113 protein-coding genes, 1 tRNA gene, 1 other RNA gene and 1 pseudogene (1 of these 116 cut by a window edge) are annotated in these 115,343 nt (G+C 39.5%); 89 read left to right on the top strand and 27 right to left on the bottom strand.

Annotated elements, in window-relative coordinates; all coding sequences use genetic code 11:
* On the top strand, nt 1-42 hold the 3' portion of the coding sequence (locus M3166_RS13485; RefSeq protein WP_251690388.1) for an ABC transporter ATP-binding protein. The gene continues 708 nt to the left of window position 1, outside the view; the window shows 42 of its 750 coding nt (coding positions 709-750); its start codon lies off the left edge, out of view; it ends in the stop codon at nt 40-42.
* A complete protein-coding gene (locus M3166_RS13480) occupies nt 26-1,204 on the top strand; it encodes an ABC transporter permease (protein ID WP_251690386.1) in 1,179 nt (392 codons plus the stop codon). The genes M3166_RS13485 and M3166_RS13480 overlap by 17 nt, the downstream gene beginning before the upstream one ends.
* A 64-nt stretch (nt 1,205-1,268) precedes the next feature.
* Here M3166_RS13480 and M3166_RS13475 read toward each other — a convergent pair whose 3' ends face one another.
* From M3166_RS13475 to M3166_RS13465, 3 genes are all read right to left on the bottom strand, one after another.
* Nucleotides 1,269-1,796 carry a chromate transporter gene (locus tag M3166_RS13475; RefSeq protein WP_251690384.1) on the bottom strand — a complete coding sequence of 176 codons (528 nt, stop codon included), beginning with the start codon at nt 1,794-1,796 and terminating at the stop codon, nt 1,269-1,271.
* Complete coding sequence (locus M3166_RS13470; protein WP_251690382.1) at nt 1,793-2,344, bottom strand: chromate transporter; 552 nt, start codon at nt 2,342-2,344, stop codon at nt 1,793-1,795. The genes M3166_RS13475 and M3166_RS13470 overlap by 4 nt, the downstream gene beginning before the upstream one ends.
* 122 nt (nt 2,345-2,466) lie before the next feature.
* Nucleotides 2,467-2,973, bottom strand: coding sequence for a Target of RNAIII-activating protein (locus M3166_RS13465; protein WP_251690380.1), 507 nt, complete (start codon nt 2,971-2,973; stop codon nt 2,467-2,469).
* Between the two features lie 211 nt (nt 2,974-3,184).
* Here M3166_RS13465 and hemE point away from each other — a divergent pair, with 211 nt between their 5' ends.
* The 6 genes from hemE to M3166_RS13435 all read left to right on the top strand — a co-directional run bounded on the left by hemE (nt 3,185) and on the right by M3166_RS13435 (nt 10,497).
* On the top strand, nt 3,185-4,246 hold the full coding sequence (gene hemE, locus M3166_RS13460) for a uroporphyrinogen decarboxylase (RefSeq protein ID WP_251690378.1): 1,062 nt from the start codon (nt 3,185-3,187) through the stop codon (nt 4,244-4,246).
* A gap of 234 nt (nt 4,247-4,480) precedes the next feature.
* Nucleotides 4,481-5,413 (top strand): ferrochelatase, encoded by a 933-nt coding sequence (gene hemH / locus M3166_RS13455; RefSeq protein WP_251690373.1) that lies wholly within the window; start codon nt 4,481-4,483, stop codon nt 5,411-5,413.
* A 12-nt stretch (nt 5,414-5,425) separates the two neighbouring features.
* On the top strand, nt 5,426-6,859 hold the full coding sequence (hemY, locus tag M3166_RS13450) for a protoporphyrinogen oxidase (protein ID WP_251690371.1): 1,434 nt from the start codon (nt 5,426-5,428) through the stop codon (nt 6,857-6,859).
* Nucleotides 6,860-7,068: 209 nt separating this feature from the next.
* Nucleotides 7,069-7,560 (top strand): FixH family protein, encoded by a 492-nt coding sequence (locus M3166_RS13445; RefSeq protein ID WP_251690370.1) that lies wholly within the window; start codon nt 7,069-7,071, stop codon nt 7,558-7,560.
* Between the two features lie 85 nt (nt 7,561-7,645).
* Nucleotides 7,646-8,221: a TetR/AcrR family transcriptional regulator gene (locus tag M3166_RS13440; protein ID WP_251690368.1), complete on the top strand. Its 576-nt coding sequence runs from the start codon at nt 7,646-7,648 to the stop codon at nt 8,219-8,221.
* An 89-nt stretch (nt 8,222-8,310) separates the two neighbouring features.
* Complete coding sequence (locus M3166_RS13435) at nt 8,311-10,497, top strand: YhgE/Pip family protein (protein WP_251690367.1); 2,187 nt, start codon at nt 8,311-8,313, stop codon at nt 10,495-10,497.
* 164 nt (nt 10,498-10,661) lie between these two features.
* Here the strand turns inward: M3166_RS13435 and yhfH are convergent, their stop codons facing one another.
* Nucleotides 10,662-10,787, bottom strand: a complete 126-nt coding sequence (gene yhfH, locus M3166_RS13430) for a protein YhfH (protein WP_251690365.1) — start codon at nt 10,785-10,787, stop codon at nt 10,662-10,664.
* Between the two features lie 139 nt (nt 10,788-10,926).
* Here yhfH and M3166_RS13425 point away from each other — a divergent pair, with 139 nt between their 5' ends.
* The 7 genes from M3166_RS13425 (at nt 10,927) to M3166_RS13395 (ending at nt 20,803) form a co-directional block, all read left to right on the top strand.
* A complete protein-coding gene (locus tag M3166_RS13425; protein WP_251690363.1) occupies nt 10,927-11,919 on the top strand; it encodes a lipoate--protein ligase in 993 nt (330 codons plus the stop codon).
* A 156-nt stretch (nt 11,920-12,075) separates the two neighbouring features.
* Complete coding sequence (locus M3166_RS13420; RefSeq protein WP_251690361.1) at nt 12,076-12,780, top strand: response regulator transcription factor; 705 nt, start codon at nt 12,076-12,078, stop codon at nt 12,778-12,780.
* Nucleotides 12,780-13,763: a sensor histidine kinase gene (locus tag M3166_RS13415; RefSeq protein ID WP_251690359.1), complete on the top strand. Its 984-nt coding sequence runs from the start codon at nt 12,780-12,782 to the stop codon at nt 13,761-13,763. The genes M3166_RS13420 and M3166_RS13415 overlap by 1 nt, the downstream gene beginning before the upstream one ends.
* A 48-nt stretch (nt 13,764-13,811) precedes the next feature.
* Complete coding sequence (locus M3166_RS13410; protein WP_251690358.1) at nt 13,812-14,585, top strand: ABC transporter ATP-binding protein; 774 nt, start codon at nt 13,812-13,814, stop codon at nt 14,583-14,585.
* Nucleotides 14,557-16,491: an FtsX-like permease family protein gene (locus M3166_RS13405; protein ID WP_251690356.1), complete on the top strand. Its 1,935-nt coding sequence runs from the start codon at nt 14,557-14,559 to the stop codon at nt 16,489-16,491. The genes M3166_RS13410 and M3166_RS13405 overlap by 29 nt, the downstream gene beginning before the upstream one ends.
* Before the next feature lie 138 nt (nt 16,492-16,629).
* Complete coding sequence (locus M3166_RS13400) at nt 16,630-18,180, top strand: fatty acid--CoA ligase family protein (protein ID WP_251690354.1); 1,551 nt, start codon at nt 16,630-16,632, stop codon at nt 18,178-18,180.
* A 649-nt stretch (nt 18,181-18,829) separates the two neighbouring features.
* Nucleotides 18,830-20,803: a S9 family peptidase gene (locus M3166_RS13395; protein WP_251690352.1), complete on the top strand. Its 1,974-nt coding sequence runs from the start codon at nt 18,830-18,832 to the stop codon at nt 20,801-20,803.
* Nucleotides 20,804-20,856: 53 nt separating this feature from the next.
* Here M3166_RS13395 and M3166_RS13390 read toward each other — a convergent pair whose 3' ends face one another.
* Nucleotides 20,857-21,633 (bottom strand): enoyl-CoA hydratase-related protein, encoded by a 777-nt coding sequence (locus tag M3166_RS13390; RefSeq protein ID WP_251690350.1) that lies wholly within the window; start codon nt 21,631-21,633, stop codon nt 20,857-20,859.
* Between the two features lie 119 nt (nt 21,634-21,752).
* Between M3166_RS13390 and M3166_RS13385 the strand changes: the two genes are divergently transcribed.
* The 21 genes from M3166_RS13385 to M3166_RS13285 all read left to right on the top strand — a co-directional run bounded on the left by M3166_RS13385 (nt 21,753) and on the right by M3166_RS13285 (nt 40,624).
* Nucleotides 21,753-22,991 (top strand): EAL and HDOD domain-containing protein, encoded by a 1,239-nt coding sequence (locus M3166_RS13385; protein WP_251690349.1) that lies wholly within the window; start codon nt 21,753-21,755, stop codon nt 22,989-22,991.
* Nucleotides 22,992-23,108: 117 nt separating this feature from the next.
* Nucleotides 23,109-23,963, top strand: a complete 855-nt coding sequence (locus M3166_RS13380; protein ID WP_251690347.1) for a YitT family protein — start codon at nt 23,109-23,111, stop codon at nt 23,961-23,963.
* 51 nt (nt 23,964-24,014) lie between these two features.
* Complete coding sequence (gene cccB, locus M3166_RS13375) at nt 24,015-24,326, top strand: cytochrome c551 (protein ID WP_014822762.1); 312 nt, start codon at nt 24,015-24,017, stop codon at nt 24,324-24,326.
* A gap of 172 nt (nt 24,327-24,498) precedes the next feature.
* Nucleotides 24,499-25,437, top strand: a complete 939-nt coding sequence (hprK, locus tag M3166_RS13370) for an HPr(Ser) kinase/phosphatase (protein WP_251690346.1) — start codon at nt 24,499-24,501, stop codon at nt 25,435-25,437.
* A 23-nt stretch (nt 25,438-25,460) separates the two neighbouring features.
* Nucleotides 25,461-26,333, top strand: a complete 873-nt coding sequence (gene lgt / locus M3166_RS13365) for a prolipoprotein diacylglyceryl transferase (protein ID WP_251690345.1) — start codon at nt 25,461-25,463, stop codon at nt 26,331-26,333.
* Between the two features lie 383 nt (nt 26,334-26,716).
* Nucleotides 26,717-27,358: a pyrophosphatase PpaX gene (gene ppaX / locus M3166_RS13360; protein WP_251690343.1), complete on the top strand. Its 642-nt coding sequence runs from the start codon at nt 26,717-26,719 to the stop codon at nt 27,356-27,358.
* Nucleotides 27,359-27,360: 2 nt separating this feature from the next.
* Nucleotides 27,361-27,891: an acyltransferase gene (locus M3166_RS13355; protein WP_251690342.1), complete on the top strand. Its 531-nt coding sequence runs from the start codon at nt 27,361-27,363 to the stop codon at nt 27,889-27,891.
* 260 nt (nt 27,892-28,151) lie between these two features.
* Nucleotides 28,152-29,312, top strand: a complete 1,161-nt coding sequence (locus tag M3166_RS13350) for an ATP phosphoribosyltransferase regulatory subunit (protein WP_251690341.1) — start codon at nt 28,152-28,154, stop codon at nt 29,310-29,312.
* Between the two features lie 4 nt (nt 29,313-29,316).
* Nucleotides 29,317-29,940, top strand: a complete 624-nt coding sequence (gene hisG / locus M3166_RS13345) for an ATP phosphoribosyltransferase (RefSeq protein ID WP_079524445.1) — start codon at nt 29,317-29,319, stop codon at nt 29,938-29,940.
* 14 nt (nt 29,941-29,954) lie between these two features.
* Complete coding sequence (gene hisD / locus M3166_RS13340) at nt 29,955-31,235, top strand: histidinol dehydrogenase (protein ID WP_251690339.1); 1,281 nt, start codon at nt 29,955-29,957, stop codon at nt 31,233-31,235.
* Entirely contained in the window at nt 31,236-31,829 is a 594-nt protein-coding gene (gene hisB / locus M3166_RS13335; RefSeq protein WP_251690337.1) for an imidazoleglycerol-phosphate dehydratase HisB, read from the top strand. It begins immediately after the preceding gene.
* Nucleotides 31,826-32,446: an imidazole glycerol phosphate synthase subunit HisH gene (gene hisH, locus M3166_RS13330; protein WP_353056580.1), complete on the top strand. Its 621-nt coding sequence runs from the start codon at nt 31,826-31,828 to the stop codon at nt 32,444-32,446. The genes hisB and hisH overlap by 4 nt, the downstream gene beginning before the upstream one ends.
* Nucleotides 32,440-33,198 (top strand): imidazole glycerol phosphate synthase subunit HisF, encoded by a 759-nt coding sequence (gene hisF / locus M3166_RS13325; RefSeq protein WP_251690335.1) that lies wholly within the window; start codon nt 32,440-32,442, stop codon nt 33,196-33,198. The genes hisH and hisF overlap by 7 nt, the downstream gene beginning before the upstream one ends.
* Entirely contained in the window at nt 33,195-33,812 is a 618-nt protein-coding gene (gene hisIE, locus M3166_RS13320) for a bifunctional phosphoribosyl-AMP cyclohydrolase/phosphoribosyl-ATP diphosphatase HisIE (protein ID WP_251690334.1), read from the top strand. The genes hisF and hisIE overlap by 4 nt, the downstream gene beginning before the upstream one ends.
* 185 nt (nt 33,813-33,997) lie before the next feature.
* Nucleotides 33,998-35,524, top strand: a complete 1,527-nt coding sequence (locus tag M3166_RS13315) for a tetratricopeptide repeat protein (RefSeq protein ID WP_251690333.1) — start codon at nt 33,998-34,000, stop codon at nt 35,522-35,524.
* A 76-nt stretch (nt 35,525-35,600) separates the two neighbouring features.
* A complete protein-coding gene (trxB, locus tag M3166_RS13310; RefSeq protein WP_251690331.1) occupies nt 35,601-36,545 on the top strand; it encodes a thioredoxin-disulfide reductase in 945 nt (314 codons plus the stop codon).
* A 326-nt stretch (nt 36,546-36,871) separates the two neighbouring features.
* Nucleotides 36,872-37,342: an 8-oxo-dGTP diphosphatase gene (locus M3166_RS13305; RefSeq protein WP_251690329.1), complete on the top strand. Its 471-nt coding sequence runs from the start codon at nt 36,872-36,874 to the stop codon at nt 37,340-37,342.
* 14 nt (nt 37,343-37,356) lie between these two features.
* The gene (rapZ, locus tag M3166_RS13300; RefSeq protein WP_340716338.1) at nt 37,357-38,238 is read left to right on the top strand and encodes an RNase adapter RapZ; all 882 of its coding nucleotides are present in this window, start codon (nt 37,357-37,359) and stop codon (nt 38,236-38,238) included.
* A 4-nt stretch (nt 38,239-38,242) separates the two neighbouring features.
* Nucleotides 38,243-39,220, top strand: coding sequence for a gluconeogenesis factor YvcK family protein (locus tag M3166_RS13295; RefSeq protein WP_251690328.1), 978 nt, complete (start codon nt 38,243-38,245; stop codon nt 39,218-39,220).
* 50 nt (nt 39,221-39,270) lie between these two features.
* Complete coding sequence (whiA, locus tag M3166_RS13290; RefSeq protein WP_251690326.1) at nt 39,271-40,212, top strand: DNA-binding protein WhiA; 942 nt, start codon at nt 39,271-39,273, stop codon at nt 40,210-40,212.
* A 154-nt stretch (nt 40,213-40,366) separates the two neighbouring features.
* Nucleotides 40,367-40,624: an HPr family phosphocarrier protein gene (locus M3166_RS13285; protein WP_251690324.1), complete on the top strand. Its 258-nt coding sequence runs from the start codon at nt 40,367-40,369 to the stop codon at nt 40,622-40,624.
* Nucleotides 40,625-40,963: 339 nt separating this feature from the next.
* On the opposite strand, the gene clpP is transcribed toward M3166_RS13285, so the two are convergent.
* A complete protein-coding gene (clpP, locus tag M3166_RS13280) occupies nt 40,964-41,554 on the bottom strand; it encodes an ATP-dependent Clp endopeptidase proteolytic subunit ClpP (protein ID WP_251690323.1) in 591 nt (196 codons plus the stop codon).
* Between the two features lie 187 nt (nt 41,555-41,741).
* Here clpP and M3166_RS13275 point away from each other — a divergent pair.
* The 5 genes from M3166_RS13275 to M3166_RS13255 all read left to right on the top strand — a co-directional run bounded on the left by M3166_RS13275 (nt 41,742) and on the right by M3166_RS13255 (nt 45,789).
* Nucleotides 41,742-41,813 (top strand) — tRNA-Arg (locus M3166_RS13275).
* 744 nt (nt 41,814-42,557) lie between these two features.
* Entirely contained in the window at nt 42,558-43,337 is a 780-nt protein-coding gene (locus tag M3166_RS13270; RefSeq protein WP_065216733.1) for a basic amino acid ABC transporter substrate-binding protein, read from the top strand.
* 29 nt (nt 43,338-43,366) lie between these two features.
* Nucleotides 43,367-44,068, top strand: coding sequence for an amino acid ABC transporter permease (locus M3166_RS13265; protein WP_008406394.1), 702 nt, complete (start codon nt 43,367-43,369; stop codon nt 44,066-44,068).
* Entirely contained in the window at nt 44,069-44,791 is a 723-nt protein-coding gene (locus M3166_RS13260) for an amino acid ABC transporter ATP-binding protein (RefSeq protein WP_251690321.1), read from the top strand.
* 203 nt (nt 44,792-44,994) lie between these two features.
* A complete protein-coding gene (locus tag M3166_RS13255; RefSeq protein WP_251690320.1) occupies nt 44,995-45,789 on the top strand; it encodes a basic amino acid ABC transporter substrate-binding protein in 795 nt (264 codons plus the stop codon).
* A 56-nt stretch (nt 45,790-45,845) separates the two neighbouring features.
* Here M3166_RS13255 and M3166_RS13250 read toward each other — a convergent pair whose 3' ends face one another.
* Entirely contained in the window at nt 45,846-46,106 is a 261-nt protein-coding gene (locus M3166_RS13250) for a Parvovirus coat protein VP1-like protein (protein WP_353056579.1), read from the bottom strand.
* Between the two features lie 90 nt (nt 46,107-46,196).
* Complete coding sequence (locus tag M3166_RS13245; RefSeq protein WP_251690317.1) at nt 46,197-47,444, bottom strand: Zn-dependent hydrolase; 1,248 nt, start codon at nt 47,442-47,444, stop codon at nt 46,197-46,199.
* A gap of 124 nt (nt 47,445-47,568) precedes the next feature.
* Here M3166_RS13245 and M3166_RS13240 point away from each other — a divergent pair, with 124 nt between their 5' ends.
* The 9 genes from M3166_RS13240 to M3166_RS13200 all read left to right on the top strand — a co-directional run bounded on the left by M3166_RS13240 (nt 47,569) and on the right by M3166_RS13200 (nt 59,687).
* Nucleotides 47,569-49,107 carry a PucR family transcriptional regulator gene (locus tag M3166_RS13240; protein WP_251690316.1) on the top strand — a complete coding sequence of 513 codons (1,539 nt, stop codon included), beginning with the start codon at nt 47,569-47,571 and terminating at the stop codon, nt 49,105-49,107.
* A gap of 134 nt (nt 49,108-49,241) precedes the next feature.
* Nucleotides 49,242-50,597, top strand: coding sequence for an aspartate aminotransferase family protein (locus tag M3166_RS13235; RefSeq protein WP_251690314.1), 1,356 nt, complete (start codon nt 49,242-49,244; stop codon nt 50,595-50,597).
* 15 nt (nt 50,598-50,612) lie between these two features.
* Nucleotides 50,613-52,130, top strand: a complete 1,518-nt coding sequence (locus M3166_RS13230; protein ID WP_251690313.1) for a CoA-acylating methylmalonate-semialdehyde dehydrogenase — start codon at nt 50,613-50,615, stop codon at nt 52,128-52,130.
* Nucleotides 52,131-52,974: 844 nt separating this feature from the next.
* The gene (gene hydA, locus M3166_RS13225; protein WP_251690312.1) at nt 52,975-54,372 is read left to right on the top strand and encodes a dihydropyrimidinase; all 1,398 of its coding nucleotides are present in this window, start codon (nt 52,975-52,977) and stop codon (nt 54,370-54,372) included.
* Between the two features lie 218 nt (nt 54,373-54,590).
* Entirely contained in the window at nt 54,591-55,928 is a 1,338-nt protein-coding gene (locus M3166_RS13220; protein ID WP_251690310.1) for an NAD(P)-dependent oxidoreductase, read from the top strand.
* 11 nt (nt 55,929-55,939) lie between these two features.
* On the top strand, nt 55,940-57,223 hold the full coding sequence (preA, locus tag M3166_RS13215) for an NAD-dependent dihydropyrimidine dehydrogenase subunit PreA (protein WP_251690309.1): 1,284 nt from the start codon (nt 55,940-55,942) through the stop codon (nt 57,221-57,223).
* 118 nt (nt 57,224-57,341) lie between these two features.
* Complete coding sequence (locus M3166_RS13210) at nt 57,342-58,823, top strand: NCS1 family transporter (RefSeq protein WP_251690308.1); 1,482 nt, start codon at nt 57,342-57,344, stop codon at nt 58,821-58,823.
* A 19-nt stretch (nt 58,824-58,842) separates the two neighbouring features.
* Nucleotides 58,843-59,055, top strand: coding sequence for a hypothetical protein (locus tag M3166_RS13205; protein WP_251690306.1), 213 nt, complete (start codon nt 58,843-58,845; stop codon nt 59,053-59,055).
* A 176-nt stretch (nt 59,056-59,231) separates the two neighbouring features.
* Nucleotides 59,232-59,687, top strand: a complete 456-nt coding sequence (locus M3166_RS13200; RefSeq protein WP_251690305.1) for a nucleotide-binding protein — start codon at nt 59,232-59,234, stop codon at nt 59,685-59,687.
* A 260-nt stretch (nt 59,688-59,947) separates the two neighbouring features.
* On the opposite strand, the gene M3166_RS13195 is transcribed toward M3166_RS13200, so the two are convergent.
* The gene (locus M3166_RS13195; protein WP_251690304.1) at nt 59,948-60,817 is read right to left on the bottom strand and encodes a helix-turn-helix domain-containing protein; all 870 of its coding nucleotides are present in this window, start codon (nt 60,815-60,817) and stop codon (nt 59,948-59,950) included.
* A gap of 99 nt (nt 60,818-60,916) precedes the next feature.
* Here M3166_RS13195 and M3166_RS13190 point away from each other — a divergent pair, with 99 nt between their 5' ends.
* Nucleotides 60,917-61,189, top strand: a complete 273-nt coding sequence (locus M3166_RS13190) for a hypothetical protein (RefSeq protein WP_251690303.1) — start codon at nt 60,917-60,919, stop codon at nt 61,187-61,189.
* Nucleotides 61,190-61,268: 79 nt separating this feature from the next.
* On the opposite strand, the gene M3166_RS13185 is transcribed toward M3166_RS13190, so the two are convergent.
* Together M3166_RS13185 and M3166_RS13180 are read right to left on the bottom strand one after the other, a co-directional pair.
* The gene (locus tag M3166_RS13185; RefSeq protein WP_008406370.1) at nt 61,269-61,445 is read right to left on the bottom strand and encodes a hypothetical protein; all 177 of its coding nucleotides are present in this window, start codon (nt 61,443-61,445) and stop codon (nt 61,269-61,271) included.
* Between the two features lie 146 nt (nt 61,446-61,591).
* Nucleotides 61,592-62,203 carry a spore coat protein gene (locus tag M3166_RS13180; protein ID WP_008406368.1) on the bottom strand — a complete coding sequence of 204 codons (612 nt, stop codon included), beginning with the start codon at nt 62,201-62,203 and terminating at the stop codon, nt 61,592-61,594.
* Between the two features lie 97 nt (nt 62,204-62,300).
* Between M3166_RS13180 and M3166_RS13175 the strand changes: the two genes are divergently transcribed.
* From M3166_RS13175 to M3166_RS13120, 12 genes are all read left to right on the top strand, one after another.
* A complete protein-coding gene (locus tag M3166_RS13175) occupies nt 62,301-62,891 on the top strand; it encodes a LemA family protein (protein WP_251690302.1) in 591 nt (196 codons plus the stop codon).
* Between the two features lie 67 nt (nt 62,892-62,958).
* On the top strand, nt 62,959-63,723 hold the full coding sequence (locus M3166_RS13170) for a TPM domain-containing protein (protein ID WP_251690453.1): 765 nt from the start codon (nt 62,959-62,961) through the stop codon (nt 63,721-63,723).
* Nucleotides 63,724-63,973: 250 nt separating this feature from the next.
* Nucleotides 63,974-64,207 carry a glutaredoxin family protein gene (locus tag M3166_RS13165; protein ID WP_251690301.1) on the top strand — a complete coding sequence of 78 codons (234 nt, stop codon included), beginning with the start codon at nt 63,974-63,976 and terminating at the stop codon, nt 64,205-64,207.
* A 171-nt stretch (nt 64,208-64,378) separates the two neighbouring features.
* Nucleotides 64,379-65,407 carry a sugar-binding transcriptional regulator gene (locus M3166_RS13160; RefSeq protein ID WP_251690300.1) on the top strand — a complete coding sequence of 343 codons (1,029 nt, stop codon included), beginning with the start codon at nt 64,379-64,381 and terminating at the stop codon, nt 65,405-65,407.
* A gap of 66 nt (nt 65,408-65,473) precedes the next feature.
* Nucleotides 65,474-66,487, top strand: a complete 1,014-nt coding sequence (gene gap, locus M3166_RS13155; RefSeq protein ID WP_251690299.1) for a type I glyceraldehyde-3-phosphate dehydrogenase — start codon at nt 65,474-65,476, stop codon at nt 66,485-66,487.
* 285 nt (nt 66,488-66,772) lie between these two features.
* Nucleotides 66,773-67,957 carry a phosphoglycerate kinase gene (locus M3166_RS13150; protein ID WP_251690298.1) on the top strand — a complete coding sequence of 395 codons (1,185 nt, stop codon included), beginning with the start codon at nt 66,773-66,775 and terminating at the stop codon, nt 67,955-67,957.
* Between the two features lie 124 nt (nt 67,958-68,081).
* Complete coding sequence (tpiA, locus tag M3166_RS13145; RefSeq protein ID WP_251690296.1) at nt 68,082-68,843, top strand: triose-phosphate isomerase; 762 nt, start codon at nt 68,082-68,084, stop codon at nt 68,841-68,843.
* Nucleotides 68,836-70,377, top strand: coding sequence for a 2,3-bisphosphoglycerate-independent phosphoglycerate mutase (gene gpmI / locus M3166_RS13140; protein WP_251690295.1), 1,542 nt, complete (start codon nt 68,836-68,838; stop codon nt 70,375-70,377). Before tpiA ends, gpmI begins: the two co-directional genes overlap by 8 nt.
* Nucleotides 70,378-70,453: 76 nt before the next feature.
* Nucleotides 70,454-71,746 (top strand): phosphopyruvate hydratase, encoded by a 1,293-nt coding sequence (gene eno / locus M3166_RS13135; protein ID WP_008406351.1) that lies wholly within the window; start codon nt 70,454-70,456, stop codon nt 71,744-71,746.
* Between the two features lie 326 nt (nt 71,747-72,072).
* Complete coding sequence (locus M3166_RS13130; RefSeq protein ID WP_251690294.1) at nt 72,073-72,657, top strand: TetR/AcrR family transcriptional regulator; 585 nt, start codon at nt 72,073-72,075, stop codon at nt 72,655-72,657.
* Nucleotides 72,658-73,121: 464 nt separating this feature from the next.
* Complete coding sequence (locus tag M3166_RS13125; RefSeq protein WP_251690293.1) at nt 73,122-74,537, top strand: DHA2 family efflux MFS transporter permease subunit; 1,416 nt, start codon at nt 73,122-73,124, stop codon at nt 74,535-74,537.
* 236 nt (nt 74,538-74,773) lie between these two features.
* Nucleotides 74,774-75,292: a YusW family protein gene (locus tag M3166_RS13120; protein WP_251690292.1), complete on the top strand. Its 519-nt coding sequence runs from the start codon at nt 74,774-74,776 to the stop codon at nt 75,290-75,292.
* A gap of 204 nt (nt 75,293-75,496) precedes the next feature.
* On the opposite strand, the gene M3166_RS13115 is transcribed toward M3166_RS13120, so the two are convergent.
* Together M3166_RS13115 and M3166_RS13110 are read right to left on the bottom strand one after the other, a co-directional pair.
* Nucleotides 75,497-75,916, bottom strand: coding sequence for a ferritin-like domain-containing protein (locus tag M3166_RS13115; protein ID WP_251690291.1), 420 nt, complete (start codon nt 75,914-75,916; stop codon nt 75,497-75,499).
* Between the two features lie 18 nt (nt 75,917-75,934).
* On the bottom strand, nt 75,935-76,207 hold the full coding sequence (locus M3166_RS13110) for a translation initiation factor 2 (RefSeq protein ID WP_251690290.1): 273 nt from the start codon (nt 76,205-76,207) through the stop codon (nt 75,935-75,937).
* A gap of 305 nt (nt 76,208-76,512) precedes the next feature.
* On the opposite strand from M3166_RS13110, the gene M3166_RS13105 reads away from it, so the two are divergent.
* Nucleotides 76,513-76,767 carry a hypothetical protein gene (locus M3166_RS13105; RefSeq protein ID WP_251690289.1) on the top strand — a complete coding sequence of 85 codons (255 nt, stop codon included), beginning with the start codon at nt 76,513-76,515 and terminating at the stop codon, nt 76,765-76,767.
* 54 nt (nt 76,768-76,821) lie between these two features.
* Here the strand turns inward: M3166_RS13105 and M3166_RS13100 are convergent, their stop codons facing one another.
* Entirely contained in the window at nt 76,822-77,433 is a 612-nt protein-coding gene (locus M3166_RS13100; protein ID WP_251690288.1) for a hypothetical protein, read from the bottom strand.
* Nucleotides 77,430-78,074, bottom strand: a complete 645-nt coding sequence (locus M3166_RS13095; protein WP_251690287.1) for a phosphate starvation-inducible protein PhoH — start codon at nt 78,072-78,074, stop codon at nt 77,430-77,432. The genes M3166_RS13100 and M3166_RS13095 overlap by 4 nt, the downstream gene beginning before the upstream one ends.
* Nucleotides 78,075-78,254: 180 nt before the next feature.
* Here M3166_RS13095 and M3166_RS13090 point away from each other — a divergent pair, with 180 nt between their 5' ends.
* The 9 genes from M3166_RS13090 (at nt 78,255) to ssrA (ending at nt 86,811) form a co-directional block, all read left to right on the top strand.
* Nucleotides 78,255-79,385, top strand: a complete 1,131-nt coding sequence (locus M3166_RS13090) for an ABC transporter substrate-binding protein (protein ID WP_251690286.1) — start codon at nt 78,255-78,257, stop codon at nt 79,383-79,385.
* A 14-nt stretch (nt 79,386-79,399) separates the two neighbouring features.
* The gene (locus tag M3166_RS13085) at nt 79,400-80,401 is read left to right on the top strand and encodes a FecCD family ABC transporter permease (RefSeq protein WP_251690285.1); all 1,002 of its coding nucleotides are present in this window, start codon (nt 79,400-79,402) and stop codon (nt 80,399-80,401) included.
* The gene (locus tag M3166_RS13080) at nt 80,398-81,243 is read left to right on the top strand and encodes an ABC transporter ATP-binding protein (RefSeq protein ID WP_251690283.1); all 846 of its coding nucleotides are present in this window, start codon (nt 80,398-80,400) and stop codon (nt 81,241-81,243) included. Before M3166_RS13085 ends, M3166_RS13080 begins: the two co-directional genes overlap by 4 nt.
* Before the next feature lie 114 nt (nt 81,244-81,357).
* A complete protein-coding gene (secG, locus tag M3166_RS13075; RefSeq protein ID WP_251690282.1) occupies nt 81,358-81,585 on the top strand; it encodes a preprotein translocase subunit SecG in 228 nt (75 codons plus the stop codon).
* 313 nt (nt 81,586-81,898) lie between these two features.
* Nucleotides 81,899-82,645: an alpha/beta hydrolase gene (locus M3166_RS13070; RefSeq protein WP_251690280.1), complete on the top strand. Its 747-nt coding sequence runs from the start codon at nt 81,899-81,901 to the stop codon at nt 82,643-82,645.
* Between the two features lie 133 nt (nt 82,646-82,778).
* On the top strand, nt 82,779-85,187 hold the full coding sequence (gene rnr, locus M3166_RS13065) for a ribonuclease R (RefSeq protein ID WP_251690279.1): 2,409 nt from the start codon (nt 82,779-82,781) through the stop codon (nt 85,185-85,187).
* Nucleotides 85,188-85,256: 69 nt separating this feature from the next.
* Nucleotides 85,257-85,721, top strand: a complete 465-nt coding sequence (smpB, locus tag M3166_RS13060) for an SsrA-binding protein SmpB (protein ID WP_251690278.1) — start codon at nt 85,257-85,259, stop codon at nt 85,719-85,721.
* A 190-nt stretch (nt 85,722-85,911) separates the two neighbouring features.
* Nucleotides 85,912-86,289: a helix-turn-helix domain-containing protein gene (locus M3166_RS13055; RefSeq protein ID WP_251690277.1), complete on the top strand. Its 378-nt coding sequence runs from the start codon at nt 85,912-85,914 to the stop codon at nt 86,287-86,289.
* Between the two features lie 165 nt (nt 86,290-86,454).
* Nucleotides 86,455-86,811: a transfer-messenger RNA gene (gene ssrA / locus M3166_RS13050) on the top strand.
* Between the two features lie 134 nt (nt 86,812-86,945).
* Here the strand turns inward: ssrA and M3166_RS13045 are convergent.
* Together M3166_RS13045 and M3166_RS13040 are read right to left on the bottom strand one after the other, a co-directional pair.
* Entirely contained in the window at nt 86,946-88,121 is a 1,176-nt protein-coding gene (locus M3166_RS13045) for a site-specific integrase (RefSeq protein WP_251690276.1), read from the bottom strand.
* A 101-nt stretch (nt 88,122-88,222) separates the two neighbouring features.
* On the bottom strand, nt 88,223-88,477 hold the full coding sequence (locus M3166_RS13040; RefSeq protein ID WP_251690275.1) for a helix-turn-helix domain-containing protein: 255 nt from the start codon (nt 88,475-88,477) through the stop codon (nt 88,223-88,225).
* 478 nt (nt 88,478-88,955) lie between these two features.
* Between M3166_RS13040 and M3166_RS13035 the strand changes: the two genes are divergently transcribed.
* Nucleotides 88,956-89,702, top strand: coding sequence for a helix-turn-helix domain-containing protein (locus tag M3166_RS13035; protein WP_251690274.1), 747 nt, complete (start codon nt 88,956-88,958; stop codon nt 89,700-89,702).
* 399 nt (nt 89,703-90,101) lie between these two features.
* Here M3166_RS13035 and M3166_RS13030 read toward each other — a convergent pair whose 3' ends face one another.
* Nucleotides 90,102-90,443, bottom strand: coding sequence for a helix-turn-helix domain-containing protein (locus tag M3166_RS13030; RefSeq protein ID WP_251690273.1), 342 nt, complete (start codon nt 90,441-90,443; stop codon nt 90,102-90,104).
* A gap of 371 nt (nt 90,444-90,814) precedes the next feature.
* Here M3166_RS13030 and M3166_RS13025 point away from each other — a divergent pair, with 371 nt between their 5' ends.
* Nucleotides 90,815-93,460, top strand: a complete 2,646-nt coding sequence (locus M3166_RS13025; protein ID WP_251690272.1) for an HD domain-containing protein — start codon at nt 90,815-90,817, stop codon at nt 93,458-93,460.
* A 508-nt stretch (nt 93,461-93,968) separates the two neighbouring features.
* On the opposite strand, the gene M3166_RS13020 is transcribed toward M3166_RS13025, so the two are convergent.
* The 3 genes from M3166_RS13020 to M3166_RS13015 all read right to left on the bottom strand — a co-directional run bounded on the left by M3166_RS13020 (nt 93,969) and on the right by M3166_RS13015 (nt 95,420).
* Nucleotides 93,969-94,886: a hypothetical protein gene (locus tag M3166_RS13020; protein ID WP_251690271.1), complete on the bottom strand. Its 918-nt coding sequence runs from the start codon at nt 94,884-94,886 to the stop codon at nt 93,969-93,971.
* Between the two features lie 238 nt (nt 94,887-95,124).
* Nucleotides 95,125-95,325 carry a competence protein CoiA family protein gene (locus M3166_RS19515; RefSeq protein WP_353056578.1) on the bottom strand — a complete coding sequence of 67 codons (201 nt, stop codon included), beginning with the start codon at nt 95,323-95,325 and terminating at the stop codon, nt 95,125-95,127.
* Nucleotides 95,283-95,420, bottom strand: a complete 138-nt coding sequence (locus M3166_RS13015; protein ID WP_251690270.1) for a hypothetical protein — start codon at nt 95,418-95,420, stop codon at nt 95,283-95,285. Before M3166_RS13015 ends, M3166_RS19515 begins: the two co-directional genes overlap by 43 nt.
* 223 nt (nt 95,421-95,643) lie before the next feature.
* On the opposite strand from M3166_RS13015, the gene M3166_RS13010 reads away from it, so the two are divergent.
* From M3166_RS13010 to M3166_RS12995, 4 genes are all read left to right on the top strand, one after another.
* Nucleotides 95,644-96,018, top strand: coding sequence for a hypothetical protein (locus M3166_RS13010; RefSeq protein WP_251690269.1), 375 nt, complete (start codon nt 95,644-95,646; stop codon nt 96,016-96,018).
* A 24-nt stretch (nt 96,019-96,042) separates the two neighbouring features.
* Nucleotides 96,043-96,315, top strand: a complete 273-nt coding sequence (locus M3166_RS13005) for a hypothetical protein (RefSeq protein WP_251690268.1) — start codon at nt 96,043-96,045, stop codon at nt 96,313-96,315.
* 23 nt (nt 96,316-96,338) lie between these two features.
* The gene (locus M3166_RS13000; protein ID WP_251690267.1) at nt 96,339-96,635 is read left to right on the top strand and encodes an HNH endonuclease; all 297 of its coding nucleotides are present in this window, start codon (nt 96,339-96,341) and stop codon (nt 96,633-96,635) included.
* Nucleotides 96,636-97,512: 877 nt separating this feature from the next.
* On the top strand, nt 97,513-98,862 hold the full coding sequence (locus M3166_RS12995) for a reverse transcriptase domain-containing protein (RefSeq protein ID WP_251690266.1): 1,350 nt from the start codon (nt 97,513-97,515) through the stop codon (nt 98,860-98,862).
* Between the two features lie 634 nt (nt 98,863-99,496).
* Here the strand turns inward: M3166_RS12995 and M3166_RS12990 are convergent.
* Entirely contained in the window at nt 99,497-100,168 is a 672-nt protein-coding gene (locus M3166_RS12990; RefSeq protein WP_251690265.1) for a helix-turn-helix domain-containing protein, read from the bottom strand.
* A gap of 142 nt (nt 100,169-100,310) precedes the next feature.
* Between M3166_RS12990 and M3166_RS12985 the strand changes: the two genes are divergently transcribed.
* The gene (locus M3166_RS12985) at nt 100,311-101,348 is read left to right on the top strand and encodes a zinc-binding dehydrogenase (RefSeq protein WP_251690264.1); all 1,038 of its coding nucleotides are present in this window, start codon (nt 100,311-100,313) and stop codon (nt 101,346-101,348) included.
* A 163-nt stretch (nt 101,349-101,511) separates the two neighbouring features.
* Here the strand turns inward: M3166_RS12985 and M3166_RS12980 are convergent, their stop codons facing one another.
* Entirely contained in the window at nt 101,512-103,107 is a 1,596-nt protein-coding gene (locus M3166_RS12980) for a DUF4153 domain-containing protein (protein ID WP_251690263.1), read from the bottom strand.
* 118 nt (nt 103,108-103,225) lie between these two features.
* Between M3166_RS12980 and M3166_RS12975 the strand changes: the two are divergent.
* Nucleotides 103,226-103,679, top strand: a pseudogene (locus M3166_RS12975) (hypothetical protein); the annotation flags it as partial.
* A gap of 232 nt (nt 103,680-103,911) precedes the next feature.
* Complete coding sequence (locus tag M3166_RS12970; protein WP_251690262.1) at nt 103,912-104,904, top strand: AbaSI family restriction endonuclease; 993 nt, start codon at nt 103,912-103,914, stop codon at nt 104,902-104,904.
* 184 nt (nt 104,905-105,088) lie between these two features.
* Here the strand turns inward: M3166_RS12970 and M3166_RS12965 are convergent, their stop codons facing one another.
* Complete coding sequence (locus tag M3166_RS12965; RefSeq protein WP_251690261.1) at nt 105,089-105,919, bottom strand: glycerophosphodiester phosphodiesterase; 831 nt, start codon at nt 105,917-105,919, stop codon at nt 105,089-105,091.
* Nucleotides 105,920-106,643: 724 nt separating this feature from the next.
* Here M3166_RS12965 and M3166_RS12960 point away from each other — a divergent pair.
* The 5 genes from M3166_RS12960 to M3166_RS12940 all read left to right on the top strand — a co-directional run bounded on the left by M3166_RS12960 (nt 106,644) and on the right by M3166_RS12940 (nt 110,714).
* Nucleotides 106,644-107,138 (top strand): RNA polymerase sigma factor, encoded by a 495-nt coding sequence (locus M3166_RS12960; protein ID WP_251690259.1) that lies wholly within the window; start codon nt 106,644-106,646, stop codon nt 107,136-107,138.
* Complete coding sequence (locus M3166_RS12955; RefSeq protein ID WP_251690258.1) at nt 107,135-107,683, top strand: zf-HC2 domain-containing protein; 549 nt, start codon at nt 107,135-107,137, stop codon at nt 107,681-107,683. Before M3166_RS12960 ends, M3166_RS12955 begins: the two co-directional genes overlap by 4 nt.
* Before the next feature lies 1 nt (nt 107,684).
* Nucleotides 107,685-108,365, top strand: coding sequence for a hypothetical protein (locus M3166_RS12950; RefSeq protein WP_251690257.1), 681 nt, complete (start codon nt 107,685-107,687; stop codon nt 108,363-108,365).
* A 170-nt stretch (nt 108,366-108,535) separates the two neighbouring features.
* The gene (locus M3166_RS12945) at nt 108,536-109,288 is read left to right on the top strand and encodes an SDR family NAD(P)-dependent oxidoreductase (protein ID WP_251690256.1); all 753 of its coding nucleotides are present in this window, start codon (nt 108,536-108,538) and stop codon (nt 109,286-109,288) included.
* Nucleotides 109,289-109,646: 358 nt separating this feature from the next.
* Nucleotides 109,647-110,714, top strand: coding sequence for an NAD(P)-dependent alcohol dehydrogenase (locus M3166_RS12940; protein WP_251690255.1), 1,068 nt, complete (start codon nt 109,647-109,649; stop codon nt 110,712-110,714).
* A 100-nt stretch (nt 110,715-110,814) separates the two neighbouring features.
* Here M3166_RS12940 and M3166_RS12935 read toward each other — a convergent pair whose 3' ends face one another.
* Nucleotides 110,815-111,669, bottom strand: a complete 855-nt coding sequence (locus M3166_RS12935; protein ID WP_251690254.1) for a polysaccharide deacetylase family protein — start codon at nt 111,667-111,669, stop codon at nt 110,815-110,817.
* Between the two features lie 220 nt (nt 111,670-111,889).
* A complete protein-coding gene (uvsE, locus tag M3166_RS12930; protein WP_251690253.1) occupies nt 111,890-112,855 on the bottom strand; it encodes a UV DNA damage repair endonuclease UvsE in 966 nt (321 codons plus the stop codon).
* Nucleotides 112,856-113,156: 301 nt separating this feature from the next.
* Here uvsE and M3166_RS12925 point away from each other — a divergent pair, with 301 nt between their 5' ends.
* The gene (locus M3166_RS12925; RefSeq protein ID WP_251690252.1) at nt 113,157-113,666 is read left to right on the top strand and encodes a DUF421 domain-containing protein; all 510 of its coding nucleotides are present in this window, start codon (nt 113,157-113,159) and stop codon (nt 113,664-113,666) included.
* Between the two features lie 270 nt (nt 113,667-113,936).
* Nucleotides 113,937-114,530 carry a hypothetical protein gene (locus M3166_RS12920; protein ID WP_251690251.1) on the top strand — a complete coding sequence of 198 codons (594 nt, stop codon included), beginning with the start codon at nt 113,937-113,939 and terminating at the stop codon, nt 114,528-114,530.
* A gap of 163 nt (nt 114,531-114,693) precedes the next feature.
* On the opposite strand, the gene M3166_RS12915 is transcribed toward M3166_RS12920, so the two are convergent.
* On the bottom strand, nt 114,694-115,311 hold the full coding sequence (locus M3166_RS12915) for a GGDEF domain-containing protein (protein WP_251690250.1): 618 nt from the start codon (nt 115,309-115,311) through the stop codon (nt 114,694-114,696).
* Between the last annotated feature and the right edge of the window lie 32 nt (nt 115,312-115,343).

Below are 115,343 nucleotides of genomic sequence, written 5' to 3'. Positions count from 1 at the left end.
ATTGCAATGACAAAGGAGCAGGACAATGAACAGCATGCATAGTGTATGGGCTAAGCGCTTCGAGCATTACATCGGCGAAGTGATGAAGTATATGCGCTTCGTCTTTACAGGGCATATTGCGATTGTCCTTGTCTTTATCGCAGGGGCAGGGGGATATCAGTACAGTGAATGGCTGAAGGTCGTGCAGCCTGATTTTCCGGCAGAATGGCTCGTTGCCCTTGTAATCGGGTTCTTAGTTGCATTAAGTAGACCTGTCACATTGCTGAAAGAACCCGATCAAGTATACTTATTGCCGCTAGAAAGCCAAATGCCGAACTATTTCAAAAAGGCGATGAACTGGACGTTTTGGTCACAGCTATTGTTGCCGGTCGTTCTGTATATTATAACGATTCCGTTATTGAAAGAAGTTACGACACTTAGCGTAGCTGAAATTTGGCTGACAGCTCTATTTATCGCGGTGCTGAAATTTATTAATGTGCGCGCCGAATTCAATTACCGTTATGCAAATCGTGGGAATGCCATTGTACTCGACCGATTTGTGCGGGCGATTGTGTCGATTATCGGGATTCAAATGACATTGACAGACGGTTTGCTGGGCATCGTATTTCTTATTATGATGGCTTATTATACATTTACATTGAAGAAAAAAGTGCAGGACAATCCAGTGCCTTACGAACATTTTATTAAGCTTGAGCAAAACCGCATGATGCGTTTTTACCGTTTTGCCAACTACTTCACAGATGTCCCGCATTTAAAGGGCTCTGTAAAACGTCGTGCATGGCTGGATATTGCGTATAAAGCAATCAGCTATAAAAAGGAAAATACACAGGCATATTTAATTTACCGCACGTTTATCCGTACAGATGACCATTTTTATTTATGGGTACGGTTAACGGCGATTTCAGCTGTTATTGCGATGTTTATTACGATTCCATTTGTAACTTGGATCGTTGCAGGAGCACTTGCATTTGCGACAACCCTTCAGCTTAAGTATGCCCTCATGTCAGCAGGGGATTTTCGAATGGACATGCTTTACCCGATCCCTCGCGATACGAGAAAACAGGCTGTCGCAAAACTGCTTCGTCAACTAAGCATTGTACAGGCTATTATTGTGACACTTTGTGCAGTCATGCAGCCGCAGTTTTACATTATTCCAATTGTCATTATCGCAGTCAGTGAACTGACGATGAGAATGTCAAAATAATAAATAGAATTGTACAACAAATAAGGCACCCATTTTCTAGAGCGAAAATGGGTGCCTATTATGTTTATAACAAGAATCCGCCAATTAATAATCCGGCGGCGATTACTATAATAGAAGGAACTTTGAATTTTTCCAGAGCAATATAGCTGCCGACAATCATTAAAATCGTTGGAATCAGTTTATTTGATTCATAGGAAGACTTGGCAAAATCGAATGTTAATGTAATTAATAATACGGCAATTGCAGGTAATACAAAGCTTGATAACCGCATTACTTTAGGCGAATCTCTATATTTTTGTAGAAGATTCAAAAGTGTAATCATTAAAATCAGGGTGGGGGCTACTGTCGCAAATAACGCTATAATACTCCCTGAAATACCACCAACTTCAAAGCCGATATAACCCGCCATCTTCGTTGCGATAGGACCGGGCAATGAATTTGCCAAAGCAAGAAACTCACTGAATTCACTTTGCGTCATCCACTCATACCTGTCTACCACTTCATGTTCAATTAACGGGATTGAAGCAGGCCCGCCTCCGTATGCCAAAAGGTTCGGTATTAAAAATGCAATAAAAAGCTCCCAAAATATCATTGTTCTTTTCCTCCTTTATTGGGCAATGCCAGCGCCAATATTAAGAGGGAACCGATGATAATCCCAGGGTGGAGATCGAATAAAACAATCGTTATAAAACTGAACACGAAAATAATTGCGCTGATTTTTAGACCTAAAGCTTTATGCGATTTCTTTAAAAAGTCAAATGCATAAATCCCCATCATCACTGTCACAATGGGTATGACGCCATTAGACATGTTGTTGATAAAGTCAGAGTTACTGAATTGGTTTAATGAATTTAATAATAAAATAATTAATAATACAGTAGGCATAACCGAAGCAAACAGAGCGTTAATTAATCCGAGAAAACCGCCTATACGGTAACCAATGTAGCCTGCCATCTTTGTAGCAATTGGACCAGGCAATGTGTTTCCAATCGATAACACATCAGAAAAGTCATCATCTGTCATAAGTTTATATTTTTCAACCACTTCTTTATGAAGCAATGGAATGATTGTCGGACCTCCCCCGAATCCAAGAATTCCTGAAACAAAGAAAGCTTTAAACAACTGAATTTGTATTTTCACATAATAACCGCCTTTTGTTTAGTGAGAAGCAGAATAGTTCGGAAAACGAAAGATTTTCTAAATATGTATTATTTTATATAAAAATGCTACGAAACACAATCGTAGCATTTTTTATAAAAGCATTATTCTTTTGAAGCTGCACTATATGTCGTAATATAGGATGATGAGTTAAACATCGACTGTAGCACTTGTGTCGTGCCTTCAAAGATAGGGGCAAATGAAGTCTTATACTCATTGCTGGCTTTCCAGACTTCATAAGAAGCAGGCCCGCCCCATTGAATAATAAATAAATAGGTTTCTGCTTTAATCGGACGCAGTAAACGATAGGCAATTACAGCGTCATTGGAGTTCAAAGCAGGGATGACATCGAGAGCTTTTTTCTCGAAAACCGGGCGCTCATCTGACATAATGGGCATATTGAAAAAAGTATAATAGCCCTTTTGTGTAAACTGTCCATCTTGAGCAATAACTTCAAACTTGCGGGGTACTGCGAAAATAGATTTGTTCTCTGTTTCATGCAACACCACTGAATTACCATTTCCGTGCAATAAAATTAAAGGGTGCTGTGGATTTTTTGTGATTAAATTTTCCATATAGTCAGGTGTTCCTGAAGTTACATAAAAATTCATATATACCGACCTCCTTACACTATTATTTCCATTTATAAAGATATTCAAGCCATTTGTCAAAAAGTTCTATAGCAGAAAAGACAAATTCATGACATTTATTGAAGAAATCTATACAATTATTTATGAAAAGTTTATAGTCGATGATGGATATCAATGACGTTTTTGAGGTATAAAATAAAAAAGAATTTACTTTAAGGGGTAGAAATCAAAAATGATGAAATTTAATGACACATTATTACGTGCTGCTCGCGGTGAGCAAGTAGAACATACACCAGTTTGGTTTATGCGCCAGGCAGGCCGTTCACAGCCAGAATATCGTGAAATAAAAGAAAAATATTCATTAGAAGAGATTACAATGCAGCCGGAGTTATGTGCATATGTGACGCGTTTACCTGTTGATCAATACAATGTAGATGCAGCGATTCTTTATAAAGATATTGTTACCCCTTTACCAGGAATGGGAATTGATGTAAAAATAAAAGCGGGAATCGGTCCGGTTATTTCAAATCCTATCCGTTCAGCAGCTGATGTAGAAAACTTACGTGATTTCAACGCACAAGAGCATACACCTTACGTGCTAGAGACAATTAAAATGTTAACGACAGAACAGTTAAATGTTCCGTTAATCGGTTTTGGCGGTGCTCCGTTTACGCTTGCGAGCTATATGATCGAAGGCGGCCCAAGCAAAAACTATGCTAAAACAAAATCATTCATGGTTTCACAGCCAAAAGCATGGTTTGCTTTAATGGAAAAACTGGCTGATATGATTATTGTGGATATTACAGCGCAAGTAGAAGCTGGTGCAAAGGCAATCCAAATTTTCGATTCTTGGGTTGGTGCATTAAATGTAGAAGATTACCGAATTTTTATCAAGCCGACGATGACACGCATTTTTGCTGAATTGCGCGCATTAAATGTACCGTTAATCCAATTTGGTGTAGGTGCATCACATTTAGTAAAAGAATGGCATGACCTGCCAGTTGATGTAGTAGGTTTGGACTGGCGTTTGCCGATCCGTGAAGCAGAATCTCGCGGCGTAACAAAAGCGGTACAAGGGAACTTGGATCCTACATTATTACTTGCTGACTGGAACGTAATCGAAGCACGAGCGAAAGATATTGTGGATCAAGGATTAGCGCATACAGGCGGACATATTTTCAACTTAGGCCACGGTGTCTTCCCAGAAGTAGATCCAGCTGTATTAAAACGACTAACAACATTTGTACACGAATACAGCCGCGAACAAATCGCAAAACGTTCAATACAACAATAAATTTAATTTGATTATTCACCGGTGAAGGTGAGAAAACTATATAGATGAAAAGTTGATTGGAATGGAGGGGAGGCGACTCCAGCGGGAACAGTACGACGCCTGAGACTACAGGCTCTGGCCGTGCCCGCGGAAAGCGTCCGACCCGGAATGTAAATCAACCCCTTATTAAGATGAAGAATCTTTAATACTTACTAAAAAAGAAACGTGTTAAAAAACATGCAGAGGTGAACTTACATGAAAGAAGTACGCGGGTTATTAGTAATGGCTTATGGTACGCCATATAAAGAAGAAGATATCGAACGTTATTACACACATATTCGTCATGGCCGCAAACCGAGCCAGGAACATTTGGACGACTTAACAGAACGTTACCGTGCAATCGGCGGTATTTCTCCGCTTGCGAAAATGACGGAAGCACAAGCCCATGCATTATGTGCACGTTTGAACGAAGTACAGGACGAAGTGGAATATAAAGTATTTATCGGCTTAAAGCATATTGAACCATTTGTAGAAGATGCAGTAGAAGCAATGGTGAAAGAAGGAATCACTGAAGCGGTATCAATCGTTTTAGCACCACACTTCTCAACTTTCTCTATTAAATCGTACAATGGACGAGCAAAGGAAGCTGCTGAAAAATTAGGCGGTACGTTAAATATCACTTCTGTTGAAGCATGGTATGACGAGCCTAAATTTATTGAATTCTGGAAAAATGCCGTGAATGGCGAGTTGGCAAAAATGACAGAAGAAGAGCGCGCAAATGCTTGCTTAATCGTGTCCAACCACTCATTGCCGGAAAAAATTAAGCTTGCGGGCGATCCGTATGAAGAGCAGTTAATCGAAACAGCACGTTTAATTGAAGAGGCTTCTGATATTGTGAATGTTGAAGTAGGCTGGCAGTCAGCCGGACAAACACCAGAGCCATGGCTAGGACCGGATGTACAGGACTTAACGAAGGAATTATTTGAGCAAAAAGGTTATAAAGCATTCATCTATACACCAGTAGGATTTGTTACTGAGCATTTAGAAGTGCTATATGATAATGATATTGAGTGTAAAGTTGTCTGTGACGAAATCGGTGCAAGCTACTATCGCCCGACAATGCCAAATACACATCCTTTATTCATTGATGCAATGGTAGATGCTATCAATAAAAAATTAGCGAAATAGTAGAGAGTGATGATGAGGGTGACTTTAAAAAGGAACAAGGTTGTTATCGTTGGCGGTGGCATCACTGGTTTAACGACGGCATACTATTTACAGCAAAAAACGAAGGCGCATAATTTACCGATAGACATCGTGCTGATCGAAGCGTCACTACGTTTAGGTGGTAAAATCCATACAGTACGTCAAAATGGATATATTATCGAACGTGGGCCTGAATCGTTTTTTGATACAGGTAGCAGTGTCCGAAAGTTGGCACGTGATTTAAATATCGAACATGAGATGATTCAAAATAATTATGGTCGAACATTCATCGCAGTTGGTAGCAAGTTGCACCAAATTCCGAGTAATATCCTGCTCGGAGGGTCACCTAAAATCCTCCCGTTCATGAAATCGAATGTTCTATCTCTAATGGGGAAATTCCGCGCAGCAGGGGATTTGTTATTACCGAAATTACCGCATGCGGCAGACGAACCGATTAGTGAATTTTTCAATCGACGCTTTGGTAAAGAAGTTGTAGAAAATTTAGTTGAGCCGGTGTTGGCAGGTACATTTGCAGGTGATATCGACCATCTTAGCATGCAATCGATGTTCCCGCAGTTTTATCAGTTGGAAAAGGATTATCGCAGTTTGCTGCTCGGTATGAAAAAAACCGGTAAAGGTATTTACGCACTCGTTGACACTCCAGGTGAACTACATTATGAATCATTTGAAAACGGGCTGGAATCATTAATTGAAACTTTGGAAAATGCGTTAACCGATGTAACGATTTTAAAAGGTTTGAAAGTGAATTCCATTGAAAAAAATAATGATGATACTCATCTTATTGAATTGAATGATGGGACGTCCATTCAATCAAATAACATCATTGTAACGACACCGTTTAATGTAACGAAAAGAATTTTCCCGGACTCTGTAACGATGCAGCAAGTTCCGGATATGAATTATGCTACAATCGCAACGGTTACGATGGCATTTGAAAAAGGTTCGATGCAAAAATATGAAGATGCACTTAACTTCTTCGTTTCACGCAATAGTCATTTTGCCATTACAAGCTGTACGTGGAGTCACCGGAAATGGGATAATGTTTCCCCGGATGGCCATGAACTACTTAGGGTATACATTGGCCGTGTAGGGGATGAATCGATTGTGGAGCTCTCCGACAGTGAAATTGAAAAAATCGTATTGCAGGATTTGGAACGGGCGGTAGGTTTAGATGCCCAGCCATTGTTGACGACAGTTGCACGCTGGAAGGAAGCAATGCCTCAATATACAATTGGTCATGAGTCTCGTATGTCAACTATGAAAAAACAGTTTTATCAAGAGTTTCCGAATGTCTTATTAACAGGAAGCTCCTATGAGGGAATTAGTATTCCGGACTGTGTTTTACAAGGAAGAAATACAGCCGAGCAATTACTCAACCAGTTGGCCGAATCAAAATTAGCAATGTAACAACAATTCAATAGACTAGTTGAACGACATGCTGTATTAAAAGTGAACCGCTTTTAATGCAGCATTTCTTGTTTGAAGATTTTCCGAATGGTTCACAAATTTATCTTAATTATAGTAATGCATCTGTCCGGATTTTTTAGTACGCTAAGAAGGATGGAGAAAAGATTGCAATAAATTACATAATTATAGCAAGGATGGGAGATTTCACGATGAAAAAGTGGTTTTACAGTTTAGTTGCAGTACCTTTTTTGTTAGTTGGGTGTGGGGATGATCCAAAAGTGGAGACACTTGATACTGCCGAGGTACCGGCAATTGTAGATGTACATATTCAAACGGCTGAACAATTGAATGCTGGGGAAACGATTCAGCTTGCGGCACGTGTGACTCAAGATGATGAAGCGGTAAATGATGCGAAAGAAGTGAAGTTTGAAGTATGGGAATCTGGCCTTCGCGATGAAGGGGAGATGCTGGACGGAGAACTGACAGAAGACGGAATCTATGTCGCTGACTATACGTTTGACCATGATGGCGTATACTATATGTTTGCCCATACGACGGCGCGTGGTATGCACGTGATGCCAAAGCAGGAGCTGATTGTCGGCAACCCAGATATGAGCAAAGTGCTGGAAGATACAAGTTCTAATTCGATGGAACATGACGAAGAAAGCTCAGAAGAAAAAGAAGACGATCATAACCATTAAATATTGCAATATAAGAAAATGGGTGTATAATAGTGACTGAATGACCGAAGTGTTCATTTGGTCACTTTTTTGAGGAGGTGGATTTATGGATCGTCGACATGAAATTTTATTAGCTGCTACAAAATCTTTCACATTATTTGGATATAAAGCGACAACGATTGAACAAGTTGCTAAAATTGCAAATGTAGGAAAAGGGACTATTTATACTTTTTTTAAAAATAAAGAAGAGCTGTTTCAGGAAGTTGTATTCCATTTAATCGGTGAAATGAAGCGTGAAACAGATCAGCTAATCGATGCAAATGCGAGCTTTATGCAAAATGCCCATACAGCATTGATGAAAATGCTGCAATTCCGTGAGCGTCATTTACTGTTTGCCAAACTAATAGAAGAGGAAACAGCACTTGGAACTCCTGAAGTACAGCAGATGCTGTTGAAAATCGAGTCGGAAATCATTTCTTACGTCTCGATGCGTATTCGTAATGGCATTGCAAAAGATGAGGTTATTGACTGTAATCCTGAGCATGTGGCTTTTTTATTATTTAAATCGTATTTGGCTTTTATTGTAGACTGGCAGTTGACACATAAAGAACCACTCAACGAACAAGAAATTCTGACATTATTCAGCGAAACCATTTTCCGTGGTTTGGCAAAGAAAAAGTAGCAGTCACTTCCTGGTGAAGTGGTTTCTTTTTACCATGAAATGACCGAAAAACGATATTGGTCATATAGTTTTAGAAGGAGGAAATTAGTGTGATAAAAGCAGAATGGCTGAAGATTTTTAAAACAAAGAAAATGCTTATTTCAGTTATTGCCGTTCTATTTGTTCCTGTTATGTACAGCGGGATGTTCTTATGGGCATTTTGGGATCCATATGCCAACTTAAAGGACTTGCCGGTTGCCGTTGTCAATGAAGACAAAGGTGCTGTGATGGATGAGGAAACAATGGAGCTCGGTCAAACATTGGTCGATAAGCTGATAGGTAGCGAGCAATTCCGATTTGAGGAAGTTGATGCAAAGGAAGCGGACCAAAAATTAAAGGATCAAAAATATTATATCTTAATTAAAATTCCGGAAAACTTCTCTGAACATGCAACTACATTATTAGATGAAGAACCACAAAAATTGGTTATTGATTATATTCCAAATGAAGGCTTCAACTTTTTAGGAGCACAAATTGGTGAAACTGCAATGGATCGCATAAAAGCGGAAGTAAATACGCAAGTTTCAGCAACATATGCAGAAAAATTATTTGATTCCATTACGCAGCTTGGTGACGGTTTTACCGAGGCAGCAGATGGAGCAGGGGAACTGGATGAAGGTGCCGCGAAGCTGGCGGATGGCGCTGATGAGCTGAAAGGCTATTTAGAACAATTGGCATCAAGCTCTGTTCAATTATCTGATGGTACGGACGCTTTAGTTGCCGGTGCTAAAAATGCTGCGAAAGGTGCTGCCGATCTGGCGGCAGGTGTAGCAAAAATTGCGGATGGCAGCAGCCAACTTGAAACAGGAGCAAAATCTGCAGCAGATGGCGCCAATACATTGCAGCAAGGTATTGAAAGCTATACGGGTGGTGTTGCACAAGTAGCAAACGGACAAAAGGACATCACATCCGGTCAGGCAAGCTTAGCTGAAAATCTGAAATTATTAACACAAGGTACAGCGAATATCGATGACAAAGTAAAAGCGCTCGCAGATGGTTCAGCTAATGTAGCAGGCGGTATGGATCAATTGGCGGGTCAACTTGAAGCGATATTACCAATGTTGCCTGAAGAAAATCAAGCAGCATTAAAAGCCGCACTAGGGCAACTGCAAGAAGGCAGTAAACAAGTAAGTGGCGGTTTAAGCCAGCTGCACGCAGGAACAAACGGATTGGACGATAAAATTGCGGCAATCAGTGATGGTGCAAGTAAATTAAATGCAGGGCAACAACAAGTAACAGCAGGTGTTGCACAATTACAGCAAAATTCAGCTCAGCTAATAGAGGGTGCCAATTCATTAGCACAAGGCAATACAACAATCGCCGGAAAACTAAATGAACTAACAGCAGGCGCATCAAGTGCTGCAACAGGTGCCAACACATTAGCGCAAGGTTTGAACACATTAGTTGATGGTTCGAATAAATTATATGACGGTACTAGCTTATTGGCAGAAAAGTCAGGTGAGTTGGCACAAGGTTCTACTACTTTAGCGGATGGCACGAAAGAATTGAAGGATGGTACGACAACTTTATCTGAAAAATTGGCGGAAGCAGGCGAAAAAGCCGCTGTAAATCCGACTGAAGATACGTATAATATGGTCGGTTCTCCAGTAGAAGTCGAAAAAGATTCCGTAAACCATGTACCGAATTATGGTACAGGTTTTGCACCATACTTTATTTCTTTAGGATTATTCGTTGGGGCATTATTAATTTCGATTGTATTCCCATTAGTTGAACCAGCCATTATTCCGAAAAACAGTGCAAGCTGGTTTGTAAGTAAAGTAACTGTATTAATCGGTGTTGGATTGGTGCAGTCATTTATAACGATTGCAATTGTCGTTTGGGGACTTGGACTTGAGGTAAATAATATGCCGCAGTTCATACTGACAACAATTATAACTAGCTTTACATTTTTAGCTATGGTTCAATTGCTTGTATCTGTGTTTGGTGATCCAGGACGATTTATTGCCATCGTCGTGTTGATTCTTCAATTAACAACAAGTGCAGGGACATTCCCGATTGAGCTAGTACCAGAGCAATTGCATTTCTTCAATAAAATTTTACCGATGACATTTTCTGTACAAGGCTTCAAAGCAGCCATTTCAACTGGTGATACATCATTCCTAATGTTCAACTGGTCAATTTTAGGTGCAGTTATGATTTCATGCTTAGCAATCACGTTCGGTTATTTTGCATTGCTTTATAAAAAACGTTATTCAAATCAACAAACAGAACTATAAAAAGAAAAAGCATGGACTCGGGTTTTCCGTTGAGGCCATGCTTTTTTTATACAGAAAAAACCACGAGCATTGAGCAAGCCCGTGGTTCAAGTAAGCTATTATAGGTTCATCCTATTTCTAAGATGAAGGTTGTCAGTAATGCGAATTAAACAGTGTGTAAAGAATTAAAGAGAGTTACATTTATCACAATTGTTGCTGTAGCATTCGCTTTGTTCTTCGATTCTATCACCGCATTGAACGCAAATTTTATCAGGTAAATTCTTGAAAAATTCCACTACGTTTTCTAACATTGTGCATGCCTCCTTTAAGTTTCTGTTATATTACTTCTGTTTATATAATGTATTGTATTATAACAGATTTAATTCGTCAACACAAAATGCCTAAATTAAGTTAAAATATAAATGGACGATTTTTGAAGGAGTGAGCCTCTTGTATTTTATCGATAATAAAGGAATTACAGATCCGCGTATAAACCTGGCAATAGAAGAGTATATACTGAAAAACATGGATATCGAAAAGGATGATTTTTTACTGTTCTATATTAATCAGCCTTCGATTATCATCGGAAAAAATCAAAACACGATCGAAGAAATCAACACAGATTACGTTGAAGAAAACGGAATCATTGTAGTACGTCGTCTTTCCGGCGGTGGGGCAGTTTATCATGATTTAAACAATCTGAACTTCAGCTTCCTGACAAAGGATGACGGCAACAGCTTCAGCAACTATAAAAAATTCACACAGCCTGTTGTTGATGCACTTGCAAAATTAGGGGTTAACTCTGAGCTTTCAGGCCGTAACGATATTTTGGCTGAAGGAAAAAAGGTTTCCGGCAATGCCCAATATTCGACACGTGGCCGCATGTTCAGCCATGGGACACTTATGTTCAATCTTGATATTGACGCTGTCGTGAACTCACTTAAAGTAAAACAGGACAAGATTGAATCAAAAGGAATCAAATCAGTGCGCTCGCGTGTTGCGAACATCATTGATTTCCTTCCTGAAAAAATTACGGTAGAAGAGTTCCGTATGGAGATTTTAAAATCGATTTTCGGTGGCGAGGAAAATATTCAATACTACGAGCTTACCGAAGAAGATTGGGAAAAGATCCATGAAATTTCAAAAAACCGTTACCAGTTATGGGAGTGGAATTACGGGAAATCACCGCGCTTTAACATTCAAAAAACGAAGCGTTACCCTTCAGGAAGCTTGGATATTCGCTTAGAAGTGAATAAAGGTGTTATTGAAGAGGCGAAAATTTTTGGAGATTTCTTTGGTGTCGGTGATGTAGATGAGGTCGCTGAATTATTGGTCGGGACGAAATATGACCGTGCCGCAATTGCAGAAAAGCTGAAAGATATTGAAATCCCGGTATACTTTGGCGGGATTACGGAAGAGGATTTCCTTCATTTAATTTACTAGCAGCTTCTGTCAGTCATCATGAACGTAATAGTGAGTGTAGAAAAGGAGGCTCCTGTTTTCGGGAGCCCCCTTTTTTTGATACAATGGAACAATATGAACAATTAACTTATGTAGGGATATTTTAGTTGGAAACCTATTGAAAAGGAGGTCATTCAGATGGAAAAACATCGAATTTTCATCGTTGAGGATGATCCTAAAATAGCTGCACTACTCGCAGACACATTAAGAAAATACCAGTATGAAGTCGAAACAATTAAAGACTTTGATTCATTAATGGAACAATGCTTAGCATTTTCTCCTCATATAATTTTACTCGATATTAATTTACCTTCCTATGATGGATACTATTGGTGCCGGGAGCTGAGACAATTTACGAAATGTCCGATTTTATTTATCTCTGCTCGCTCGGGGGAAATGGACCAAATATTTGCATTGGAAAACGGCGGAGATGATTTTATAACGAAGCCGTTTAACTATGAAATCGTACTTGCTAAAATTCGCAGCCATTTACGTCGTACATATGGAGAATATTCTGCAAGACAGGAAGAGCGGAAAATTGTACAAGGACAGCTTACATTGTATTTGGAACGGATGGAACTTCAATTGAAAGATCTTGTCGTTCCGCTTCAAAAGAAGGAATGTGTAATTTTAGGATTATTAATGGGACAGGCGCCAAAAGTGGTGTCACGCGAACAGCTGTTGGAGGAATTGTGGGATGATCAGGCATTTGTTGATGAAAACACGTTAAATGTAAATATGACGCGTGTTCGAAAGAAGCTGGCCGATTATGGCATTTCATCTGTTATTGAAACAGTGCGCGGAGCAGGGTACCGCTTCTTATTAAGCTCGGAGGAAATGTAATGGCGATTAAATTATTTGTGAAGGAGCATCTTTCCTACCTGATTTTTCAAATCGCCCTTACATTATTTTTACTTACATTATTTTGGCTTGATGGCTTTCGTAGTGTCACTACGGCCATTTATGCGATTGCAATCAGCCTTCTTTTAATCGTCTCATTTTTAGTCGTGCGCTATATGTTGAGGCGCCGTTATTTGGCGAAGATTTCCACGCTGCCGCAAACGATGGAGGACGCGCTTCAAAAGAATGCGAAAACAACGGAATACATGGAGACAGAGCGTTATTTGCATGAGCTGTACAAATTGTATCAGCATGAAGTACAGGCGCTTTATGCGACACAGTCCAGACAATATAAATTTATGAACCAGTGGGTACACCAGATGAAAACCCCTGTCTCTGTTTTGGAGCTTTTGCTGCAGCAAGAAGAAGAGCTGGATAAAAAAAGTGTGCAGGAAGAGGTCGAACGTTTGAAGCGCGGTCTTGAAATGGTTTTAGTGAATGCACGTCTGGAAAACTTTTCGGATGATATGCAAATCGGAAAAGTGCAGCTTAAATCGGCAATCATGGCAAATGTTAATGACAATAAACGTCTGTTTATCGCCAACCGAGTATTTCCGGAAGTGAACATCGATGAAGATTTAATCGTAATGAGCGATATAAAATGGCTGAACTTCCTTATTGGACAGTTCATTACAAACGCGGTGAAATATACATTTGAGCCGAATAAAAAGTTGTATATTACGGCAGTGCAAAAAGAACAGCATGTCCACTTGCTCATCCGTGATGAAGGGGTCGGCATTCCTAAATCTGATTTACCCCGTGTAATGAAGGCATTCTTTACCGGTGAAAACGGCCGGAAAACTGGAGAATCTACCGGCATGGGACTCTATATCGCAAAGGAGATTTGTGATAAGCTCGGACACCAGCTTTTGATTACATCGGAAGTTGGTAAAGGTACACAAATTGAAGTGATTTTTCAGTCATGAGGGATTATTATTGATTGAAAGAAACAGACTTGGTTAAAAGGAGTTACTATGTCTATTTTACAAATACAAGATGCTACGAAAGTATATGAAGGAAAAGTGACGAAGCGAGCACTCAACCAGCTTAGTTTTGAAGTGGAAAAGGGTGAGTTTGTCGCAATTATGGGCCCATCCGGCAGCGGGAAAACGACGTTGTTAAATATGGTATCCATGATCGATACGCTGACATCCGGCGAGATTGTTTTTAATGGGATGAAACCGCAAAAGCTTAATAGTGAGGAACTTGCCTATTTCAGACGCCGCCAGCTAGGTTTCGTCTTTCAGGATTTTAATCTGCTGCCGACATTGACGGTGGAGGAAAATATCATTTTACCGCTGACAATTGATGAACAGCCGATATCTGTCATGGAGGAACGGCTGCAATATTTAAGTGAGCTGCTTGATTTAACGTCAATTTTAATGAAGCGTCCGAATGAAATATCAGGAGGACAAGCCCAAAGAACAGCAATTGCACGTGCACTGATCCATCATCCGATGCTCGTTTTAGCCGATGAGCCTACAGGAAATCTGGATTCGAATGCATCGCGAGAAGTGCTTGAGCTCTTAGCAAGAATGAATAAAGAAAACGATACGACGATTTTAATGGTGACACATGATCCGATTGCGGCGAGTTATTGCGATCGTGTAATTTTTATTAAAGACGGCGAGTTTTTCAATGAAATATATACAGATGATCGTCGCCAAACATTTTTCCAGCGTATTTTAAATGTATTAAGTTTATTAGGGGGACATGTAGGTGACTTTTCTTCAATTCGCTTACCGTAACGTTTTCCGGAATTTTCGTAACTATGCCGCCTTCTTTATGGCCAGCTTTTTCAGTGTTTTTGTGTTCTTTATTTATTCGATGCTCATGTTTCATCCGGAAATCGAACGTGGTTTTTTAGGAGAAGTATCGATCGCCGGAATGGTTTTTGCTGAAATCGTTCTTGTGCTGTTTTCATGGTTTTTTATTTTTTACTCGATGCGTGCCTTTTTGGAAGCGCGGTCTAAAGAGTTTGCGATTTTGCTTCATCTTGGCATGGACCGGAATCAGTTAGGAAAACTGGTGATCATCGAAACAATGACAATCGGGATTTTTTCCTGTATTTCCGGTATTGTTTTCGGGTTCGCGTTTTCGAAGTTTTTCTTTATGATTGTCCGTGAAATTTTAAATTTAAATGCGTTGCCGCTCTATTTGTCATGGGAGCCATTTGTACTGACTTTATTCGTTTATTTAAGCGCATTTGTTGTCATCTCGACGTTGAGCATTCTGTTTACGCCGGACATTAAAATACGGAACTTCATAAGAGGACCAAAGTTTGTGGATGCTGCAGCGACCTATTCAAAGCGAAATGCCATTTTAGGAATCATCCTCATTTTATGTGGATACGGTCTTGCACTTATTACAACGAAGTCATCTATTTTTTCGTATACGTTACTGATCCCTGTTTTTGTGACATTGGGGACGTACTATTTCTTTTCAGATACGACACTTTATATTATTGACCGGTTGAAGGGGCATAAGCAGTTTTACTGGAAACGGGCACGTATGCTGGCGATCGCTGAACAGGTGCAGATTTTACGTTTTAATTCACGCATGTTTTTCATTGTGACACTCGTCTCGACACTTGCCTTTTTAACGGTCGGTGTTTTATCGGCGATGTCTTCCTATACATCACAGTATGACAAAATCAACCCAATCGGTCTTATGTATAAAGGGGAAATGGATAACCCTTATGAAATTGAACATATTTTATCCATAATCGATGAGCTTGAGTATAATGACATCAGTTATCATATGACGCGCTTTACTGTTATGCGTCAAACATCATCGTATACATCGAATCCGGTGGAAGTTTTCCGGGAAACGGATATTAACCATCTGCTGTTTTCATATAAATATCCTCTAGTGGATTTAAAAAGCGGGGAAGCAATGTTCATCCCATATTCGGAAGATTCGATTGAAAAGCTGGAGAAGACGGAAGTAAAGACGGTGCTGAAGGAAAATAATGTGGACCTGACGATTAACAGTGTGTACCCGAAGATGTTTTTCCCGACGGCTATAATTAGCAGTAACTCCATCATTATTAGTGATGAAGACTTTGAAAAACTGACAAATGAGTTTGAAATGGCACCATATGTCGAGCCTGGCTATCACTTATTTACGTTTGATATTCCTAACTGGACCGAAACGGAAAATGTCGGAATTGATATTCAGCAGATGGTCGCCCGCGATTATCTGATTAACAGTGAATATACGTTGCCGTTTTACTTTGAGAATGCAGGATTAAATTATTCTTATATATTAGCTACGTATTCTTTATTAACACTCATCGGTATATTAGTAGTAGCTGTGTTTCTACTTGCGTCGGGAAGTTTTGTTTATTTTAAAATATATGCAAACTTGGACCGAGAGAAGAAGCAGTTCGATATGCTCATTAAAGTAGGGTTAAGCGGTAAAGAACTGAAGCGCCTTATTACGAGAAATTTAATGATTCAATTTTTCCTGCCATGGGGATTAGCCTTTGTACATAGTGCATTTGCGTTCTACGTTGTGCAAGCTGTACTGAACGATGTCATGAATTTATCAATCGTAAAAGAAGTTGTATTTTCGTTTACAATGTTTGCCCTAATCCAAATTGTCTACTTTTTCCTAATCCGCTGGCGTTATATTTCACATGTGCGCGTGTGAGTTCGAAATAGAGAAAAAATGATTTTAGTACAATATTTGTGAATAAACGAGATTTTCATATTGTTTTATTAATATACTTATTCTATAATGCTAATAGAGTGAATATTTTTTCATTTTACGCATAGGGGGATGGGTGTATTGAATTTAGTTGAAAAGGTAAGACAACAAGCTTTCGAACAACCAGAAAAAACAGCGTACTACTTTTTAGGTAAAGGCACATCTTACGGTGAATTGGAGCAATCGGTTGCACGGTTTGCAGCTGCTTTGGAAGATTTAGGTGTAAAAAAAGGCGACCATATCGCGTTTTTATTAGGCAATACACCGCATTTCATCATCAGTTTATACGCATCAATGCGTATTGGTGCTGTGGCAATTCCGATTAATCCAATCTATACAGCAGATGAAATTTCATACATTATCCAAAATGGTGATGTAAAGGTTGTCATCGCACTTGATTTATTATTACCGCTTGTGGAAGCAGGGGTGCATAGATTCCCACAAGTAGAACAATATATCATTTGCGAAACAACAGAAGACATCGGTGAAAAATATGCCGCGCTTTCAGATGATGCAAAAGAAAAGACGAAGCTGTTTTCACAAGTATTAGCAACAACAGCACGTACAACGGATCCAGTAGAAGTAGCGCCGGATGATACGGCCATTATTCTATATACTTCCGGTACGACAGGTCATCCGAAAGGTGCCATGCTGACACATAACAATTTATTCTCAAATGCCAGAGATATTGGCGATTACTTAAAAATGACATCAGAAGACCGTATTGTAGCGACATTGCCGGTTTTCCACGTCTTTGCATTAACGGTAGTTGTCAATTCACCGTTAACACGCGGAGCAACGATCTTATTAGCGCCACGCTTTAGTCCGGGAGAAATTTTCGAGATGATTTCAACTTATAAAGCAACAGTATTTGCCGGCGTTCCGACGATGTACAATTTCCTTTATCAATATGACAAAGCGGATGTTGCCGCATTCTCGACAATTCGTTTAGCAATTTCAGGTGGTGCTTCATTACCTGTATCATTGCTGCATAACTTTGAGCAAAAGTTCAATGTACGAATTTCTGAAGGATATGGCTTATCTGAAGCTTCACCTGTTACTTGTTTCAACCCAACAGACCGTGAGCGTAAACCAGGCTCAATCGGACAGTCGATCAGCAATGTGGAAAATAAAGTGGTCGACGAAAATGGTGATGAAGTGGGCGTTGGGGAAGTAGGCGAGCTGATCGTGCGCGGACCGAATGTCATGAAAGGCTATTACAACATGCCGGAAGAAACAGCAGTTACGATTCGCGATGGCTGGTTATATACAGGTGACTTAGCAAGAAAAGACGAGGAAGGTTACTTCTATATCGTGGACCGCAAAAAGGATATGATAATTGTAGGCGGTTACAATGTTTATCCTCGTGAAGTAGAAGAAGTATTGTTCTCACATGAAGGCATTGTCGAAGCGGCAGTCGTTGGCTTCCCGGATCCGGATTTTGGTGAGGCGGTACATGCTTACGTTGTGTTAAAGGATCCGACTTTAACTATAGAAGCGATTCGCGAATTTTGTGCAGACCGTATTGTGAAATACAAAGTGCCGACTGTTATTGAAATTTTGGACGAGCTGCCAAAAAACACAACAGGCAAAATTCTGCGCCGTTCGTTAAAAGAAATCGCAAGAACATAACATTCCAACACCTGCCATACTTTGTGGCGGGTGTTTTTTGAAAATTGGAAAATAAAAGGGTGCCGGTTGAGGGATTGTCCTCATAAAGCTTCTTATAATGTTCCGGTGGTTATTGGCGGGCTAAGCACAAAAGTCACCAAGCCATGTTGCACATGTCTTTGCGACTTTTCTTCGTGCTTTTTAAGACGCCCGCCAATCATAAAGTACCGTTGTTTCAATCGTTGCTTATATAGGGAGGCGCTGTGCATTTGCAAGGCGCCTACTTTCTCATAAAGTATCTCCTTTTTTAGAAAGGAGAAATATTTTTTGTAACAAGGGCTATCATTTTTTTATAAAGAAAGATTAACTTTGTGCGTAGAACCGGCGCCTACCACTGTAAGCGCCGACTAAAGGGCGTTACGGTTTAGAGCCGGACACTATTGATTTGGCGGGAGTCCCAAGCCGCAATAATAGCAGCAGTAAAGGTTCGACGTTTACGGCGTGCCTTTACTGCTGCTATGCGGCTCCCGCCAAAGAAAACCGGAACTAAATAAGAAGCCCTATGAGAAGAGGATTTAAACTTATATCTTATATATTTATATTTTGAAATTTCAAATAAAAGATGGTACATTATTATTACGGGAATCGAAATAAATGAAGAGGTGTTTTAATGACGAAGTATATTACAAAAGAAAGCTTATTCGAAATTCAATCCATTACAAATCCGGTACTTGCGCCAAATGAGCAAGAGGCGGTATTTATCAGAACAGAGATCAATAAAGAAGAAAATAATTACAATGCCCATTTGTTCCATATCGACTTGGAATCTGAGGAAACAACGCAATGGACTTACGGCAATGAACGTGTGACGAGTCCCGAGTGGTCACCAGATGGCAAACAAGTCGCATTTTTAGTGAAACGCAATGAAAAACAGCAACTATACATATTAAACCGCCGTGGCGGGGAAGCACAGGAAATGACGACACTACCAAACGGCGTCAATTCATTTTTATGGAGTCCATGTGGTGAAAAGGTTTGGATTACGAGCACTATTAAAAAAGGGCTGGATATTACGAAAGAGGAAGAAAAGGAAGACACGAAATTCCCGAAAGCCTATGTCGTGGATAAAATGAAATACAAAGCAGACAGTGTAGGTTTATTAAAACAGAACCGCTATACACAAATTGCTGCTGTTGATTTAGCGACGAAAGAAGTAAGTACATTTACAGAAGGCGATTTTTCACATAGCTTACAAGGCATTTCACATGACGGGAAAACATTGGTGATCGGTGTGAACCGTGAAGAAAATACGGATAATGTATTCCGTACACCGCTATACCTTGTTGATGTAGATACGAAAGCAGAAACAGTTCTAATGGATGAAGAGGGCTACTTTGGCGGTGCTGAGTTTTCATTTGATGACCGCTACATTGCATTTGGCGGTTCGGATCATACATTCAGAAATGCTACACATGGCCATGTTTATATTTATGATACAGAAACGAAAACAACACAAAAGCTGACGGAAATGCTGGACTTGCCGGTTGGCGACTATGCGGTTGCGGATATTCAGCAAGATGTATCAGCTCCATCTGTAGTATGGACGGAAAACAATGATTTGTATTTCCAAGTATCTTCTGAAGGGGATATCCGCTTATATTATGCAACATTGGAGGGCGCACTTTACCCTGCGTCACCGGAAAATGAGCATGTATACGGCTATGCAATCTTTAAAAACGGCAACCGTGCATTATTGACGGTATCCAATGGAACATTCCCTGGGGAGCTGTTTGACTTTGATATTACAACAGGTGAGCGCAAGCAGTTAACAACATTTAACGAAAAGTTTTTAAATGAGACTACGCTGTCAGAACCGGAAGCGATTTCGTATACATCAAAAGATGGTTTGACTGTACATGGCTGGATTATGAAGCCTGCACAGTATACAGAAGGAGAAAAATATCCATTAATTGTTGAAGTACACGGCGGACCGCATACTTTATATGCGAATACGTTTTTCCATGAGATGCAGCTATTGGCGGCGAAAGGGTATGGTGTGCTTTATGTGAACCCACGAGGCAGTCATGGCTACAGCCAGGAATTTGTTGATGGTGTGCGCGGTAATTATGGTGATGGGGACTATGAAGATATTATGGCTGGTGTTGATTATGCACTGGAAAACTATGCATGGATCGATGAGTCACGTTTAGGGATTACTGGAGGAAGCTATGGCGGCTTTATGACGAACTGGGTTGTTGGTCATACGAATCGCTTTAAAGCAGCTGTTACCCAACGTTCAATATCAAACTGGATCAGCTTCTACGGCGTATCGGATATCGGTTATTATTTCTCGGAATGGCAAATGCTCGCAGATATGAATGATGTAGAAAAACTGTGGCACCATTCACCATTAAAATATGCGGCTAATGTGGAAACACCACTCCTTATTTTGCACAGTGAACGTGATTTCCGCTGCCCGATTGAGCAGGCAGAGCAACTTTATATTACGCTTAAGAAAATGGGCAAAGAAGTCGGTTTCGTCCGTTTCCCTGAATGTGACCATAACTTATCACGTACAGGTATCCCGAACTTGCGATTAGAGCGACTTGAGCAAATTACAGGATGGTTTGAGAAATACTTGTAAAAGATAAAACAGGGCTTCCTATTAGAGGGGGCCCTGTTTTCTATAGTATAAATTTATCTTCCTTTAAACTGTGGTGTTCTTTTTTCGGCGAATGCATTCAGTGCTTCAATACGGTCTTCAGTAGGGATTGTCAGTTCGTATGCTTTTCGTTCGATTTGAAGACCTGTTTGAATATCTGTTTTCATCCCTTGTTTTACAGCAAATTTAGCTTGCTGTATCGCAATTGGCGCATTGCGTAAAATAAGTGCGGCAAAGTCGGCTGTCACTTCATGTAAACTTTCGACCGGTGCCACTTTCGTAACGACACCATAGTCAAGTGCTTCATGTGCAGTCATCCGTTTTGCAGTCAAAATGAGCTCCAATGCTTTCGCTTCACCGATTAAGCGCGGCAATCGCTGTGTTCCGCCAGCTCCCGGAATAATGCCTAAGCCTGTTTCCGTTAAGCCTAGTGAAACGGTTTCGGCAGCAATACGGAAATCGCAAGCAAGTGCAAGCTCAAGTCCGCCACCAAAGGCATATCCGTTTAATACACAAATCGTCGGTTGCGGTAATTGCTCAATGAGGGAAAATACTTCCCCGAACCGGTTTAAGTTGCGTTTCACAAGTGTATCCGGCAATGTTTTACGTTCTTTTAAGTCCGCACCAACCGAAAAGGCTTTATCACCAGATCCTGTAATGATGACAAGACGAATATCTGGGTGGATTTGAATGGATTCAATAACATTGCGTAATTGTTCCAACATTTCATAGTTAAAAGCGTTTAACATATCGGGGCGATCAAGTGTTACATATGCAATAAAGTCTTTTTGCTCGTATTTTACAGTGTTCACATTTACTGCCTCCTTGAATTTTGTTAATCTAGTTTTATAGTACATTGGAAAATTGCAAAATAACAGCAATTTTCATAATAAATAGAGAGAAAATAAACGAGTATTGGGGAATTTACAAAATGGAAGTATTTGTTGGGCGACAACCTATATTTAACAAACATGAAAAAATCGTAGCATATGAGTTGTTGTATCGAAATAATTACACCAACCAGTTTCCGAATATTGATGCAGATAAAGCAACCGTTGAGCTGATCATCAATTCATTTCTTTCGATTGGCATTAAAGAAATAGCGAATGGAAAGCCGTTATTCATTAATTTTACGGAAAACCTGATTATGCAGGAATCCTTGGATATTATTGAGGAAGAACAAATTGTCATTGAAATATTGGAAGATATTCCGATTACAATCGCGTTAATCGAACGGCTCAAACAATTAAAGAACGCGGGAAATAAAATTGCACTTGATGATTTTGTTATGAATAAAGAAGTACTGATTTATGATGAGCTCTTTCGGTACATTGATTATATTAAAATCGATTTTTTACATACAGATGAAAATGAGAGAGTGGAAATTGAAAATACTATTAAAATGAAATTTCCTCATATTAAACTATTGGCAGAAAAAGTAGAGACGCGTGAGCAGTATGAAATGGCCAAAGAATCCGGTTATTTTTTATTCCAAGGCTATTTCTTTGAAAAACCGCAAATACTAACGGCTACCGATATACCGGCAAACCTGTTTCAGTATTTCCAGATCATCTCGTTGTTGCGGGATGATGAAGCAAATATTGATGTATTGGCGAACAATATCGAACGGGAAATTTCATTATCCTACCGGTTGCTCAAATTAATCAATGGTTCGTCAAGACGTTCGAAAACGAAAGTTCGCTCGATTAAGCAGGCCATTTTATTACTAGGGTTAACGGAGTTACGAAGATGGATATATTTACTGGCGATGCGTGAATCCGACGTGAATCGAAATAAAGATGTATTTCAGGAGTTAATGTATGCATCCTTGTTCAGAGCGAAAGTGTGTGAAAAAATTGCCCGCCTGAATTACAAAAAGAATTTCTCGGAGTATTTTTTAGTCGGTCTGTTTTCATTGATTGATTCTTTACTGAAACGGCCGATGAGTGCAATCGTTACGCAGTTGCCGCTATCGGAAACGATTTTGGAAACAATCTCAGGTGAACATACGGAGATGACGCCGTATTTACAGTTTGCTACCGCTTTAAGTAAATTGGACTGGGAAGGCATTATTCCATTATCCCGGCAATTAAACATACCTGTCGACGGGCTTTTGCCGATGTATGAAGAAGTGACAGTATGGGTTGACGAGGCATTAATAATCCAATAAAAAGCAGAAGAGAATGCGTCCTTTTATGGGGCGCTTTTCCTTTAGTTAGATGAAGTTCTCATTTAATGTAGGATTTGTTATAATTCAATGGAATTTACAAAAGAAGCGAGGATTTGTATGACATATAGCTCACAGAGTTCAGTGAAAAGCAGTGTAATGGAATATGTATTTGTCATTGTCGGCGCAGCGGTCATTGCGTTCGGCTTTAATGTGTTTTTATTTCCAAATCAGGTCGCATCCGGCGGAGTAAGCGGGATCAGTACAATCCTGCATGGTATGTTCGGGTGGAATGCCGGGATTGTTCAGTATGCATTCAATATTCCTTTATTTATCGCAGGCGTGCTTGTACTAGGGAAAAAATTCGGGATTAAATCCTTTATTGGTACGATTGCTCTTCCTTTCTTCGTTATATTAACTGAGAGCTGGGATCCCTGGACACTGAACCCGTTATTAGGGGCTATCTTTGGCGGGATTGTAGTCGGTTTAGGGATAGGACTTGTTTTTAAAGGGAATGCTTCAACTGGCGGTACGGATTTACTTGCTCAAATTATTACAAAATATACAGGTTTAACATTAGGGACAAGTGTACTGTTCATCGATGGCCTGATCGCGGTTAGTGCGGCAATTGTATTTGACCTGGAAAAAGGACTGTATGCGTTAATTGGTCTATATGTCACGACAAAAACGATTGATATTGTACAGCTTGGTTTTAGCCAATCAAAAATGGTTTACATTATTACACAAAAAGAAACGGATGTGCGCGATGCGATTTATAAAGAGATCAATCGCGGGATTACAAGGCTTCCGGCATTTGGCGGGTATACAGGTGAGGAGCGCCCGGTTTTAATGGTCGTTGTTTATCAAACAGAGTTCACAAGGTTGAAACAAGTATTGAAAACCGTTGATCCTCAAGCATTTGTCATCGTTTCGGACGCCTATGAAGTGCTAGGCGAAGGTTTCAAAAAAGTATAAGTTTGTTATAATCAGTAGTGGAATAAAAGTTCATTTTTGGAGGGGTTCAGAATGAAAAAGAGTTTACTTACATTAGTTTTCGGTTCAGCAATTTTCCTTGCTGCATGCGGTGGAGATGATTCGGCTTCAAACGGCGAAACAGCTGAAATCGACGGGAAAAGTGTTGTTCAGCAATCATGCGCAACATGCCATGGCGGTCAATTACAAGGCGGCAATGCGCCAGCGCTGAATCAATTAGGGGCTAAATATTCGGAAGAAGAGATTTTGGATATTATTTTAAATGGTAAAGACCGTATGCCTGGTGGAATTGTTAAAGGCGAAAAGGCGGAAGCAGCTGCAGAATATTTATCCACATTAAAGTAATTTATACATAAAAAAGATGGAGCTTTATTTGCTTCATCTTTTTTTACCTTTTCAGCGAATGACCAGTTAATGTGATTGATAATTTAAAAAACTAAGCGCGTTATATATTGGAAATGTTATAGACATGATAAAATACAGTGGAGATGCTAGAAGATAGGAGCGTACCAAATTTATGATTCAAGTAATTGCGAAAGATGTTATGGAAAAGTTTAATTTGGAGCTAGTCAGTGGGGAAGCCGGAGTTGGACGATACATAACGACGAGTGATATATCCCGCCCAGGTTTGGAAATGGCCGGCTATTTTACACATTATCCAGCTGACCGTGTTCAGCTGTTAGGTAAAACAGAGCTCTCATTTTTTGAAATGTTGCCTGAAAAGGAAAAAAGAAGCCGGATGAAGCAGCTTTGTTCGGATGAAACACCGGCGATTATTATTTCGCGCGGTTTGGACGTGCCTCAGGAACTGATCGATGCATCGAATGAAAATCATGTCCCGGTGCTCGTTACGAAGCTGACGACTACTAGATTTTCGAGCCGACTGACGAACTTTTTGGAGAGTAAGCTTGCTCCGACAACTGCCATTCATGGGGTGCTCGTTGATGTATATGGCATTGGGGTTCTTATTGTTGGGAAAAGTGGTGTCGGTAAAAGTGAGACGGCACTTGAGCTTGTAAAAAAAGGGCATCGGTTGGTTGCAGATGACAGTGTGGAAATTCGTCAGGAAGGCGAAAACATGCTAGTTGGATTCCCGCCACCATTATTGGAACATCTGCTGGAGATTCGCGGTATTGGAATCATCGATATTATGACACTGTTCGGTGCAAGTGCAGTGCGTCCCTACAAGCGTATTACATTAATAATAGAGCTTGAAACATGGGATCCGGATAAGTTTTATGATCGTCTAGGGCTGGATGAGGAGAAGATGAAAATTATTGATTCAGAGGTAACGAAGCTGACAATTCCAGTACAGCCAGGACGAAATGTATCCGTAATTATTGAAGTAGCTGCGATGAACTACCGTCTGAAGAAAATGGGCGTCAATGCAGCGGAAGAATTTTCACGTCGTCTGGACGATATGCTTGTTTCGAATGATGAAATAGACGATTATTAATAGGTAGTTGAAGGGAGAAGTTTATGGATACAAATTTATTAGCAATAAATCCGGTAGCATTCCACTTAGGACCAATACCGGTGAACTGGTACGGAATCATTATCGGGGTCGGGATTCTCGTTGCCTACTTCCTGGCACAAAAAGAATCGGTCCGCCGTGGATTAGATCCTGAATTTTTTGCCGACCTGCTCATTTGGGCAATTCCGATTTCAATCTTGTCAGCCCGCGTGTATTACGTTGTGATGAAGTGGGACTACTATAGTCAGCATCCAGGCAGTATCATTCAAATTTGGAATGGCGGTATTGCGATTCATGGTGCATTAATCGGTGCGTTTATTACAGCATACATATTTACGAAAAAACGCAAAGTGAGCTTCTTAAAACTGGCCGATATTGCAGCACCGAGTATTCTCGTTGGTCAAATTATTGGACGATGGGGCAACTTCATGAACCAGGAAGCTTATGGCGGCCCTGTAACACGAGAATTTCTGGAAGGTCTGTTCTTACCGAACTGGCTGATCGAACAAATGTATATACGTGAAGACGGAAACTATGTACACCCGACTTTCTTATATGAGTCATTATGGAATGTAGTCGGTTTAGTCATTTTGCTGTTTGCCCGCAAGTTAAACTGGCGACGCGGCGAAATGTTTTTCTTCTATTTAATCTGGTATTCAATCGGACGTTTCTACATCGAAGGCTTACGTACAGATAGCTTATACTTAGTAGGCGATTTGCGCTCAGCTCAAGTCGTTTCAATCATCGGTATCACAGTCGGCATTATTGCCATTGTTTATCGCCGCATGAAAGTAAAACCGGTTATCCACTATTTAGATGAGGAAAAACCTGCTGCGACGAAAAATAATAATAAAAATAAGAAGAGCAAAAAGAAGTAATTTTTGTTAGAAGTTAAGTAAGTAAGCAAAATAATTAAAAAAGCTGGTTGATTGGAATGGAGGGGAGGCGAGTGTTCGTGCTGACGGTTTCACCTTTCGCACTGCAAAAACACAAGCTGACGGCTAGTGCCTTTCGCTACAAGCAAGCTTCCTGCGGGAACAGCAAAATTTATTTGCGACGAAAGCGAAGTGGCAGGAGCACCGACGCCTGAGACGTTCGTGTAAGGCCGTGCCCGCGGAAAGCGTCCGACCTGAAATGGAAATAAACCCCCTATTAAGTAGGGAAATAATTCTTGAAATAAAAATCACCGCCATTTAGGGAAATACTAGTTAACACCGTTTGCATTAGTGCGAGCGGTTTTTTAAAAGGGGCATTCTTCAGTATGAAAACAAAAGCATTGCTGTTTGATTTTGACGGCACATTATTAAATACAAATGATTTAATCATCCAGACATTCATGTATATTTTTGACGAAAAATTTCCCGGGCAATATTCGACAGAAGACTGCCTAAGATTCATCGGTCCGTCATTAAAACAGACGTTTGACGAATTAACACCGGGTGAAACCGATGTAATGATCGGGAAATATAAAGAGTGGAACGCAATCAACCATGACCGTTTAGTAACAAGCTATGATGCAGTAGTCGAAACGTTGGAAGAGCTCCACAATTTAGGCATCAAAATGGCGATTGTTTCAACGAAAGCAAGAGAAAGTCTTGCCCGCGGTTTAAAAGTACTTTGTGCGGAACAGTTTTTCGATGTCATTGTCGGTTTTGATGATGTGGAGCATGTGAAGCCACATCCGGAACCAGTTCTATTAGCACTCGAAAAGCTAGGTGTCGGGAAAGAGGAAGCAATCATGATTGGCGACAACTCGCATGATATTGAAGGCGGGAAAAATGCAGGTGTCCGAACAGCGGGTGTTGCTTGGTCTGCTAAAGGAGTCGACTATTTAATGTCCTATGAGCCGACTTATATGCTTCATCATATGCGTGATTTACTGGATATTGTGAAAGGGGAGTAGGCATGCGCAGAACAGAACGCTACAAAGTTCAAGGTGCGAATTCATTATGGAAAGTTTATAATACCGTTTCCTTTTGGAAAGTGATGAAATGCTTTATTGTCATCCAAATTGGACGGGTTACCCCAGTTATGGCATGGAAAAACTGGCTGTACCGCTCGTTTTTAAAAATGAAAATCGGCAAAGAGGCATCATTGGCATTGATGGTCATGCCTGATTCCATGTTTCCGGAGCGTATTACAGTCGGCGATAATTCGATCATCGGCTTTAATACGACAATTTTAGCGCATGAATATTTAATCGAAGAATATCGTCTCGGTGATGTCGAAATTGGCAGCAATGTTATGGTTGGCGCAAACTCGACGATTTTACCGGGTGTGAAAATTGGAGATGGGGCAATCGTTTCTGCGGCGACATTGGTGCATAAGGACGTACCGGCAGGCGCAATGGCAGGCGGCAACCCGATGCGCATTATTTTCACTGCAGAACAAATGGCAGAACGGAAAAAGAATGACAAGCCGGTTTGGCAAAATTAAATGTAGAATATCCATTTCCAACTAACGCGGAGATGGGTATTTTTTCATGTCTTTTCCTCCACATAACTGAATTTGGTAAAAGATGATGTATAATATGAAAATATATCAGAAAATTAAATTAACTAAATATTTGTATGAATCCATTGACTACGACCATAAGTAGCAGTAAAATACTTTCATACACTAGTGATTTAACACTCTAGTATACTAAAGTGCGGTATACAGAATTTAACCAAGTATAAAAATTAGGATGTGTGAAAATGTCATCGATTAAAATGTTTGAAAAGCCACTTGGAATGCGTGACACATTACCGGAAATTTATGAAAAACTTGAATTAATCCGCTCAACTGGACGAACATTGCTACGTGAGCGCGGTTATGAATTTATAAAAACACCATCTGTTGAATATTACGATACGATCGGGAAAGCATCTGCAATTTCCGACGCACGACTTTTTAAATTGGTTGATAGCCAAGGAAATACCCTTGTACTACGACCTGATATGACAACACCGATTGCCCGTGTTGCGACATCGAAATTACTGAAAGAGAAAATTCCACAACGCCTTGCCTATTTTGCAAATGTGTTCCGTGCGCAACAGCGTGAAGGAGGGCGTCCAGCTGAATTTGATCAAATGGGAATTGAACTGATTGGTGACAATTCCGTATATGCCGATGCAGAAGTGATCATGACGGCCATCGATTTAGTAAAGGCCTATCAAATTACAGATTTCAAAGTAACAATCGGACATGCAGGGGTTTTAAGCTGCATTTTAAAGGATTATACAGAAAGTGATGCACAGGCAGATGATTTAAATGAGCTACTTGTACAACGAAATTTTGTCGGGTTTGAAGAAGCGGTACTGGCATTTGATCTGCCGAAAACAAAATCCGATGCCCTGTTAGCCTATATTGAAGATGCAATCAGCCTTCCTTCAATTGAAGCAATCGAAAAATATGTGCGCAAAAATGATGCGCTGGAATATATGCGAAACTTGGGGAGAATTTTGGATGCTGCAGGTTATGAAAAGTACATCGCATTCGATTTCACATTATCAAGTCATATGAGTTATTACACAGGGATGTTATTTGAAGTGTTTGCTTCAGGCAGCGGATTCCCGTTAGGAAATGGCGGACGTTATGACGGCTTAATGCAGCATTTTGGTTCGCAAGTCGGTGCAACCGGTTTTGGTTTACGTGTTGACCGTGTATTTGAAGCAATGCCGAAAATCAACGTCGACAAAGAGGAAGTGCTTGTATTGTTCGCAGCTGAGCGTTTTGCAGAAGCACTGGAGGCAGTACAACTGCTGCGTGAACAAGGAAAGCAAGTAACTTTCCAATCATACGAAGGCATCGAAAATATCGAGGCATTAAAAGCTCACTTTAAAATCGTTAATGAATACAATAGCAGGGAGGCGTAAACAAATGACACAGCTAACAATTGCGATGCCAAAAGGCCGTATTTTTGAAGAAGCTTATGAAATGCTGCTGGAGGCTGGCTTTAACCTTCCTGAAGAAGTGGAAATGTCGCGTAAACTCATGATTGAAATACCGGAGGAAAACATTCGCTTTATTTTAGCGAAACCTATGGACGTACCGGTTTATGTCGAGCATGGGGTTGCAGATATCGGAATTGCGGGTAAAGATGTTTTACTTGAGCAGCGCCGAACTGTCCATGAGCTGCTTGATTTGAAAATCAGCGAATGCTATATCGCTTCAGCAGGTTTACCAAATACAACAATTAACGAAATTGCGCCGCGTATTGCGACGAAGTATCCGAATATCGCGATGAAGTATTATAAAGGAATCGGCGAGCAGGTTGAGATTATTGAGCTGAACGGATCGATTGAACTGGCACCGATGATTGGCTTGGCCGATCGCATTGTCGATATCGTTTCAACGGGTCGTACACTGAAGGAAAACGGCTTAGTGGAATATGAACATATTGCCGAAGTTTCATCCCGTTTAATCGCGAATCCTGTAAGCTATCGCATGAAGAGTGACCGCATTCAAGATTTAGTTACACGCTTGAAAAAATGTGTGAAATAAGAGGGGCCAACGAGATGAAAATAACAATTTTGGATAACGATATTTCTTTAAAACGCCAACTCGAGCAAGGCAATGAACAGCAGCTGCTAACGGTACGTGAAGTCATTCAGGATGTGCGTACAAAAGGTGATGCGGCGATTAAATATTACAGTGAAAAGTGGGATGGCTTTGCACCGGAGAACTTACGCGTAGCCGAAAGTGAAATCGTTGAAGCGGTTAAAAATTTTGATCCGCAATTATACGGCGATTTACAGGAAGCAGCAGATAATATTTATCGCTATCATAAAGAACAAAAACGTACGGGATTCCAGTTGCCGTTAGAAGACGGATCGTATTTAGGGCAACGAATTACACCGCTTGATGCAGTTGGATTGTATGTGCCAGGCGGATCTGCAGCCTATCCTTCTTCTGTGTTAATGAATGTTATTCCGGCGCAAGTGGCGGGAGTAAAACGCATTGTCATTACATCACCTGCAGGAAATGACGGGAAATTGCCGGAAGCTGTACTCGTTGCAGCACATATTTTAGGTGTGACGGAAATTTATAAAGTAGGCGGCGCACAAGCGATTGCTGCATTAGCATACGGTACGGAAACGATTGCTCCGGTAGATAAAATTACAGGTCCGGGAAATATATTCGTTGCATTGGCGAAGCGTGAAGTATTCGGTGAAGTGGCGATTGATATGATTGCAGGCCCGTCTGAAATTTGTATTTTAGCGGATGAAAGTGCGTATGCCGATGAAATTGCTGCTGACCTGCTATCACAGGCAGAGCATGATACATTAGCATGTGCTGTCCTGATTACAACAAGCGATGACTTGGCGGATGCAGTGGCAGATCAAGTCGAGATTCAATTATCAAAACTGCCGCGACAATCGATTGCACGAAAATCGATTGAAAACTTCGGGCATATTTACGTAGCAGAATCCATTAAAGATGCGGTACGTGCTGTCAATTCATTGGCACCTGAACATTTGGAAGTCATTACGGATAATGCTGAAAAGGTTTCGGAAATGATTACACATGCCGGTGCAATTTTTATCGGCCGCTATAGCTCGGAGCCGGTAGGGGATTACTTTGCAGGCACAAATCACGTATTACCGACGAACTCAACAGCGCGCTTTGCAAGTGGCTTGAATGTCGATGATTTTATTAAGCGCACGAGCGTTGTTTATTATAGCGAAAAAACTTGGCAACAAAATGCGCCGAAGATTGCGCGTCTTGCACGACTTGAAGGGTTGGAAGGACATGCAAGAGCGGTAGAATCGCGCGGCTGGGATAAAGGAGAAGAATAAATGACACGTTTTGCAAAAATCGATCGCGATACAAATGAAACAAAAATTAAAATAGAGCTCAACTTGGACGGTACAGGTCAAGCCGACATTAAAACAGGTGTTGGCTTTATGGACCATATGCTCGATCTATTTATCAAGCATGGATTATTTGACGGCAAAATATTGGCGGACGGGGATACATGGATTGATGATCACCATACGACAGAAGATATCGGAATTGTGTTAGGACAAGCATTCCGAGAAGCGTTAGGCGATAAAAAAGGAATCAAACGCTACGGTACTGCATTTGTACCGATGGATGACGCATTAGCGCAAGTTGTCGTTGACTGCTCAAACCGTCCGCATTTGGAATACCGCGTTACACCGGAACTCAATGCGAAAGTAGGGAACTTTGATACAGAGCTTGTCCATGAGTTTTTATGGAAGTTTGCACTGGAAGCGCGTATTAACCTGCATGTCATCGTTCCTTACGGCCATAATACACACCATATTATTGAAGCGATTTTTAAAGCTACGGCACGTGCATTGGATGCAGCGGTTGAAATCGATCCACGTGTAAAAGGTGTGCCATCAACAAAGGGGCTGTTAACGTGAAGATAGGTGTAATTGATTATGGAATGGGCAATCTGTTTAGTGTCGAACAGGCATTGAAGCGATTGGATGTACAAGTAATTGTTTCAAGTGATATGGAACAGCTGGAAGCGGCAGATGCTTATGTGCTGCCGGGTGTAGGAGCTTTTCCAGATGCGATGAAACGTCTGGAAGAAACGGGGCTCATCGACTTCATTAAAACGACGAAAAAGCCGTTGCTTGGCATTTGCCTTGGGATGCAGCTGATGTTTGAGGAAAGCGATGAAGTGGCCCAAACGAAAGGTCTTGGCATCTTCAAAGGCCGTATTCAGCGCTTTACTGATGTTACACGTATTCCACATATGGGCTGGAATGAGCTGAAATTAAACCAAACACCAGCATGGTTAAATAATGAAGACTTGCCGCAAGAACGTCATGTCTACTTTGTTCACTCATACTATGCGAGCGGCATCGATGAGATGGAGCTGATCGCCTCAGCTGATTATGAACACGTTCAAGTACCGGGCATTGTGGCAAAAGATAATTTTACAGGTATGCAGTTCCATCCAGAAAAGTCAGGGCCGTTTGGCGTGTATTTATTGACGGCTTGGACACAGGGAGTGAAAGAGGGCGTATGTTAACAAAACGAATTATTCCATGTCTTGATGTGAAAGAAGGACGTGTTGTAAAAGGGGTACAGTTTGTAGAATTGCGTGATGCAGGCGATCCTGTAGAGTTAGCTAAATTTTATGATGAGCAAGGCGCTGATGAGCTTGTATTTCTTGATATTTCCGCTTCGCATGAAGGTCGGGAAACGATGGTCGATGTTGTCCGTCAAACGGCAGCAACATTGGCGATACCGTTTACAGTAGGCGGCGGAATCCGAACGATCAATGATATGAAGCGTATTTTACGTGCGGGTGCCGATAAAGTATCGGTCAACACATCTGCACTGGAACGCCCGCAGCTTATTAAAGAAGGTGCGGATTACTTCGGGGCTCAATGTATCGTTTGTGCAATCGATGCGAGATACAGTGAAGAAGACGGAACGTGGATGGTATATACTCATGGCGGCCGCAATAAAACGACATGGACAGCAGTCGATTGGGCGAAAGAAGCGGTACGATTAGGTGCCGGAGAAATTCTTCTTACATCGATGAATCAGGACGGCGAAAAATCAGGCTTTGACCTGGCATTAACGAAAGCGGTACGTGACGCGGTAACAGTCCCTGTCATCGCAAGCGGCGGGGCAGGAAATGCCGAACACTTCCGTGAAGTATTGCAGGATGTTGATACAGATGCGGCACTCGCAGCGAGTATTTTCCACTATAAAGAAACGAGCGTAGCAGAAGTGAAAAGCTACTTAAAAGAAAAAGGGGTTCGTGTACGATGAACGTAAAATTTAATGAACAAGGCTTAATTACAGCCGTAGTACAAGATGCACAGTCAAAAGAAGTATTAACAGTAGCTTATATGAACGAAGAATCACTCCAAAAAACGATTGAAACGAATGAAACTTGGTTTTATTCACGTTCTCGTCAGGAGCTTTGGCATAAAGGCGCAACGAGCGGCAACACGCAAAAAGTAGTTTCGATCAAAACAGACTGTGACAAGGATGCACTTGTGATTGAAGTCATTCCAGCTGGTCCGGCTTGTCATAACGGAACGACTTCATGCTTTACTGAAAGCTTGTTAGAAAATGAACGTCCAGGCTCTGTCGCAATTCTTCCGCAGCTTGTAGAAGTGATTAAACAACGTGAAATCGATATGCCTGAAGGGGCGTACACAACGTATTTATTCGATAAAGGAATCGATAAAATCTGTAAAAAAGTCGGCGAAGAGGCTACAGAAGTTGTTATCGGTGCAAAAAACCGCGATGCAGAAGAAGTGAAATGGGAATCAGCAGATCTTCTTTATCACTTATTAGTATTGCTTCAAGAGCAAAAAGTCGATGTTTATGAAGTACTGGATGTATTGCAAAAACGTCATGAAGGAAAGAAGCAGTAACAACCTGAAAATTAACACCGCTTTGTCAGACGTGTTTTTAGTACATATGTGCCGAATATGCTATAATAGTAAGAATTGATTAAGGGACCACACCTGTGCGTTCCTTATTTCTTTGTTTACAAACAAATGACCTGCGTATTTGATGATATAGAATGTATTGAACGGAATGACTCGGAGGAATATTATTGGAAAATAAACGTTTAAAACCAAAAGCTACTAATGTCGTGTCGTTTGTTCCGAATGGTGATTATTATTACAAGAAAGCTTTAAAGGCAATAGAACGAGACGAAATGGATAAAGCATATAAATTTATTAAGCGCGCGGCGGATTTAAGTCCGGATGATGCGCATGTGTTACTACAGTACGGGATACTTGAAATGGAACTGCAAAATTTTGAGCATGCATATGAGTTAATTCACACAGCCTATAGTTTAGAGCCGAATGAATCTGAAATCATTTTCATGCTGGCGGAAGTGTCGGGCTGTATCGGTCACATTGCTGATGCCCAAAAATACGCAGCACAATATTTAGAAATGGAACCTAATGGCGCATATACGGAAGACGCCTCTGAAATATTGGAGTTTGTCGACTATGTTGGCGAAGAAATGGATGACATGGACGAATTTGATGGAGCGAAGCATGTGGCACAAGAAAAGGCCCGCCGCCATATGGAGCAGGGAGATTTTAAGACGGCAATCGAAATGCTGGAGCAGCTCATTGAAGAGTATCCAGACCTATGGAATGCCTATAATAATCTGGCGTTAGCTTATTTTTATGTCGGAGATGCGGAACAGGCACGCGCACTTTTATATCGAGTGCTGCGTGAAAACAAAGGCAATCTTCATGCACTTTGCAACTTGGCCGTATTTGCGTATTACGAAAAGAGCAGTGAAGAGCTGAACGAACTGGTCGGTTTATTGAAGAAAATCCAACCGTTCGATTGGGAAAACCGTTATAAGCTCGGTGCAACATTTGCGTTAATCGGGCAATATGAAGAGGCCTATAAATGGCTGCGTTCTATGAGTAAAAAAGGCTATGACGGAGAGCCTGGCTTTTATTTCTGGCTTGCCCAGTCAGCCTACTTCTCAGGACATGAATCAATTGCAAAAGAATCATGGAAAATGCTCATTCAGTTGGATCCATCAAAAGAAGGAATGGAACCGTGGGCAAAGGGTGAAGGCTCTATTTTACGGAATTCCGCGGAGAATCATCGTGATTTCATCATTCGTCAACTAACAGATGAGCATCTGTCAAGCCGATTATTTGGCATGTTTTTATTGAAGCGGTCTGCACATAAACAAGAGATTGTTGCACACCCTTCTCTTATAAATGTCTCGGATTTTACGGCTATTGAAAAGCTTTGCATGGCGTATGCACTGGACTATGATTTCAGTAACGGCAGCAAGGAAGAGCAGCAATTCCTGCGTTTTATGGAAGTTGCTGAACTGATTACAGAAACGAATGATTCGATTTCATTGGAAGTGGCGCAAGTGTTAAGTACATGGTTTGCACTTGGGGAAATTGCATTCCAACAAGGCTATTCGTTTAAAAATCGCGCGGCGCTTGCTGCTGCTGTTGAATATTCGTTCCATACGGCACTGGAAAACAAAGTGACGAAAAAAGCAGTTGCGGGTAAATATAATATTTCGACTGCAACATTATCGAAATACAATGATGAATTATATGAATTTGTACCATCGGACTTTGAATAGGCAGTATATTTGTATTTACCCAAGCAATCTTATACGATAAAAATATATAAAAGGTATACGCAAGAGGAGGATCAACATGTCTGAAGAAAAAATTTATGATGTAGTCATTATCGGAGCAGGTCCAGCAGGTATGACTGCTGCGGTATATGCATCACGCGCTAACTTATCAACATTAATGATTGAACGTGGGATTCCCGGCGGACAAATGGCTAATACGGAAGCAGTGGAAAACTACCCTGGTTTCGATACAATCTTAGGGCCTGAGCTATCGACAAAAATGTTTGAGCATGCGAAAAAATTCGGTGCTGAATATGCTTACGGTGATGTAAATGAAATCATCGATGGTGAAGAATATAAAATTATCGTTTCAGGTAAAAAACAATATAAAACACGCACGATTATTATTACAACAGGTGCAGAGTACAAAAAACTAGGCATTCCTGGCGAAACAGAGCTTGGCGGTCGCGGTGTAAGTTACTGTGCTGTATGTGATGGCGCTTTCTTCAAACAAAAGAAACTGATCGTAATCGGCGGGGGAGACTCTGCAGTTGAAGAAGGCATTTACTTAACACGCTTTGCGGATAAAGTAACAATTGTACACCGTCGCGATAAACTTCGCGCACAAAAGATTATACAAGACCGTGCATTTGCCAATGAAAAAATCGACTTCATCTGGAACACAACAGTAAAAGAAATTCATGATGTTGACGGTAAAGTAGGGAAAGTGACGTTAGTTTCAACAGTTGACGGCACAGAAACGGAAGAGGATGCGGATGGTGTATTCGTATATGTCGGCATGCTTCCATTAACAGCGCCATTTGCTTCACTGAATATTTTAAATGACGCAGGCTATATCGTAACAAACGAAAAAATGGAAACGGCAATTCCAGGTATTTATGCAGCGGGCGATGTTCGTGAAAAAATGCTGCGTCAAATTGTAACAGCTACAGGCGACGGCAGTATTGCAGCTCAATCAGCTCAACATTACGTGGAAGAAATAAAAGAAAAAATAAATCAATAATTCTTTAACATAAATGTAATCATATCGTTACAAAATAAGGGTATACTAAAAGTGGAATTTGTTTTAACCCCCTTATATTTTTATCCTAAGGTTGTTTCAAGCGGTTTACGCTGAAGCAACCTCTTTTTTTGTGACTTTCCGGCATAGGTGTTGACATTATAAATGAAACGCTTGCTTTTACTGAATGCATAGGACAAGGTATAATAGAAATAAGCTTTAGAAAAACACAATTGGCTTCACATAGCGAAATTGTGTCTTTACTTATGTGGAATCCGTGAAATATTTTTTTCACTTATCCATTAAATGAAAAAGTTGAGGTGTTGTGTATGCAACGTATTACAAATTTACTCGCTATTAAAGATGGTCAAGTATTATTGTTACAAAAGCCGAGAAGAGGCTGGTTTGTGGCACCGGGTGGGAAGATGGAGCCAGGAGAGTCCATCTATGACTCCGCTATACGCGAATTCCAGGAAGAGACAAATCTAACACCAAAAGACGTTCATTTAAAAGGCGTATATACAATGGTTATAAAAAATGGAGATACAGTCGTCGATGAGTGGATGCTGTACACATTTATTGCAAAAGATGTTGAAGGTACACCATTTGTCGAAACACGGGAAGGCATTTTGAGCTGGTATGAAATTGATCGTTTAAAGGATCTTCCGATGGCAGCAGGTGACCGTACGAATTTATTATTTGCAGCATTAAATAAAGGTACGCAATATGGTACATTTGAATATACAGAGGATTTTGAGCTAATTAGTGAAAAAATTCAAAACTCGACGGAACAAAACTAGAGGAGATGAAATAAGTGGCTAGTTCGAGCTATACACATGAGTTAGTTATTATTACAGGAATGTCAGGGGCGGGCAAAACGGTAGCCGTTCAAAGTTTTGAGGATTTAGGTTATTACTGTGTAGATAATTTACCTCCGGAGCTTTTAACTACTTTTTTAGCGCTAATGAAGGGTTCCGAAAAAAAGATTTCACGCATGGCTGTTGTCATGGATTTACGTGGGAGAGAATTTTTTGGCTCATTGATCGAATCGCTCGACGCACTACTGGACGAAGAAGATATTTTACTCCGTATTTTATTTTTAGAATCCGATGATGCCACATTAGTTCGCCGCTATAAAGAATCACGTCGATCACATCCGCTTGCACCTCAGGGATTACCGCTGGAAGGGATTCAATTGGAGCGCGAATTGCTCTCTGAAGTAAAAGGGCGCGCCAAATCAATCGTCAATACTTCCAAGTTAAAGCCACGCGAATTACGTGAACGTATCGCCCAGGAATTCAGCAATATGAGCAGTCCTACGTTTTCACTAAACATTATGTCATTTGGATTTAAGCATGGGCTGCCGATTGATGCCGATTTAGTATTCGATGTCCGCTTTTTAAAAAATCCTTACTATGTGGAAGAATTGCGGCATAAAACAGGCCTGCAAACAGAAGTATCCTCTTACGTACTGGCAACGGAAGAAACACAACAGTTAATTGCCAAACTGACTGACTTGTTCACTTTCATGATTCCCCATTACCGTAATGAAGGCAAATCACAGCTTGTCATCGCTTTCGGCTGTACGGGCGGGCAACATCGCTCCGTTACACTTGCTGAATACTTCGGGAAGCTATTGGCAAAAAATGATCAAGTCATCGTTACACATAGAGATATCAATCATAGGAAGGATTGATGAAATGAAAAAAAAGAGAACAAGAATCGTCGTAATTGGCGGGGGGACAGGCCTTTCTACAATTTTGCGCGGTTTAAAGCAACATCCTTTTGATATAACGGCCATCGTTACGGTTGCAGATGACGGTGGCTCTTCTGGGCGTTTGCGGGATGACTATGATATCCCGCCGCCAGGAGATGTGCGAAATGTAATTGCCGCACTTTCAGACGTAGAGCCGTTAGTGGAGCAAATGTTTCAATATCGCTTTTCCCAATCAAACGATTTAGACGGTCATTCGCTCGGAAATTTAATGTTGACGGCTTTAACGGAAATTACAGGTGATTTTAACCATGCGATTGCTGAAATGAGCAAAGTACTGAATGTGCACGGAAAGGTCATTCCAGCAGCGAATAAAAAGGTTACATTACATGCCGAATTAGCGGATGGGTCTGACATTATAGGTGAGTCGAAAATTCCATCAGGCCATGCACCGATTAAACGGGTCTACTTGGAGCCTAGTAATCTCAAACCTTTACCTGCTGCAGTTCATGCGATTGAACGGGCAGATTTTATTTTGATTGGACCTGGCAGCCTTTATACGAGCATCATTCCGAATTTGTTAGTTAAAGGAATCGGGCAGGCAGTTATTCGTGCGAAAGGTGAAAAAATTTACATTGCGAATTTAATGACACAGCAAGGTGAAACGAGAAACTTTACTGCTTCAAAACATATTGAAGCAATCCATGAGCATGTCGGAGAAGCATTTATTCAATCGGTACTGATCAATGAAAAGGAGCTGCCTCCTTCGATTTACGAAAACTATCTTGAAGAAAATGCCGAACCTGTAAAGTTTGATATTGAAAGACTGCAAGAAATGGGCATCAATATTATTCCTAAAGAGATTGCGCTTATTGAAAATGGAACAGTACGTCATGATGCGGTAAATCTCGCTGAATGGCTTTGTGAATATACATTACAGAAAAAACAAACGATGCAAGAATAGTAGTATTGAAGAAACACTACATAGGTTGCTAGGAAAGGGGGAGCGAATCCATGTCATTTGCATCTGAAACAAAGAAAGAACTGACGCAAGTAGAAGCTGGGGATAGTAGTTTAAAGGCTGAAGTCTCTGCCCTTATACGGATGAACGGTTCGTTGAGCTTTGCGAATCGTCAAATAAGCTTGGACGTACAAACAGAAAATGCGGCTATCGCACGTCGGCTTTATACAATTGTAAAGAAGCTTTATCCATATAATGTTGAGTTGCTTGTTCGAAAAAAGATGCGTCTTAAGAAGAACAATGTGTATATATGCCGTGTTCGGGAAGGCGCACGGGAAATTCTTGCGGATTTAGAAATTGTCTCAAATTCATTTGAGTTTAATCATACAATCGCCAAATCAATCATACCGAAAGAAAGTGAACGCCGTGCTTATTTACGTGGTGCCTTTTTGGCGGGAGGCTCGGTGAACAATCCGGAAACCTCTTCCTACCATTTGGAGATTTATTCTTTATATAAGGAGCACGGGGAAGCGTTGGCAGAGCTCATGAACCGATACGATTTAAATGCGAAAACGATCGAACGTAAAAAAGGCTTTGTGACGTACTTGAAAGAAGCCGAAAAGATTTCGGATTTTATGAATTTAGTCGGTGCTGTACAGGCAATGCTAAAGTTTGAGGATGTACGGATAATTAGAGATATGCGTAACAGTGTGAATCGTATCGTAAACTGTGAAACAGCTAACTTAAACAAAACAATAGGCGCGGCGTTGCGGCAAGTGGAAAATATCCGCTATATTGATAATGCGGTAGGCCTTGATCAGCTACCGGAAAAGTTGCGTGAAATAGCACGTCTTCGTGTGGAATATCAGGACGTGACGTTAAAAGAGCTCGGTGAAATGGTTTCAACTGGCGTTGTCAGTAAATCAGGCGTCAATCATCGTCTGCGCAAAATCGATGAAATCGCGGATGCGCTCCGTCGTGGAGAGAGTATTTAAATTCACATAAAGGTACGGAGCAAGTCGTCGAGGCGTTAAAAGAAAAAATTGGTAACGATTTCATAAAAGATGTTTCCAATTGTTGTTCTTTTCGGACAATTTCGTTAAGATAAACTTAGAAGCGATGAACGGTTGTGAAAGGGAGTATTTCAACATGATTGAAAAACAAGTAGAAGTAAAGTTAAAATCGGGCTTACAAGCAAGACAGGCCGCTTTGTTCGTCCAAGAGGCGAATCGTTATAAAGCAGATGTCTATTTAGAAAAAGGTACGAAAAAAGTGAATGCAAAGTCGATCATGGGCATTATGAGCCTAGCTGTTGCAAAAGGCACAGTTGTCACATTATGGGCAGACGGCCATGACGAAGAAAAAGCAATCGACGCACTTCAACTTCTAATTGAAAAAGCGGATTAAGACAAAAGGTTAAAGCGCCCGTTCAACTCCACGTGGGCAAAGCGCCACATCCTTGTGGCATGCCCCCGATGACTCACATCGTATGAGTCCAAGCCTAGGAGGGCCCGACGCAAAAGTAAACGATCCACCACTTTTGCATGAGGGACCTAATGGTGCAAGGAGTTGGTGCTTTATCCTGGACGTGGACAATCATATTATTTAAGCGTTAAACAAAATGCGATAACGAATTTTATTTACAAGACAAAAGCACAGCTGTTCAGTATACATGAATGGCTGTGCTTATTTTTTTGGAATACAAAAAAGCATACAAGACGAATCTTGTATGCTTGAATGAATCGATTATTTTAATTGGTTACGCTCGTAAATTTTATCGATAAGACCGTACTCTAATGCTTGCTGTGCAGACATGAAGTTATCACGATCTGTGTCGCGCGCTAACGTTTCATAATCTTGGCCACTGTTTTCAGCCATGATACGGTTTAATTTTTCACGTAAGTGTAAAATACGTTTTGCAGCGATTTCGATTTCAGTTGCTTGACCTTGTGCTCCACCAAGTGGTTGGTGAATCATTACTTCTGCGTTTGGTAATGCAACACGTTTGCCTTTTGCACCAGCAGAAAGCAGGAATGCACCCATTGAAGCAGCCATACCGATACAGATAGTTGATACATCAGGTTTGATGAAGTTCATCGTATCGTAGATTGCCATACCTGAAGTGATAGAGCCGCCTGGTGAGTTAATGTATAGGTAGATATCTTTATCTGGATCTTCAGCTTCTAAAAATAATAGCTGTGCTACGATTGAGTTCGCAACATTATCGTCAATCCCACTACCTAATAAAATGATGCGGTCTTTAAGTAAACGTGAATAAATGTCATATGCACGTTCGCCGCGGTTTGTTTGTTCAATAACTGTAGGAATTAAGTTCATTGAAAAATCCTCCCTTTGTTAAAGCTTATATTCGATAACTTTTGCTGAAAATGACAAATATTTCAGCTGTAAACCTATCATACACGTATTAGTCAGTTATGGTCAAATATAAACTCTGATTTTTACAGTTGAAAATTAGGGGTTCCATCTGTATAATGAAAAAAGTTGCTTATATACTTATTTATATGTCCTCGTGGTGTAATGGATAACACTTCAGATTCCGGTTCTGAGGCTGGGGGTTCGATTCCCTCCGAGGGCGCTTTCTTTTATAAAGATTATTATTGATCAGAATGAAGTAAAAATAATCTTTCTCTTCCATTTTTCTACAGTTTAATTTTGACGCTACACTATAAGTTTCCGAAACTCATCTAATTTAAACGCTCTTCACCTAAAAAATAAAATTTCTTTTTAAAAAAGCACATTTCCTACTTGAAATATAGGTAGAAAATTAGTACATTAGTAAATGTTGTGTTTTTACAAAGCTAGTTAGATAGACCATACTATCATGTCCTTTAGGGGGCACCATTTTACTGTTTTAATATACGTTTCAATATCAATTGCAAAAAATCATCTGAGGTTTTTTTGCAATAGAGAATGAAGTTTTATTAGGATAAAAAGAATCACTGTACCGGTTCTTTTTATCCTTCATTCGTTCTCTACCTAAAAATAATAATTCAAGGCTGCATGAGAGGGAGTTCCTCTTGTGCAGTCTTTTTATTTTAGTTAAAAATTACCTATCAAATTAACATATATTATAGATAACAGGGAATATATGTAATGTTACGAGAGTCCTTTTGAAGAGGGGAATACAATAATGAAATAGTAATAGAGTGAATAAATATTAAATTATATGCAAATATACCGTTAATTTTGTTATAATAATTCATCATACTGCAATAATAATCAATTTTTTAAAAATTAAATGTTGTATATTAATTGCGGAATTAATATAATTGAACATGTTATTAACAAAAAAACTACTACATCCAGGAGGATATTCATAATGAGTACTAGAAAACTATTTAAATGGGCAGCACCTTTAGCGGCAGCTTCAATGATTTTAACGGCGTGTGGAGCGGACGAATCTACATCCACAGGGGATAAAGAATATAAGAAAATCGTTGCAGGTACGGAAGCTACATATGCACCATTTGAATACTTAGATGATAAAGGAAATGTTGTCGGCTTAGATTCAGAGATTTTAGCAGCGATCGGCGAAGAGATGGGCATTGAAACAGAAGTGAAAAATGTAGGCTGGGACTCAATGATGAGCCAAGTAACAACTGGTGAAGTGGATATGGGCGCAGCGGCTATTACAATTACAGATGAGCGTAAAGAATCATATGACTTTACAGATCCTTACTATGAAGCGACTTTACTGATCGTGACAAAAGAAGGTTCGACAGTGGCATCGTTGGAAGATATTAAAGACAAAAAAATCGCGGTGCAAATTAATACGACAGGTCATATCGCAGCACAGGAACTGCAAGGTGTTGCAAGCTCGAAGATTTTAGCTTATGAAAACTTTTCTGTTGCTTTAACAGAAGTGCTGACAGGTGCAGCTGATGCCGCAATCGGTGATAATGCAGTAATTTTAGATTACCTTGAAAACAATCCTGATTCAGGCTTAAGAGCGGTAGAGGATACTTCATTTGAGAAAGACTACTTCGGCTTTATGGTGAAAAAGGGCAATAAAGAGCTATTGGACATTTTAAATGAAGGTCTTCAAAAAATTAAAGACAATGGCAAGTTAGCTGAAATTACAGGTACGGAAATCGAATAAGCTACATTTAATTTATTGGAGGGTTTCAGATGGATTTTTTTGATTTTTTCCGTTGGGATATAATCTGGAACTACCGTGAACTATATGCAAAAGGACTTTGGGCGACTATTGTTTTAACAGCATGTGGTTATATTGGTGGTATCATATTCGGTCTAGTTTTAGGATTAGGCCAAGTTTCAACAAAAAAGTGGATTTACTGGCCGGCTAAAATATATGTCGACGTATTCCGTGGTACGCCAATGCTCGTACAATTATTATTAATTCACTTAGCTGTTATTCCAACGATTTTTGGAACTTCACAAGGTTGGTGGGTATCGGGTATTGTCGGACTGATTTTAAACAGTGCCGCATACAATGCAGAAATTTTCCGTGCAGGTATCCAGTCGATCGACAAAGGTCAAATGGAAGCTGCCAGATCTTTAGGGTTAACACAGGGCCAGGCGATGCGCAAAGTTATTTTACCGCAGGCGTTTCGTCGTATGATCCCACCTTTAGGGAATGAATTTATTGCATTATTAAAAGACTCTTCACTTGTAACGGTAATTGCCGGAGCCGAAATTTTATATGTAAGTAAAGTTGTAGCCGGAACGTATCAGCGTTTCTGGGAGCCGTACTTATTCGCAGCGTTCCTATACCTTGTATTAACGTATGCTGTAACGAAGCTCATTGCATTTATCGAAAAACGAGTTGATATTAATTACAACCCACGTAAGAAAAAGGAGCGCGCGTAAATGATTAAAGTAGAAAACTTACACAAGCATTTTGGCAAGCTCGAAGTGTTAAAGGGGATTGATTATGAAGTACATGAAAAAGAGGTAGTTTGTGTCATCGGGCCATCTGGTTCTGGGAAATCAACGTTTCTTCGCTGCATGAATTTGCTGGAGGAAGTAACGGACGGTGCAATCTATATTGAAGGTACTAAAATTAATGATCCGAAAACAAATATTAACGAAATCCGTACAGAAGTAGGAATGGTGTTCCAGCAGTTCAACTTATTCCCGCATATGTCGGTCATCGATAATATTACGATGGCTCCAATGCAAATTCGCCAACTGAACAAAGCCGATGCCGAAACACTGGCACTGGAGCTATTGGATAAGGTTGGTTTGCGTGAAAAGGCCTATAACTACCCGCAGCAGTTATCAGGCGGTCAGCAGCAGCGTGTAGCGATTGCCCGCGCATTGGCAATGAAGCCGAAAGTGATGCTGTTTGATGAACCAACGTCAGCCCTTGACCCGGAAATGGTAAAAGAGGTTTTGGAAGTAATGAAAAACCTTGCAAAAGAAGGGATGACAATGGTTGTCGTAACACATGAAATGGGCTTCGCACGTGAAGTAGGCGACCGTGTACTGTTTATGGATGGCGGCTACATCGTAGAACAAGGCCACCCGGATGAAGTATTCGGCAACCCGCAGAACGAACGTACAAAAGCCTTTTTAGGAAAAGTACTCTAAGAGCGGAGAAACTATCTTCTATTATGATGAGTAGTAGAAGGTAGTTTTTTATATTTAATAGAAGGCACTGTTGGTTGGAGTATAGGCGATGGGACTCCTTGGAGGTATCTATATAACCTAAACTATTAGAAGATTCAGAATTACATATTGTGTGGGTCTACTAAAAAATGTATAATCTTAACAAAAATAGAGGGGGTTTTATAATGTTCAAAACGAAGAAGTTTTTAATAACGATGCTGCTAATGGCATTAACAATCATTTTAGCCGCATGCGGTACATCAGACGATGAAACATCAGGAAGCGCAAGATCCGGAGAAGGTGGCGGTAAAAAGCTATTAGTCGGAACAGAAGCAACATTTGCCCCATTTGAATCGATGAACGATAAAGGTGAAATTGTCGGAATCGATGTTGATATTATGAAAGCAATCGGTGAAGAAATCGGTTCTGAAATCGAATTTCGAAATGTAGGTTGGGAGCCGGTATTCCAGCAAATTACGAATGGTGAACTGGATTTAGGTGCATCAGGCATTACCATTACAGATGAGCGTAAAGAAACGTATGACTTCACAGATCCATATTATGAAGCGTCATTAATGATCGTTGTGAAAGAGGATTCTACAATTGAAACATTGGATGAGTTAAAAGATCAAAAAATCTCTGTTCAAATTAATACGACAGGTCATATTGCAGCACAAAACCTGCAAGGGAAATCAAGTTCAAAAATTTTAGCGTATGAAAACCAGCCAGTGGCATTCCAGGAAGTAATCAATGGTGCAACAGCAGCAGCGTTTGGCGATAATGCCGTTGTAATCGAATACTTAAAGAACAATCCGGATTCAGGTTTAAAAGCAATTGAATCAGATCAGTTCGAAAAAGAGTATTACGGTTTTATGGTGAAAAAGGGTAACACGGAGTTACTAAACCGTTTAAATGAAGGGTTAGCAAAAATTAAAGAAAACGGTAAATTAGAAGAAATTACTGGTCAGAAAATCGATTAATAGAAAACACAGGCATGAACCCTTTTGAAAAGGAATTCATGCCTGTGTTTTTAGGTTTATATTAGAAAGTTCTTTAACCGAATCGCTCGGGAAAATAAATTTGCGTCCCTCCCCATTTTTGTAGAGGGGTTTTTGTATTGATTTAAACATTGCTGGAAAATTGCGTCACAATATCTTTTATCGTATCCGTATGCATAACAAGCATCATGGTTCAGACAGCAATTATCTACTGCATTCGTTGGTGCACCAGGTCCAGTACATCCCGGTCCACAGTAACGATAACCAGGGAAGCAGAACCCCGTTGCAGGACGTCTCATCATCCCACCTCCTTTTAGTAGGGGTACCATATAGTATGTTCACCTAATAAGAAGAGGAGGGCAATTCTATTGATTTCATCATAAAAACCCTTACTTTACACTAGCAGACTTTACGGGTGAAACCGAAGATTCGGCTACTTTCAATACTGCATTAACAAGGACATCCGCACCTTTTGAACATTCCTCGTAGGAAGTATATTCGTCTTCACGGTGACTGTAGCCTTTTGCACTTGGGACGAAAATCATCGTAGAAGGAATGTAACCGGCGATAAATTGAGCATCGTGGCCGGCACCGCTGAACATATGATGGCGTGAAAGCCCGAGTTCATCTGTACTTGCTGCTACAGCATGAACAACTTCCGGTGCGAAATACACCGTATCCCGGCTCCATAGCTTTTTGTAGCTCAGCTCGCAATTTTCGATTTCTTTCGGAAGGTCAAAAATAATTTGCTCCACTTGCTGAATGACTGCCGGGTCTTGGTGTCGGGATTCCAACGAGAATGTTACGCTGCTCGGGATGACCGTATGAATATTCGGGTAGGCATTGATGCGTCCGATCGTATAAACAAGATCTTCAGGAAGCTGTTTTAATTTATTTTGTAGGATGGAAATGATTTGCATTGCGGCAAACATACTGTCTTTACGCATGGAAATAGGGGTAGTGCCCGCATGGTTCGATTCGCCGGTTAATGTAATGTCATAGCATACCATGCCAAGAACGCCTTCCACGACACCGATCTCTTTTTTATAATGTTCCAGCACGGGACCTTGTTCAATATGAAGCTCCAAATAGGCATGAGCCTCTGTCAGACGGTTTGCGACATCGCCTTCATAGCCACTTTCTTTTAGGGCTTGTTCAAATGTTACCCCTTTACGATCCGTCGAAGCGAGCATCTTTTCCTTTTCGAATTTTCCTGAAAGTACACCTGAAGCCATTAATGACGGTTCAAAACGTGCACCTTCTTCATTTGTGAAGTTTACGATCGTGATAGGGTGATTCAGTTCGAGTTTTTCATCAATAATCGTTTGGACAGCTTCCAGTGCAGTTAAAACACCTAGCACTCCATCGAAGCGTCCGCCTTTAATGACTGAATCCAAGTGTGAGCCGATGACAATCGGTAAATTATCGGAGTTGGAAGGAAGTGTTGCATACATTGTGCCCATATCATCAACCGTTACGATCATACCTAGCTGTTCGCAAATTTCCTTAAACTTGTTGCGGGCGAGAATATCTTCGGGAGATAGGCTTAAACGTGTGACACCATTATTTTCTGTTGCCCCAAATTGGCTAAATAAATTAATAGTGTTTTGAAGTCGTTCGCGGTTTGTTTTTAACATAAAATTCCCCCTTAAATTCAATAATATATAAACATTAGCACTAGCATATAACAAATTAATATATACTTAATGTAAAATGATACAATAATTGTATGGACGAATTGTTAATGATAGGGGGCTGCTTATGTTAACCGTAAAAGAAGTTCTAAATCGAAAATACTTTGAATCAGCGAAGGTCGTCGCAGGTCAAACTGGCTTAAGCCATGCGATCAAATGGATTCATATATTGGAAGTTACCGATGTGAAGCAGCTGATAAAAGGAAATGAGCTCATTCTGACAACGGGCGTCATTTTAAAAGATAATGAACAAGGCTTTCTGAATTTTGTAAGGCAGCTTAATGAATTAAATGTAGCCGGGCTGTGTATTGAGTTAGGTATGTACATTCAAACGATTCCAGAAAGTGTCATTAAACTGGCGGATCAACTGGATTTTCCGCTCATCGTTTTTCAGGAAATTGTCCCGTTTGTCGGCATTACGCAAGATTTGCATACAGCGATCATTCATCAGCAATACGATATTTTAAGGCAGCTCGAAGATTACTCCCAGAAGATTAACAACTATGTTCTGAAGGTGAATGACAAAGTAAAGATTTTGCAGTATATGCAAAAGTATTTGAATGTGGATATTTATTTTGATGTGAAAAAAGGAACAAGTCTCGCAATCCCGGATAAAAAGATTGAAAATTGCAAAAAGTATATTGATCGTTTAGGTAGTAAACATAAAGCGAAGATTGAAGTGAATTTATTTGACCAGTTGTACGGTACTGTCTATATATACTCCGAAAAAAGAGAAATGACGGAGTTGGATTTGCTCATTTTGGACCGCACTGTTGTCACACTGTCACAGTTTATTTTAAGAGATTTATATATTGAAGAAAAACTCGAAAGCGAAAACCGAAAGTTCTTTGAAAAGTGGCTTGAAGGTGAAAACAGCGATGATGAGCTGCTTTATTTTATCGAGGAAATTGATCAGAAGTTGAAGCATAACGGCTGGATGGTTATGATTCATCAGCTCAGAAGGAAAAATGCGAAAAAAGATTTAACGAATTACAAAATCAATCTTCGTCAGGCATTGCAGAAGGAAGGGTTTTACACATTTATTGTCGAGCAGTCCCAATATTTGATTTTCATTGTAAACGATCTGGCGCAAGGGGCTACGTATAAAGAACGGATGAACCGCGTGATGAATGAGATGATCCAGCAAAATAAACAGGACATGCTTATTGCAGTTGGAAAATATGTTTCGCATTACAATGAATTGAAAGAAAGCTATCAAACAGCGCAGGAAACCCTTCAGATCAGGATGAAACATATGGAGCATTCATATTTCTACGATGAACTGGTGCTGTACCATATGGTGAAAGTTCTGCAAAACAACAGCAGTCTTATGCAGGCGGCGAAGGAAAAAATCGAAAAGCTCAGCCAGTATGACAGCAAGCACAATGCGAATCTGATCCAAACGCTTGATGTGTATTTTCAGTGTAACGGACTAAAAAAGGAAACAGCCGAAAAACTGTTCATCGTCCGCCAAACCCTTTATCACCGCCTGGAAAAGGTGGAGCAGATCATCGGCAATGATTTTATGAAATACGAAAACCGTCTCTGCCTGGAAATCATGCTACTCATGACAAAGCATAATTATTATGAAGGTGTGAAGGTTTAGGTGCCGTGATTTAGAAAGCTCTTTGACCTAAATGTGAAATCGAGGCGAACATCCATTTTACACTATGTATAATGCCCTTAATCTTCCAATAAGCGAAAATAGAAATAGAGTTTAGGAATGTAGGAGGGAAATGCATGAGCCAATATGTAGAGTATAACTGGAAAGCAAATGACGAAAAACATGTATGGCACTCGATGAAGCCTTATAACCCGGAAGCAACATTTATCGTTGAACGAGCGGAAGGTGCTTGGCTGACAGACATCGATGGCAATAAATATTTGGATGCAATGGCAGGGCTTTGGTGTACGAATATTGGTTATGGTCGTAAGGAAATTGCTGACACAGCTTACGAGCAAATGCTTAAGAATTCATATACACCGCTGACGAATGGGCACACACCAGCAATTTTACTGAGCCAGAAAATCAGTGAGCTGCTTGGTGACGAATATGTCGTCTTCTATTCGAACAGCGGATCGGAAGCAAATGAAGTGGCGTTTAAAGTGGCAAGACAATATCATCAGCAAAAAGGTGATACGAACCGCTATAAAATCATTTCCCGCTACCGTGCTTATCATGGAAGTTCAATGGGCGCGTTGGCAGCGACAGGCCAAGCGCAGCGCAAATATAAATACGAGCCGCTTGCACCGGGCTTTTTACATGTGGCACCACCTGATCAGTACCGGAATCCGGAAGAGGCGGTAAACGGCGATGCTAAAACATTGCCTAGTGTGAAAAACATCGACCAGGTGATGACTTGGGAAATGTCAGAAACGATCGCCGCGGTTATTATGGAGCCGATTATTACAGGTGGCGGTGTCATTGTACCGAATGAAGATTACTTGAAAGGCGTAAAGGAAGTGTGCGAGAAACACGGTGCGCTCTTAATCGTTGACGAGGTAATCTGTGGTTTCGGACGTACAGGTACAGCGTTCGGCTTCCAAAACTATGGCATTAAGCCGGATATTGTGACGATGGCTAAAGGGCTGACAAGTGCTTACATGCCATTATCAGCAACTGCAATCCGTCGCGAAATTTACGAGCAGTTTGTTGCGAATGGGGACTATGAATTTTTCCGTCATATTAATACATTTGGCGGGTCACCGGTCGCATGTGCAGTTGCATTGAAAAACATTGAAATTATGGAGCGCGAAAATTTATTCGAGCAATCCGTTGTACTCGGAGAATCGCTTAAGCGCACATTAAAAGAAAATTTAGAGGATCATCCTTTCGTGGGCGATATTCGCGGCAAAGGATTATTGATCGGTATTGAGCTTGTTGAAAATAAGGAAACGAAAACACCGCTTGATGTTGAGCGCGTAAATGCAGTGATTGCCTACTGTAAGAAGAAGGGCGTCATTATCGGCAAAAATGGTGTAACGGTAGCGAACTTCAACAATATATTAACGCTGTCACCGCCGCTTTCAATTTCATTGGAGGAAAAGGACCTGATTGCCAATACAGTGATTGAAGCAGTGAACAGTATTAAATAAAGGGGGATCTTCATAATGACAGAAGCAGTTTCGGTAAAAAAGTTAACACATTTTATCAATGGTGAATTGGTCGAAGGGAAGAGCAACAACTATTCGAAAGTTTATAACCCGACGACAGGCGAAGTAATTGCCGAAGTTCCGATTGCGACAGCTGAAGAAACACGTGAAGCCATTGCAGCAGCAAAAGCGGCTTTCCCGGCATGGCGTGATCTGTCTGTTGCGAAGCGTGCGGAAGTATTGATGCGTTTCCGATTTTTACTGACAGAAAATATGGATCAGCTATTGGATATTATTTGTACGGAGAGCGGGAAAACGTTGGAGGATGCGCGCGGTGAAGTGACACGTGCATTGGAATCGGTTGACTTGGCAATCGGTGCACCTCATTTAGTGAAAGGGGAATATTCGGTAAATGTAGGTGGTCAAATTAATGCCTACTCTGCGAAGTACCCTTTAGGTGTTGTTGCGGCTATCTCGCCATTCAATTTCCCGATCATGGTGCCGTTAGCGCAAACATCGATGGCGGTCGCTGTAGGGAACGCGGTTATTTTAAAAGCATCAGAAAAGGTGCCGATGACTTCGCTGTTTGTCAGTGAACTATGGAAAAAAGCAGGATTGCCGGACGGGATCTGGACAGTAGTAAACGGCAGTAAAGATGCAGTAAATGAGCTGCTGGAAAACCCGACTGTTCAAGCGATTTCATTTGTCGGTTCGACACCTGTTGCGAAATATATTTACGAAACGGGTTCGAAATACGGTAAGCGCGTTACGGCTTTAGGCGGCGGGAAAAATAATATGGTTGTTATGCCGGACGCTGATTTAGAGCAAGTGGCGAACGCGTTTATCGGTGCAGCATATGGCGCGGCTTCCCAACGTTGTATGGCGATTTCTACAATTATGCCGGTTGGTGAAGAGACGGCTGATCGACTTGTGGCGATTTTGAAAGAGAAAATCAGCAACTTAAAAGTGGGCAGCTATAAAGAAGAGGGGACGGATTTTGGTCCTGTTATTTCAAAAGAGTCGAAAGAGAATATTTTGAAAGCAATCGATTTAGCTGAACGTCAAGGTGCGACAGTTGTAGTGGACGGCCGCGAACTGGATATCGTGAAAAACTCGGAAGGCTTCTTCGTAGGTCCGACATTACTGGACAATATTACGAAGGAGATGGAAATTTTCGATGAGGAAGTTTTCGGTCCGGCTCGTAATGTCGTGCGTGTAAACTCGCTTGCGGAAGCGATTGATTTCATTAACGGTCAGGATCTGGCGAATGGGGTCACGATCTTCACGAACGACGGTGCGGCAGCGCGCAAGTTTACAACGGAGATTGATGTAGGTATGGTCGGCGTCAATGTGCCGATTCCAATCCCTGTCGGCTATCATAACTTTGCCGGCTTTAAAGGTTCGCGCTTTGGTGAAGGGCATATGTTTGGTCCGGATCAGGCCAGATTCTTTACGAAAACGAAAACGGTATCGGAACGCTGGCCAGACACAACAGAAACGACAGCATCGACATTCGCTTTCCCTAGCAACAACTAAAATCTATGCAGAAACAGCCTGATTCCAGATATGGGGTTAGGCTGTTTTTTTATTGGAATAGTGGTGGCGGATATTAGAAGAAGTTCGTCGGTAATGCGGTTTGCGGAAGCGGGTTAAGGCTCGGGTAGAGGCAGGGCTATATTTTATTAGAACATTTGTTATGAATATTAGAAGAAGTAATCCGCTTATTAGAACAGTTCGCGTATTTATTAGAAGATAAGATGGTAAGGGGGTTGGTGGATGCTGATCTAGACCGGTGAGTAAGCAGATTTATAGTTTTATTAGAACATTGACGGCGGATATTAGAAGAAACGCGATGGATATTTGAAGATCGGAAGGGGATATTAGAACATTGCATATACATATTAAAACAATAGAACGATATATTAGAAAATCCAACTTTTATTAGAACAAACAAAAATATATTAGAATATCCTCACAATATATTAGAAAAATTATGAAAGAACCTCAATCTTATTAGATACCCGACAAAAACAATACATTATGTTAGAAAAACTTACATAAAAATAGTATATTTCCTTACAACTTTTAACCTTTTGTCTAAAATATTTACGGAAAAAATTACCTTTTGTATATTAAATTTAGTCAAAATATTCAGTAAAGTTATGTATATGAAGCAATCGCAAGGATTTTAGCAACGGAAAATATTTATTTAAATTTTTTCTGTTATTTAGATATTATGTTACTAATTGTTACATATAATACTATATATTAAATTATATGCTTAAAAACTAGTAAATATTCTCAAAAGTTAGTAGTACTAGGACGCACTTTGGTTTTTCATTTTTTCAATAGAAATTACTAGAAAACTAGGAGGGTTTATATGAAAAAGATTATTACTGGGGGAACAATTGTTACTGCTGCGGATACGTTTAAAGGGGATGTGCTGATTGAGGATGGGATCATCACTCAAATTGCAGTAAAAATAGATGATGCGGAAGCGGAAATTATTGATGCAACAGGAAAGCTTTTATTCCCGGGTGGTATTGACCCTCATACCCATCTCGATATGCCGTTCAACAACACGGTAACAGATGATGACTGGCAATCAGGAACAATTGCTGCAGCATACGGAGGAACAACGACAATTATCGATTTCTGTATTAGTGCGGGCTCACCGACATTAATGGATGCGATCGATACGTGGCACGGCAAAGCAAAAGATAAAGCCGTAATCGACTATGGTTTCCACTTAATGATCGGTGATTTAAATGAACAGCGCCTGCAGGAATTACCGGAAGCATTGGAACGAGGCGGGATCAGCTCGATTAAAGTATTCCTTGCTTATGCGAAGGAATTCCAGGCGACGGATCGTACATTATTCCAGGCGTTTAAAGTCGGGAAGAAGCTTGGCGCAACAGTTATGGTCCATTGCGAAAACGGATCGGTTATCGATGAATTAGTAGAAGAAGCGAAAGCGAATGGTCAGACGGAGCCGATTTATCATGCGCTTACTCGTCCGCCTGAAGTAGAAGGGGAAGCGACGAAACGTGCGATTGAGTTGGCAAACTTGGCTGGAGCGCAATTATATGTCGTGCATGTTACGTGTAAAGAAGCGGTCGATGAAATCATTTCTGCACGTAATAAAGGCTACAACGTGTTAGGTGAAACTTGTCCGCCGTATTTAGTGCTTGACCAGACAGCATTGGAAAAGCCGAACTTTGAAGGTGCGAAATATGTATGGTCTCCGCCGTTACGTCCTGTGGAGCATCAGGAAGTATTGTGGAATGCATTGAAGGCGAAGCAGCTGCAAACGATTGGTTCAGACCAATGTTCATTCAGCTTCAACGGCAAGAAAACATTAGGGAAGAACGACTTCTCGAAAATTCCGAATGGCGGGCCGTTTATTGAAGACCGTTTCTCTGTACTTTATTCAGAAGGTGTTGCAAAAGGGCGCATTACGGAAAACGAGTTTGTTGATATGATTTCAACGCAGTCTGCGAAGATTTTTGGGCTATTCCCTCAAAAAGGAACAATCGCGGTTGGTTCGGATGCGGATATCGTATTATTCGATCCGACAGTAAAACGTACAATCTCTGCGGAAACACATCATATGAATGTGGACTATAACGCATTTGAAGGGCTGGAAGTGACGGGCGAGCCGACAAGTGTGCTCGTGCGTGGTGAATATGTCATTCAAGATAAAAAATTCGTCGGACAGCTTGGAAGTGGCAAGTATATCCGTCGTGAAGTAAAGGGTTCCACTAAAGTAACTTCATAACAAGGTCAATTACGATTTTGCGTAATTGCGTCCGGATTCGTGGGTCAGTCAGCCTTTGTCGCACGACGCGTCGATTTAGGCTGACGTCAATTCCATTAAAAAATCTGTGACATCCACCGGGGCTTATCTTCATTCAGTGGGTGGTTGGGAAATCGGCTGGATGAAGATATCAATAGCTAAAAGTAATAACAAATCAAACTGGAGAGGGTTGTTATGAAATGAGCAATAGTTTAGCGAAGAACTTTGAAGAGATATTTGATGGTTTAACAACATACGCGGCAACTGTTGAAGCGAATCGTTGTTTGTATTGCTATGATCCACCTTGTGTAAAGGCATGTCCAACGAGCATTAATATTCCGAGCTTTATCAAGAAAATTGCTTCGAATAATATGAAAGGTTCTGCTCGTGTCATTATGGAATCAAATCCGGTTGGCGCAAGCTGTGCGCGTGTTTGTCCAACGATCGAGCTTTGTGAGGGGGCTTGTGTGTTGAATAGTGAAGAAAAACCGATTCAAATTGGTCATCTTCAACGCTATGCAACGGACTGGCTGCGTGAGTCGAATGTCAATCTGTTTACGCCACAACCTGCAAACAGCAAGAAAGTCGCGATTATCGGAAGCGGGCCGGCAGGATTATCTGCTGCACGTGAACTGGCATTGCTAGGGTACGGAGTGACGATTTTCGAAGCAGATGAAAAAGCGGGTGGCCTGAATTACTACGGCATCGTTTCATTCCGTCTGCCGCAAGATGTTGTGGAGTGGGAAGTGCAGCAAGTACAAAACCTTGGTGTTGAAATTAAAACGAGCACGAAGATCGGCGAAGATGTATTAGTTGATGAACTGCTTGAAAACTATGACCGCATCATTGTAGCGGTTGGTATGGGCAAAGTACCGATGCTTGGCGTTGAGGGCGAAAATTTGGACGGTGTGTATGATGCGATTGATTTTGTAAAGGAATCAAAATCTTCGTTCACTGATCGCGTGCTGGGCAAAAAAGTGCTAGTTATCGGTGCGGGTAATACAGCGATTGATGCAGCGACATGTTCTGTAAGATTGGGTGCTGAGCAGGTGCAAATCGTTTACCGTCGTACATCAAACGAAATGACGGCATATGATTTTGAATTTGATTTTGCGAAGCAGGATGGTGTTGAATTTAAATGGCTGACATTACCGAAACGCATTATTGGCGATGACAACGGTAAAGTAATCGGGATGGAATGCATCAAAATGAAACTGACGGATATCGAAAATGGAAAAGGGACATTAATGGAGATTCCTGGTTCTGAATTTGTGATTGAGGCGGATGCGGTGATTCGGGCGATCGGCCAAACGAAGCAGTATGAGCTGATTGAGCATTTAGGATTGGCTAATACACGCGGTGTGATTGATGTGGATCACAACAGCCTGAAAACATCAAATCCGAAAATTTACGCTTGCGGTGATGTGATTTACGGTAACGGGTACGGTGAGGCGACAGTTGTATCGGCGGCGCAGCAGGGCAAAGATTCGGCTTACGCGATTCATTATGAACTAAACGCAAATTCAGAAATTGCATAGGGGGAATTGAAATGGCAGATTTACGAATAGATTTTGCTGGTATTAAGTCACCTAATCCTTTTTGGCTGGCATCGGCACCACCGACAAACTCCGGCTATCAAGTGCAGCGTGCATTTGAAGCGGGGTGGGGCGGCGCTGTATGGAAAACGTTGGGGGACCCTATTTTAAACGTTTCCTCACGTTTTGCTGCTGTTAGTTTTAACGGTCAAAAAGTAGCGGGTTTCAACAATATTGAGCTCATCACAGACCGACCGCTGGAAGTAAACTTAAAGGAAATTTATGAAACGAAAAAGCGATTCCCGAATCATACGATTATCGCTTCGTTAATGGTGGAGCCGAAAGCTGAAAAATGGCATGAAATCGTGAAAAGAGTCCAGGATGTTGGGGTAGATGGCTTCGAATTAAACTTCGGCTGCCCACATGGTATGGCGGAACGTGGCATGGGAGCCGCTTCGGGTCAAGTGCCTGACCTGGTGGAAAAGCAGACCTATTGGGCAAAAGAATATGCTGAAGTACCGGTTATCGTCAAACTGACACCGAATATTACGGATATTACTGTAACGGCGGAAGCAGCTGTGCGCGGCGGTGCTGATGCGATTAGTATGATCAACACAATCAATAGTTTGGCGGGCGTTGATCTGAACTCTTGGAACACAATTCCGCATGTTGGCAATAAAGGAGCACACGGAGGTTATTGCGGACCGGCCGTGAAACCAATTGCACTGAACATGGTGGGCGAGTGTGCAAGAAGTCCGTATATCAATTTACCGATTTCCGGAATTGGCGGTATTTCAAACTGGCAGGACGCTGCTGAGTTCATCTTAATGGGTTCTACTAGTGTGCAAGTTTGTACGGCGGCAATGCACCATGGCTTCAGTATTGTTGAAGATATGATCGATGGTTTAAGCAACTATTTAGACGATAAAGGCTTAACATCGGTTATGGATTTAGTCGGCAAAACAGTACCGAAATATTCGGATTGGGGAGATTTAGACTTAAATTATAAAGTTGTTGCAGAGATCAATAATGATGTTTGCATTAACTGTAATAAATGCCATATTGCCTGTGAAGATACGTCCCACCAATGTATCGATCTGTATACAGAAGATGGCCGTCCAATGCTGAAAGTGCGCGAGGAAGACTGCGTAGGCTGTAATTTATGTTCGATTGTCTGTCCGGCAGAAGGTGCAATTACGATGAAGGAACTTGTTCCGACACAACCGCCGATGACGTGGAATGAAAGACAGAAACTAATTGCAGGATTTGCTCCAAGCAGTTCAAGTATTGCGAGGTAGTTGGCAAAATTTTTTTAAAGGAATGGATATCAGTCTAACAGCGTCGCATTGTATGACAACGGGTGACTGCCCCACGTCCTCTGTAAAACCAAAAAACTGAATAAAGAGAGGTGTAGCGATGTCAGACAGAAAAGACACAAATAGTAACTATTTAAAATCACCAGATTTACTTCCTGTCACACACGAAAACCGCAGTATTAGTATGATGGGCTTTGGCGTCATCTGGGTTGGGATGGCCATCGTACTTGCGGCATTTGCGATCGGTGCAGGAGGAATTGTTAATCTAAGTATGCCGATGCTCATCATGGCGACATTGGTCGGCTCGATTCTAATCGGGATTTTCATGGTCGTCATCGGGGATATCGGTGTTGAACACGGATTATCGTTTCCTGTTTATATGCGTGCTCCGTTCGGAACAATCGGCACGCACTTCCCGTCATTTGCCCGTGCGTTTACAGCATCGTGCTGGTTCGGGATCAACACGTATTTCGGGGCATTGGCGATCAACGGTATTCTGAACATTCTGGTCGGCTTTGACAACTGGTTTATCTGCTTCCTAGTATTTGCGACGTTGCAGTTGTTCAACGTATCACTGGGGATTAAATCAATTGAACGTTTCGCGGATTTCGCTGCACCTGTCATTATCTTTATTTCAATTTGGATGTATTTGCAATTATCTGCTGAAGCGAAAGAGCAAGGCAAAGCGGTATGGTCATGGGTGGAAGCACCGCAAACAGGTTTTGAACAGTTTACGGCATTCATGGTAGTCGCTACTGCAATCATGGGCTTCTGGGCTACATTGGCTGCAGATATGCCGACACTTTCTCGTCACTTCAAAGCGCCTAAAAATGAGCGTAACTGGTTCAAACGAAATAAAACACAATTACTAGGTTCACTAATAGTTCAGCCGATTTTCAATACACTGATGATCGTCATTGGTGCGGTTTGTTATATGTCGACTGGTTCTGGTGACCCGATCAACGCACTTCAGCAAGCGGCGGGCGGTGTTGTCCTAGTGATGCTGTTATCGATGATCGTATTGGCTCAATGGTCGACAAATACTTCTGCGAACGTTATTCCGGCTGCGACGATTTTCTCGAATATCGGCGGACCGAAAGTACCATTCTGGGTTGGTGTAGTCATTGCCGGTATTGTCGGAACACTTGTTCAGCCTTGGAGTTTGTTCGATATTTTAAATAGCGTTCTGCTCGTTGTCGGCGGTATCCTTTCTTCGATTGTTGGGATTTTATTCGCCGACTATTACTTGCTCCGTAAGCGTCGAGTAAATGTAAAGGACCTTTATGAGGTGGAAGGGCAATATCGTTATTTAAAAGGTGTCAATGTAGCGGGAATTATTGCTTGGGTGCTTGGCGGTCTGATCGCGAATATTTGGCCATCGTTCTCTTCACTTATCGGCTTCTTTGTAGGGGCAGCAATCTATTATGTGCTGGCGAAATATTGGTGGTTCAAGAAGTATCCGCAAGCTGAAATCGTAAACCCGAGCGATGATGAATATTTAGGTATTACAGCAGGACGCAGCTGGGAAATTGACGCTGTTCCAGAACCGATTGGTGTAGAGCAAACAGCTTCCACAGATTAAATGTAAATGAGGTGCGATCATGTCAGAATTTCAGTTTGTAGAAAAAGAAATTCAGCAAATTAATGAACTGCTCGCTGAAGACTATATTATTAAAACGATCGATGAGAATCTGGAAGGAGCTTTCGTTACGTTTATCAATCCAGCAACTCATGAGGAGCGTTTACTGCATATTAAAATGGCAGACACAAGAAAATATTTCTCCAGTAAATTATTGGAACAATTAAGCAGTTGAAAATTTAAAGTGGCAGGCGCATTTCCTTACGGGATGCGCTTTTTTTATTTCATAAAATTAAACCGGAAAATTAATAACAAAGGCATATTTCGACATGGAAATACATATTGTGAAGAAGAACAAGTGGATGCACCAGTTGAATCCAGAAAAATTTCTGATTGAAGTGGAGGGTTTTTATGGGTGATGGGAAAGGCACATTTCAGAAATGGAGGAAGAAAGTCAACAAGAAGGTGACAACGCTTAGCAGTAAAACGTCTTTTGCGGTCGACCGGTCCAAACTGCGAAAACAAATCAATGGAATTGAAGAAGAAATCAGAGTGCTGAAACAGCAAATCGGGGAAATCGTCAACTTGAACCGCAACAGCCTGTTTTCAGTCAGCATGGTGAATTATCAGCTCGCGCAAATTGAGGCGAAAGAAAATACGATTGCGCAGCTGGAAAGAGATATTGAAGAATTAAATGAACTGAGTAAATTAGCGGGTGTCGAAGAGGAGGAAATATTGCCCGATCTGAAAGCAAAGCAAACGATTGACGATATTACGGCGTCCTATATATATAATTGCGCCAACTGTAATGAAGTCTACGATGAACCAAAAAAGTTTTGCGAGGAGTGTGGTTACAGCATGGATTAAAGTGGGCTGAAGGAATTTGGCCTTTAGCTCAAGGTGCAGGGGGTGAGCTGGCTAACGAGAAGCGATACTATAAGTCACCTTAAAGGAGCGATCATAAGAAAATATACAGGGTTTTACATGAAGAGTTCCACTAGATCTTTCGGTGAAATTACCATCTTATGAGAATTGCACAGCTTGTAAAAAAAGATGTTTTAATAAAATTCCATAACATTTAGCACAAACACTGATTTAATAGCGTTTGTGCTTTTTTTGATTGTTCATTAATCCGCATTAGACCTTGAAAGGGTATAATGGTTAAACTCTTGCTGAATCAGTTCCCAATAGTATTGATCGTCATAAAGCATCAATAATTGATGAGCTTTTTCTAGGGGATTTGCGCCTGCTTTTTCCTGTAAATTCGCTCTACAAATGGCTTCTCTTGAATAATGAAGAGACAAAATTGTATAACTCATGTTCTTTTTATCAGTTCGAAGTGATTCTTCGATTATTGCAAGTGCCTTTGCATAATCTTTATTTTTTATAAGTATCAGGGAGAGGTTAATTTTAAATGCGATTTTTAGTCTTTCAGCATCCTGAAAATCTTTATACATATTCAGTCTAGTTAATACTGTTTGTGTAAATTCAATCGCGATATCTGCAGGAAATAAAAATAAAATGGTATTGATTATGCGGATATCATTTAAATACCACTGTTCGTATTTTGACATCTCTTTCCAAATAGGCTCCACAATATTTCGGGCTACATCTATACTTTTTGTATCATGAAGTTGTATAAATGCCTCACATATCAGGTAGATTTCCTCTATATCCTCGTCACGCTGCTCTTGTAAAAAGTTGACGGTTTGTTGTTTTAATTTATGTAAACTCGCGATGTGATTGTAATCTAAAGAAAATAGCGTGTGAATCAGTTTTTGCTTCCGTCCGTAATTATAGTCATTCCGAATATAATCAAACTCTTCCGCTGAAATATTCAAGCGGTGAAGTAATTGAAGGTAGATACTCGCGTCTACATCCCTTATTCCAGCCTCAAACTTAGAATAGGTACTTTGAGAAATTATATTGCTTGCCACTTCCACTTGGCTATATGTTTTATTCTTTCTTATGCTTTTTAAATCATTACCTAAATTCATACCTATCCCCCCAATGAAGTATTCCATATGGAATAATATGTCGTATAGTACAGTATATCCTTTATAGTAGCTATTAGAAAGAATGGGAGGTTGATCAAAATGATTATAAAATACTTGGATCGTTACGCAATTTCGGTAAGTCTATTCGTATTGTTATTAGTCCTTTCTCCAGTATTTACTGGCTTTTTTTCTAGTAATATTATTCCATATGCTTTTGCAGCAACTGTATTAAGTGGGTCGAGCTTTTTCTTTGAATACTTATTCAACAAAGCCGGAAATGAAAGGCAAGAGAAAGGCAAGAAAATGTATTTTTATGTTATTCCAGCAAATATGATAATTTTTGTGGGTATTGTTTTACTCTTATTTAATTAATTAGTGCGATAAAAAAGCCGGCCATAAAGAACCGTAAAGATTCTTTAAGCCAGCTTTTTCTAAGCAGGATATCCTGCCATTACTTACGATGTTCTACAAGGTCAATTGCTCCTAATACAATATGGGCAAGACCGAAACCGAAAATGGTATTGGCAAGCATCTTGTTCGTACCGATTTTTTGTTTCATTGCATACCCTGTTGCAGTGACAGCTGATCCAAGTACAGTCGGAATTAAACCTTCACGAATATTTTTCATAAAAGCCCCTCCTTCATCGTAGTAGGTGAAACGTGCACCGTTCCTATTGTTTGTATTTCTGCGTGAAATATTTATTGTAAATATTGGATAAATTATTTGAAAATTGAAACTATACGATGATTCGTTCATATAGTTTATTGGGCATACTAGTTAGGCATATTTTTCGCTTGATCTGCTTTGCCATACATATTGAGCATTGCGCTCATGTCCTGTGGAGATAGTTGTGGCACTTGATAATAGCCTTTTTTGTTTTGGTACAATGAAATTTCATAGGCCATTTCAATGCAGTTTGGTACTGAATCTTGTAGCACACGACGTACTACCGGGTTTGTGCTTTCTAAAGCAGCACCTGTTTTTCCTGTAGCCCCAGCTTTATGGCAGCTGAGCAAGAAACCTGAAATAATGCCATCATTAATTTCACTTGCCGAAGTGATCGGCTTTTTCGGCTCACCTGGTTTTAAGCCGTAAATAGTATCGTTGCCCATATTCATATTGTAGGTGCGTGTAGGATGTTTTGGATCATGACCTGTTTTAAAGGCCTCCACAGTAATATTATACTCATCAAGCATAAACGCATACTGGCGATCCATAATAGAAAGAAGCTCGCTATCTTGAACTTGGTCGCGAAGTAAAACATATTGGTTTAATCCGCCGATCATAGCGCTTAGTACTTCATGAACATCCAGAAGTTCATGGGCACCATGATTTGTTGAAAGGGGCATTTGATTGTCTTGAGATTGAGATGATTGGGTATACATTAATAAAAACCTCCATAGTAAGAAATTTCGTACGCTCTTATTGTGGAAACGAACCGTAATTTTATACGCTAATTTTAAAAAAGAGAGGATGGGGCAAATGTTAAAAAAAAATGAACGAGGCAGTGCCGTATTGGTCGCCCTTATTGCAATTGTTGCGTTGATCGTCATTGCGGCAATGCTTGTCGTGCCAAAATACAACAAACTGGTAACAGGTGAAGAAACGGTGGACGCAGCATGGGCGCAAGTCGAAAACCAGCTGCAACGTCGATTTGATTTAGTGCCGAACTTAGTAAATACGGTTAAAGGCTATGCCGAACATGAGGAAGAAATTTTCACACAGATTGCAGATGCCCGAACACAATACGGGAATGCCAATACAGTAGAAGAAACGGCGGACGCAAATAATGAGCTGTCTTCTGCATTAGCCCGTTTACTTGTTGTAGTTGAAAACTATCCGAATTTAAAAGCGGATGTACAATTTACACGATTAATGGATGAACTGGCAGGGACGGAAAATCGCTTAACGGTAGCGCGTAAAGATTACAATGACACGGTTCAGCAGTTTAATAATGACGTTCGCCGCTTCCCAGGAAACTTAATCGCGGGCATGTTCAGTTTTGATCAAAAAGACTACTTCGAAATTAAAGAAGGTGTTGAAGAAGCACCGGCTGTCGATTTTGGCGATTAATAATGGGAGTAATGAAGCTGTCGGCAATGACCGAAGCTTCTGAAAGGGGGGACTGTATGTGAGATTAATGGTATCGCTTCTTTTATGGTTAATGCTCATACCACTCCAAGCGATGGCAGCCATACCGGAAAAACCGGCCTACAATTCTTACGTGTACGATTATGCGAATGTTCTATCCGATGACGTAGAACAGAACCTGATTCAGTCGGCAAAAGCGCTCGAAGGTTCAACGGGAAATGTCATTGTCATGATGACTGTTGATACAATCGATGGAATGGATGCGTTTGAATTCGGTACAGAGACGGTGCGCAGCTGGGGAATCGGGGATGAAGCGCTCGGTAACGGTATGCTTATCTTTGCGACAACCGAGCAAGGACCAGGGCAAAATGATGTATGGATTACGGTCGGCGGTGGTCTGGAAGGAGATTATCCGGATGGGAAAATTGGCAGCATGATCGATACGTATATGTTGCCATATTTAAAGAACGATGATTATACAAATGCGTTCGCCAGTATCTTCTCCGTTTTTTATGAAGAAATGGGTGGTGAAGCAGGCGGTGCGGATTTAGTACAGCCTGTTGCGTCAAATGATGATGATGGGATTTCAATCGGCTTCATCATATTGATCATTATTATTTACTTTATCATTACAAAGTTCGGCGGTGGCGGTGGCCCAGGCGGACGCCGACGCACAGCACGCCGAGTATATCGCAGTGGCGGTTTCGGTGGCTTCGGAGGCGGTGGCTTCGGAGGTGGTGGCGGTTCATCGGGCGGCTTTGGCGGTTTCGGTGGCGGCGGCTCATTCGGCGGAGGCGCGGGCAGGAAGTTCTAGGTCGAGAGGAAGGCATCTCACTTTTTGCGGGTGGGGTGCTTTTTTTCGTGGTAGTGCGGGAGAGGAGGCATGCGCGGGTTTTCTAATAAGTTGGCGCGATGTTCTAATAACCCGGAAAAGATCTAATAAAACGCGGAGCTTCTAATATAAATTGCTGATGTTCGAATAAGTGGAATGAATCTTCTAATAAAATCACCGCCCACCCTCGCCCAAACTTCGCTTATAATAATTAAAAAGGGAGGAACTGCCAATGATCATCAAATTTTATTCAAAACCTGACTGCGGACTTTGCGTTGAAGGGCTCCATACGTTAAAAATTGTGCAGGAAGACATCGACTTTACGATTGAGCATTATAATATAGAAGAAGACGATGAAGCGCATGAAAAATATATGCTGATGATCCCGGTTGTTGAGTATAACGGCGACGTTGTGCAATACGGGCAGCTGGATTATGCGACATTGTACGAGGCGCTGGTGGACTAGACATCGGTGCCGGTTCGCTATTTTTTGCGAATAATTCCGTCATAAAAGTTGCAAATCACTCCGAGTCGATCTATAATGAAGACAGAAATTCTTTTTTTTACCCCATGTGGGACATAAAATATTCATGTGGGACATATATTGTCCAACAGGATAAATCGGGTAGGTGGTTTTTTGACGGATATTTCATTTTTTGCAGCTGAGCGTAAACTAATGCCTGAAATTGATGCTCTTTTTCAAAAGAGATTTCGAGTTTTACAAGCAATTGCGACATTTAGCCCGATTGGCAGACGTGCTTTAGGAGAACAGCTACAGATGACAGAGCGTGATATCCGGAATGAAACAACGGTCCTGAGCGAACAGCAATTGATCTTGATTCAAAAAAAAGGCATGATTTGCACGCCAAAAGGGTATGAAGTAATAGAACAGCTTTACGAACTGTATCGTGAGCTTTCCGGTATTGTAGCGATGGAACAGCAGCTTACAAACATCTTTGGCATCGCACGTGTCATCATTGTGCCAGGTGATGCCGAACAGGATGAAACGGTAAAGCAGCAGCTCGGAAAAGTTGCGGCACAAGTATTACAGCAAATCGCACCTGCAAAAGCCAATATTGCGGTTACAGGCGGCAGCAGTGTTGCATCGATGAAGGAATATTTATCGGACTGCCCGGTGCTGAGCGACGCGAAATTTATTGCGGCACGCGGTGGTATGGGTGATGAGATGACATTCCAGGCGAATACAATTGTTTCGAAGTTTTCAAAAAGATGCGGGGCAACATACCGCACATTGTTTTTGCCGGAGCATTTAAGTGAGCAGGCGTATGAAGCGATGAAGGATGAACCGATTATTCGGGAGATGATTACACTTTATGAACAGGTGGACATCGTGATTCACGGAATCGGCGCAGCACAGGAAATGGCGCTTCGACGTAAAAGTTCACAGCATGAGCAGCAATTACTTGAAGAAAAAGGCGCGGTTGCCGAAGCATTTGGCTATTATTTCAATGCAAATGGCGACACGGTTCATCATCTGAGGACAATTGGAATTCAGCGTGATCAGGTAAACAAAGCGAAGCATGTTCTTGCCATTGCGGCAGGCAGAAATAAGGCAGCTGCGATTCAGGCGTATTTTAAAAATGCCGCATCGCAAACGATTTTGATTACAGATGAGCAAACCGCAAGTACAATTCTTGAAAATTAAACATGTTTTTAAAAGTATGATTTTACACATACTATATTAATAATAAAGTTATTGGAGGAATTACACATGGCATTACAATTAGCAATCAATGGATTTGGACGAATCGGACGTTTAGTATTCCGTGAAGCAATGAAGCACGAGGAATTTGAAGTAGTTGCAGTAAATGATTTAACTGATGCGAAACAGCTTGCACATTTATTAAAATACGACTCAGTACATGGAGTGTATGATGCAGACGTTCAAGCAGAAGATGATGCATTTATCGTAAACGGCAAACGCATTCAAGTGCTTTCTGAAAAAGATCCTGCAAATTTACCATGGGGTGAACTTGGTGTAGATGTAGTTTTAGAATGTACAGGTAGATGGCGTTCAATGGAAGAAGTATCAAAACATATCGAAGCCGGCGCGAAAAAAGCAATCCTTTCTGCACCAGCACAAGGCGATATGCCAACATATGTAATGGGTGTTAACCATACGGAATATGACCCAGCGCAAAATGTTATTTCAAACGCTTCTTGTACAACAAACTGTCTAGCACCACTTGCAAAAGTGTTGGATGAAAAGTTCGGCATCAAACGCGGTATGATGACAACAATTCACTCATATACAAATGACCAACGTATCCTTGACTTCCCGCACTCTGACCCACGTCGTGCACGTGCAGGCGCGGTATCAATGATTCCGACAACTACTGGTGCAGCAATCGCAGTATCAAAAGTATTGCCACAATTAAAAGGCAAATTGGACGGTTTCTCAATGCGTGTTCCAACACCTAACGTTTCATGTGTTGACTTAGTTGTTGAATTGGAAAAAGACGTAACAACAGATTCAATTAACGCAGCATTAAAAGAAGCATCTGAAGGCGACTTAAAAGGTGTTCTTGCTTACAACGAATTACCATTAGTATCAATCGACTACAATGGTAACCCGGCTTCATCTACAATTGACGGTTTATCAACAATGGTAATGGAAGGTCGTATGGCGAAAGTTGTTTCTTGGTATGACAACGAAATCGGCTACTCTACTCGTTTAATGGATTTAGCTTTATATATCGCAGAACAAGGTATCGAAAAAGCGTAATAAACCGATGAAATGTGACATACTTTTTCGAAATTGAAGAAAAAGTGTGACATATTAAAAGGAAACGGGCATAAAAAGTATAGCCTTTAATACACGTAAACCTTATAATAAATAAGGGTAAAAGAGCGGCAGGGACTCACCCGGACCGCTCTTTTTTCGGATATAAGGAAAATATACAAAACAGAGGCGATATCAAGACAGCCTGATCGAATTTTGTTACTATTTTAACTAGCGAGTATACGATTCACACTAATTGACGAACGACTATGAAGGAGGATTTTCAGTATGTTTTTAAAGAAATCAATGAACGATGTAGATGTAAAAGGAAAACGCGTATTTGTGCGTGTCGATTTTAATGTGCCGATGGATGAGGGCCGCATTACCGACGAAACGCGTATTCGTGCAGCTATTCCAACAATTGAACAACTAGTAAACGCTGGAGCAAAAGTAATTTTAGCTTCACATCTTGGCCGTCCAAAAGGCGAAGTAAATGAGGACATGCGCTTAACAGCAGTCGGCGAGCGTCTTTCGGAATTAATGGACAAGCCAGTTAAAAAATTGGATGAATCAATTGGTTCAGATGTGGAAGCAGCGGTTAACAATATGCAAGACGGCGAAATAATCCTGCTTGAAAATGTTCGTTTCCATAAAGGCGAAGAGAAAAACGACGAAGCATTGGCAAAAGAGTTTGCAAAATTAGCGGACCTTTATGTAAATGATGCGTTCGGCGCAGCTCACCGTGCACACGCTTCAACAGAAGGTATTGCAAAACATGTACCGGCTGTATCAGGTTTGTTAATGGAGAAAGAGCTGGACGTACTAGGTAAAGCTTTATCCAATCCAGAGCGTCCGTTCACAGCAATTATTGGTGGAGCGAAAGTTAAAGATAAAATCGGTGTTATTGAAAACTTATTGGATAAAGTGGATCACCTGATTATCGGCGGCGGTTTAGTATTTACATTCGTCAAAGCGATGGGCCACGATATTGGGAAGTCATTGCTGGAAGAAGATAAAATCGAGCTGGCAAAAGGCTTTATCGAACAAGCAAAAGCAAAAGGTGTACAACTGCATATGCCGGTTGATGCTGTCGTAGCAAACGAGTTTTCGAAAGATGCGGAAACAAAAGTTGTGGCAATCGATGCAATTCCATCTGACTGGATGGGACTGGATATCGGGCCGAAAACTGCTGAAAACTATGCAGAAGTCATTAAACAATCAAAATTAATCATTTGGAACGGACCAATGGGTGTATTCGAAATGGAAAAATTCGCAAACGGTACGAAAACAGTAGCGGATGCAATGGCAACCACAGACGGCTACACAATTATCGGCGGCGGTGACTCAGCTGCAGCGGTAGAAAAATTCGAAGTCGCTTCGAAAATGGACCACATTTCAACAGGCGGCGGTGCTTCATTAGAGTTAATGGAGGGTAAAGAATTACCGGGAATTGTTGCGTTAAACGATAAATAGATCGTTTATAGGCTAAAATATCTGTTGAAACAGTTGATGGTAGCAAAGGCGGAATGGACGAGAAATGCGTCCTCCTTAGCAGAAATCAACGGGAACAGAATCTTTTAAAAACGGAGGGTTTTGAATGAGAAAACCGATCATAGCAGGAAACTGGAAAATGTATAAGTCCTTTGATGAGGCAGTTGATTTTATCGAAGAAATCCAACAAGAGGTTCCTTCTCCGGATAAAGTTGATGCGGTCATCTGTGCACCTGCATTATATTTACCGACACTTGTCGTAGGGGCAGAAGATTCAAGCCTGGCAATTGGCGCGCAAAACATGCACTTTGAAGACGAAGGCGCATACACAGGGGAAATCAGCCCGAAAATGCTTTCGAATGTCAACGTTGATTATGTTATTTTAGGGCATTCGGAGCGCCGTGAGCTATTTAATGAAACTGACGAAGCGATCAACAAAAAAGTCCGAGCTGCTCTTAATTATGGTATTGTACCGATTATTTGCTGCGGGGAAACATTGGAAGAGCGTGAAGCGGATCAAACCGAAGCAAAAGTAGCACGCCAAATTACAATGGCGTTGAAAGACTTTGCTCCAATTGAAGTAGAGCATATGGTCATTGCATATGAGCCAATCTGGGCAATCGGAACAGGGAAAACAGCTACTGCGGAAGACGCAAATACAGTATGCTGTGCAATCCGTCTGGCGATTGAAACATTATACGGAAAAGATACAGCTGAAAAAGTGCGCATTCAATACGGCGGCAGTGTAAAGCCTGAAAACATTGAAGAGCTTTTATCTCAAGAGCATATTGATGGCGCATTAGTAGGAGGAGCAAGCCTACAACCAGCATCATTCATGAAATTATTGGAGGCGGCAGCAAATGCCTAAACAACCCGTTGCATTAATTATTCTAGACGGCTTTGCCTTTCGCGATGAAGTGAAGGGTAATGCCGTAGCACAAGCAAATAAACCAAATTTTGACCGTTACTGGCATGCATATCCACATTCGACTTTAATAGCAAGTGGTGAAGCAGTAGGTCTACCGGAAGGTCAAATGGGGAACTCTGAAGTTGGACACTTAAATATCGGGGCTGGACGCATTGTGTACCAGTCCCTGACACGTATCCACAAATCAATTCGTGATGGAGATTTCTTCCGTAACGAATCATTTTTGGCAGCAGTAGAACATGCAAAAGCACATGGTTCAAAGCTCCATTTAATGGGACTGCTTTCAGATGGCGGTGTCCATAGTCACTATGAGCATTTGTTTGCCTTATTGAAATTGGCAAAAGCAAATGGGCTTGAGCAAGTATATGTTCACGGCTTCCTGGATGGACGCGATGTCGGTCCAACGACAGCACTTGGATATATTCTTGAAACAGAGAAACAGATGAAAGAAATCGGGATCGGGAAGTTCGCATCGATTCATGGTCGCTATTATGCAATGGACCGTGACCGCCGCTGGGAACGTGTCGGCTTAACGTACAATGCATTAGTTGATGGAATTGGACAAACTGCCTCTTCCGCAACAGCAGGTGTTGAGTCTTCGTATGAACGTGAACTGCATGATGAATTCGTTGTACCGTTTGTCGTGACAGAAGAAGGACGACCTGCCGCAACGATCAGCACGAACGATGCAGTCATTTTCTTCAACTTCCGTCCGGACCGTGCGATTCAATTGTCGTCTTTAATGACGAATGAAAAATTTGACGCAATGCCACGCTCTGAAAACCATCCGACGAATCTGAAATTCGTTACGTTTACACATTACAGTGATGATGTCATAGCGGATGTGGCATATGAAAATGACAACTTAGTTAATACGGTCGGTGAAGTGATTTCAAAAGCAGGCAAAACTCAGCTGCGTATTGCGGAAACGGAAAAATATCCGCATGTCACATTCTTTATGAGTGGTGGTCGTGAAGATACATTTGCTGGAGAAGAGCGTATTTTAATCGCATCTCCAAAAGTGGCGACATACGACTTGAAGCCTGAGATGAGTGCGTATGAAGTGACGGATTCTTTACTGGAAGCTATTGCAGGAGAGAAGTTCGATGCGATTATTTTAAACTTTGCGAACCCGGATATGGTCGGACACTCAGGGATGCTTGAACCGACAATTAAAGCAATCGAAACGGTGGATGAGTGTCTAGGGAAAGTCGTTGATGCGATTACAGCTAAAGGCGGTTATGCGATCATTACAGCAGACCACGGGAACTCGGATGAAGTGGTGACACTCGATGACAAGCCGATGACAGCACATACGACAAACCCGGTACCGGTGATTGTCACAAAGCCTGGTGTCATGCTTTATGAAGACGGCATTCTAGCCGATCTGGCACCGACAATGCTTGAATTACTTAATATTGCCCAGCCTGCAGAGATGACAGGAAAATCGTTAGTTATGCCAAGCGAACAGTAATTGATCGCGCGGTTAATTATATAGCTTGTCCTTGTGCAAGCACCTACTAAATTTATCAATAGAGGAGTTTTTTATTATGCCATTCATTACTCAAGTATATGCTCGTGAAGTATTAGATTCTCGCGGTAACCCAACAGTAGAAGTAGAAGTATTCACAGAATCAGGCGCATTCGGCCGTGCAATCGTGCCATCTGGTGCTTCAACTGGTGAATATGAAGCAGTGGAATTACGTGATGGAGACAAAGGCCGTTACTTAGGTAAAGGTGTTGAAAAAGCGGTAGAAAACGTCAACACAATTATCGCGGAAGAACTTGAAGGTCAATATTCTGTATTGGACCAAGTTGTTATCGACCAAGCGTTAATCGAACTTGATGGAACAGAAAACAAAGGTAAATTAGGTGCAAACGCAATTTTAGGTGTGTCAATGGCAGTAGCGCACGCAGCAGCTGACTACTTAGACATTCCTTTATACCAATACTTAGGTGGCTTCAACTCGAAGCAATTACCAGTACCAATGATGAACATCTTAAACGGTGGTGCACACGCTGACAACAACGTGGACATCCAAGAGTTCATGGTAATGCCAGTAGGTGCTAAATCATTCAAAGAAGCATTACGTATGGGTACAGAAATTTTCCATAACTTAAAAACAGTATTAAAAGAAAAAGGCCACAACACAGCTGTAGGTGACGAAGGCGGATTCGCTCCAAACTTAGGTTCAAACGAAGAAGCAATCACGGTGATCATCGAAGCAGTTGAAAAAGCAGGATACAAAATGGGCGAAGAAATCCGTTTAGCAATGGACGTTGCTTCTTCTGAGCTTTACAACAAAGAAACAGGCAAATACGTTTTAGCTGGTGAAGGCGTAGAAAAAACTTCTGAAGAAATGGTTGCTTGGTACGAAGAGTTAACTTCTAAATACCCAATCATCTCAATCGAAGACGGTTTAGACGAAAACGACTGGGCTGGCCACAAGCTATTAACAGAGCGTATCGGTGACCGCGTACAATTAGTAGGTGACGATCTATTCGTTACAAACACAACGAAATTATCTCGCGGTATCGAAGAAGGCGTTGGCAACTCAATCTTAATCAAAGTAAACCAAATCGGTACTTTAACAGAAACATTTGAAGCAATCGAAATGGCGAAACGCGCTGGCTACACAGCAGTAATTTCTCACCGTTCAGGCGAATCAGAAGATAACACAATCGCTGACATCGCTGTTGCTACAAATGCAGGCCAAATCAAAACAGGTGCACCATCTCGTACGGACCGCGTTGCGAAGTACAACCAATTACTACGCATCGAAGACCAATTAGGCGCAACTAGCCGTTTTGAAGGGTTAAAATCTTTCTACAATATTAAATAATTGTTTTAGGATTAGGTAGGACACTCGCTTTTGGGCGGGTGTCTTTTTTTGTGTGGGCCTGAGCTTTATTAGAACATCCGAAACACTTATTAGCACTTCGGGCATTTATAATAGGAGTTCAGCAATATATTAGAACAAATAAATTTATTTTAGAACATTTAGGATTTTATTAGAAAATCTGGGGGATAATTTGTTGAAAGTTTGTGAACGTTGGCATCTTGTTATTATATAAGCGACAGAATATGTGATATGTTTAATCTATTCAAATTTAACGGCACATACTTGGTTGAAATTAGACCAGTTGTTATAGATGGTGAGGGAACGGTATGTCTAATCAAACGAAAGATAAAATTTTAGAAACAGCGACACGGTTGTTTTACTTTCAAGGTTTTCACGGGACCGGTTTAAATCAGATTATAAAAGAATCGGGATCACCAAAAGGGTCGCTGTATCACTATTTTCCTGAAGGCAAAGAGCAGCTTGCCGAAGAAGCGATTGTATTGTCAAAACGGCGGATCGGTGCAGTTATTCAGCATTATATGAATGAGTTTGAGGATGTGGAGGCAGCACTGAATGCCCATATTTTAGCGATGGCTGATTTATTTGATTTGGACAATGGACTTGAGGAGCATTCCTATACGATGATGCCATTCGGACTGCTTGCGGCGGAATCAGCATTTATGAATGAGCGTTTGCGGAAAGTATGCGGCGACACGTATAAGTACTGGGAATCGATCTATTACACAAAATTGATTGCCAACGGGTTTAGTGATGAAGCGGCTGTCACACTGAGTAAAGCGGTAAGCGCAATGATTGAAGGGGCGGTTACATTGTCATTGTCCCAGCATTCGAATGAGCCGTTATTAAATATAAGCAAAGTCATCCCTGCGTTGCTTGCGCAGTATAAGTAAAGGCTTGTCCGGAATGTGATTTCTGGACAGGCTTTTTTGTTGTTGTCGCAAATAAAAGTTGTTCACAATTAGCCTGATTTTCGAAATAAGTGTGTGGAAAACTATTGCAAAATTATTGTTTTTCATAGCAATAGAGTTGAAATCGTTTGCAAATGTTGATGTAGCAACGTTCTTGTTGTTTCTCTCTATAATTTATTGAAAAAAGTGCAATCGTTTTCATAAAAATATGTTAAAAAATGTCTACGAAAGATAGGCCTATTTAAGGTTAAAAATGGATAATGGATGTTCACAATTATAATGACCGGTCTAATATTTTTCTCCTGAGCGATTGAATTTTCATGAAAAAATTTGATATATTTTAAAGCGTGCTGTTTGAAGCTTTCGTTATATAACAGCAAAAAGCATGATATAAAGCAATTATCATCTTTCATAAAAGAGTCTTATACAATAGGAGGAAACAAAAAATGGCAGCACCAATTTTTAATGTGAAAAGCCCAAAAGGTATGGCAGCTGTTCTGATGATCAGTACATTCGTTGGTTTATTTGGTGAAACGGCATTAAACATGGCGTTAACAAATATTATGGATGACTTCGGTGTATCGGCCGCATCAGCCGCGTGGTTAACAACAGGCTATTTATTAGTATTAGCTGTATTAGTTCCATTATCATCTTATTTAGTACGCTGGTTTACAACACGTCAATTAGTAGTGGCGGCAGTTTTGTTCGCGGTGATCGGTTCGTTATTAGGCGCATTAGCACCGAACTTTGAAGTATTACTAGCAGGTCGTTTCGTACAAGCACTTGCAACAGGAATTATTTTACCGTTAATGTTCAGTGTCGTAATGCTAATTTTCCCGGTGCAAAAGCGCGGTGCCGTCATGGGGATCGTCGGGATTATTTTAACAGCAGGTCCGGCATTAGGTCCATCAATTGCTGGTTTAATCGTATCTTCATTAAGCTGGAGATATATTTTCTGGATTATGGTCATTGTGTATGCCGTTGTAATCGTTTTAGCACTTTCTAAAGTGGACAATGTATCCAACGTAACACGTCCAAAAATTGATTTATTATCATTAATCGCTTCTACGTTCGGTTTCGGTGGTGTTGTATTCGCGTTAGCAACATTAGCCGAGCAATCGATTACAAAACCAATCGTTTGGGTACCACTTGTCGTTGGTTTCGTTTTATTAGTAGTTTTCGGCATTCGCCAAACAAAAATGGATGAGCCAATGATCGACTTATCGGTATTTAAATCACCAATGTTCTCTTTAGGTGTCGCATTGATGGTCGCAACCATGTTCATGATTCTATCAGTGGCGATCCTAGTGCCGATGTTCCTGAAAACAGTATTAGGTTTCGCCGCATTGACGGCAGGCTTATGTATGTTGCCAGGTAACATTTTAAATATCATCATGTCCCCAATCGTTGGTACGAACTTTGATAAAGTCGGAGCGAAAATCTTCACACGTATCGGGTTTACGATGATTTTAGTGTCAATGATCGTATTCTTGACAACAATTTCGGCAACAACAGCAACATGGATCATTATCGTTAACTTATGTGTATTCTTTGTCGGGGTATCGATGACAATCATGCCAGCACAGACAAATGCGATGAACTCATTAGCACCGCAGAAATTCGCTGACGGTTCAGCAGCATTAAACACATTAACGCAAATCGCCGGTGCTTCAGGTACAGCAATTGCGATCACAATGTACACAATCGGTCAGCAAAACTATATCGAAAAATTCAGCAACGCCTTGCCGGCAGAATTTTTAGCACACGGTGTCCATTCAGCGTTCATCGTTGTGACAGTCGTGTCGGTATTAGGATTGGTTGGATCGTTCTTCATTAAGAACAGCAAGCCGGTCGGAAATTAATTTAATAGCTATGAATTAACTGCTCAAATTTGTAGTGAATCGTTTATAGAACAGCATCGGGGATTTTGCCGATGCTGTTTTTTTGTTGGGTATTGTTTTTCCAACGAGCAGCGATTCGGATCATATCCTCGCATTTATATAGGGGAAAAATTATTAATTGATTGTAGAAATGGATAGATTATTTAAATATGGAGATACTTTTTATTGTCAAAACTATTTGTAAAGGAGAATGTTTAATGAAACTATTTAAAGGAATTCTTGTAATGCCATTATTATTAGGAGCATTGTACGGCTGTAATAATAACGATACAAAGACAGAGAACGATGTTACAGGAAATAACAGTACGGTGGATGAAACAACGAAAAACAATAATACCGCTAATAACACGGTAAATGATAATGAAGATGAACGAACTAAAATTAAAGTGGAAGATGTAAATTATACATTTACTGAGTTCGATTTAGACGTAGAATACGCAAATGACAAATCGTACAATATTGAATATGAGAACGATGGAAACTACATTTATGCTGAACATGAAGATGAAGTTAAAGGTGTTGAGTATAAAGGGGATCAAGCCTACGACAATTTTGTCAAAGCATTAGAACAACTTACATTTGATGAAACTACGAGTGATGACGATGTCCGTAATGAAGTTATGAAAGCATTTGCCCTAGATGAGAACTATAAGACCTTTGAGCTTGAAGTGAAATTCAAAAACGGTGAAGTGAAACATTATCACCATACTAAATAATTGAATATAGAGGGGGGAAACCCTCTCTATAATTTTTTCTTTATCAATCGGTGAATGAATATGATTTCGTAAGTAATAACATACATATGTCCATTTCCGGACAAGACTGCATATAATATATCGCGTTAAACAGGATAAACTTGTGGTCCATTCCAGGCAGTAATAATTCGCAAAAGGAGGGTATTGATGCCCCCTAAAAAAATACTAGTAATGATTCATAAAATATAAAAACCAAACAGCATGATTTTGTTCATCTGCAGCATTTGAAGAAAACTGGTGACTGATATACGGAATAGTAGATTCTCTAGCTACTCGATGATAAAACTCCACTGCTTCTTGTTCATCATGAAATGCAGTGATAACGCCCTGCTTAAAATTAGTCGGTAATGGTTCAGTTATTCGTGGAGAAGGTTGTTGTCCAGTAAGACATGTAAAAATGTAAGAAAACCCATGATAGTGACGCATTTCATCTTTTCTTATCTCCAGAATACGATTTTTAATTTCTTCATTCGGGGCAAGTTGAGCTAAATGTTCATAAAAGCGGATGGCATTATATTCACCTTCAAGCGCTTTCGAGAGATCCATCACAATGCTGTTCAACGATGGTTGTATAACATATTGCAAAAATAATCACGCCTTTCTTTAACTCAAAATCTTTTTGATTTGTTTTAATTCCTTTATTAAATAATCAATTTGCTTTTGTGTGGAATCAATCTGTTTCGATTGATCATATTGTGGCTGTGAATTTTGATTGTTGGCTTTTTCTAATTCCTGTAGAGCAAGACCTGCAGCCAATGCTGCTAACCCATCCCCAAGCGTAACAATGGTTGCTGCAATAAAACCAAGTCTGGCAATTTGAATTTCTGCTGGTTCAGAGGGATGATTGGATTTGTTTTTATAATTATTAATTGGCATAACCTCCTTGTACTAACGGCTAGAAAATTGCTGCGTTAATTACATAATATGCAGAGCGTAAATGTAATTTACTAATAAAACACGCTTCTATAAGGAGTTGGAAAGAAGGTATAGCTAAACTGCACCAATAAATGAGAAAAAAGGTACTAGAGGGTCAATCATCATGCAGTTTTTTCAATTTAAAACATCTTTTTCTATGGAAACATGAAAAAAGATGTTTTCCTTTTATATATGGGGGGAAACATAAAGCATACACCAAAGGAGGCTATTACTTTATGAAACTTAAAAAGACACCTACTCTGATGATGACGTTGTTACTATCATTATCGCTTGCAGCATGTAACGATGAGGACGATACGAACATCGACAACAACATCGATGACGGTACAGATGATGGTCTAATGGAGGACAACACTGACGATATGAATGTTGAATTAGATGTTGATGGCGACGACAACGACAACACTGATGACAACTTAGATGACAATACAGACGACAACACTGATGGCACTGTTGACGACAATACTGACGACAACAAAGATGACAACAGCAACGATTAATAAATAAAAAGCATGGTGCTCGCATTCAAATTGCGGGTACCATGCTTTTTTTAATTAAATTTCTCCGAAAGCTAACCACGGGAAGAAGCCGTCCATGAACTTCTCTGTTGCCGGCATGAAATACGAGCCGAAGTGGAAGTCCGGATCAAGTGTCGTTACGATCCAAGTGCCTTTTGAGCTGACTTTGTCGACATACAGCAATGAACCGCCGTCCTTCATATCAATCAGTGACTGCACCCCTTCCTGTAAGTGGAATACGCCGTGCTGATGCCATGTGCAACCAGCTTCATCCAGGAACCCGTCACGGAATAACGGGTAATCCGGTGCGACTATACGTAATCCGCTGTCGGCATCTTTTTCAAGCCACCACCAGAAGTTCGTCGGGCGTGTTTCCCAGTTTTGGCCCGGAATCCATTGCCACGGCTGAGGTCCGAATGCTACGACAACGCCGCCGTTATCCGCAAAACGTCGGATTGCCGGTGCTGCTTCCAACAATAATTTGTTGTGCAATTGAGAAGGGACGATCAGTACGTCCATCCCTTCCAAATCTTCCTCGACAAAGCGCGGTAAATAGATGATTTTCTCGAAGTACTGCTTGAATTTCGGTGTATTGAATGTCACGTAATGTGGCGCGTGACCACTATATAATACGGCTATTTTTCTCATGCTTCAGATCCTTCTTTCAAACTTAGTAATTCTTGATCGAGCCAAGCTAAAAACTGTGGTGCGATTAGCTGAGTCGAGTTTTCACCCGTTGCGTATGTCAGGAAATCACGGCAAGATGCTGCGACAACCGTTCCTTTAGTAGCAGTGCGGTCGATGAAAACGATCGGTGTGCCGTCCGTAAACTGCAGCACGATTTCCGATTCCTTGTTGACTACCGGATGTGAGCCGCGCGCATAGAACCCGGATACGCCTTTACGGTATGTAAGCTCCATCATGTCAACACCTTCATAAAATGTACCTTCAGCTGCAGGCTCCATTACATAATCCGCGTGTGACTTAATTTCTTTTGGCATGAACAGCCCGGAACCTGGCAGCCAAGGACGGAAAATATGTGTGTTGGCAATAATAATTTTCTCTTCATTTAAGAAGTTTTCAATCACTTGTTTGTGCTCATAAAGATGTTCCTGATCGATAAAGTCCGTTACGACCATCACATTGAACCCGGAAAGGTCGGCAGTTGAAATTTCATACTGGTCGATGAATGTTACATGGTCCATTGGTTCATTAGAAACGTTCATAGCACGTCCCTCTAAGCTGAATGCGTGTCCGCCATCCAGTTTTACAATTTTATATTCAGACATAAAAATCTCCTTTAATCCTTTAAATTTAATTAATTGATACAAATTCTCATTTGCAAAATGAATTATCATTGACAATGAAAATCATTATCAATTATACTCAATCTCGAATGGAAATCAAACAATATTTTATTAAAATAATAATTTTCGTGAAAAACGAAAGATATTGAAGGAGAGAAAACAATGGTAGGACGTAAGGCAATTTTAACAACGCTTGCACTTGCTTCAATGGCGCTTGCAGCATGTTCAGATAATGAGGCAACAACATCAGCTACGGGTGGAGAGGTTGAAACGACAGCAGAAGAGAAAATCGTTACCGATCAGGCAGGTACAGAAGTAACGATTCCTGCTGAAGTGAACTCAATCGTATCTGGCGGGATTTTACCGTACTTCCATACATGGTATGTCGCAACTAACTCGGCAAAAGAAATTGTCGGAATGCACCCGAACTCTTACAATGCAGCGGAAAACTCAATTTTATCGAAAATGGCTCCTGAAATTTTGAATGCGGATACATCATTCGTACAAAACGGAGAAATGAACGTCGAGGAATTAATGAAAATTAACCCGGATGTGTTCTTTGAAATTGCAACAGATGAGAAATCAATCGAGCAGGCACGTGCTGCGGGCATCAACACAGTAGCGATTAAAGCGATCGATGCAGCGGCAGCTGAGCCACTTGCAACATTCAACAGCTGGTTAAAACTGACGGGTGAAATTGCGAGCACAACAGAACGCGCGGACAATTTTATCGAAATCGGTACAGAAGTACAAAACGAGATTTATGAAAAGATCGATAGCTTAAAAGCAGAAGAGAAACCGAATGCGCTTATGCTTTATCAATTATCCGAACAGGCAATCACAGTTGGCGGTAAAAACTTCTTCGGGAATCAATGGCTGAATGCAACAGGTGCGAATGACGTTGCAGAAAACGATGTAACAGGACGCAAAGATGTGAACATGGAGCAAATCTACAATTGGAATCCGGAAATTATCTACATAACGAACTTCACAGAAATCCAGCCGGAAGATTTATATAACAACACAATTCCAGGTCAGGACTGGAGTGAAGTGGAAGCGGTGAAAAACAAGCAGGTGTATAAAATTCCGCTGGGGATTTATCGCTGGTTCCCGCCAAGTGGTGATGCACCGTTAATGCTGAAATGGTTGGCAAACAACAACCAGCCTGAACTATTCGACTATGATATGAACGCTGAAATTAAGAGTTACTATAAAGACTTTTACGGATATGACGTAACGGACGAAGAAGTAGAGCAAATTCTACACCCATCTTCTGACGCTGCGAAGTATTAGAACGAGGGACTGTCATGAAAAAGTGGAAAAGTATTTTACTGTGGGTTTTACCGCTTGTTCTTGCGGTTGCTTCACTTGGCATCGGCCGGTTTGAAGTCGATTTTGTAACGGTGGTGAAAATCCTCGGTTCGCATATTTTTCCGATAGAAGAAACGTGGACACAAATGGAATATAACGTAGTCATGACTGTTCGGCTGCCGCGTATTATCCTCGCACTATTAATCGGTGCGGGGCTTTCCATTTCAGGTGCCGCATTCCAGGGGATGTTCGCCAATCCATTAGTGAGCGCGGATATTTTAGGGGTTGCAGCGGGTGCCGGTTTTGGTGCTTCTATCGGGATTTTACTGTTTGGCAATGGTTATGTAACACAAGGTTTTGCGCTCGTCTTTGGTTTAGCGGCCATCGTATTTACGTATATGATCGGCGGGTCCGGACGCAATATGCCGATCTTTATGCTCGTACTGGCAGGGGTTGTGACAAGTGCGTTGTTTAATGCATTGATTTCGTTAACGAAATTTGTGGCGGACCCGGAAGAAAAGCTGCCTGCGATTACGTATTGGCTGATGGGCAGTCTCGGAACGGCATCTTACCGCGATTTATGGACAGCCGGACCGATTATTTTAGTCGGGATGTTCATTTTACTTGCACTGCGCTGGCGTATTAACTTACTGACATTGCCGGATGATGAGGCGAAGTCGTTAGGGATCAATGTTGTGCGCATGAAGTGGCTTGTTATTGCTGGGGCGACACTTTGTACAGCAGCAGCCGTTGCAGTTGCAGGGATTGTTGGTTGGGTCGGCTTGATTATCCCGCATATCGCAAGGATGTTTGTCGGCAGCAATAATGAACGTGTACTGCCGATGTCGATAGCACTGGGCGGTGCATATTTGCTCATTATCGATACATTGGCCCGTTCAGTAACAGCGGCGGAAATTCCTTTGTCGATCTTAACGGCGATTGTCGGGGCACCGTTCTTTGCTTATCTTTTACGTCGTACAGGAGGTAGCTGGTCATGAAAATAGAAGTACGTGAAGGCAACTTCTGCTATGCGAAAAAGAAGGAAGTGAAGCCGTTCATTTATGAATCGAATATTAGCTTTACGCTGGAGCCGGGCAAGATTATGGCAATACTCGGTCCGAACGGTGCTGGGAAAACGACGCTGTTAAAATGCATTACCGGCTTGCACGACTGGCGGGTTGGTGAAACATTGATCGATGATGTACCGCTTCCAAAAGTTTCGCAAAAGGAGTTATGGAAGAAAATCGGCTACGTTCCGCAGGCGCATAAAATGGTGTTCGGCTTTTCAATTGAGGACTTAGTAGTAATGGGACGTGCTCCGTATATCGGTTCGTTGTCAAAGCCACGCAAGGAAGATTACTTAAAAGCACACGAAGCGTTAAATGAAGTAGGCATTGTGCATTTGGCGAAAAAGTCATGCAATGAAGTGAGCGGCGGGGAACTACAGCTGGCGTTAATTGCACGAACGCTCGTATCGAATCCGGAAATTTTAATATTGGATGAACCGGAATCGCATTTGGATGTGCAAAAGCAGGTTGTGATTTTGGAAACATTAAAACGCTTATCAAAAGAGCATAATATTTCATGCATTATTAACACGCATTATCCGAATCACGCGTTTTACCTGGCGGATCAAGTATTGATGATTGCAAAAGAGAAAAAAGCGGTAATCGGTGCGGTTCAAGAAGTAATGACCGAATCGCGGATGAAGGAGTACTTCAATATTGACCTGCGCAAACTGATCTTTGAAGAAGAAGATCTGTTATTTGAAACGATGGTGCCGCTTGCATTGGCGGCGAAGCGTAATATAAGCGAATGCCGTTTCAACAATTTTGAATAAGAGTGGATATTGTTGGATAAAATATGATGTTCATTTCCAAGAAATATTGTAATGGCCCCCTCATTTTGATATACTATTTTGTATTGTGACGTCCATACTTAGGAGGTGGAGCAAATGCATACGTTATTTTCAGTATTACTTATTATCGTAGCTATAGCCTTAATCGTTGTTGTATTATTACAATCAGGTAAAAGCGCTGGTTTATCAGGTGCCATCTCTGGTGGAGCTGAGCAACTATTTGGTAAACAGAAAGCTCGCGGAATGGATCTAGTCCTACACCGCACAACAATCGTTCTTTCTGTTGCATTCTTCGTATTAGCTTTAGCAATTACGAAATTCTAATCGATTGAAAATTAGATTGAAATTAAACGCCTAACCAAGCATTTAATGCTAGGTTGGGCTTTTTCTTTTAGTGTGGGCTCAAACGCAGTATAATAGAAGAAATGGAAAGTTCTTCACATCTTTCAGCGAGTGTACATCACTCGCTGAAAGATGTGAAGGCCTCCGGCGGATGTCATAGATTCGATAAGGAGTTCTTTGTGCAAGCACAAAGACGAATCTAGACGCAATTACGCCGAGGCGTAATTGATTGAAGATTCAATGGTGTGATTGGATCGTATTCTTCATATTATGGAACAAGACGGGAGCCACGTGTATGAAAACAGCTTTGTCTTCACCGTTCTTCTTTCAGGCAGGACCGAGAGCGGTTTTATTATTACATGGATTTACAGGAAGTTCGGCAGATGTGCGGATGCTTGGACGCTTTTTGGAAAAGCACGGCTACACATCGCTTGCCCCACATTATAAAGGACATGGTGTTCCGCCAGAAGAACTGATTGTCTCAAATCCCGAAGAATGGTGGCAAGATGTAAAAAATGGGTATACTCAATTAAAAGAGGCAGGCTATGAAGAAATCGCCGTTGCGGGACTATCGCTCGGTGGCGTATTTTCACTCAAGCTTGCGACAAGTCATCCGGTAAAAGGCGTTGTCACAATGTGCTCGCCGATGACGATGCGCACGACAGACATTATGTTTGAAGGCGTACTTGATTATGCAAAACAATATAAAAAACAACAAGGTAAAAGTGAACAGGAAATTGAATTAGAGATTGAAGCGATCAAGCAGCAAGGAATGGCATCACTGCCTGAACTGCAGCAATTGATTTACGATGTACGAGAGACAATCGACTTACTGTATGCGCCGATTTTAGTGATCCAAGCGCGCAACGACAAAGTCATTAACCCCGATTCAGCCAATATTATTTATGACACCGTCGAATCGATCGACAAAAAAATCAGCTGGTATGAGCATTCGGGCCATGTCATCACACTCGACAAAGAAAAAGACCAGCTTCATGAAGAAGTTCTCACGTTTTTAAATTCGTTAGATTGGATAGTCTAATGGTGTGAATAAATTTTTGTTTTTTACGAAGCTTTGTGAATTGGAAATCCACGGTTACCATAACGTAAAGTTAATGCCAAAACCACAAAATCGTAAGAAACTTTATTTTCTGTTCAAAGGAGGGAAATAATACATGACACAACAAAATGAATTACAACAGCGCGTCCTTGATATGATGAAGGACGATGGCTATAAACCGATGACCGTATCGGAAATTGAAGATGTACTTGAATTAGAAGAAGCGGATGAGTTCCGTGAGTTAGTGAAAACACTCGTAAAAATGGAAGCACAGGGACAAATCGTTCGCTCCCGTTCAAATCGCTACGGTTTACCGGAACGCATGAACTTACTGCGCGGCCGCTTTATTGGTAACGCGAAAGGATTCGGTTTCGTCGCACCGGAAGAACAAGGCATGGACGATATTTTCATCCCGGCACATGAAGTAAATGGTGCATTAAATGAAGATACCGTGCTCGTACGTGTATTAAAGGAACAATCAGGTGACCGCCGTGAAGGAACGATCGTGAAAATCGTCGAACGCAGCAAAACATCATTTGTAGGTACATACCAGGCAAATCGCGGTTTTGGTTTTGTCGTTACAGATGATAAAAAATTAAATATGGATATCTTTATCGCAAAAGAGGACGCAATGGGTGCGGTCGACGGACATAAAGTCGTTGTAGAAGTAACGCACTGGCCGGATGCGACGAAATCTGCGACAGGGATGATCACGAAAATTTTAGGTCATAAAAATGATCCGGGTGTGGATATTTTATCGATTCTTTATAAATATGATATTCCGCCAGAATTCCCGCATGAGGTTGTGCAGGCGGCTGTCGATGTACCGGATGAGATTAGAGAACAAGACTTAGTCGGACGCCGTGACCTTCGCAATGAAGTGATCGTGACAATCGATGGTGCCGATGCGAAAGACTTGGATGATGCCGTGACTGTTGTGAAAAATGACAATGGCACATATAAGCTTGGTGTACACATTGCCGATGTTAGTTATTATGTGACACAAGGCTCTGTACTCGATCAAGAAGCATATGAACGCGCGACATCTGTTTACTTAACGGACCGCGTAATTCCGATGATTCCGCACCGTTTATCGAACGGAATCTGTTCATTAAATCCACAAGTTGACCGTTTAACATTGTCATGCGAAATGACGATCGACCAGGCCGGGCAAGTCGTGAAGCATGAAATTTTCCAAAGTGTCATTAAAACGACGGAGCGTATGACGTATTCGGATGTTTATAACATTTTAGAAAATCCGGATGAAAACCCGGAATTAATGGAGCGCTATGAAAGTTTAGTGCCGATGTTCAGAGATATGGCGGATTTAGCGCAAATTTTACGCAACAAACGTATGTCACGTGGTGCGATTGACTTTGATTTCAAGGAATCGAAAGTACTTGTTAATGAAGACGGCTGGCCGACTGACATCGTGTTACGCGAACGTACTGTTGCAGAGCGTCTAATCGAAGAGTTCATGCTTGCAGCGAACGAAACAATTGCTGAGCATTTCCACTGGATGGAGCTGCCGTTCTTATACCGTATTCACGAAGATCCGAAGCCGGAAAAACTGCAACGTTTCTTTGAATTTGTTACAAATTTTGGTATTATGATAAAAGGTACTGGAAACTCGGTACATCCGAAAGCATTACAGGAAGTCATTCGTTCGATTGAAGGCTTGCCGGAAGAGCCGGTTATTTCAACAATGCTGCTGCGTTCGATGCAGCAGGCGAAATATTATGCCGAGTCATTAGGCCACTTCGGTTTATCGACAGAGTTTTATACGCACTTCACATCACCAATCCGTCGTTATCCGGATTTAATCGTCCATCGTTTAATTCGTACGTATCTTATTAATGGCGATACATCGAAGGAAACGGTTGTGCAATGGAGCGCGGTAATGGATGAAATTGCGGACCATACATCTGGTCGTGAACGTCGTGCCGTTGAAGCAGAGCGTGATACAGATGCACTGAAAAAAGCACAGTTCATGTCCGATAAAATCGGTGAAGAGTTCGAAGGGATTGTGTCATCGATTACGAACTTCGGTATTTTCGTAGAGCTTGAAAATACGGTGGAAGGTCTTATTCATATTTCGAATATGACGGACGATTACTACCGCTTTGAAGACCGTCAGATGATGATGATCGGTGAACGTACCGGCCGCCAGTTCCGCATTGGGGATGAAGTGAAAATCCGTGTGGCGAATGTTGTGATCGAGGAATCTTCGGTCGACTTTGAATTCGTCGATATGGTGAGCAGCCCACGTCCGTCTCGTCGCCAAACATCGAAAGTCATCCATGCAGGTCGCAGAGACGGCCGCAAAAAAGATGATGAGCGTACTGGCGAAAAACGTGACCGCAAATCACGTGGCGGAAGCAAGGCACGCCCTGAAAAAGCAAAACGTTCAGGCTCATCTGACCGTGATCCACGCGGTCGCCGCAAAGAAGGTAAATCAGGCGATAAGCCGAAGTTTTACGAAGGCATCGCAAAAGGAAAAAAGAAAAAAAGTAAAAAGAAATAGTAAGGTGTGAAGCTATGATGCATTTTCGGCATCATAGCTCTCTACCTTTAAAATAGAGGTGTAAAACGAATGGCAAAAGGCGCAGGGAAAGTTTTAGCTCAAAACAAAAAAGCGAGCCATGATTACTTCATAGAAGAAACAATTGAAGCAGGAATGGTACTGACAGGAACGGAGATTAAATCCGTACGTGGTGCCCGTGTCCAGCTGAAGGAAGCGTATATTAGTGTTACGGGTGGGGAAGCATGGGTAAAAAATATGCATATTTCGCCATTCGACCAAGGGAACCGCTACAACCATGACCCGTTACGTGAACGCAAGCTGCTCTTACATAAAAAGCAAATCAGTGAATTAATCGGTGCCGTAAAGCGTGATGGCTATACGATTGTTCCGCTGAAAATGTACATTAAAGACGGCTATGCGAAGTTACTAATCGGTCTTGCAAAAGGTAAGAAAGATTACGATAAACGTCATGATATGAAGAAAAAAGAAGCGAAGCGTGATATGGAACGTGCTTTCAAGGACCGCCAGCAGTAAGCGGAATTCCGTTATTCTAAATGGCATTTATAGATTGTTCAAAAGAGATGTGTTAAACGAATTTGTTTATTTTTAACACATCTCTTTTTTTCGGGCAAAAAAGGTGGTTTTTAATCGAGAAGATGGGGGTACACATGTAAAGTGGAGTAAAAGCAAGGTTGAAATAACAGAATTTGAGGTGTTTTAGTCAATGGCATTAGCATACGTAGGAGGACTTCCACAAGTGAACGGATTACGCAACGCAGAATTGGTCGATAAAGTTGTTATTTTAGTTGAAAAGTATAGTGTACATGCCCATTGTTTGGCATTGGTTGAAGAGATAATTGCCGATGAGTATCCGGACTATAATGGTATTTTTGAGCAGCAAGTCGGGATGCCAGTAAAAGAATATATTACAAAAGTTCGATTACACAAAGCAGAAGGATTACTGGAAGATACACAAATGGACTTCAAGGAAATTTCAAAAGTGATCGGATTGAACGGATATTTTGAATTTACACAGCTGTTCAAGCGATTCCACGGTGTCACACCGGTAGACTACCGCAACCAATTGTATAAACAGAGCTAAGTAAATATTGGCAGTGTACGAGAGAAGCAGAATTACTTGCAAGCTTACCCGGTTTGTCATATAATTGACTGTACTAGCCAGTGTGTATCTACTCATACGGTACACGTTTTAAAGAGCAGGTTTTTATAGCTCTTTTCCGAACTTAACTCGGGTTTACTACTACTCGGGGACGTTACGGATTCGACAGGGGTGGTTCAAGCTCTGGTCGCGCGTCGGAGGTCTCGTCTTCGTCAACAACGGAAGTTATATAATAACTGGCAAACAACAAAACTTCGCTTTCGCAGCTTAATAGCGCGTAGCACTCAGCCTGTCTATCGCCCATGTAGACTACGCTGGGTTCAACTTAAGTGGGATACGATCGTTGGCACCACCTGAGTCAACGGTAAGAGATTTCCAGGTTAGCGATTCGGACGCCTGTTTGTCGGCATAAGAACTCGCGAATTGCAAGTAGACAAACTACACGCGTAGAAGCCGGCGTATTGGAGCTTCTGGACGTGGGTTCGACTCCCACCGTCTCCATAATACGATTTCATTGAGTTTCAATGAATGTCAAAACCCTTGTATATCAAGGGTTTTTTATTTTGTCTAATATCATACAATTTCAACGAATATCAAACGAACGTAGTCAAAAACGTAGTCAAAACGTATTAAAAGAATTACATTTCTAGATAGTTAGCAAACTTCAAAATAGCCTCTTCTTTCGCCTTTTTTGTGACGTGGGCGTAGATATTCATTGTTGTTTGAACGTCACTATGACCTAAACGATCTTGAACTTCCTTAAGGCTAGCCCCAGCTTCGAATAACAACGAGCAATGTGTATGACGTAAACCATGTGTCGTAATTGTTCCTAGCTTGTATTTCTTCTGTACATGTAGAATCCACTTGCGAGTTTTAGTAGGCTGTAAATACTCATTTACTTCATTACTGAATACTAGTTGCTTTGGTTGCATTGTATTGTAACCAAGTACTAAATAGTCCTGCTTTTGTTGCTTCTTCCATTCTTTCATAACAGACATTGTTTTATCATCCATTTTAATGGAGCGTGCTACACCTGTTTTCGTCGTTTTCATATATAGCTTATTATCTTTCCCACGTGATATAGCTTTATTAATACGAAGCTCATTTGATGTGAAGTTTAAATCATTCCAAGTTAAAGCTAATGCTTCACCTTTACGCATGCCGCTAAATGCTAATAATCGGAATAATGCATAGGCTTTAAAATTACTTTCTTGCTCTAGGCATGACAGGAAGTGAATAAGTTGTTCACGTGTATAGAAATTTTCCGCTTCTTCTCCATCATTCTGTACTATTCGTTTTTTAAATACATTTACAGGTGCTTCAACATGTGTGAATGGGTTGGTTTGTAAGAATCCACGCTTAACAGCAAAATCTAATACTTTTGCTGCGTATGCTTTTACAGTACGAAACTTCTTTAATTTCCCCGCCCACTCATTTACATGCTTTTGGCATATATCAATCGTGATTTTTTCAATCTTGTAAGCACCCATTGAAGGGAGTATATGATTTTTGAACAGGCCAGTCGTTTTAACGAATGTGCTTTCTTCTACCGTATTCTCATACTGAACCACCCATAGGTCATAAAGCTCCTGATAAGTTTCAGCACGTTCTTGCTTGTATGTACCGTTAGCTACATCTAGCTTGATACGTGCAAGTGCTAATTCCGCCTCTTTACGTGTTTTAAAGCCACGCTTCATTGTACGCTTCTGTTTACCTGTTAGTGGATCAATCCCTAAATAAGCAGGGAATTCATATCGTGTTTCACCGTTCTTTAGCTTATAGCCTTTAATTGGTGAAATTTTCTTTTTTGTCATTTCAGTAGTTCCTCCTAAATCAGTTGAGGGGGCAAATGATAAAAGAGAGGATTTACCTCATGATTATTATAACGAATCATAAGATAAATCCCCACCATTAATTAAAAACTATGCTCTTGAAAGAAGCGGTCAATTTCCTTGCGTGATATACGTTTCACACCATCAATTTCACATACTTGTAAGCCAAGTGTACGGTACTTCATAAGTGTGTTATACGATACACCAGCGTACTTTGCTCCTTCTTTTAGTGAAAGCCACCCACTATCAATAAATTCATGATGTGCAGTTTGTATTGCTTTTTGTACGGCTTTTATAACTATTTCTTCAAGATCTGTATTTGTTAAATTTATATTCATTTTTACATGCCCCTTTTTCATTTAATCCCCGCAATTTAATTGCTGTTATGGATTTATACGAGGCAAAAAGGGCATTGTTAAATCCAATTTGATGCTACCACGAAAATGAATTGTTAAAGCTTGTCAAATAAAATTCAAACGCTGAATGGATAAAAAGTAATGTTTAAATTGGAATCTTCTAGTTCCCCCCCGGTGCCTACTAAATCAATTAATAAGGTGGGATATGGAGGGAGCTACGTGATACCTATGAATATTTTTTCATGAAGGTTGTTGCATATTTAAAATTAAAATTTAATTTTATTATTTCACTTGCGTATGTAGATTATGTCGGAGGTGAAAAAAAGCAACACATTTAAATTGCTAAGGAACTTTATTCCATCCATTAGCTACTAGAAAACTAATTAGTGTATTCATTAATAGTTATAGCAATAATAAAAGCACTTTGAAATTGGTGCAAATAATTGAAGGAGTCATATAAATGAAACTTACAGATTACCTAAAGGAGTTAAACGCAGGAAAGAAATTCAAACCTACTGCAAATTTGGGATATGTATATGCACCGAATTGTATTCGTCGCTGTTTACGTATATCACAAGAAGAAAAATTAGTATTATTTGAAATATATAGTCTATACAACGAAGAAAAAGGATATGCATTCCCCACTCAACAAACATTGGCAATGTACGTAGGTGTTAGTTCATCCTCTATTAGTAAAGCATTAAAACGTTTAGAAGAAAAAGAGTTTATTACTTCTTATGGTGCTAAAGGTAAGAAAAAACGCTACATCCCCAATTTTGCATTACATGAAAATCCGTACTTAGTATTAAGTGAAACTTTTCACTTTGTCACTAAGGTAATTAACAAACATATACCAGAGGAGTTATGTGGAGCATGGGGGAATAAACTGTTAGCTCTTGTAAATGTAAAAAAAGAATATGAGTTTACAGAAAAGGATATGTACGGAAACTTTATAAAAAGCTTCGATAAAAATACCACACCTTCAGATTTAATGGTTTTTATCACACAATACATTTCTAATACCTATCATATTAAACTAGATATTGATTGGAAGAATGAAACAAAAAAAACCAAAGAAGAAGAAACAGTAACACCTCATTCACACTTCAGAAATTATAAAAAAAGAAAAAGTAATGAGCTACAACCGGATGAGCATGAGCAAGAGGAACTTAAAATTTGGATGAGAGAAATGGGGATAGAAGATTAACAATAAGCAGTTTCAAAAATGAAATGCCAATAGTTATTTATAATAATCTAACTTTCAAAAAAGAAAGTGCTCATGCATTTTTGCAATGTCAACTTGCTTATTTGCAGACATACTAATATATATTATAAATATCATTTAAACTACTATTAGATACTATTCCGCAAAGCGGTTCCCCAAGGAGAATCTAAGAGGAAATATTAAAACAAAGGAAAAGTATGTGCATAGATAATCACATGCTTTTTCTCATAGACTACAGTACTCAAATCCTATAAAAATTTATTTAATTTGGCTTAGTGTTTTTCCCTCAACAGTAAGAAATGGAGAGGTGTGGTGCGTTTTCAAAAGTTATAGGTGCACCAAAACGCAATAAATTTCTCTCATAAAGTTATTACGAAAAAGTTACTCATTATCTTTCCAAGCGATTAAAGACTCAATAAACATTAAAACAGCATTTTGATCTTTCTTAGAACGGCCTTCTAACAGACATACGATTTTTTCTAACTCAAAGCTAAGCACTTTTGATTGGGTTTCTTTATCATCGAAAAGCTCTTCTAAAGTAATTTCTAACGCAGCGCATACTTTTGCAACACTCTCGATTGTAGCGTTCTTTTCTCCACGTTCAAGTTGTCCAATATATGTGTAATGCAAAGAAGCACGATATGCTAATTCTTCTTGACTAAGACCACGTTCTTTACGTAAGAAGCGAATTCTCTCCCCAACCATTTTTGCTAAATTCGTCATGTAACCACCTCATTATTAAGGATTGTCGAGAAATGAATTTATAACCATATACCTGTGCTTTTTAATTTGATCAAAAGCAATAAGCTTTCAGAGGAACTAGTAAAATAGGTCTGTTTATTGGTAATTCAAACCAATAAAAATAGGTGATTTATAGGTTGTATATGATATGATAGATGTGACTGCTTTTTTAGTGAATATCTTGTATAAAAGCCAATTTTATTAAGTTTTAAGAAGATAAACTTGTATAACGTTTATTGATTCTATAATTGGTGTTATAGGCAGTAAACATTTTCAAAATGAAAATTAAATTAAGATTTTATATTTGAAAATCTATATTAAAAAATATTTTTTGACTTAAGGAGATATAAGTGATGGTACGTTCTTCAACAATTATTAATAGTCAATTGTGGAAAAAATCTTTAGGGGATTCTTCTGAATGGGGCTTTGATAACGAAAGACAGCGTTTAATAAATGCGTTTGACAGCTTTAGGGAAAATGCAAATGTATTAGCAAATGAAATCGCAATCGATTTACCAGACTTTACTGTACATGATGAAACACATTTAGATGCATTGTGGGAGATGGGTAGTCAAATAGCTGGAGATGGTATTACGCTTAATCCTATTGAAGCCTTTGTATTTGGTGGTGCTGTGTTGCTCCATGATCTGGGTATGGCGTCAGTTGCATATATTAATGGTGTAGACGATTTAAAAAAGGGTGAAGAATGGGAAGATGCCTTAGAATATGCATTCAGACAAAGTTACGGTAGACCTTCAACAATAGAAGATAATAAATTTGAGGATAATAAAATACTCAAAATTGCTACTGAAAGTCGGTTACGATTATTACATGCTCATCAAGCAGAAAGACTATGTTTTCTTGAATGGAAAAGTAGCGAAGGTATTACATACAAGCTATTAAATGATACTCAGTTATTAGATCATTTAGGAGAGGTTATAGGGAAAATTGCTGCAAGTCATTGGTGGCCTATTGAGAAAGTGGAAGCTGAGTTAAAGAGAAATTTAGGCTCTCCTACACCTTATCCTGTTAGTTGGAGTGTAGATTGTTTGAAAATAGCTAGTCTTCTGCGATGTGCAGATGCAGCACATATAGATAATAGAAGGGCTCCAAGTTTATTAAAGGTATTAAGAAGACCAACTGGTTTATCTGAAAGCCACTGGACTTTTCAAAATAAATTATCAAGACCAGTACTTGAAAATGATTTGCTAGTATATAACTCAATAAGAAGTTTTAAGGAAGATGATATTGAATCATGGTGGATTGCTTATGACACAATTCGAATGATTGATAATGAAATAAAGTATGTCAATAATACATTGAAGAATAATGGTAGAGAGCCCTTTAAAGTATATGGTGTCAAGGGTGCGAATAATGTAAATATTTTATCTGAACATATTCATACTCAAGGTTGGGAACCTGTAAATTTAGATGTGAAAATTAGCAACGTGAGTCATATCGTAAAACATTTAGGTGGAGCTGAATTGTATGGAGATTTTAAATACATACCATTGAGAGAAGCAATCCAAAATGCAGTAGATGCAATTGAAGCTAAGAGAAAATTATATGGATGGGATGAAAATTTCGGAAAAATTGTTGTATCCTATGGTGAAGATGAGTATGGCAGATGGATTGAAATTTCTGATAATGGGATAGGAATGTCAAAAAGGGTTGTTACCGAGAAATTATTAGATTTTGGATCCTCATATTGGCAAAGCTCCTTAATGATGGACGAGCATATAGGCTTATTAGCTAGAGGTTTTAAAAGCATAGGAAAATATGGATTAGGTTTTTTCTCTTTATTCATGCTAGGTGATGTTAGTGTTACTACGAGATCTGTACATGCAGGACCTGAAGAAACATTTGCACTATCGGTTAACAAAAATTTAAATCACAAACCTATTTTAAAGAAAGTAAATCGAACTCAACAAATACCTGATTCGGGAACTAAGGTTAAAATATACCTAGATGAAGAAGTTTCAATAGAAGAGATTGCAAAAAGTTTATCGTTAAGGCACCTTAGAGAATTTCCTGATATTAAGGATACTTATGGGCAATTATCCTATATATTAAAACTTATGGCTCCCACACTTAGTGTAGATCTTTATTTAAAAATGGAGACTGAAGAGAAAATTATTGGAGCAAATGACTGGAAAAGTATTGATAATAAAGAGTTGATTAGTAGGTTAATTGGATATGAGTTTGAAGCGCTATCAACAGAATATAAGGAATCAATAGAAAAATTTCAGCATTTATTAACTCCTATTTATAATCAACGAGGAGAAATGGTAGCAAGATTAGGTATTATGCCTATTTCAAAGCGTAATGTACATTTATCAGGAATGATTACTTGTGGTGGGCTAATATCAGAATTCACAAATAGAACTATTGTGGGTGTGCTAACAGGAGAAGCTATTACCGCAAACAGATATTTTTGCAAACCATATATTACGGTTTCTGATTTATCAACATGGGCTCAAGAACAATGCTCTGAAATTGAAAAATTGAAATTAGATTTTATTTTGCAATGCAGTGCTGCAAATATTATTAATTTATGTAATGCACATACACAAAATTTATTAATTTGCGATACTAATGAAGGTTATAAGTCATTTAATGATTTAGTGAGTATGGATTTATCTAAAGAAATTGTATTAACTGAGAGAAATGTAATGGATAAAATAGAGAAAATAAATGAAAATGTAATAGTTATTGGAGGTCTGGGGGGGAGCTTTTTTGAGGTAACATCTCTTAATTATATAAATTATTGGCCATTGGAAAATGAGGAGGACTATTCATTTAGAGGCAACAAATTGGTTACTAAAGCTATTGCAGAAAACTGGGGTGTAGATGTTAATTCAATCACTGAAGTATCCATTATTAAATATAAACATGATGAAGGTGTAAATAAGGCTATTGGTGTTAATAAATATGGGGAAGAGATAATGAAAAAGGTAACTTTATTGAAAATGCCTACTCTTGGGTCAGTTAAACAATAGATTAAATTTAACATTAATGTATACGGACAATTATTAAATAAAATATTTTATCGTAGTCAAAAACGTAGTCAAAAAAATTAAATGCCCCCGCAACTATTGATATATAAGTACTTTGAGACAGTTGGTTCGACTCCCACCGTCTCCATACTCAAATTGGTTGACGATTTTCACGATTAGGGATATTGAACGGGAGTTTAACTCTTGTTGAATATCCCTTTTGTTATCTCTAAGTAAAATTAACATATTTAAATCTGTTCCTAGACCTTCTAATCAAAATGATTGGGAGGTTTTTTCTTGTCTAATAGAAAACGAAAGCATCTTTTGTTATAGAGCTTAGGGCAATGGCATGAAAGCAATTATGTAGTTTATTTGGATTAATTAAAAGTTCTTAGGGAGCTAGATGTAGAATTTTCGATATGAGTAACGAGATGTTTGTATGGCTTGTAGTTATATTAAACAAAAATAGCTCTCAACACATTAGTAGTGTGAGAGCGTGATATATAGTTAGTTATATTAAAGTGAAATTTTGTAATATATCAAGTTCAATCTGTTCTATAATTTCTTCTTCTTCAAGACCTATACTGTTATAAAATACTTTTCCAGCTTCAATTAAATCATTCTTAGTTGCTTGAGTATTTAACAGCGTTGCATACTCTTCAAGATAATTCTTTTGACTGTAAGATAAGTCTTTTATTCCCATTGAAGTTAGTATTTGATATAGGTACATTTCAAAATCTAAAATTCCTATTAAGTCAAATTTAATGAGCGCTTTTGCAATATTACTATCGTAACCCACTGCAATTTCATAGAAAAATTCACCATATAACTCTTTCGTGTATTTAGGAGTATTATTATTTAGGCTAACTGCATAGTCTTTTAAATATTTCAGTCTATAAGAGGTGATATTGCTATCGATTGTACTAGTATATAAATAATGTTCTGTGGAAGCGATTGTATCGTTACTGTCATATTTGTATGATGTATATTTTTCCTCTAAAGGAAGTAATGTAGATAAACCTAAAAAGCTAAAATTATCTCGAATAAATTTATTAGGTGAAGTTTTAAAGTGTGGACGCACATATGTACCGTCTTTACGATAATATCCTTTAACATATACTAGCTCATTAATTTGTTCGTACCCAATGAGATTGTGTCCTTTGTATAAGTTCACTATGTTTTTTGTAGAGTACTTTGAAGTTGAATTGTTATTGTTGAAGTAATAATTGGAATTATAGCTTGAAGAACTACTAGAACTTGAGCTACTTGAGCCACCTGAATTTCGATAGTGAGATTTCACATAAGTACCATCTTTACGATAGTATCCTTTAACATAAGTTTTCTTTGCTTCCACATCATCTGCAAAAAATCCAAGAAATAGTGGAAATACAATTATAAAACTTAGTAATACTAATAATCCTTTTTTCATAAGATACCTCCAATTTTTTATGCTAATTTTACCATGAATATCTTTTTTTGGGTAATGTTATGTGGGATTTGTTGATAGGTATTCGAAAAAAATAAAATGAACTACAGGCTATTGAAAGTGAGACCTGAAAATTAGATTGTGGTGTAAAAAACAATTGTTGGTATCGCAATTTTGAATATATGCTGTTAACCAGATCGCTGATTTCATATCTAAAAATGCCTCCACATACATTGTTTTACTATACGGTAAAGCAGCTATGAAATATATAGACAGGTATGTGTTCACTCGTTACACGATTTTGAATAGAAAGTCCTCCTGCCCGATGTTCTTGTGTTTCTGGCTCTCCAACAAAGCTACAATCAACATGAGCCTCATGATAAAAGTGATGTATACGCTTTAGCCCCCGCGAAAGAAAACCCTTTTTTGGCAGTGGGGACAATAAAGTTCTTTTTTAGCTGATAACGACTTTAAGAGGGTCTTATCATCATTAAAAGCAAATTGTTTTTCTCTGTTTTGATCAATTGCTACGAACATTTTCTCACCTCTTTTAGTAAGGCATTTATTTTACAAGTTAGCAGGATACTACTTGGAATTTGATATAGTAACAATAATTACATATATTTACATCAGTATAGAAAAGATTGTGATGATTGAACAGGATAATAAAGAGAATTGTTTATAAAATTTTTAAACTTTTTAACTAAGTGTACCTAAATAGTGTAAAATTATGGTGTTTATATGAGGTGGAGGTAATAGTGTGGTAAGTCCAATAAGTATAATTAAAAATAATTCATTCTTATTTAAGGCAACAAATATTCAAGAAGTTGCAAGGTTTCTTGCAGAACATCTAAATACAACTAAATATAAATGTTATGATCCAATTGAACGATGCTATGTTTATGACATTCCATTCTTTGTTGGAGAAGATGAATATCGATTTGTTTCACCTGACGAAATAGCGGCAAATCGTCGAAAAGAACTCGAAGAAAGAGATCATAAAAATGCGCATAGAATTTGGTTAGTCCCAGCAAATCCGAATGAATATGACATAGAGAGTGCGTTTACCCGATATGATACATTAGACTGGAAACGATCTTATAATTATGAAAATGGCGATATTTTATACATATAAGTTTCAAGAGAAGTTATAGAAGGGTTGGTACGTACTAAAGATTTTACATATAATAAAACGTTTTGGATGGATGAACAGAAATTTGAGCAATCCAATGAGTGGGATTGGACACGTATACGCTTAGTTGATGAAGTTGATAATCCAGAACTGTCTCTAGCACATTTACGTGAGCAAGGTTTGAAGGGGGATATTCAAGGATTGATGAAATTAACGGGTGTATTGCGTGTTTATATTATGCCATTCTTTGATAGGGACTTAACGGATGGTTTTATCCTGATGAAGTTCCTGAAACATTAGAAGAAGGAAAGCGTAAAAGTGTTATGGTGAATGTTTATGAACGCAATCCTTTTGCTCGCAAACAATGTATCGATTATTATGGGATACAATGTCAAGTTTGTAATTTGGATTTTGAGAAAACCTACGGAGAAGTAGGGAAAGATTTTATTCATGTACATCACATAAAGACACTTCATCAAATACAACAGGGCTATATCGTAGATCCAATAAAAGATTTAATACCTGTTTGCCCAAATTGCAATTCAATGCTTCATCACAAAGAAAAGGGTGTATATTTATCGATAGAACAATTAAGGGAACGTATTTTAGATAGCCATTGAAGTAAAAAAACCGTTAAGTGTTCCGTGATAAAAGTAGTTCGCCATAAATTAATTAGTCCCATCTGCATTGAATAGCAGGTATTACAAAATTGGATATTTAAGTTAACTTTACTGTAGAGGTGATGGGAAATTCCCTACACCTACTTCGTATAGGGAAGGGAATATAGGGTTTATGTCTAATATAAAAATAATTCAAAATTTCATTAATAGCACAAAGGATTTATATTGTGATGATTGTCTATCGTCGGTATTGAATATTAAACCGAGACAGCAAGTTAACCAAATATGTAATAAACTACAAGTACAAGGCTTTATAAAAAGAGAAATCAAGCAATGTTGTAATTGTTTAAAAGATAAATTGGTAAATGAAAATTAGTATAACAAAAACAATTGGAAAAATGTAATTGCAGCTTCTGATACGAACTGATAATTTTTAATGGGTATAGAATAATAATCTTTTATATTAATACGTGTTTATTGATTGGATATTTAAGAGGAGGAAAGAATAAACTGAAAAATAACTTGGGAGAATAGAATATTCCGAATTTTTATTGGAAATTCCTGTGAGGGAAATGATATAATAAAAATGCCTGCTATTAATACGCTAGCAGTATACAATGTTTGAAACATTCAAGTAGTAAGCTAAAGAACGAATCAAGCAGAATAAGAAACAGTGGAACAAAGATTTCCATTATATCACCTTCCTGGCTACTAACTTTGCAATTAATCTCATTGTAACAGATAAGTTGAATCTCATTCTGGTGTGCTACATCTAAAAATGGTCAATATTGTAGTACTATGACTTTGCGCTGCAGAAGGGACGATAGACAGATACCAGATCTGCTGTCCCTTCCGCTCCAAAAAAAGAGGTGTAGGAATGCTTAATCCTGAAAAATATAAAACTAAAAGGTATTTACATTTTGATAAAAGAGTAAAAATCGAAAATGTTGAAAGCTATGTAACTAATTCTAATAAAATTGGAAAGCATAGCTTTTTACCATTTATTCACTATGTTTCATCCTTTAATAAGAATATAGGAACAAAAAATCCCGAAATGAAATATCGACCAATTAAGAGGAAAGATCGTAACATTATGTATTCAGGTCATCTTGATAATTATATTTACAAATATTATGCAGATGAAATTTTAAATACTAAATACAATAATTGGTGTTTACATTTTGGAATTGATGAATGTGTAACGGCATATCGAAATAAAAAGGATGGAAAATCTAATATTGATTTTGCTGCTGAAATTATAAGTAATATAGTCAATTTAAAGGAAGCCTATATTTTAGTGGGGGATTTTACTAGTTTTTTCGATAAAATTGATCATAAGTTATTAAAGAAAAACTTAATAAGAGTGTTAGAAGCGGAGAAACTGAGTAATGATTGGTTTAATGTCTATAAATCCATTACTAAATACGGCTATTATGAAAAAAACTTTTTAACAGAGAAATTCGGTACTGATAAGCAAATTAAAAGTACGGGTAAGAGAAGTTACTTTAATGAGTTAAAAGATTTTAGGACATTTCAACGTGAAAATCCAGCAAATAAAAATGAAAACAAATATGGAATTCCTCAAGGGACAGCGATTAGTGCAGTTTTTGCAAACTTATATTCTATAGAATTTGATTTAGAAATGAAGCAGTTAGCTGATCGATATTCAGGTTTGTATAGAAGATATTCAGATGACTTTATTTTAGTAATTCCAATGAAGAAAGAGCAGTTGAATTCATTTGATTGTTTAAAAAAAATAGAAGTAGAAGTAAGAAATCTAGCTTCAAAGAATAAAATTGAAGTTCAAGAAGAGAAGACTGGATTATTCATATACAGTGACTCTAAGATTAAAAATTTAAATGATCCAAAAACAGGTCATATAGATTATCTTGGATTTGTTTTTGATGGAAATTCGGTGAAAATGAGAGGGAAAAGTCCTTATAAATTTTATCGTAAAGCGTACCAAATGATAGATAGTGCCAAGAAAGTAAAAGATAAAAAATCTTTAGAGAAATTGCCATATAGAAAGAAAATTTACAGTTTGTATACTGATCTAGGTATTAATAGAGGAGAATTCGGGAATTTCATCACTTATGCCAAACGTGCTCAAGAAAAATTTGATGAGATATCGCCTCATACAAAGAATATAATGATTCTACAGATAAAAAATCGAAAGAAAAAAATCGAACGGCGCTTAGGAATAAATATTCATACAAAGGTTCAATAAGTTAATATTGAGGTTTCATATTGTGAAGCTATTTAAAAAAATATATATGAGCTATGGAGAAGTAAATTCCCAAATTTATCAAAGTCAATATTCATAAGCCCATGATTAAAATTAAAAATAAGTATTAAAAGGATACAAAAACATATAGAAAAACAAATGTTGAAATAAAGCATAACTTTTCCAAATGGAAAAGTTATGCTTTATTCTTCTTTAGAAACGGAATGCCCCCTATTTTGCAGGAGTTTAGCTACAAAAAAATACTCCAGGCGTACAAAAAATAGGACTGGTCAACCGATTATGTACGAAAGTAGCTCCAAAAATAGATAATAAAATTTAAGCACACACAATCTGGAGTTGTAAGTAACTCATCATTTTTGCATCAAAATATAGAAGAATGATCTCTGGAAAAATAAAAGTGGATTTCTGGAAAGCATTACATCGACTCTGTTAAAAAAAGGCGAAATGGTTTTGTAATAAGTACCTTAATAACACCACCTACCTATAAATATAACGAAGATTTATATAGCAATGAGTTTCGTGTCAAGCCTTATCAGAAAAGGATTTCACCATCCCTGACAAGGCTTTTTATTGCAATATTCATGCATGTGTCTGTAACTGAATAATCCGATTATGCTTAACAATAAAAATGCTTCATATAGTAGCCGACCGCATGTGCACGATTGTAAGTGTTCGATTTGCGCATGAACGTTTTAATATAATGCTTCACTGTCGCCTCACTAACCTTCATATACTCGGCAATCTCAAGGGTTGTCCAGCCTTCTGCAATAAAATGGAGTGTCTCTAGTTCCTTTCCAGTAAACTTGCCCTGTAGTTGCCCGACTTTATGTTGCCCAACAATTTGATCACTCATATAATCAACAAATCGGATTAAATCGATTTGCTGCTGTTCGGACAGCTCAGCATCAAAATGCACCGAAATCATTCCGACCAACACTTGTCGCTTATGGATTGGTAATACTGCCACACATTTTGTAGAAGAGGGTAGCTTGTATTTTGGTGGAATGCTCGTTGCAAGCATTCGTTCATTCACAAATAAGGGCTGACACTCTTTTACTCCTATATATAATAACGGCATGCTGATTAATGAATCAATTCGATCAAGCGGCTTCGTAATTTTCTTTTCTGTATTAATTTCTAGAAAGACCTCTACTAAATTATCGAAATGGGAATAACGGTAAACTTCCGCAAAACTACATTGATGCTTTGTAACTAATTGAACTAGTAGGTCACTAACCTTTTGCGCACTGTTTTCATATATTAATTTTTCAATAACATCTACCTTCAATAATTAGCACCGCCTTTTATTTAAAAAGATAATTGTAAACGCTTAATTACCTAATAATATAACATTTTTATCCATTTTAGAACAATTCTGAGTACTACTAAAATACTATAATAAATATAATAAAACTGAAGGGGTGAAGAGATTGAAAGCTTTAGTATTTAAAGGTAATAAAGTTTCGGATTTCACGAATTACGCAGATCCAACAATCGATGAAAACGGCATTATTGTCAAAGTCATGGCAAATGGGGTATGCCGTAGTGACTACAGTATGTGGTATAGCGAAAATGCCCCAAATACAGAAATTTGTGGACACGAAATGACAGGTGTTGTAGAAGAAGTGGGTGAAAATGTTAAAAACTTCAAACCTGGCGAACGCGTGTTAGTTCCATTTTCAGGTAGTGACGGCACTTGCCCACATTGCTTAGAAGGAAATACGAATCTATGCGATAGCTTCCTAGTTCCAGGAGCTACTTTCAATGGTGGCTATGCAGAATATTTAAGTATCCCGTTCGGTGATCGTAACTTATTACACTTACCAGATGCGATTTCGTTCTTAGACGGCGCTGCATTAGGATGCCGTATGATGACTGCTTTCCACGGTATGATCGACCGCGCTGAGGTAAAAACAGGCGATAAAGTAGCCGTATTTGGGTGCGGCGGGATTGGCTTAAGTGCTATCAATATCGCTTCGAACGTTGGTGCAACAGTAATCGCCGTTGATATTAACGAAGATAACCTTGAGCTTGCCCGTCAAATGGGAGCAAAGTATGTAATCAACGGAAAAGAAGAAAACTTAATCGAACAAATTGCAGATTTAACAGGTGGAGGCGTAGATATTTCTGTTGATGCATTAGGTAACCAAACAACTGCTGTAAACTCATTACAAGCGTTGAAGAAAAAGGGGAAACACCTTCAAATCGGTGTAGTACGCGCTGATGGCAGCGGTACAATGGTAATTCCAACAGACTTGATCGTTATGAAGGAAGCGCAATTCATTGGTACTTTAGGTATGCCAATCAGTGGTTTTCCTCGCCTCCTAAGCTTAGTTGAGCAAGGGCGTTTACAACCTGGTAAAATGGTAACAGCCGAAATCTCACTATCAGAAGTACCAACAATCTTCGACAAAATGTCCCGTTTCGAAACAAAAGGCACTTATGTCGTAACAGATTTCACGAAATAACGATAAGGCAAAAGTACGAGGCGTAAAACCTGTAATTTTGACCTAATACAATTAGGCAATAAATAACTAAGAGCTACAAATAACATACAATACTAAAAAACGGTGGCGGCTGAAGGGAAATCCTTTAGCTACCACCGTTTTTATAATGAATAATTTCGCTTCCTTATTCCTTCACCTGCACAAAAACATACAACTCCGCATAGCGTTGATTGCCATAGGATTGAGCATTTTGAACGATGATTTTAAGCTTCGCGCGGTCGTTTTCTGTGGTGATTGTAGCATCTTCTAAAGTTAACTCGCTGTGATCACCTGTAAAGAGGGTGTCTAGTTCCTCCAACGGCCATGCTAAAAGCTCTTGCTCGTCTTTCTCTAACACGAGCTGGTCTTTTTGTAAACGGAGCTGCATATTGTTTGCTAATTCAAAGCGTCGGTGCATTGAATTTTGTGAAGCGGATACTTGCACAAAATAATCGTAATGATCAATCGCAGTAATAACCTGTTCATCCCAATCTAAGTTCGTCGTATAATACACTTCATTCGTGTAATCTTTATATTGTTGCGAAAAACCAAAGATTTTATCGAACGGTTTATTTGGTAGCCACGCAATGTCATAATCCAACCGCTGCAAATAATCAAATTTCTCCGTAATGAATTGTTTATCCTCATTAGAAATTTCCGGATTCGGCTGAACTTCTCCATTGTACATATTGAGCGATTGTAACCGCTCCTGCAGCAGATTTTCCTGATTGTTTTTACTGATCGTAAAGGCATCAACAGGTGGGATGACAGAAAGTAAACTAAACCCGATGAAAATCGGTGCAACAAGCCATTGCTTTTTTGGCATGAATGTCAGAATTAGTGCGATAATGATGGCAAATAATCCGAATAAAATAACAAAATATCGGCCATGTGTCATGCCGGTCTCTCCAATTTTCATGATAGAGACAACGAGCTGATAAAGCACAATGACAAGTAATACTTTCGGGAAAATGAGACGGAACCATTTCGTTAATACATTATTAATCTGGTAGCTTAAAAAGTACACGATGAGTACCGTTGTCGCGAAATACACTAATAATGGTTCGAGTAAATTTTCCGACCAGTCGGTGAAATGCAGTGCGATATAAATTACTAAAATGACAGCATACACCATTGTCAGCGGTACGATTACGTATGAAAGCAACACCTCGAGAATAGGAGCGCGTTCCTCTTCCTTCATTGTCAGGGACAGGAAGAATAATGGCATGAACAATCCAAATACAATCGCCGCGATATACTCGATGATATGTGAATTGACCGAAAACAGTAAATAATTGATCGCTGCATAGATGAGCATTAATCCTACAAAGATGACGATGGAGAAGAAGGCTGTGATGAGTACGCTTTTAAAAATATGGAAAAACCGTGCACTGAAGTTTTCCTCTCCGCGCCATATAAAGCCCATCATGAGCGCACTGACAACAACGCCTGTTTGGATCGCTAATACAAGATCATTGGAGCTGCTAATCCAGAAGAAAAGCCCTGTAAAAAAAATTGCGATGCTATACGTTATGACATGTTTGGCAAATAAGTCAGCTACAGAAGCAGCAAATACAGCAACAACAAGCGTTGCCAGCCATTTTTCGTAATTTGCCACAGTACCGCTAATTTCTGCTACATTCACGAAGAATAAGACGACTAAGAGCACAGTAGCTAGTGGAAATGCTTTGATTGCCTCGGTTATTGCTGCAAATTGTTGAAAGATTCGATTAAACCTCATCAAAGATACCCCCCTTTATGTCTTCATTATATGCTTTTATTTTAGATGCTCAAGCTAATCATTTTCATTGAATCGACAAATGAATAGATTTATTAATTAGAACTTTCAGAAAACTCCTTATAATATCGCTGCGGGTGCTGCGCTGTTAATCGTCATGGGTGGCACAGAAAAAGATAGTAAAGTAGCAGGGCGCGGCGGTATTTTTTGCGGGATTATGCTAGGTCTATTAATTATTCTGATTAATGTCGCGATGTTCGTAAAAATCGACGTGGTGGCAGGGGTAGATATGCCAACATTAGAGCTGGCCAATCAAATTCATCTAGCGGTAGGTGTTCTTATGTCAATCGCACTCTTAGGAATGATGTACAATACGGCAGTCGGTATGTTCTATGCCTATACCGTACGTTTCTTTGCACCACACAAGTTTAGTAGGGAAAGTTTACTCAACGATGGGCTATTTAGGGTTTGCTTTAATTCTTATCGTGATTGTTGCATGGATTCGACGAAAAAAGTTGAAACAAACGGAAACTATACCTCCTTTTAAACAACTTTCGAATAGGGAAGTGTCCTAGACTTTAGTTAGTTATAACCAAATGCCATAGATTAATATATACACATTATAAAAAGCTCTAATTGCTGTGATATCAGCGTTTAGAGCTTTTCTGATTGAATAATATTTATGCAGTAATTTATACAGAGAAGTTACACCAGTGATGCAACAGTATTTTAGCTTATAGAGGCAGTTTCCCATATTGTAACAAATCGTGTATATTTCTTATAATGACACGAAAAATGGAGTTATCAATGAAAAAATACAACTTTATTAAAAAACAATTATCCAAAACAAATAAGAAGAATGACGAAAACTATGTGGTATCACGGATTTGGCATTTGCTGAATAATACGGAAGTGAAAATGATTACTCAGCAATATATCGTCCGGGACGTAAAAACAAAAACCTACGCGCTAGCAGATATCTATTTTCCACAAATCAATATGATTATTGAAATTGATGAGCCCTATCATTTAACAGAAGAAATGGTACTGAGTGATTCTATGCGTCAACACGATATCGTACAAGCGATTGAATGTGAGATCATTCGTATAAAAGTTATCAATGATTTGCAGGAAATGAATGAAAGAATCGACTCAGTAGTTTTACATATTCGCCAACGGTTTGAAACAATGGATTATAAGGTATGGGATGTTGAACAGGAGTATAATCCAATGACTTACGTACATAGAGGATACATGGATGCAACGGAGCACATTGCCTTCAAAACGGTAAAAGATTGCTGTAACTGTTTTGGAGCGGGGTATAAAGGATTGCAAGGAAGTGGGGCCAAACATAAGTTTCAGGAGGCCATCGATATTAAAACGTTAAAATTTTATCCGAATGCCAGTTGGGATAATGAACTAAACGCGGACGAACAATTCTTCACAGAGTATCATACCGACTTAGAATTTAATACAGCTTATATGAAGAAACGACTGTATGAGCTAAGACAAGAAATTGCGTTATTTGCTCATGTCCGAAGTGAATTTGGTGGGTTTGAATATGTATTTAAAGGGTGGTACAAAGTGAATCAGAAGCGAACGCTGGAGTTAGGGAAGGTTTGCTACGAGCGTGTATCAACTATAATGCCGACGTATTTTGAAGGGAATCAAGAGCCGTTTGAGAAAGTGGCAAAAGCCATCTACAATAACCAGGAAATTGCATTTTTCTATGACAAGGAAGAGCTTCATCGCTTTCAGGAGAAGTACAAGAAGGCGGAAATTACATACGAATTAATATAAAATCCTCTAAAGCGCCCTCTGAAATTTTTAAGTCTACTAGCCCTTATAGTATGTATCCAAATTAGTGTAGCAGATTGGGCGGAATCGGTCTTATTTGTATAAAATTTAATCTAAAAACAAACAAAAAAACCAAACAAAAAAGGAGTAGCAACTACTCCTTTTCTTGAACTATTTTACAGGAATATTAGTTTCTAGGATCTACATAATCCGGATAATCAGAAATGATTGCGTCAACGCCCATTTCAAATAGGAAGTCTGCTGCTTCTTGACTACGAACCGTCCATGAACCAATTTGCATTCCAAGAGAGTGAACTTGATTCACTAATTCTTCCGTCACAATTCCATAACTTGGGTTAAACCAATCCGAATAAGTTGAAAATTCCTGTAAAGCTTCTAATGTTGTATCTGCTCGGTTAGAAGTTAATACACCGATTGGAACTTGAGGAAGAAGCTGATCCATTTTTTTTATTGATTCAAAGTTAAAAGATTGAATAATGATTTTTTCATTTTGTGGTTTATCGAGATTTCGTTCTATTAATGCTGCTGCTACTTGTTCTTCAATACCAGGGTAAAGCTCTGGGGCCTTTAATTCTATTAAAATTCCAACTTTTCCACGGTAAAGATCTAGAACTTCTTCAAATGTTGGGATTGGTTCTCCTGTAAATTGTTCCCCTTTCCAACTACCTGCATCAAGACTTCTAAGCTGTTTAAATGTTAAATCTCCAACTTTTCCCGTTCCATCTGTTGTACGATCTACCGTTGTATCATGAATCAATACTAATTCACCATCTTTACTTCGTTGAACATCGATTTCAATATAATCGGCTTTCATATCAACTGCTAGATCAAAAGCGGCAATCGTATTTTCAGGTGCATAAGCTGTTGCACCACGGTGTGCTACATTACTCACTTGTTTTCTTTCACCTACTGTTGGTTCTTCTGCAAATGATTGACTGAATGGGCTTAATAATAACGATAAGGCCATACCTGTTCCCACTAATAATTTTTTGCTCATTTCTCCATCTCCTATCTAAAATATGATTCATATTTATTTTAGAAAAGGGATGTTAATAGAATATATAGATATATGTATAGCTTAATAAAGATTATGTTAACGAAATTCGCTCTTTTTCCTTACGATTATTTACAAAACTAGTAATAGAATAGTAATGGAATTGTATTCTCTACTGCTATATTTTACCTACTACACTCGGGTGAACTCTAGTATTTCAAGGAGCGAGCGCTATCTGTTGTAAGGATTACGCTCTTTTCATAGGGGGCGAATGAAATTGATCTTAATGATGTTGAGCTATGTTTTATGAATCATTTTAGATCTCAGACAGTAGGGGCTATAAGAGGTGTTGTTATGAACAACGAGAAAGAGTCACAAGTTTACATGGATGCCGTGAAGACGATTTCAGATCGATTATCATAAGAGGAGTTGGCTAAAAGCACAAGGAAGAGCTTCACCTAGTGCTAGTATTAGAGGTTCCGTAACCTGAAAGCATGTACCTTTTTTAGAGTAATTGGAATAGAGGATTTCGGTAATGAACCGAAGTTCTCTTTTTTTTGCTGTTCATGGGAGCTTTTACTCCGATACTAATCAGGAGTCATAATATATCTGCGCCTGGCTTAAGAAATCTACGGAAACACTAATAAAAAAATTTTTTAAAATAATCTGTAACGAAATAGAAGGTCATGGTATTAATACTACGAACAACAAGAAGGTGAGGGCAGTTATGAACAAGCTAGAGGAACAATATGAACAAATTCATCCAAAACTCTATGCGTTTTTTTTATCCAAGACAGGAAATCGGATGACTGCTCAAGATCTTTGCCACGATACCTTTTATGAGGCCTGTAAAAGCATTGGCTCCTTTAATGGACATTCCACCTTGTCGACATGGATATTCGCAATTGCGGGGAATTTGTTAAAAAAATATTACCGGAAAAACAAGTATCAGCAAAGCTTAATGCAAAAACTCGCAGCGATTCCGGAAACTGAAATGCAATCAATAGAAGAGTTGGCAGAACTCAATGAAGACACGAGAACACTTTTACATCATATTTCAAAATTAGATGATGCCTCAAGGGAAATTGTATTGCTGCGTATATACGGAGAACTGAGCTTTGCAGAAATTGGTGTCTTAATTGGTAAATCGGAGAACTATGCGCGGGTGACATTTCACCGGCTGAAATTAAAGATTCAAAAATTAATGGAGGTGACTTTATGAATAAGGAATGTCCGATTATACAAGACCTTTTACCTTTATATGAGGAAGATTTGCTTCAGCTAGGGACAAAACAATTTGTCGAAGAACACTTGAAAAGTTGCCAAGAATGCCGCCAGATTGCAGAACAATCTCAAATTCCGCTACCTGTGGAAGTAGAACAGGGTGGTGGCTCTAAAAAAATGATTCGGAAAATCACGCTGAAGCTGACAACGATACAGATTTTCTTTGTTGCGATTGCCTTTATATTGGCGATGGGGACGACCGTGATGAATAACAATAGTGGATTTATCCTGACCTATGCCTTATTGGGCGCAGTTACGTATATGTTTTACCGTTCAATTCTTATTGCCGTTCTGCTTGCAGGGGTACCGAATTTCATTTGGAACTGTCTGTTGTATATGACGGACTGGTTCGGATTATTTTATGCAAACAGTTCTTCGGAAGCTTTTTTCATCGCACTCACAGCCGTGATTGTCCATTTAATATTTACTTTTATCGGCATTGCGATCGGCTTTTGCATTCTTAAAATAAGAGAGGAAAATTAATATGAAAAAGAAAATACTATATAGCGTGATTGCTGTTTTATTAATTGGTGTCCTAGTATTCGCTTACATGCAAATGAGCGGAAATACAGTGCATAAACAAAGAGCAAAGGAGAGCCTGGAAACATTTTTACAACAAACTTATCCAGACATGGCCTTTGAGATAAAACAGGTAGGGTACGGTTGGACGGATGTCACGTATGAGTTTGAAGTAGTGAAAAAGGATTCGCTGGCAGTTGAAACGACGTATACGTTTTATGTCTCTGGTATGGAGCCTTATGAAGTTTTTAGTGATACTATTCATGAAACGAACATAGACAAAGAGGTATCCAACAAGCTGAGCGCAGAAGCAGAGCAGTATATTTTAACACTTCTTCAAGGAGAAGTACCGCAAGTTAATTCAGTGTCTACTGATGTGGGTGTATACGACAATGTTGCCGAGGCATGGACACCGAAGCTAAAAACACCCAAGCCGATGCACATAATGCTTGAGATTGAAAAAGGCGATTTGACAAAAGAACAAATGCTGCAACAATGCAAGACCATACAGGAGTTACTGAATAATGAATCCATTAATTATTATCTGACTGAGGTAGGGTATCGCAGTGTGGAAAACGGAGAAGAAATTTATGAATATGCCAGCTTTACTCCAGATCAGGAATTGACATTGAATGATTTAGATTAAAGCGAATTTCTGTAATAGCATTGGTCCAGATAGGGCATAATAACTTAGATTGATAATTTGCCTCTAAAATGATGCAGTTGTATATTTAATTTGTTAGTAACAAAAATTTATTAACGATACTGGGAACAATCACGTTAGGTTTGTGATTTTTCTGAGAAGGAGAAATTGTATTGAAATTAAAAGACAAGGTAGTGATCATTACAGGTGGTGCTGGCGGTATTGGCGCTGGTATGGGGCGTGCAATGGTAAAAGAGGGCGCCATTGTTGTGGCAGTTGATCTTAATCCGGAAGCAGGCGCAAACGTATTAGCGGATTTACAGCAACACTCACCACAATCTAGCTTTATTGAATTTGATTTAACTAAGCATGATCAACTAAAAAATGTCGTGGAACAGGTTGTCGAGAAATATGGCCGTTTAGATGTGTTGGTAAATAATGCACATGCTTCTAAACAGGTACCATTCCTTGAAACAACACCAGAACATTTGGCATTGTCAATGGATACAGGCTTCTATCCTACATGGTATTTAATGCAGGCGGCTATTCCACATTTAAAGAAAACACGCGGCAATATTATTAACTTTGCTTCAGGTGCCGGGTTAAAAGGGCATAAAACACAAGCTGCCTATGCCGCAGCGAAAGAAGCGATTCGCGGGATTACGCGTGTTGTAGCAAATGAATTTGGTGCGGATGGTGTTACAGCGAACCTGATTTCACCAATCGCTAATTCAGAGGGTGTACAAGCATGGGCGAAAGCACAGCCGGAATATTATGAAGGTGTACTTGCAGGTATTCCGATGGGTAAATTCGGTGATCCGGAACAAGATATCGGACGCGCTGCTGTCTTTTTAGCTTCGGAAGACTCTAAATATATAACAGGTCAAACATTGATGGTTGATGGCGGCTCGATTATGCTTCATTAACATCGTACATTAACTAAATAAAACAAACGGATAAAGGGATAACTCCCTGATACCTCTATAGAACATGCGAAGGCGCTTTCTTTTAAGAAAGCGTCTTTTTTTGCTCGAGAATATTATATGGTAAAGGTTTCTTTTATTGATTTCTCCCTAATTAATGACAGTTTACTTTTATATCGGTGGGGAAACGGAGTTAGAGAGAAGGTTAAATCGCGTTTTTGAAGAAACATGAACCGAGATTGAAAACCTTCTACATGCCCCCATAAACTTGGCATTGTGAAACAAAATATTTAAGTATCTTTTAAGATAGTAAAAAGAGAACTGCTATTAAAAGCTCTTAATACAAGGAGAGAATATCATTATGAAAATAAAAGCTGCAGTAACTCCTAAAACGGGACAACCTTTTGAAATCAGTGATGTTGAATTGCCTGAAATAGGTACAAAAGAAGTAATCATAAAAGTAGTAGCATCTGGGATTTGCCATACTGATGTTTCCGGGAGAGACACGGGTATGGTCAATCCACCCTCCGTTCTTGGTCATGAAGGCGCTGGAATTATTGAAGAGGTGGGGTCTGAAGTAACGGAACTGCAAAAAGGAGACCATGTGGTTGTCTCATTTGCAAGTTGCGGAGAATGCGATAATTGTATAGCGAATCACCCTGCACATTGCAGAAATTATGCCGAACTTAATTTAAATAGTCATATTGATCAAGATACGAATACATTGGTGTCCAGATTCTTTGGACAATCTTCATTCGCGACATACTCACTCGTCAATGAAAGGAATGTCGTGAAAATTGACAAGGATATGGACTTGGCATTGGCGGCTCCTTTAGGCTGTGGGTTACAAACAGGCGCTAGTACTGTTTTAAAAGTACTTAAGCCTGAAGCAGGTAGTTCTGTTGCGGTATTTGGTGTTGGGGCCGTTGGATTAAGTGGAATAATGGCTGCTAAAATTGCGGGCTGCGAAAATATTATCGCAGTTGATCTCCATGATAATCGCTTAGAACTTGCGAAAGAGTTAGGTGCAACAGCTACTATTAATAGTCGCAATGTAAATGTTGCGGAAAAAATCAACGAAATTACAGGTAAGGGTGTTCAGCATGTACTTGATACGACTGGAGTAGATATGGTAGTTGAACAAGCAATCCTATCATTAGATGCTTTTGGAAAAATAGCTACTGTTGTTACTGATTTTAGCCTTAATATACCTTTGGAAATCTTGGCACTAAAAGGCGGCAGCATTGTAGGAACGAGTCAAGGTGATGCAATTCCACAAAAATTTATCCCGGAATTGATTTCATACTATAAAAAAGGACAATTTCCATTTGATCGAATGGTAAAATTTTATGATTTTGAACAAATCAATAAGGCATTTGAAGAATCAGAAAATGGTTCAGTTATTAAGCCTGTTTTAAAAATGAAGTAAGAAAATGCACCTTTCAAGCAATTGTTGTTTGAAAGGTGCTATCATTTTTTTAATATACTTGATAGTAGTACCCCATATAGTAATACAGGTAAATGCAGTTTTATTTCTCAAAAGGAATACTCAACAAATCTGGAACTGTGACAAATTCATATCCTTGTTCTTGCAGTTTTGGAATAATTTGTTGCAGTGATAAGATTGTATTCGTTCGATCCCCAGACGATTCTGCACCATCATGCATGAGAATAATCGCGCCTGGATGAATGTTGTCTACTACTCTCGATGCAATTATTTCTGGCGGATCTTCCTGCCAATCCAATGAATCAACATCCCAGGCAATTACGTAATCGTTCATGTTCCCAAGCTTTTCGACTAATTCATTGTATAGGAAGCCATAAGGTGGTCTAAATAATTTTGTCCGGTAACCAATAATTTCGTTAAGGGCATCTTCCGTTTTCGTTACTTCCCTCTCAAGCGTTCCGAGGTCAGCTTCCTCGACAAGGTTAGGGTGGGCGTAGGTATGATTTCCGATTACATGACCCTCGTTTTGCATTCGCTTGACAATCTCAGGGTTAGCGACGGCTTTTGAACCTAATACGAAGAATGTTGCTGGGACATTGTACTGTTTTAATACATCTAATACGTCATTTGAAAATCGAGGATCAGGACCATCATCAAAAGTTAAAGCAATTCGTTTTTGATCTGTAGGACCTTGTATGAAAAATATTTCTGGATACCGTTGTTGTAAAATTCTTAGGTCAACAGGCTGCTCAGGATCCTGCTCGGAATTTTCCGTTTCTGCTTTAAGGTCAGATAAGTCTTGTTCCGCATTTTCCTGTAAGTCAGCTTTCAACAATTGCCTTGCGCCATCTGCTGCATAAACGCTCATGATAGCTGTTATAGAAAAACAAAATACAAACCCCGTAACCAACAACCACTTGATTATTCGTTCTTTCATCCATTCATCTCCTTTCTTTTTTATATTGATGCCCCTTTTAGTTAGGTCTATCCTAACTTAAATGTGTTTATATTTCTCATATTTGTTTAGCAAAGTAATTGTGAATGTTTGATCCGTTTTCATTCATAATCTCAGGTGTCCGGCGAAAAGGATGGTAATCGTCAAATAGCCCCAACACTAGCGGAGGTGGGGCTTATTGTATATTTAGTGCCAGTTCTAATCACTTTAAATAAAAAGATGAACCATCAATGATTTCTACATCTTCACGAAGTTTTATTTCCTCCATCAAATGAAATAACGCTTCATCTTTCTTTTTTGCCTCAATCATACAATGTATTTCCGGTACTGTTCCTTTGATTTCATTTAAAAATCTGAAAAACATTTCTACGTCCACATAATCGGAATGATGGCGGAATTCTTTCTCGCTTTTAGGACTTGAAATATGCATTTTTATTGGCAACGAGGAATCCTTCCAAGTAGCGACAATTCGGTCCCACTTATCATTCCATTTTTCATTGTAATGATGAGCGAGATGGTGATGATAATCAAATACAAGAGGTATATCTAATTTTTCACACAAATAGAGCGTATCATCAACTGTAAAAGAAGTATCATCATTTTCAAGGATAATCATCTTTTGAATGGCTCTTGGAACATCCATCCAATTATCAACGAATTGCTCCAGGGAATTCTCGGTTTCTTTATAGTTCCCACCAACATGAAGAACACATCGGTGTGTCGGATCTATTTTCATTCCCTTTAACAATAAATAATGCATTTTTAACGTTTTTATAGAGTTTTTGACTACTTCTGTTTTAGGTGAATTCAAAACGACAAAATGGTCTGGATGAAAGTCAATTCGTATATTATGTTTTGTTGCATACTCACCAATTTCAGCTAACTTCTCTAATAAGGGTTTTATATAATTCCAATCAGGCAGTTCTTCATGGTTAGCTAGAGGAATCAATCGAGAGGTTAACCGATAGAAATGAATTTCATTAAAGACATTATGTTTTAATAACCTAAATGTATTTTCTAAATTTTTCAGTGCAATCCGCTCTAATTTTCGTATGGCCGCTTCCCGATCCTTAATTTTTTGAAACTGTGTAAACGTCATCGTTTGAGAGGGAGAAGCATTTTTCAGCTCCATACTCATCGCAACATATCCTAATCGTACAATCGTCATTAATCCACCTCATCTGTAGTATGCATGGTTGTAGATAAATTTATTATCCAATACTGCATTCCAATGAAAATGAATCGTATTTTTTTATAATCAGATGACGATTTCCTTTTAACTCCAGCTAACCGAATTTTTTTAGGGAATGGCAAATTTGCATTTTTAGCTAAAAAGTATGGTGAGTGGGGTATATAAAAAGTAGATTCAGCAACTTAAGTAGTTAGGAGAATGTTTAATAAGAATCTATAACCTACTTTTTATGAATGCCTACTTAAGTTGCTAATTATTACAGAGAGGAGCTAGAAGCATGTTCTCGATAACATTGGAAAGTTTTATTCGAATTATCACGGTTGGCATTCTTGCTTATGTTGGTCTAGTCTTCTTTCTACTGATTTCCGGGAAACGGTCATTAACCCAATTAAATGCTTTCGATTTAGTGGTAACAGTAGCCATTGGTTCTGTACTCTCTACAATTTTATTGAGTAAAGATGTGAGCTTGCTAGAGGGACTGTTAGCATTTGTCCTGTTGATTTTATTGCAATTCTTATTGACCTTCACATCTGTACGGTGGAAAAAATTCAATAAACTCATTAAGTCAGAGCCGAGCTTGCTCTATTTGAACGGTTCCTTTCTTAGAGAAACGATGAAAAAGGAAAGAATTAGCGAGGGCGATATACTCCAGTCTGTACGAAACGATGGAATTGGAGACTTAAAGGAAGTGAAAGCCATCGTTCTTGAAAACGATGGCAGCTTATCAGTTATTAATGGAGAACTGGGAAATACCTTGGCTAATGTAAGTTTAACTAGAGAAAGCTAAAGAGTTTCCAGGAATTCAATGAGTGCCAAAATCCTTTATGATCATGGATTTTGGCACATTTCTTTTTTACGGACTATGGATAGATAATTCGCCTGTTTTGATACTAAATTAATGATCTGATCATTTCTTTCATACTGTTAATTACCTTCGGGGTTGTGAAGGTAATTAAAGTAAAAAAGAAGTAACAATTAGTTAATTTAATATCATGTTTAGAATTTATTGTTCCGACCAAACTAAGTAAATGACTTGGAATTTTGGGAGGTTAAATTAATGAGTAATAAGCAGTCGGTTTTAGGTGAAATTAAGCAAGCGCAACAACTACTGTCAGATAAAGCATGTATTGAAAATAACTTAATAGAACTTAAAAAGCCAGTTCCGATCTCCTTCATGAAATTATTATTAGTAAGTACCTTATCGATAATTTTATTAGTATTAGTTGATCTTGACGATGGCATTATATTTTATATAAGTACGGTGGTCATAATATCGACTTTTATTTACTTATTTCGTACAAGTGAAAAGTTAACAAATCAGAAGTTGGAAAATAATCAACACCAAATAAATGAATTGAATCAGAAGGAAACGGAACTAAACAATACTTTAAAAACACTCAATATAGGTCCGAAATATTTAGATTTGAACATACTGGGCAAATTTGAAAATTATCTATTAAACAACCTTGCAGATACATTAAAGGATTGTGCGATAGAATATGCGAGAGAATGTGAGCAAGAAGAACAAATGGCAGAGTTAAGGAAAATTCATGCTAAACAGGATGAATTACTTAGTGAAGTCAGCAGGATTAAAGAAAATAATGAAACGTTCGAAATTGAAGATTTTAAAAGAAGGATGAAGATAGATTAAAGTTCTAAAAATAAAATTCACGTTAAATTATGAAAAGGCATGTTTTGAAAGTTCGATTCAAAACATGCCTTTTGAAGTATAAATTTAGTGATATAAAAATTAGGATAAGAAGCGTTGATTGTTTTTCCATATAAGTCATTATTACGGAACAATCACAGCAACATCAATGTTCCTTCTTATCCCTATACATATAAGCATCCGCCTCTTGGACAAGCTTCTGAAAACTCTTTCCATGCTGAGGGTAAATCGCATATCCGACAGAAGCCTCGACATTTGGGAAGTTTCCGGCATTTTTCAGTGTGATTGCTTGCTGGAGTTCTTTTACATAGTTGTCAGCTGTATCTTCATTCAGATTGTCTACGACAACGACGAATTCATCGCCGCCCCATCTTGCAACTAAATCATGTTTCCCGACAAATGTATCCAATGCTGTGGTAACTTGCATGAGCAGTTCATCGCCTTTTTGATGACCGAATACGTCGTTTACTTCTTTAAATTTATTTAAATCGAGCATGATGACCCCTAATGATTGTTTTTTTATATCGCTTATTTTAGCAGCCTTGTGAAAGTGCTCTTCTACTGTACGGCGGTTATAGGCACCGGTTAACGGATCTCTTTCTGACAGGTATTTGACCTTATCAAATTGCTTGCCGGCCCACCATGCGATACTGAGGAAAAGGGCTGTTAAAACAAAAAATGTCCAATAAAAGGGCAAAGCTAAATACTGATGATAGTAGAAATAACGGATTATATTAAATAAGAGAACGATTCCTGTTGCCAATATTCTTCCTCTGTAGGGCATGTTATCACCTT

Origin of the sequence: Solibacillus isronensis, assembly GCF_023715405.1 — a bacterium.
In the GTDB taxonomy this organism is placed as follows: domain Bacteria; phylum Bacillota; class Bacilli; order Bacillales_A; family Planococcaceae; genus Solibacillus; species Solibacillus isronensis_B.
Note: the sequence above shows the minus strand (reverse complement) of the source record. Positions and strands in the feature narration are given on the sequence as shown.

Coding starts and splice junctions, on each gene's coding strand:
- M3166_RS13480 (WP_251690386.1), top strand. CDS start 26: ATGAACAGCATGCATAGTGTATGGGCTAAGCGCTTCGAGCATTACATC.
- M3166_RS13475 (WP_251690384.1), bottom strand. CDS start 1,796: ATGATATTTTGGGAGCTTTTTATTGCATTTTTAATACCGAACCTTTTG.
- M3166_RS13465 (WP_251690380.1), bottom strand. CDS start 2,973: ATGAATTTTTATGTAACTTCAGGAACACCTGACTATATGGAAAATTTA.
- hemE (WP_251690378.1), top strand. CDS start 3,185: ATGATGAAATTTAATGACACATTATTACGTGCTGCTCGCGGTGAGCAA.
- hemH (WP_251690373.1), top strand. CDS start 4,481: ATGAAAGAAGTACGCGGGTTATTAGTAATGGCTTATGGTACGCCATAT.
- hemY (WP_251690371.1), top strand. CDS start 5,426: ATGAGGGTGACTTTAAAAAGGAACAAGGTTGTTATCGTTGGCGGTGGC.
- M3166_RS13445 (WP_251690370.1), top strand. CDS start 7,069: ATGAAAAAGTGGTTTTACAGTTTAGTTGCAGTACCTTTTTTGTTAGTT.
- M3166_RS13440 (WP_251690368.1), top strand. CDS start 7,646: ATGGATCGTCGACATGAAATTTTATTAGCTGCTACAAAATCTTTCACA.
- yhfH (WP_251690365.1), bottom strand. CDS start 10,787: ATGTTAGAAAACGTAGTGGAATTTTTCAAGAATTTACCTGATAAAATT.
- M3166_RS13420 (WP_251690361.1), top strand. CDS start 12,076: ATGGAAAAACATCGAATTTTCATCGTTGAGGATGATCCTAAAATAGCT.
- M3166_RS13415 (WP_251690359.1), top strand. CDS start 12,780: ATGGCGATTAAATTATTTGTGAAGGAGCATCTTTCCTACCTGATTTTT.
- M3166_RS13410 (WP_251690358.1), top strand. CDS start 13,812: ATGTCTATTTTACAAATACAAGATGCTACGAAAGTATATGAAGGAAAA.
- M3166_RS13395 (WP_251690352.1), top strand. CDS start 18,830: ATGACGAAGTATATTACAAAAGAAAGCTTATTCGAAATTCAATCCATT.
- M3166_RS13385 (WP_251690349.1), top strand. CDS start 21,753: ATGGAAGTATTTGTTGGGCGACAACCTATATTTAACAAACATGAAAAA.
- M3166_RS13380 (WP_251690347.1), top strand. CDS start 23,109: ATGACATATAGCTCACAGAGTTCAGTGAAAAGCAGTGTAATGGAATAT.
- cccB (WP_014822762.1), top strand. CDS start 24,015: ATGAAAAAGAGTTTACTTACATTAGTTTTCGGTTCAGCAATTTTCCTT.
- hprK (WP_251690346.1), top strand. CDS start 24,499: ATGATTCAAGTAATTGCGAAAGATGTTATGGAAAAGTTTAATTTGGAG.
- lgt (WP_251690345.1), top strand. CDS start 25,461: ATGGATACAAATTTATTAGCAATAAATCCGGTAGCATTCCACTTAGGA.
- ppaX (WP_251690343.1), top strand. CDS start 26,717: ATGAAAACAAAAGCATTGCTGTTTGATTTTGACGGCACATTATTAAAT.
- M3166_RS13355 (WP_251690342.1), top strand. CDS start 27,361: ATGCGCAGAACAGAACGCTACAAAGTTCAAGGTGCGAATTCATTATGG.
- M3166_RS13350 (WP_251690341.1), top strand. CDS start 28,152: ATGTCATCGATTAAAATGTTTGAAAAGCCACTTGGAATGCGTGACACA.
- hisG (WP_079524445.1), top strand. CDS start 29,317: ATGACACAGCTAACAATTGCGATGCCAAAAGGCCGTATTTTTGAAGAA.
- hisD (WP_251690339.1), top strand. CDS start 29,955: ATGAAAATAACAATTTTGGATAACGATATTTCTTTAAAACGCCAACTC.
- hisB (WP_251690337.1), top strand. CDS start 31,236: ATGACACGTTTTGCAAAAATCGATCGCGATACAAATGAAACAAAAATT.
- hisF (WP_251690335.1), top strand. CDS start 32,440: ATGTTAACAAAACGAATTATTCCATGTCTTGATGTGAAAGAAGGACGT.
- hisIE (WP_251690334.1), top strand. CDS start 33,195: ATGAACGTAAAATTTAATGAACAAGGCTTAATTACAGCCGTAGTACAA.
- trxB (WP_251690331.1), top strand. CDS start 35,601: ATGTCTGAAGAAAAAATTTATGATGTAGTCATTATCGGAGCAGGTCCA.
- M3166_RS13305 (WP_251690329.1), top strand. CDS start 36,872: ATGCAACGTATTACAAATTTACTCGCTATTAAAGATGGTCAAGTATTA.
- M3166_RS13295 (WP_251690328.1), top strand. CDS start 38,243: ATGAAAAAAAAGAGAACAAGAATCGTCGTAATTGGCGGGGGGACAGGC.
- whiA (WP_251690326.1), top strand. CDS start 39,271: ATGTCATTTGCATCTGAAACAAAGAAAGAACTGACGCAAGTAGAAGCT.
- M3166_RS13285 (WP_251690324.1), top strand. CDS start 40,367: ATGATTGAAAAACAAGTAGAAGTAAAGTTAAAATCGGGCTTACAAGCA.
- clpP (WP_251690323.1), bottom strand. CDS start 41,554: ATGAACTTAATTCCTACAGTTATTGAACAAACAAACCGCGGCGAACGT.
- M3166_RS13270 (WP_065216733.1), top strand. CDS start 42,558: ATGAGTACTAGAAAACTATTTAAATGGGCAGCACCTTTAGCGGCAGCT.
- M3166_RS13265 (WP_008406394.1), top strand. CDS start 43,367: ATGGATTTTTTTGATTTTTTCCGTTGGGATATAATCTGGAACTACCGT.
- M3166_RS13260 (WP_251690321.1), top strand. CDS start 44,069: ATGATTAAAGTAGAAAACTTACACAAGCATTTTGGCAAGCTCGAAGTG.
- M3166_RS13255 (WP_251690320.1), top strand. CDS start 44,995: ATGTTCAAAACGAAGAAGTTTTTAATAACGATGCTGCTAATGGCATTA.
- M3166_RS13250 (WP_353056579.1), bottom strand. CDS start 46,106: ATGAGACGTCCTGCAACGGGGTTCTGCTTCCCTGGTTATCGTTACTGT.
- M3166_RS13245 (WP_251690317.1), bottom strand. CDS start 47,444: ATGTTAAAAACAAACCGCGAACGACTTCAAAACACTATTAATTTATTT.
- M3166_RS13240 (WP_251690316.1), top strand. CDS start 47,569: ATGTTAACCGTAAAAGAAGTTCTAAATCGAAAATACTTTGAATCAGCG.
- M3166_RS13235 (WP_251690314.1), top strand. CDS start 49,242: ATGAGCCAATATGTAGAGTATAACTGGAAAGCAAATGACGAAAAACAT.
- M3166_RS13230 (WP_251690313.1), top strand. CDS start 50,613: ATGACAGAAGCAGTTTCGGTAAAAAAGTTAACACATTTTATCAATGGT.
- hydA (WP_251690312.1), top strand. CDS start 52,975: ATGAAAAAGATTATTACTGGGGGAACAATTGTTACTGCTGCGGATACG.
- M3166_RS13220 (WP_251690310.1), top strand. CDS start 54,591: ATGAGCAATAGTTTAGCGAAGAACTTTGAAGAGATATTTGATGGTTTA.
- preA (WP_251690309.1), top strand. CDS start 55,940: ATGGCAGATTTACGAATAGATTTTGCTGGTATTAAGTCACCTAATCCT.
- M3166_RS13210 (WP_251690308.1), top strand. CDS start 57,342: ATGTCAGACAGAAAAGACACAAATAGTAACTATTTAAAATCACCAGAT.
- M3166_RS13205 (WP_251690306.1), top strand. CDS start 58,843: ATGTCAGAATTTCAGTTTGTAGAAAAAGAAATTCAGCAAATTAATGAA.
- M3166_RS13200 (WP_251690305.1), top strand. CDS start 59,232: ATGGGTGATGGGAAAGGCACATTTCAGAAATGGAGGAAGAAAGTCAAC.
- M3166_RS13195 (WP_251690304.1), bottom strand. CDS start 60,817: ATGAATTTAGGTAATGATTTAAAAAGCATAAGAAAGAATAAAACATAT.
- M3166_RS13190 (WP_251690303.1), top strand. CDS start 60,917: ATGATTATAAAATACTTGGATCGTTACGCAATTTCGGTAAGTCTATTC.
- M3166_RS13185 (WP_008406370.1), bottom strand. CDS start 61,445: ATGAAAAATATTCGTGAAGGTTTAATTCCGACTGTACTTGGATCAGCT.
- M3166_RS13180 (WP_008406368.1), bottom strand. CDS start 62,203: ATGTATACCCAATCATCTCAATCTCAAGACAATCAAATGCCCCTTTCA.
- M3166_RS13175 (WP_251690302.1), top strand. CDS start 62,301: ATGTTAAAAAAAAATGAACGAGGCAGTGCCGTATTGGTCGCCCTTATT.
- M3166_RS13170 (WP_251690453.1), top strand. CDS start 62,959: ATGGTATCGCTTCTTTTATGGTTAATGCTCATACCACTCCAAGCGATG.
- M3166_RS13165 (WP_251690301.1), top strand. CDS start 63,974: ATGATCATCAAATTTTATTCAAAACCTGACTGCGGACTTTGCGTTGAA.
- gap (WP_251690299.1), top strand. CDS start 65,474: ATGGCATTACAATTAGCAATCAATGGATTTGGACGAATCGGACGTTTA.
- M3166_RS13150 (WP_251690298.1), top strand. CDS start 66,773: ATGTTTTTAAAGAAATCAATGAACGATGTAGATGTAAAAGGAAAACGC.
- tpiA (WP_251690296.1), top strand. CDS start 68,082: ATGAGAAAACCGATCATAGCAGGAAACTGGAAAATGTATAAGTCCTTT.
- gpmI (WP_251690295.1), top strand. CDS start 68,836: ATGCCTAAACAACCCGTTGCATTAATTATTCTAGACGGCTTTGCCTTT.
- eno (WP_008406351.1), top strand. CDS start 70,454: ATGCCATTCATTACTCAAGTATATGCTCGTGAAGTATTAGATTCTCGC.
- M3166_RS13130 (WP_251690294.1), top strand. CDS start 72,073: ATGTCTAATCAAACGAAAGATAAAATTTTAGAAACAGCGACACGGTTG.
- M3166_RS13125 (WP_251690293.1), top strand. CDS start 73,122: ATGGCAGCACCAATTTTTAATGTGAAAAGCCCAAAAGGTATGGCAGCT.
- M3166_RS13120 (WP_251690292.1), top strand. CDS start 74,774: ATGAAACTATTTAAAGGAATTCTTGTAATGCCATTATTATTAGGAGCA.
- M3166_RS13110 (WP_251690290.1), bottom strand. CDS start 76,207: ATGCCAATTAATAATTATAAAAACAAATCCAATCATCCCTCTGAACCA.
- M3166_RS13105 (WP_251690289.1), top strand. CDS start 76,513: ATGACGTTGTTACTATCATTATCGCTTGCAGCATGTAACGATGAGGAC.
- M3166_RS13100 (WP_251690288.1), bottom strand. CDS start 77,433: ATGAGAAAAATAGCCGTATTATATAGTGGTCACGCGCCACATTACGTG.
- M3166_RS13095 (WP_251690287.1), bottom strand. CDS start 78,074: ATGTCTGAATATAAAATTGTAAAACTGGATGGCGGACACGCATTCAGC.
- M3166_RS13090 (WP_251690286.1), top strand. CDS start 78,255: ATGGTAGGACGTAAGGCAATTTTAACAACGCTTGCACTTGCTTCAATG.
- M3166_RS13085 (WP_251690285.1), top strand. CDS start 79,400: ATGAAAAAGTGGAAAAGTATTTTACTGTGGGTTTTACCGCTTGTTCTT.
- M3166_RS13080 (WP_251690283.1), top strand. CDS start 80,398: ATGAAAATAGAAGTACGTGAAGGCAACTTCTGCTATGCGAAAAAGAAG.
- secG (WP_251690282.1), top strand. CDS start 81,358: ATGCATACGTTATTTTCAGTATTACTTATTATCGTAGCTATAGCCTTA.
- M3166_RS13070 (WP_251690280.1), top strand. CDS start 81,899: ATGAAAACAGCTTTGTCTTCACCGTTCTTCTTTCAGGCAGGACCGAGA.
- rnr (WP_251690279.1), top strand. CDS start 82,779: ATGACACAACAAAATGAATTACAACAGCGCGTCCTTGATATGATGAAG.
- smpB (WP_251690278.1), top strand. CDS start 85,257: ATGGCAAAAGGCGCAGGGAAAGTTTTAGCTCAAAACAAAAAAGCGAGC.
- M3166_RS13055 (WP_251690277.1), top strand. CDS start 85,912: ATGGCATTAGCATACGTAGGAGGACTTCCACAAGTGAACGGATTACGC.
- M3166_RS13045 (WP_251690276.1), bottom strand. CDS start 88,121: ATGACAAAAAAGAAAATTTCACCAATTAAAGGCTATAAGCTAAAGAAC.
- M3166_RS13040 (WP_251690275.1), bottom strand. CDS start 88,477: ATGAATATAAATTTAACAAATACAGATCTTGAAGAAATAGTTATAAAA.
- M3166_RS13035 (WP_251690274.1), top strand. CDS start 88,956: ATGAAACTTACAGATTACCTAAAGGAGTTAAACGCAGGAAAGAAATTC.
- M3166_RS13030 (WP_251690273.1), bottom strand. CDS start 90,443: ATGACGAATTTAGCAAAAATGGTTGGGGAGAGAATTCGCTTCTTACGT.
- M3166_RS13025 (WP_251690272.1), top strand. CDS start 90,815: ATGGTACGTTCTTCAACAATTATTAATAGTCAATTGTGGAAAAAATCT.
- M3166_RS13020 (WP_251690271.1), bottom strand. CDS start 94,886: ATGAAAAAAGGATTATTAGTATTACTAAGTTTTATAATTGTATTTCCA.
- M3166_RS13015 (WP_251690270.1), bottom strand. CDS start 95,420: ATGTTCGTAGCAATTGATCAAAACAGAGAAAAACAATTTGCTTTTAAT.
- M3166_RS13000 (WP_251690267.1), top strand. CDS start 96,339: ATGGTGAATGTTTATGAACGCAATCCTTTTGCTCGCAAACAATGTATC.
- M3166_RS12995 (WP_251690266.1), top strand. CDS start 97,513: ATGCTTAATCCTGAAAAATATAAAACTAAAAGGTATTTACATTTTGAT.
- M3166_RS12980 (WP_251690263.1), bottom strand. CDS start 103,107: ATGAGGTTTAATCGAATCTTTCAACAATTTGCAGCAATAACCGAGGCA.
- M3166_RS12970 (WP_251690262.1), top strand. CDS start 103,912: ATGAAAAAATACAACTTTATTAAAAAACAATTATCCAAAACAAATAAG.
- M3166_RS12965 (WP_251690261.1), bottom strand. CDS start 105,919: ATGAGCAAAAAATTATTAGTGGGAACAGGTATGGCCTTATCGTTATTA.
- M3166_RS12960 (WP_251690259.1), top strand. CDS start 106,644: ATGAACAAGCTAGAGGAACAATATGAACAAATTCATCCAAAACTCTAT.
- M3166_RS12955 (WP_251690258.1), top strand. CDS start 107,135: ATGAATAAGGAATGTCCGATTATACAAGACCTTTTACCTTTATATGAG.
- M3166_RS12950 (WP_251690257.1), top strand. CDS start 107,685: ATGAAAAAGAAAATACTATATAGCGTGATTGCTGTTTTATTAATTGGT.
- M3166_RS12940 (WP_251690255.1), top strand. CDS start 109,647: ATGAAAATAAAAGCTGCAGTAACTCCTAAAACGGGACAACCTTTTGAA.
- M3166_RS12935 (WP_251690254.1), bottom strand. CDS start 111,669: ATGAAAGAACGAATAATCAAGTGGTTGTTGGTTACGGGGTTTGTATTT.
- uvsE (WP_251690253.1), bottom strand. CDS start 112,855: ATGACGATTGTACGATTAGGATATGTTGCGATGAGTATGGAGCTGAAA.
- M3166_RS12925 (WP_251690252.1), top strand. CDS start 113,157: ATGTTCTCGATAACATTGGAAAGTTTTATTCGAATTATCACGGTTGGC.
- M3166_RS12920 (WP_251690251.1), top strand. CDS start 113,937: ATGAGTAATAAGCAGTCGGTTTTAGGTGAAATTAAGCAAGCGCAACAA.